Genomic DNA, 115343 nt, shown 5'->3' on the forward strand with positions numbered 1-115343 from the left:
AAATAAGTCAAGAAAGACTAACGCATTTAAAACAGTTAGAGGCAGAATCAATTCATATTATGAGAGAAGTAATAGCAGAGTTTCAAAACCCAGCTATGCTTTACTCAGTAGGAAAAGATTCTTCAGTAATGCTTCACGTTTTACAAAAAGCTTTCTATCCAGCACCTCCTCCTTTACCACTTGTACATGTTGATACAACGTGGAAGTTTAAAGAGATGATTGAATTTAGAGACAGACGTGCAAAAGAAGTTGGAATGGAACTATTAGTTTATTCTAATCCAAAAGGTGCAGAAATGGATATATCTCCATTTACACATGGTTCAGCAGTTCATACAGATATTATGAAAACTGAAGGTCTAAAAAATATGCTTAATATTCAAAAATTTGATGCAGTTTTTGGTGGGGCAAGAAGAGATGAAGAGAAATCTAGAGCAAAAGAGAGAATCTACTCTTTTAGAGATGAAAATCATAGATGGGATCCAAAAAACCAAAGACCAGAACTTTGGAATACTTATAACGGTAGACACACAAAAGGTGAGTCTATTAGAGTTTTTCCTCTATCAAACTGGACAGAACTTGATATTTGGCAATATATCTATTTAGAGCAAATACCTATTCCTGATCTTTATTTCTCTCAAGAAAGAGAAGTAGTTGAATACATGGGTACAAAAATCATGGTTGATGATGAAAGAATGCCAGAAGAGCTTAGAAAGACTGCTAAAAAAGAGAAAGTTAGATTTAGAACATTAGGATGTTATCCATTAACTGGTGCTGTAAATTCAGAAGCAGCAACATTACCTGAGATTATTCAGGAAATGTTAATTAGTACAACTAGTGAAAGACAAGGAAGATTAATAGATAGTGATGGTGAAGCATCAATGGAGAAAAAGAAACAAGAAGGGTATTTCTAAGATGGCACATCAATCAGATTTAATAGCAGAAAATATTGAACAATATTTAAAAGAACATGAAAATAAAGAGATATTAAGATTTATAACATGTGGTTCAGTTGATGATGGTAAAAGTACTCTTATTGGAAGATTGCTTTATGATTCTAAAATGATTTTTGAAGACCAGTTAGCAAGTATAGAAAAAGATTCTAAAAAAAGTGGAACTACTGGTGATAAAATTGACTTAGCACTTTTAGTAGATGGACTAGCTAGTGAGAGAGAACAAGGTATTACTATTGATGTTGCTTATAGATTCTTTTCAACTGAAAAAAGAAAATTTATTATTGCAGATACTCCTGGGCATGAACAATATACAAGAAATATGGCGACAGGTGCTAGTACAGCAGACTTAGCAATTATTTTAATAGATGCAAGACAAGGTGTTTTAACACAAACAAAAAGACACTCTTATATAGCTTCACTTCTTGGAATTAAGAATTTAATTGTTGCAATTAATAAAATGGACTTAGTTGATTTTTCACAAGATAGATTTGAAGAGATAAAAAAAGGTTATCAAGAGATTATTCCTAATCTTCCACATAATGAAGATATCAATTTTGAATATATACCAATCTCTGCTTTAGATGGAGATAATATTATTTCAAATTCACCAAAATGTTCTTGGTATGAAGGTCTTCCATTAATGCAACTATTGGATAGTCTTCCAATACATGTAGATGAAAATGACGACTTTAGATTACCAGTTCAATATGTATCTAGACCTCATCTAAATTTTAGAGGGTTCTCAGGAACTATTGCAAGTGGTTCAATATCAGTAGGAGATGAAATTACAGTTTTACCTTCTAGAAAAACATCAGTTGTAAAATCAATTGTTTCAAATGATATAAAAGATTTAAGACCAATTGGAAAAGATGAAACAGTAGAGACAATAGAAACAGCATTTGCTCCAATGGCTACAACTATTACATTAAAAGATGAAATAGATATCTCAAGAGGAGATATGATTGTAAAATCAAGTTCTATTCCTCAAGTTTCAAATAAACTAAGCGTTATGGTCGTTTGGATGGATGAAAAGCCTTTAGAATTAAATGGTAATTATATTATTAAAAGAGCTTCATCTGTTATAAATGGTTCATTTAAATCTATAGAGTATAAAAAAGATATTAATACTTTTGATGAAATAAAAGCAAACCACTTAGAGTTAAATGATATTGCTCAATGTACTTTATCTTTAGATAGACAAATTGCAGTTGATCCATATAATGAAAACAGACATACAGGAAGTTTTATTATCATCGATAGATATACAAATACAACAGTAGGTGCAGGTATGATTGTATCTTCAGTTGCAAATGAATCTATAAATGAAGAGGAAAAAATAAGAGAATATACAAAAGCAGAAATTGAGCTGAATTCGTATATTAGAAAAAATTTCCCTGAGTGGGAATGTAAAGAAATTTTAGGATAAATATTTAGTCCCTTAAAAAATGGGACATTTTTCAAGGATAAAATAATGGCTAAAGAAACTAAAGCCCAAAGAGTAGAAAGAATAAAGGTAGAAAAAGATGGTCTTGATGTACTTCAAGACATCTATCTTTATGCCGTAACAGGGGAAGAAGTTCATCCAGAAGATATAGATAGACTGAAATGGTATGGGCTTTATACACAAAATAGAAATCTTCAAGATGAAAATGACCCTACTTTATATTTCATGCTTAGAGTAAAACTTGAAGGTGGATTATTAACACTTCCTCAATTAAAAGTAGTAGCCCAAATTTCTGAAAAATATGCAAGAGGAACTGCTGATTTTACTACTAGACAAGACATCCAATTTCACTATATCAGAGTTATAGACTTACCAGAGGTTTTTAGACTTCTTGACACTGTAGGATTATGTACAATCTTTGCAGCAGGTGATGTTCCAAGGAATGTAATTTCATGTCCTGTAAATGGTGTTGACCATGATGAAATTGCAGATGTTAGAGATATTGTAGAAAAGTTAAATGCCTTATTTAAAGGAAATAGAAACTTCTCTAACCTTCCAAGAAAATATAAAGTTGGAGTAAATGGTTGTTCTAAAAACTGTACAAACCATGAAATCCAAGATTTAAGTTTTAATGCAGTTAAACAATCAAATGGAAAGATTCAATACGCGGTTAGTGTAGGTGGTGGATTAGCTTCAAATAAAAGAATTGCAACTCATATTGGATATGTAACACCTTCACAAGTAGTACCTTTAACTAGAGCTATTACAAAAATCTATAGAGACCATGGACTTAGAGAAAAAAGAAATAAAGCTAGACTTGGACATTTAGTTGATTTTTGGGGTATTGACAAGTTTATTGAAGTAGTACATTCATCTATTACTTTTAAAATGAAAGAAGCAAATGAATTAGAGTATACAAATTCAAAACAAAGAGACCATTTTGGTATTCATGAGAGTAAAGAAAAAGGTAAAAGTTTTATCGGATGTTCTTTAAACTCGGGACATATTGGAGTAGATGGATTAAACAACTTAATCACTCTTTTTGAAAAATACGATACTACAAGTTTAAAAACAACTGTAACTCAAAATATCATAATAATTGATGCTCCAACAAAAGATAGTGAAGCCTTTACAAAAGATTTAGAAGAAGTAAATATTTTACCATTTCCTTCAAATTTTAGAGCCAAAACTCAAGCCTGTACTGGATTAGATTTTTGTAAATTTGCTATTTCTGAAACAAAAGGTGTATCTAAAAGACTTGTTGAACATCTTGAAGACAAGTTTCCAGATTTTAAAGAAAGAGTTTCAATATCTGTAAATGGTTGTCCAAATTCATGTGCGCATCCACATATTGTAGACTTGGGACTTATGGGTACTAAAGTTAAAAAAGATGGAGCATCTGTTGTAGGATATGAACTATTAGTTAATGGTTTTTTAGAAGGTGAAAAATCACAATTTGCCCAAAAAACTGGAATTAAATTTGCAGTTGAAGATGTAAATGAAACAATTGAAAATATAATTAATGAATATCTTAATTCAAAATCTAAATCATTTCAAGATTTTTTATTAACAAAAGTTGCTTAAGAAGAAGAGTTTCACCTCTTCTTCTTGAATAATTAATAAAACATATAATTAAAATAAGCTAATATTATAAAATGAAAAAAGACATATTTAGACCATTTTTTAACAAAAATACAAATACCTTAGATTTTATTAGATATAACACTATTGGAAAGAGTAAAAAAGAGTATTTTGATTATACTGCTTCAGGATTAGGCTTTAGACAAATAGAAAATAGATTAAGAGATGTATTAGAAACATATGCAAATACACACTCTAAAGAATCAGCTAACGCAGATATAACTAATTCTTACTACGATGAAGCAATAGAAAGCCTTTACCAATCACTTGATTTATGTGATAAGTTCTCAATAATCCCTACTGGATGTGGAGCAACAGCTGCAATTAAAAAATTCCAAGAAATTATGGGTCTTTATATACCACCTGCAACTAAAAAAAGATATAACATATCTGTGCCAAAAGAAGATATGCCACTAGTTATTGTAGGACCTTATGAACATCACTCAAATGAAGTAAGTTATAGAGAAGCTTTTTGTGAAATAAAAAGAATATCATTAAAAGATGATGGTCTAGTAAATATAGAAGAACTGGAAGAAGTATTAAAAGAAAATGCCCATAGAGAAATCATTGGAAGCTTTTGTATCGCATCAAATGTAACAGGAATCATCACATGTTACAAAGAAATATCAGATATTTTACGAAAATATGGAGCAAAAGTATGTTTTGATGCAGCTGCAAGTTCACCATATATGAATATAGAGTGTAAATATTATGATGCACTTTTTGTTTCTCCTCATAAACTACTTGGAGGTCCAGGTTCTTGTGGATTACTAATAATTAAAAATGATTTAGTAGATACTGACATTTCACCTACTTTTGCAGGTGGAGGAACAGTTGTTTACGTAAATAATGAAGTTCAAGAATATGACAAAAATATTATTGCGAGAGAAACAGCAGGAACACCTGGTATTTTACAACTCATCCGTGCAGCACTTGCTTATCAACTAAGAAATGAAATAGGTTTTGAATTTATAAAAAAACAAAAAGATGAACTCTTAAAATATTTTTTAAATGAGCTTAATACTTTAAAAGATATAACTATTTATGGAAATCAAACCTCTCATAATATAGGTATTGTTTCTTTTAATATTGGAGAACTCAATCCATATGATATATGTGAAAACCTATCTAAAAATGGTGGAATACAAACACGTGCAGGTTGTTCATGTGCAGGGCCATATGGACATGATTTATTGGGAATAGAAGACAAAGAATCTTTTGAAGATAAACCAGGATGGTTACGTATTTCTATTCATTATTCTCAAACTATTGAAGATATAAATAATTTACTTAAAGCTTTAAAAAAATCTATCTAAATAATTAAAGTTTTTTATTAATTATTCGTTAAAAATAGTTTTGTATAATCCCCAATGAGATTTTTAATATTTGCAACAATTTTTTTTACCGTTATGACTTTACTTACACTTCTTATTTCAAGAAGGTTTGTAAGAAAACTACACTTTTCTAAAAGAACAAAGCTTTTTATAAATATATTTTTAGCTATAAATCTTTTAGGTGTAGCAGGATATATGTTTGTACGATATAATCCAACTATTCCTAACTGGGCTTACTTTTTATTATCAATACCAATAGGTGTAATTTTTGTACTTTTTGTAGCCACAATATTTTATGAGCTCTCTTCAAGAATTTTAAATGTTATTCCTATTAATGAAAAACGAAGAACTTTTTTCAAAAAAACTCTAGATATAAGCTCAATCGCTGTTGCAGGTTCAATTAATGCAAAAGCTATGTACAATGCAAGACATATTGAGATTGAAGATGTAGATATAAAAATAAGAAACTTAAAACAATCATATAGTATAGTCCAACTAAGTGATATTCATATTGGAGGGCTTATTGATAAAAACTTTATCTCTGATTTAGTAGATCAAGTTAATACTTTAAATCCGGATATTGTTGTTATTACAGGAGATATGGTTGATACTAAATTAGAGTACGCAAAAGAAGCCCTTGATGAACTAAAAAATCTAAAATCTAAATATGGTAACTATTTTATTGTAGGAAACCATGAATACTTTCACGGTGTTACCTCAATTATAGATTATGTAAATACCTTAAACATCAAAACCCTTGAAAATGAAAATGTATATATTGGAGAAGAAGGAGAAGGTTTCTTCCTTGCTGGAGTATATGATGTTATGGGTTACCGTGTAGAAAGCTATAAACCTGATTTATACAAAGCTCTTATAGGAACAGATGAATATCCTATTGTACTCTTAGCTCACCAACCAAAATTTATAGAAGAAGTAAAAGATGTTGATTTAGTGCTTTCAGGACATACTCATGGAGGACAAATAGTACCATTTAACCTTTTAGTTAAACTTGCACAACCATATGTAAAAGGTCTACATCAACATGATGAAAACACTCAAATATATATAAACAAAGGAACAGGATTTTGGGGACCACCTATGAGACTAGGTGCAAGTTCTGAGATTACTAATATAACTCTTACTCCTATGTGATTCCAATCACATTAATTTTTTTATCCTTCTGATAATCTCTTTATGATGTTTTCATCGAAACAAAATAAAAGGATTAAGGATGGGAAAAATGAAATTCTTTATGGATACACATGATTCAAGAACAGGTACCTTTCCAGAGGGAATAAAACAAAATGAATTAGATGAGTTTTATAAAGCATATGCAAAAGCATGTGAAGAAGAAGGCGTAATTTCTGTAAAAACTCATGTAGGAAACTCTGAAGGCAAAGCTTTCTGTTTTAATATGGCAGAGAGTGAAGAAGCAGTATTTAGAGTACACGAAAAAGTTGGTTTACCATATGATTCTATTGTTGAAATAGATTCAATATATCCACTTAAAGAAAGCAACTAATAAAAAAGCAATCCTATTTTAGGATTGCTTCTTCTAATTATTTATATACTCAACAATTTCACCATTTACAGACTCTAAAAATGCAACTATCTTTTTAATTTCATCATCACTTATTTTAGTTCTATGTTGATGTTTTACCATAAGTTTTATAGCATCTTCTAACTCTTCTATTCCACCATTATGAAAATATGGATATGTACTTACTACATTTCTAAGTAATGGCACTCTAAAAAATCTATCTGGGTCATCTTTTCCTAAAAAGTTCCCTTTATTTTCAAAAGGGAAAACAATATTTGCTAAAAGCTCTTTTTTAACACTGTTATTTTTCCCATTATGACATGAATTACAAGAAGTTGTTACTATCTTTTTATATGCTTTTTGTTTTGGGAATAGATGAAAAAAACCTTCACTTATTGCATCCAAATCTTCTTTTCCTAAACTCTTTTCTAAAAATGACACTAAAGATTTATCACTTTTAAAATCCATATCAAAATACTTTCTATTTTCTTCAAGCTTTGATAAAAAAGTATTGTATCTTTTCTTTAAATCTTTAACCTCTTCAATACTTTGCATACTCCAAATTCTATGATGAACTAAAGGAAATTTTCTAAGTTCTTGTCCTCCTAAAGCTATACCATTGTGACAACCTACACAACTTTTTGTTATAAAAAGATGTAAGCCTTCTTTCTCTTTTTTATTTAAAGCATTTAAATCACCTTCAAGGAAGTTATCATATCGACCTCTTGTAAGTAAGGTCTTTTCATAAGTTGAAATCGCATTTGCAATTTTCTCAAAAGTAATCTTTTTATTTCCATAAGCTTTGAGAAATAACTCTTCATAAATTTTATTTTCTTCTATTCTTTGTACTGCAAGTTTTGGAGTAATAGACATCTCAAACTTTGCTTGTAAAGGACCTTTTGCTTGGTCCTGTAAATCTTTACTTCTTCCATTCCAAAAGTATTGTTTTGAAAATGCTGAGTTTAAAACTGTTGGGGTGTTTAGATGAAAGGGATTTTCTTGTTTTTTATGTCCCACAGCAGTAGATAATCCATCTGCACCACCTTTTTTAAAACTATGACAAGATGCACAGCTTATATCTTTTCCTAATGATAAATTTTTATCAAAAAATAGCTTTTTACCCAAGGCAACTTTTGTATGGGAAAGATCTTCTTCTTTTATATTTAACTCTGTTCTTAATGACTTTAAGTCTTTTGGTACAGGTTTCAAACCATAATAAAGTGCACTTTGAAGTAACTTCTCATCTGCAAACAACGACCCTACTAACAGTATAATTAAAATTGAATATTTCATTTCTTCTCCTTTTTAAAAATAATTCTAATATTTCAGAAAGTTTTTTTATGTGAGGAGAATCACATAAGAGCATAAAGCTCTTATATTATGAAGATTTTTTTTTTCAATAAAATATAGGCTTAATCTAACAATAGGGATACATCCTATAAACAGTACAATATAATTTAAATTTATCACACCATATAATATAAATAAAAAAGAGAAAAAGAGTCTTAAAAATATTCCTCTTTTTGTTGGGTTACATTTTATAAGTTTCATATAAATACCCTAAATATCTGAACTCTATAAGAGTCCAAATATATCCTTAGTAAAGTTTTTATACCATAATTTTGTTGCTTTTGCTGCATCCTCATTGATAGGTGAAAGATAAGAATTCACCTTGACATTATCCTTATATTTATAAGTGTGTGAAACAAATACTGCATCTTTATTTGTAACCATTGAATAACAAATATTACTAGGCATATTCTTTTTATAGTCAAATGTTTCATTTTTATATCTTGCAACAATTTCCTTCGCAACTATATAGGCACAAGAGTTTGCCATATACGCACTTTTAGGATATGGATATTCTCCTTGGGCATCTCCTATTACATAAACATCTTCATCACTCGTTGACCTAAATGTTGGCTTTCGAAGTTTTGCCCAAGCATTTTCGTACAACTCTAAATTTGCAATATTCACTAAAGAGTTTGCTTTATTTGGAGGGATTATTGAAGCCTCCTCATATTTAACTTCTAAGGTTTTATATTTTAATTCTTTTTTATCAAAACTTTCTACAAAAATAGTCTTTTTATCAAAATCAATATCTTTAAAATTTGTTAAACTTCTATAGTCTATAAAATCTGAATAATATTTATTAAAAGCTTTTAAGAACTTTGAAGCTTTAGCAGCTGGTTTCTTTCTAGGGTCTAAAATAACAACTCTTCCATCAATATTATTTTGCTTAAAATAGTTTGCAATCATACAAGCTCTTTCATAAGGAGCAGGAGGACATCTATATGAAGAAGAAGGAATTGAGATAATAAAATCTCCCCCTTTGAAGTTTTTAATCATTCTTTTTAAAGCTAAATGCTCACTTCCAGGTTTTAATCCAGCAGGAGTCTTTTGTCTTGATTTTTGAGCTTTTGAAATATCACTATCATACAACTTAGTATAATCATAATCAATTCCACAAGCCATAATCATATAATCATATTTTACTTTTGTTTTTGTTGTATATATTAATTTTTCATCCCTATTTATCTTAACAATCTTTTCATTTACAAAGGAGTACTTATATTTATTTACAGCACCAAAATAGTCAAAATTCAAATCTTCAAAACTAACATAAGGAATTCCTCCAAGCCATAAATTACTATATGGACAAGAAATAAAGTTTTGTTTTTGTTCAATAACAGTTACTTCTAACTTTGGATTGAGTTCTTTTAAAAACTTTGCAATACTCAATCCTGCATAACCTCCTCCACAAACAGCTATGTTTGTAGTTTTGTTAATCAAATCATTCTCAGGATTATATTGGCATTCAAATTTTCCCTTTGCTACACTATCTGTACTATTTAATAACGCCGCACTTATTGCAGAGTATTTTATAAACTCTCTTCTTTTCATTTTCACTCCTTATTCACAAGTTGGAAAAACTCTTGCATCAACTGCATTAGCTTTTACATATGCTTTTAAAAAAACAAGTGATTCATTAAAACTTTTCTCTTTTAATGTCTCCGATAATTCAGAATTTTCTTTTACCAACTCCTGTTTTAAAAGATATCCTTCATCTTTAAACATCTCTTCCCACTCTTTTATGGTATGTTTTTTTGCAAAACTTTTTGCATCATACTTTAAACTATCCTCTAGTAAAAATGAGTAATAAGTTTCACCTTTTTGTATATCACCTGCAAAAAGCGTATATCCAAGACATACTATTATTAGTAATTTCTTTACCATTTCTTATCCTTTTTATTAAATTTATAAACAAATTGTAAATAAAAGAAAAATAGTTTTATGTGATAGCTATCACAGAAGAAATTTTTTCAATCTCTTATAATTCCCTTGCAATTAACATAAAAGGAGAAAAAATGAAACTAAACAAAAAAATTGCAAGTGCGTTTATGATGTTATTCTTAACAGTAGGAGCTTATGCTTCAGAAGGATATAAAAACCTTTTTGTAACAATTACATCAGATAGCCTGAAAGTATCAGGTATGGGTGTAGCTGTATCAAATGCTTTTCAAAGTGCAGGTGTAAATACAACAATCCTTATTGGAGCAGAAGCTGCAAAGTTAGCTCTGAAAAAAGGTAAACAAGAAGCATTTGGACCAACGGGAAAATCAGTTAAAGAGATGTTAGTTGGTTTATCAAAAAAAGGTGGAAAAGTTATGCTTTGTGGTATGTGTGCAAAATATGGTGAGATTAAACAATCTGATGTAATAGAAGGTGTTAAGATAGTATCTCCTGGTGATGTAGCAGGAGCTTTACTTGCGCCAGCAACACAAACTTTATCATTTTAAAGAACGCGGGCTTTGCCCGCACTAAAGGAAATTTATGGAACTTTTTGATTATCATTGCTTTAGTAATTTAACTCCTAAAGAAAAAGAAAAGATTTCTAAAGAGTCTAGAAAAGTTATTCTTCCAAGTGAACAAATATTATATTATGTAGGAGATATCTGTGATGATATCCTTTTTTTAAAAAGTGGTAGTATAAAAATATATATTCAGCCAAAAGAACTAAGTTCCGAAGAGATGACTTTATATGAATTAAAATCTGGAAGTCAATGTGTTGTAAATCTATTTAGTACAATATCTTCTCAACCTGCATTAGCTAATGCAATTACAGTTACGCCAATTGAAGGCTGGTTACTTCCTAGAGAAACACTTCTTTGGCTAATAGAAAACTCTTCTTCATTTAGAGAATTTAAAATGAATGATGTAAATAAAAGAATAACAGCACTTATAAATCTTCTAACTAATATTAAGTTTTCAAATATAGAACAACAACTTTTAAACTGGTTATATGTACAAGGTCTTGATAAAATTAAAATTACTCACGAAAATATAGCTTGTATTATTGGAGTTACTAGAGAAACAGTAAGTAGAAACTTAAAAAAATTAGAACAAAAAGGGCATTTAAAACTAGGAAGAGGAATGATCTTTTTAGATTAAAAGATCATTTTATAAAAATTGATTTAAAAGTTTTTGACGATCTACTATTTTAATATTTCTTTTTTCTTTCTCAATTATTCCATCTTTAATAAGCTTTGTAATTTTTCTTGAAAGTGTTTCTTCTCTTATATTTAAAATCTCTGCAATTTTTACTTGTTTCAAAGTATTAAGAGATGCTTCATTATCATATATAAACTTTGCAACTTTTGCATTTATATCAATAGTCATATTTGTATGAATAAAATTTTCCAAATATTTAATTTTTCTACTAAGTGATTTAATAAAAAGTGTCGAAATTTCTTTTTTATGTAAAAAATTATCTCTGAATTTTTCATAATCAATCAAAATAACTTCAGATTCTGTTTCAAAAGAACAATTTGCAGGGAAAGGATTTTCTTCATAATTTGCAATTTCTGCAATAAAAGAAGGTGCATTTATATTATGAATAATAATTTCATTGTCCTTATAATCGTGCTTATAAAGCTTAACAACACCACTTACTAATAAATATAAATATTTAGACTCATCGCCTCTATAAAAAAGAATCTCATTCTTCGAATATTTTTTTAATATAGATATTTTTTGTAACTCTTCTATTTCATTTTCATCTAGCGTACTAAAAAAATAAAACTCTTTTAAATTCATAACTTCTCTTTTCTTGATAAACATCATTGCATTACTAAAAATTTTATACAAAAATGATAAAATAGAATTTAAAATAAAAGAGTAACTTTTTAATCATGGAAATAGTAAAGTTTAAAGAAGAAATTAATACCTTAAAAAAATTCTTTGAAGTCTATTGTAAAGAAAAAGACGTAGACCAAAAAATTATTACAAAAACACTAAACTACAAAAATGAAGAAATAAAGATTGAGCTAAATTTATGCCCTGAATGTCTTAGAAAAATAAACTATTCTTTTGATAGATTATTAGAATGTCCTCACGATATAAAGCCTAGATGTAGGACTTGTCCTACTCCATGTTATGAAAAAAAACAGTGGAAAGAAGCAGCAAAAATAATGCGTTATAGTGGAATGAGGCTAGGGTTACTCTCATTAAATAAAAAAATAAAAAATATTTTTAAAAGAAACTAATGTGGCATATTAAATAAAACTATTACAATTGAAAATATACATATACCCATAGTTATATGGTGGTCACTACTTCTTTGTTCACTGTTATTCATTACTTACCTCCTTTTAAAGAGGAGTAAAAAAACTCCTCTTATTTGATTTCTATACTTTTTTTGATTTTTTCTTCTGTCAATTTTGGAATAATTACTTCCAAAACACCATTATCTGATCTTGCTTCAATATTCTCAACATCTACATTTTCTGGTAGATTAAAACTTCTTGAAAACTTCCCAAAAGTAGTTTCCAATTTATAATAATCATCTTCTTTTATCTCATCTTTTGTTTTTCTTTCACCTGAGATAATTAAAAGGTCATTATTCATATCAACTTTAATATCTTCTTTTTTAACACCTGGCAAATCTACATCAATATGATATGCTGCTTCACCTTCTCTTGTATTAACAACTGGAACAAATCCACTTACAGCTTCATTTGTATTTGGATATGTATAAAAACTTTTTTCTATTTCTCTCATTTGTTTGAAAGGATCAAATCTTGTTACTAACATTTCATACTCCTTATTTTTAATTTCTTGAACTATCTCTTATCAAGTAATGAAATTATAACACTATTTTTTAGCACTTGTCAATAGTAAGTGCTAAATATTTTAGCACTTTATTGGATAATATGCTAATTAGATACCATTAATAGGCTATTATAAAATTTATAAATTTTAGCACTCTCTTAATATTAGTGCTTATTTTAATACTATTTTATATCTTTTGTTTAAAATTTAAGTCTAATTTTCTTTATATACTATATAATTAAATTATGAAATTTATTCAGAAATTATTACTCCTTTTAGGATTATCAACATTTTTAAACCTTTTTGCAAACGATATTATAGAACAGAAAAATATTTATAAAGATATTAAAAAAGTACCAAAGAAAAAAGCTGCACTTCTTCTTGGAACTGCAAAATACGTAAAAAAAGGTAAACAAAACTATTTCTATACATATAGAATAGAAGCAGCTGTAAAACTATGGAAAGCAAATAAAATTGATGCAATTGTAGTATCAGGAGATAATGGTACTAAATACTATGATGAAACAACAACTATGTTTAAAGATTTAGTAAAAAAAGGTGTTCCATCTGAATATATAGCTAAAGATCATGCAGGATTTAGAACTTTTGATTCAATTGTAAGAGCCAAAGAGATATTTGATTTAGATGATTATATTATAATTTCTCAAGAATTTCATCTAAAAAGAGCTCTATATATTGCAAATGAAAAAGGACAAAAAGCCATAGGCTTTGCAGCACGTGATATTAAAGGTACCAATGCTGCAAAAAGAATGGAAGCTAGAGAATTTCTAGCTGGAATCAAAGCCTTTTTAGATATAAATGTTTTAGATACAAAACCAAAATTTACTGGAAAGAAAATCAAAGTAAACTATAGAAAATGATTTTTATTTATTAACTATTAGACCAATCCATGTAAATAGACTTAATAAACTCCATAGGTAAAAACTAATTTCATCTCCTGCCATATGAACATTGATTAAATAGAAGTTCTAATTCCAATAGTTCATATTCCATATCTGTAGACTCAAAATTTTTTAAATATGCTTTCATAATTAACCTCTATTCAAATTAGTTTGTAACTAAAATAAAACTTGTAAATATAATAGTTGCTTGTATTCCTATAACTATTAAATAATCGTTTATATTTGTATTTATATTATTGTTATTCATTTTTTTCTCCTAAATAGGCCCTATTAAGGACCTTCATTTTTAAATAGGAGAAAATATACCTCCTATTCTTTTTTTAAATTAAAATTCGTATTAATATTCATTTTCAAGCCTTAAACACTCAAAAAATACGAATAAAACTCCTCATCTTTTACATAGCCCAATTCTTCATATAAAGTTTGTGCTTTTTTATTTTCTAAAGCTGTTTGTAAAAATATCCCTTTAGAACCACTTTTTATTGCCATTTGTGTTGCTTGATTCATAAGCATTTTTGCTATACCTTTTTGCCTATGATTTTCATCTACAAATAAATCATTTAATATCCAGGAACTTTTTGCACTTACAGAAGAAAAACTTGGATAGAGTTGGGTAAAACCTAAATATTCCTCTTTTTCGTTCTGGACGTAGAAAATTACAGATTCATCTTTTTCAACTCTTTCTTTTAAAAATACCTCTGCTAATTCTAAATTACTCTCTTGATTATAGAAAACCCTATAACTATCAAATAACTTTGTTAATTTTTTTACATCATTCGCATTTGCTTTTTTTACTATTAAATTCATTTTCTTTCCTTTTTATTCTTTTATTAATTTTTTTTGCATAAAAAAAGGGGAAGAGCTAAAAAGCTCTTCCCCTTTCAAATAGATAAAATATTTTCTATTCGTCTGCGAACTTAGCTTTCTTTGCTGCTCTTTTTCTAACTGTTGGATCAAGCTCTCTTTTTCTAACCCTAATCGAAACTGGAGTTACTTCAACAAGCTCATCTTCTTCAATCCACTCTAATGCATTTTCTAAAGACATAACCTTTGGTGGAACAAGCTTAATAGCTTCATCTGCACCAGAAGATCTTACGTTTGATTGTTGCTTAGCTTTGATTGGGTTTACATCTAAATCATTTGATTTAGCATGTTGTCCAATTACCATTCCACCATAAACTTTATCTTGAGGCTTAACATACATAATACCTCTATCTTGTAAGTTAAAGATTGAATAAGCAACAGCTTCGCCACCCTCCATAGATACTAAAGCTCCATGTTTTCTAGACTCAACAGTTCCAGAATGAGGTCTGAATTCTAAGAATGAGTGGTTCATGACACCCTCACCTTTTGTTTCAGTTAAGAACTCAGTTCTAATACCAATTAATCCCCTTGCAGGAATTTCAAACTCTAGTCTTGTATAACCAGAACCCATTGGTACCATATTTGTCATGTTAGCTTTTCTTTTTCCTAACTTTTCAATAATTGCTCCAGAGAAATCATCTGGTGTATCAATTACTAAATGCTCAAATGGTTCCATAGTTACACCATTTTCTTCTTTTGTAATTACTTCTGGTCTACCAATTGAGAACTCAAAACCTTCTCTTCTCATATTTTCAGCAAGGATACAAATTTGTAATTCACCCCTACCGTTAACTTTAAATTTACCTTCACCAATTTGCGCATAATTCATAGCAATATTAGTATTCATCTCAGCTTCTAATCTTTCATCAATCTTGTTAGAAGTTACATACTTACCTTCAGTACCTGCTAAAGGAGAATCATTAACTGCAAATGTAACAGAAAGTGTAGGCTCTTCAATATGCATAGGATCTAGTGGCATTGGATTTGCAGGGTCACAAAGTGAATCACCAACATCAATAGTTTCAAAACCAGCAACAGCAACAATATCACCAGTACCAGCAGTTTTGATATCAAATCTATCAACACCTTTAAATCCAATAAGTTTAGTTACTCTACCTTTGATTTTTTCACCATCAGCTTTAACTAAAGTAACAGTTTCACCCATAGAAATAGTACCATTGAAGATTCTTGCAATTCCAATTTTTCCAATGAAATTATCATAATCAAGTGTAAATACTTGAAGTTGAAGACCATTTTCATCATCACCTTTTGGTTTTGGAACTTCTGTTAAAATAGTTTCAAATAATGGAACTAAATCTTTTTTCTCATCTTCTAAAGCAGTCATTGCATAACCATCTCTAGCTGCTGCATAAATAACTGGAAATTCTAATTGCTCTTCAGTAGCACCCATTTGGTCAAATAAGTCAAATACTTCATCAACAACTCTATCTGGATCTCCACCTGGTTTATCAATTTTGTTAATAACAACAATTGGTCTATGACCTAATTGTAAAGCTTTTTTAACAACAAATTTTGTTTGAGGCATAGTACCTTCTTGCGCATCAACTAGTAATAATACTGAGTCAACCATCTTAAGAACCCGCTCAACTTCTCCACCAAAATCTGCATGGCCTGGAGTGTCAATAATATTAATTCTTACATCATTATAATCAATAGCAGTATTCTTAGAAAGAATTGTAATTCCTCTCTCTTTTTCAATATCATTACTATCCATAACTCTTTCATCTACTTCTTGGTGAGCAGAAAAAGTTCCTGATTGTTTTAATAATTCATCTACTAATGTTGTTTTACCGTGGTCAACGTGTGCGATAACGGCAATATTTCTAATATCTCTCATAAATTGATTTCACTTTACATTAAATTTTCGCGATTATACTAAAACTTTGCTTAATTTAAGGTAATAATAATACTCTAATTACCACTTGATTACATCATTTTTGGCTATTTTTAGATAAAAAACCACTTTTTATATCCTTTTATTAGATATACTAAGAAAAAAATTTGAAGTATAAAATGAATTATCAATCTATATTAGCCGAAATACAAAATGAAATTAAACCACTTTTTAAAGAAGGTAAAGTAGCAAACTATATACCAGCTTTACAAAAAGCAAATCCAAACGATTTTGCGATGAGTATAGTAACTATTGATGGAAATGAATACCATATTGGTTGTAGTGATAAAAATTTCTCAATACAAAGTATCTCAAAAGTATTTACTTTTACTCTAGCACTTGAAAATTATAGTAAAGAGCTTTATAAAAAAGTTGGTCATGAACCTTCTGGGGATCCTTTTAACTCTTTAGTTCAATTAGAGTATGAAAATGGAATTCCTAGAAATCCTTTTATAAATGCAGGCGCAATTGTTACAACTGATTCTTTAATTTCTAAATACAAAGATGATACATTTAGCCAAGTTTTAAAATTCATAAAAAAAACTTCGAACAATAATACAATCAATTTTGATAATGAAATATTTAAGTCAGAATTAGAACATGGGTACAGAAACCTAAGTTTAATTAACTTAATGAAAAGCTTTAAAAATATTGATAATGATACTAAAAAAGTTATTGAAACATATTTTCAACAATGTTCAATCATGATGAATACTAAACAGTTAGCCCATTCAATGCTATTTCTAGCAAATCATGGAAGACAGCCAATTACAAATGAAATTATAATAAATGAAGCAAAAGCAAAAAGAATAAACTCTTTAATGTTAACTTGTGGACATTATGATGCATCAGGAGACTTTGCATATAAAGTTGGTCTTCCAGGGAAAAGTGGTGTTGGAGGAGGAATTGTCGCAGTAGTCCCTAAAAAGATGGCTCTTTGTGTATATAGTCCTAAACTAAATAAACAAGGCAATTCTCTAATAGGAACAAAAGCTTTAGAACTTTTTACTACTAAAACTGGCTTATCTATATTTTGATTTATTTATAGTTTCTTATTTTTTTTTGCTTTTTATAATGCTTATTATTATAGACTTTTCTTTTCAATCATAGGATAAGACATGAAACAAATCTTTTTTTTACTATCTCTTTTTTCAATTTTATATTCAGAGCAAACAATTGATCCATATAAAAATATACACTATTATACTCTTGAGAATGGTTTAAAAGTTTACTTACTTAATGATAAAAAAAGCGAAAATACTTCAGTCCACATTAATGTTGGAGTTGGCTCAGAAATAGAAAACAAAGAAACTGCTGGAATTGTCCATTTAGTCGAACATCTAGTATTTAGGGACAAAAGAGTACCACACAGAGATTTCTATGATTATATGATTGATGAAGGTGCAGATTATGTCAATGGAACAACAAGAAGTCAAACTACAGAATATATAGCAACTATAAATTCAAAAAAAAGTTATTGGATTGTAGAAACTTTTGCACAAATGTTATTTGATAAAGAAATTGATAGTACCGATTTAAATATAGAAAAAAATGCTTTGCAAACTGAAATTGGCGAATCAAATTTTATGTCTTATTTAGGTTTATTGCTAAAAAAATTTGATTCTTTATTTCCTGAAAAATATAACTTTTATGAAAATGACTTTAACTTAATAAATGAAAAAGATAAAATAGATAAATACTATGAACAAATAAATAATCAAAAATTTACATTAGACGATGTTTTTAAATATTATGATGATTATTACTACCCAAAAAATATGATTTTAAAAGTAGCTGGTAATTTTGAAATTAACAAAATGAAAAAAGTTATTGCTAATAGTTTTGGAAAAATAAAAAAGAAAGGTTCTTTATCTACTTATATTTATAAAAGAGAGGCAAAACTAAATGACAAACCATTTATAAAAATTAATCATGGAGAAAAAAACAAAAACCATGCTTTTATAGGTGCAAAATACATTGACCAAGGATATAAACAATTTGTTGTTTTAGATAGCTACATAAACTTTCTTGAAAAAAAGATACAAAGATATCTTAGAAATGATCAAGGGAAAACGTATTCTGTAAATGATTTTTATTTTAGCAAAAAAGATGCTGCAATTTTTGGTATAGATTTTGATTCTTTACATAATGAATTTGATAAAAATACACTATTTGTAAAAAATACTCTTTTTAATAGTGAACTTATAACTGATGATGAAATAAAAAAAGCTTTAGATGATTATAAACTGTTATTAACAAATAAAGAGCATGACAGTCAAACTCTTCAAGATTTGATAGATGATTTAGAATCTATTCACTATATAGATAAAAACTATAATCAAACTCCTTATGAAATTTTTAAATCAATTACAAAAGATGACTACAAAAAAATTATAGAAAGTACTTTTGTTAAAAAAAATATGTATTTAACTATTTATAAAGACTATCATTTTTTTCCCTATGACAGAACTATTCTTAGCATAATATATTTTGTACTATTTATAATAATCTATTTAAAATATTCACAGTTTTTATTAAAAAATAAAAACATTTTCTACACACAAAGAGATATATTGTTTTCAAGACGTGTGGGAAATAGATTTTTATCATTTATAGTATTTTTTTCTTGTTTTATTATTGCTAGTATTATTCAAGACTGGATGATATATTTTTTCACAAAGTTTATATTAGCAGATCAAAATTATTTTAATAGATTAGAAGGTATTTCTATTTATATCTATGATTTTATAAACACAATTATATACATATTTATTTTCTTAGTTATCTTCTCTACATTATTTAAAAGATATGTATCAAAAATAGATATTTTAAGAGATAAAATAAATTTTTTAGGCTCAAGATTTATTAGTTTAAAAAAAGATGAGATTAAAGAAATTAAAGTAGTAGAATGGGAATTAAAAAATTTCTTCAAAACATATGGATATACAATGCTATTTTTTAAAAAGCTTATACTAATAAAAACCATAGAAAATGAAGAGTTTTATATTAAAACAAGTAATTCATATCATTTAGTAGAAGATTTAAATTCATGGCATAGAAAAGTAAATAATTAAAGTTTTAGTTACTGTTTCTTAGGGAATAACTACCAAATTTAAAAAAACTTATAAATCTTTAAATTTTTTTCTAATTTGTAAAAATTCATCCAAATTATCAAAAAAGATATCTACTAGTTTTGGATCAAAGTGTTTACCTCTTTGTTCTTTAAAAAAATTAAATATTCTTTCATCATCCCAAGCTTTTTTATAAACTCTATGGCTTCCTAATGCATCAAAAACATCTGCTAAAGCTGTTATTCTTCCATATATATGTATATCTTCTTTTGCTTTTCCTACTGGATAACCTGTACCATCCCATTTTTCATGATGTTCTTTAGATACTATAGCTGCTGTTTTAAGTAGTGGTTTACTAGATGATTTTAACATCTCATAACCTAATTGAGCATGTGTTTCCATAATCTTTCTTTCTTCAGTATCTAATTTTCCAGGTTTATTTAAAATAGAATCAGGAATTGCAACTTTTCCTATATCATGCATAGGTGATGCCTCTTTTATCATTTCAGCTTCTTCTTTGTCTAAACCATAATATAAAGCCAAAAGTTTAGAATACTCAGCAACTCTTTTTACATGGTTTCCTGTCTCTTTTGAACGTGTTTCACCTATAGCACCCATTGTAAAGACTACTTCTCTTTGAGTGGTCGCAATCTCTTCATTTAGATTTTTAATTTCTCTAAGTCCTTCAGCAATTTTTTCTCTTTTTTCATCCACTGAAAATGCAACATTTTTATATATTTTAAGTGTAAGGTAAATTGTAAAAAGTATTGTTATCAAAGAGACAATAAATAAAATAGCTCTATTTTTATTAATAGAATTTTCTAATATCATTTCTGTTTCTATTTCTAACTTATCGATTAACTTGTTATTTTTTCTCAATAATTTCTTAATCAACACACCTAACTCTTCTTCTTTTTCTTCAATTTGATTTAATTCAATAGTATGATTTAATAAAGTCTTAATTACTTCTACATATCTTTCAAAATCTTTACTATTCATCTCTTTTTCTAAAAAATCCAATTCAGAAATCCATAATTCTAAATATTTAATATCATTAAGTTGAGATAAAACCTTATTTCTATGAAAATCTAAGCTTGCAAAGCTTTTTATCAATTTTAAACTATTTGAATGCCAAATTTTTTCTTGAATTAATATTTGCAATCTTTCTTCATCAGTATAATTTTTAGAATATTTTTTATTTAAATTTAATTTTTTTATTTGTAATAAATAACTTTTATTAAAAAATGACTCTATTTTCTTTTCATTTTTATAAACCATTTCCAGTTCATCATTTATATCTTGACTATTAAAATTATCACATAAGATTTGTACAGACTCTACTTTTTTATCTTTTATCTCTAAAAATTTCTTTTTTTCTTTAGTAAATTGATTTTGAATATCTTTAAGAGATGTTATATCTTTCGCAAGCATAGAATCTAAAACTAATTGATTCATATTTTCTTGAATCGAGACTAAACTTATAACATAATCTTCAAAATCATTGTTATCTTTTATTTTTTCTAACAAACTATGATTTAAATAAGATATAGAAATCATTAAAAAAATAATAAAAATAAAACCAAACTTTATAGCTTTTTTAATATCCATATCAACCTTTCTTATCCAATTTTATTAATAAAACCAATCCTAATATTGTAATAAAAATACCTATAAAACCAATTAAACTAGGCAATGCTACACTTAAAAATATCATTTCTCCTAAAAGTGCAAAAAATACTTCTCCTGATTGGCTAGCATCTACTATCATCAACTTGCTTGGGGTATTTGCAATGCTCCTTACATATAAAAATAATGAAGTTGCTATCACTCCTGAAAGTAAAGCTATTAAAGCAACGCTTAAATATTGACCTTGAGTAGGTACGGTGGCATCTGTAAAAAAATATAAAACAATCCATAAAGGAAAACTTCCAAGTGTTAATAAAAACACCTTTACAAAAGCATTATTTATAACTGATATATCTTTTTTTTGCTCTTTTCTTTTTTTCTTCTCTTCCCAGACGAGCTGATTTCCAAAAGGATATGAAAAAGCTGCAATAAATACAGGTAAAAAACCAAGAAGTAAAGGTTGTAAATTATTTATATCAAAATGACTAATGTTTACTAAAGTAATCCCTGTAAAAATTATAAAAGTAAAAAACCAAACTCTTTTTGACAATTTTTGTCCAAAAAAAGCCAATACAAATAAAGAAGCTAAAATAGTTATCTGCCAAGTAGTTGCAACAACCCAAGCAGGGGAAAAATCTGCTGCATAACATATCAAAGAATAAAAAAACCCAAATCCTATAGTTCCTGATATTGTCCAAAATTTAAAATGCTCAAAATACTCTTTTAACACAGCTTTAAAATATGAAAAACCTTTAAAAGTTATAAACCCTAAAGCCAAAAAAAGTAAAGTATAAAAAAATCTAAGTGTTGCAGACCAATACCAATGTCCACCATCTAATGATATTGCACGATTTATCAAAAATGTAGCAGAAAAAAATAGTGCAGCTAATAATCCAATAATAAGTAAATAAGAAGAACTGCTTTCATATTGTTTAATGTAAAGTTTTATTTTATTCAATAATATATCCTGAAGAAGCAAAATAAAAGTATAGCAGGAAATTTTAAAAAATTTCATATTAATTATAGTAAAATTATTTATCTCTTTTTTAAAAGATTTTGCAGTATAATCACAAAAAATATAGGTTGAAATAATACATGACTCCTTTAGAAATTGCCGATATTATTGGTATCATATCATTTGCACTTAGTGGATTTTTAATTGCTGTTCACTATAAATTAGATATTTTAGGAATATTTATATCTTCATTTTTAACTGCACTTGGTGGAGGAATGATAAGAGATGTAATTGCAAATAAAACACCATATGTTTTAACAGATAATCTTCCTATAATACTTGTAGCTACTACATTATTTATATCTTTAGCACTAAAACTTCATAAAAAAACAGATTTAGAAGGTAAAACTACTTTTATAATATCTGATGCAATAGGTTTAGTCTCTTTTGCAATAACTGGTGCGTTGATTGGTATAGAAGCAGATTTTAATTTTCTTGGTGTCTTGATGTTAGCATTTTTAACAGCAGTTGGTGGAGGAACTATTAGAGATATTTTAATAAATAAAGTTCCATCTATTTTAGTATCAGAGTTTTATGGAACTGTAGCAATTATAGTAGGTCTTGTAACTTATTTTTTACATCTGTTTCATGAAACAAATATTATCAACTTAACTATCTTATTTATTTTTGGTGTAACATTAAGACTTCTAGCATATTATAAAAACTGGCATCTTCCAACTTTATCCAAATAAACTAATCAGTTTATAATTTAATTATTTTTTATATATAATTTACCTAATCTAAAATTAGGAACCAAATATGTCTACTACATTAAACCAAGAAGAACAAGACTTAGTTGTAAAATCTTTTGAAGAAGTAAAAGACTTTAGAACATTAGGTGAAAAAATCACTGCTCCAATTGATTCAATTATTGATGAAACTACAGTAATCATTGAAAATGATCCTATTATGGATGTATCAAATGAACTAAATGATATGAATAATAAAATGCAAAGTATCTATGCGGATATTATTGACAATGACGGCGCTGTAATGAAGTTTTTTAAAGGTTTACCAATTGTTGGAACAATTGCAGAAAAACTAGATGAAAAATGGGATGAGCAAAACTTTAATATGCAAACTATCAATGGGCAAATCACTACAATTTTTTCAGGTTTTGATCAAGCTTATACTTCATTAAATACATCAATAGATATGCAATATAATTTTTTAGAAGGTATTGAAAAAAATCTTGGAAAAGTAATTGATTACAAAGAGTTTCTAGATGAAAAACTTGTAGAATTCAAAACAGGCATTGAAGAAAAAAAAGAAGATAAAGAGAAACTAAAACTTTTTGTACGAAGTGTAGAATTTTTTCAAACAAATTTAACAGTTCTTATTGGTAACCTTGAAATGGCTAAAAAAAGATTACTAATCAGACTTGATTCTGCTAGAAAATTGTCTCTTTCAATGAATTCTTCAAAACCAATTTTTAAAACTTTATTATCTACTGCTGTAATTGAAATCTCTGGACAGAAAGCTATTGATGCATCTATGACTGCAATAAATGCAATGAGTGAAACTATTGATAAGATGTCTACATCTTTAACTGAGGAAGCAATTGAATCAAATAAAAAAGCCGAAGAGTTATCTTCTAAACCAATTTTATCTTTAAATGTATTTGTAGATAATGTACAAAAACTAAAAAATCATTTTGATGAAATTGAAGATTACAGAGAAAAAATTATGATTGATGCAAAAAAAGAGAGAGAAGACTTTGAAAATGCAAGAAAAAATCTTGCAGATATTAAAGTATTATCAAAATCTCAAAGTGATGAATTAGAAAAGATTTTAGCAAAGTAATATGTACAAAAATAAATCTTATATAAATAAAAAAACTAGAAAAGAGATAGAAAAAAAAGGATTTAGTGTTTATAACTATATATCTTTTAAAGAGTTAATTTCAACTGTAAATAAAGATTATCTACAAACACTAAATACTATAAACATACCTTTTGCAATTATTAATGGAATTGTAGGATATATATCTTATGAAGCTAATAATTACAAGTTTTTAATAATGCTTTATATATTTGTTTATTTTTTTGTATTTATATACCTAATAATAAAACTTGTCTATAGAACTTACACCTTTTCTATAATTACAAATGTAATATATACAACAAAAGGTTTAGTAATAAATAATGAAATACATCATTATAAAGAAGATGATAAATTAATGCCTTTACTTGAAAAACTTGAAAATTTATTTGAAGAATATCTTTCTAAACCTTCCAATTTAAAAAGTATAATAGAAAAAGAAAAAGAAAAACTTTTTAGTAAATTATCAAATAATTTTTCAAGTATAAGTAAACTGGATAGCAGGTCTACAAGTAGAGATAGTGGTAAAGCAATTATGATTGCTTATGTTGCCTTAATTGCATATTCTATATCTGTTGTATTTTTTTATTTTATAGGAATGTTTTTAGGTTTTATATTTTTCTTAATATTTATCTCATTAATCAGTCTATATTTTTCAATTAATAAATCAGATGAATTAAAAATTCAACAAGAAGTGACAAAAATTGATAAAGAGTTTTTAAATTTAGAAGATATTTATTCACATCTAAATAAGAAAATTTCTACTTTTTCAGAAGGTGAAATTTTCAATTTATCAAAACATATAGAAAATGAATACAATAGTTTCTATCAGAAAATAAATAAAATAATTGACCATAAAGATAGATTAAAAAGTATTATCAACAACTCATCTTATAAAGACTTTATTGATTTTGCACTTTTTATGATATACCTAAAAAATCAATTTAACAAGCCTCTAAAGAAAATGCTTAACTTATTAAAGAATTATAAACAAAAAGTAGAAAAGGAGTTACTAGAAGCAAAAGAGACTCTTAAAAATATAGATTCAAATGAAAAGTATCAAATAGAGACTAGAATTATTAATTTAGAGACTATAAATAAAAATATAGATGAACACTTAAAACAATTAGAAATTAGTTTACTTTAATTAAAAAGGAAAACTATTATCCTTTATTAATATTTCATTTATATTTAATAAGTAAAATTCTGCAACTTAAAATCTAGGAGAAAAGATGAAAAGAATTTTATTTTCAGTTTTATTATTTGTTGCAACTTTTGCTAACGCTTTAAACATTGGTGATGCTACACCAGCTTTTGAAATCAAAGATCAATTTGAAAAAAAACATAAAATAGCAAGTGATGCAAAAACTATTCTAGTTGCTGCTGATAAAGGTACTAGTGAAATATTAAGAGATTATTTTTTAGCTAAAGATGCTAAATTTTTAACTTCTAATAAAGCTTATTACGTTGCAGATATTTCTGGTATGCCAAGTTTAATTGCAAAATTCTTTGCATTACCAAAAATGAAAAAATACCCATTTTCAGTTCTATTAGTAGATGAAGAACAAACAAAATCGTTTACTAAAAAAGAAGAAAATATTACAATTTATACTGTTAAAAATGGAAAAATATCAGATATTAGATATGTTAAAGATGCTGCAGGATTAGACTCAGTATTTAAATAAAAAATTACTAGCTTAGGCTAGTAATTTTTCAAACGCTTCAATTATACTTTTACTTTCTAAATCTTTTATTCTATTTTCTAAACTTTCGACTGTTTCATTTTCATTTAAAACAATCTTATTTTGAAGTATAAATTCACCTTCATCATAATTTTCATTCACAAAGTGAATAGTACATCCAGATTCTTTCTCTTTAGCTTCTATTACTGCTTTATGTACATTTATTCCGTACATACCTTTTCCACCAAATTTTGGAAGTAATGCAGGATGAGAATTTACAATTTTGTTTTCAAAAGTTCTTACTAAATTTTTTTCTATTTTCTTCATATATCCTGATAAAAATATATAGTCAACTTTAAATTCATTCATCATATTAGTGATTTTTTCATCTAAGTTTTCTTCAGGATATTTACTTGTATTGATTACAAAATTTGGGATATCTTTATTCGAAGCTTTTTGCAGTACTTTTGCCGTTCTATTATTTGATATTACAAGCACTACTTGTGCATCTAAAAGATTTTCTTCACAAGCTTTTTGTATAGTGTCAAATCCACTTCCATTGTGTGAAGATAGTATTCCTATTCTTTTCATCATTTTCTATCCTAATTTTTTTAAAGGTCGAAATTATAGTGAATTTTCAAAAAAAATTCAAAAAATGCATTATTTAATTCTCTGAGAATGAGTTAATGCGATAGCAATTGCATCTGTAATATCTAAAGGTTTTATCTCTTTTTTTATTCCAAGTAATCTTTTTACCATGAAAGCAACTTGAGTTTTATCTGCTTTTCCATTTCCAGTTACTGCTTGTTTTACTTGAAGGGGAGTATATTCTGCAAAATTTCCAAATTCTTGTAACACTTTTAGTGATATTGCACCTCTAAATTGCGCAAGTTTTATAACAGTTTTTGGGTTAAAAGCATAAAACATATCTTCAATAGAGACTTCATCAATTTTATGATTTTTAAAAATCATATCAAAACCTTCTGTCATTTCTACTATTTGCTCTTGGAGTACTTTTGTTTTTATTTTTATAAGACCTGCTTCAACTAGTTTTATATCTCTTCCATTTTTTTCAATAATTGCATATCCACAATTTCTAGTTCCGGGGTCTATTCCTAAAATTTTCAACTTTTCACATTTCCTATTTTTTTAGTTTTTCACAGTCTAAATTGCCTATATAATGGTCAAATTTAAATAAAATTTCACTTAAAAGAATTTAGTTTTTCACATATTAGTTTTTTTTTATTCACAGGTGAAAAACTTTTAATAAAAATTTAGATATAATCTTAACAATTTATATATAAAGAGTACTTATTTAATGACAAGCAAAGAGTTTTTATCAATTATTGAAAAAGAAGCTAATCCAGCAGATTATAAAAAATATTTAAAACAACTATCATACAAAAAAATTTCGTCTGATGATAAACTAGCAGTCTTTGAAGTTTCTAATAAATATATTGCTTCATGGATAAAAAGTAAATTTACTCCTGTTATTCAGCACTGTTTCGAAGTTTACGACGGAACTAAGCCTGATGTAGAAATAAAAATCACAGGTGAAAAAAAGAGTAAAAAAGAGATTATCTCTGAAAAAGCAAAAAATGAAACAGCTGAAAGTACTATTTTAAACCCATCTTATACATTTGATTCTTTTGTAGTAGGTTCTTCAAATCAGATGGCTTATAACGCATCTTTGGCAGTTGCAAGTAAACCAGGTATTCAATACAACCCACTTTTTTTATATGGTGGAACTGGTCTTGGAAAAACTCACCTTTTACAAGCAATAGGAAATGATGCAATTGAACATGGAAAGACTGTTATATACGTAACAATTGAGCAATTCATGAACGATTTTACATTTTCAATCAAAAATAAAAATATGGAACATTTTAGAAGTAAATATAGAAAATGTGACGTTTTATTAATCGATGATATTCAATTTTTATCTGGAAAAGAACAAACTCAAGAAGAGTTTTTTCACACATTTAACGAATTACATAATGCAAAAAAACAAATTGTAATGACTTCTGATAGACTACCTTCTCAAATTGCAGGTTTAGTTGACAGATTAAAATCTAGATTTGAGTGGGGATTAACAGCTGATATCCAAATTCCAGGGCTTGAAACAAAAATTGCAATTATTGAAAAAAAATCTGAATTAAATGGTATTCACCTTACACGTGAAATTATAAATTATATTGCTACAAACCTTGATAACTCTATTAGAGAAATTGAAGGTGTGCTAATTAGAATCAATGCAAGTGCCTCTTTACTAAATCAAGAGATTAATTTAGAACTTGCACAAAGTCTTTTAAAAGAACAAATTAAAGAGAAAAAAGAAAATATCAAATTACCTGATATTATTTCACTTGTTGCAACTGAATTAAATATCAAACCAAGTGATATAAAATCAAAAAAGAGAACAGCAACTGTTGCAAATGCAAGAAGAGTTGTAATTTACCTATCTAGGGAACTTACACATAACTCTATGCCAGATATTGCAAAATTTTTAGGTATGAAAGATCATAGTTCTATTTCAAAAAATATTCAAAAAACAAATGAATTGATTGAAACAGATGAAAACTTTAAATTAATCATACAAAATTTAAAAAATAAAATCATAAATTAAGGAGCTGGAAAAAAAGTTTAAGACAAAAGTGTGAAAAGGTGTGAACTATTATCTCTGTTTATTCACGTACAAAAAGTACGACTGAATAAGCTTTAGAGTAATATTTTCATCTTTTCACATGGTCTACTACTTCCACTACTTAAATATAATATATAGGAGCTAATAAATGAAGTTCATAATAACAAAAAGCATATTTGAGAATATTGTCTCATCAATGCAACCATTTTTAGAAAAAAAAGATGCAAGTTCAATTACTTCACATATCTATTTAGAAGTAAATGATACAAAGCTTATTCTAAAAGCTACTGATTATGAGATAGGATTAGAATGTCAAATTGAATCTATAAGTGAAGCTATTTATGGAAAAGCAACTGTAAATGGTTCAAATTTACTTGGAATTATTAAAAGATTAAAAGATACAGATATTATAATTGAAACTGCTGATAATAATCTAATTATAAAACAAAACAAGTCTACATTTAAATTACCAATGTATGATGCAGATGAATATCCAAATCTAATTTTAAATGATAATTTAAACCATTTAGATATTTCTACTATTAATTTAATTAATTCTATTAGAAAAATTACACCAGCTATTGATAACAATAATCCTAAGTTTGAATTAAATGGTGCATTAATAGATATTAAAAGTTCTAAAATAAATTTTGTTTCTACAGATACTAGAAGATTAGCTATTTCATATTTACAAAATATATCAAATGCAGAAGCTCAATTTATTATTCCTAAAAAAGCAATAATTGAAATTCAAAAACTGTTTTTAGATGAAGCTAATATTTCTTATGATGAAAACAATCTAATTGTTTCTAATAACAATATGAAATTTTTTACTAAATTAATCAATGGTAAATTTCCAGATTATGAAAGAATTATTCCTGCTAATTTAAAATATAATTTATCAATTCCTAAAAATGTATTAGTAGAATCTATTAAATTAGTAACTTCACTATTTTCAAATATTAAAATTACATTTAAACCAAATTCTATAGTATTTGAATCTTTAGATGAAGATACAGAATCAAAAACACAAATTGATATTGAGTTAAATATTGATTCTGATTTTTACCTTGCAGTTAATGCAAAATATTTATTAGACTTTTTAAGTCAAACAAACAATGAAAATGTAGCTATTGGATTTAACGAATCTAATTTACCATTCTATTTAGAAGATGAAAAATTCTTTACAATCGTAATGCCAATAGTTTTAGAAAAATAGAAGAGAGAAGGAAACCTAAATGAGTCAACAAGAGTACGGCGCTAGTAATATTAAAGTTTTAAAAGGTCTTGAAGCTGTAAGAAAAAGACCAGGTATGTATATTGGTGATACTAATATTAATGGTTTACACCACTTAGTTTATGAAGTTGTAGATAACTCAATTGATGAGGCTATGGCTGGCTACTGTAGAAATATTAAAATTACAATGACTAAAGATCATTGGATTAGAGTAGAAGATGATGGTAGAGGTATTCCAACTGCTATGCACCCTACTGAAAAAATGTCAGCTGCAACTGTTGTATTAACAGTACTTCATGCAGGTGGTAAATTTGATAAAGATACTTATAAAGTTTCTGGTGGTCTTCATGGGGTTGGTGTATCTGTTGTAAATGCACTTTCAAAAGAATTAAAAATGACAATTCACCGTGAAGGTAAAGTTCATTATCAAGAGTTTTCTTGTGGTATTCCAAAAGGTCCTTTAGAAGTAATTGGTGATGCTCCTAGAAAAACTGGTACTACTATTGAATTTTTAGCTGATGATTCTATTTTTGAAGTAAATACATATGATTTTGCTACATTAGCAAAAAGATTTAAAGAAGTTGCATATCTTAACTCATTTATTTCTATTACTTTAGAAGATGAAATTCATAAAACAAAAGAAGTTTATCATTTTGAAGGTGGATTAAAACAATTTGCTGAAGATATGAATAAAGATGTAGCTGTTTCTGATGCAGTTGCTTTCCAAGATAGAGTTGATGATGTAGAAGTTGATATTGCAGTTATGTATAACTCAACTTATACTGAAAAAACATTATCTTTTGTAAATAATATTAGAACTATTGATGGTGGTACTCATGAAGCTGGTTTTAAAGCTGGACTTACAAGATCAATTGTTAAATATGTAAATAACAATGCAAATGCAAGAGAAAAAGATACAAAAATAACTGGTGATGATGTAAGAGAAGGTCTTATAGCGATTGTTTCTGTTAAAGTACCTGAACCACAATTTGAAGGTCAAACTAAAGGTAAATTAGGTTCATCTTATGTAAAACCTATTTGTCAAAAACTTACATCTGAAAAATTAGATAAATATTTTGAAGAAAATCCACAACAAGCTAAGGCTATTATGGATAAAGCTTTAATGGCAGCACGTGGTAGAGAAGCAGCTAAAAAAGCTAGAGATTTAACTAGAAAAAAAGATGCTATGACAGTGGGAACTCTTCCTGGTAAATTAGCAGAGTGTCAATCAAAAGACCCTGCAGTTAGAGAATTGTATCTGGTGGAAGGGGATTCTGCTGGTGGTTCTGCTAAGCAAGGTAGAGATAGAGTTTATCAAGCAATTTTACCACTTAAAGGTAAGATTTTAAATGTTGAAAAATCAAGACTTGATAAAATTTTAAAATCTGATGAAATTAGAAATATGATTACAGCTATGGGTTGTGGTATTGGTGAAGATTTTGATGAAGAAAAAATTAGATATCATAAAGTAATTATCATGACCGATGCGGATGTTGATGGTTCTCACATTCAAACACTACTTTTAACTTTCTTCTTTAGATTTTTAAGACCAGTAGTTGATAAAGGATATTTATACATTGCTCAACCACCTTTATATAGATATAAAAAAGGTAAAAATGAAATTTATCTAAAAGATGATACTGCTTTACATAACTACCTAATCGAAAATGGTTTAGAATCATTTGAGTTTGAAGGTTTAGGATACAACGATTTAGTTGATTTATTTAAAACAGTTTCTAGATATAGAGGTATGTTGGCTCAGTTAGAAAAAAGATACTCTTTAGTGGAAGTATTAAAACATTTAATTGAACATTCTGATTTAGTAAAACTTGATTTTGATGCATTATATGAAGAAGTTAAAAGCTTCCTTGAATCTAGGGGATATAATATTTTATCTAAAACAATTACAGAAGATAAAATACAGCTATTTGTACAAACAAATGAAGGTCTTGAAGAGCTTATAATAGATGATGAGTTATTTGCATCACCTTACTTCTCAGAAGCTACTTATATCTATAACAGACTAGTAGAAAGAGATATTTCTATGTTTGATGGTAGAGATTTAATTGAAATTCTTGATGAAATTGAAGGATTAGCTAAAAAAGGTGCATATATCCAAAGATATAAAGGTCTTGGGGAAATGAACCCTGAACAACTTTGGGAAACAACTATGACACCAGAAGATAGAAGACTTCTAAGAGTTACAGTTGAAGATGCAGCTGTTGCTTCAGATACATTTACATTATTTATGGGTGATGAAGTTGAACCTAGAAGAAACTATATTGAAGAGCATGCGAAAGACGTTGAACACTTAGACGTTTAAAAGTTCATTTTTTATCCTACGTTAGAGGAGTAATTTTACTCCTCACGTACTTTAATTTTTTTCCCAAAAATCATCTTCTTTTATAATTTTTATATATATAAATAATCTTTTTTGAAATTATTACATTTCTTTGATATAATGAAATACTAATGTATTTATCCTCAAAGGAATAAAAATGGAAATTTCAAAGTTATCAATATCAAACTCACTAAATAATATATCAAATAAAAAAACTGATACTTCTGAATTTATAAATTCAAAACTATTTTCTAATAATCTATTGAATCAAATAAATGAAGATGAAAAAAACGAAAAAATGTCTAATCCAGATCTTTTAGATGGTGTAACTTATAATCCATATACAGATAAATATACTCTTGTTTTGGATGATTATGGAGTAAATAAAAGTGAAACTAAATCTCTAATAGTATTGGATGGTTCCACTAAAATAATTTCAGATAAACCAATTACAGAAGAGTATTTACAAGAAAGATATGAAAAAATACAATATTTTTTTAAAACAGAATTTGAAGATTTACATAAACAAGTGGATGCTGATAATGGAATATTAGATGGTATGGGAATAAGTATGCATGGTTTTAGCCAACGTGATAGTTGGGGAATTGTTAAAATAGATGGTGAATATATTGATATAGATGCTGATGAATTCCAAAAACATTATGAAATATATCGAACAAGTATGTATGAAGAAGAGACTCCAGTAGTTGATTCTTATATTTCAGAACTTCATGCTAGTAAATTATCTTTTGAAAATGCAGAAGAATTTGAATATTATATGAATAAAAAAGAGTGGAATGGTAGCCATAAAAATGAAATATATAGAAAAATTTCACTGGCAGCTAATTTAGGATTAATAGAAGAAGGAAACCAAACTCATTTTTCAGAATTATATCAAACAAATAAAGCTTCTTATATTTTTAAAAATATAGAAAATGATATTTTATCACAAGCAGTTTTAGACAGTATAGGAGAAGAATATAGTGGGACGATGGAAAGTATAATGTATAATGTTTTATTTGGTACAGATGATAAGTATTTTCAAAATAAACTTAATGAATTTGCTAAAGAACTAAAGGACAATCCATCTAAATACGACAGTGTAAATAGTGATTTTACTTTTACAGGTAATATTAATTTTGATGAAAATTCTACTGAAGAGTATAAAGCTTTTATAACAAATACTTTAATTGATTTTATAGAAAATCAAAAATCTGACTATGTAGATGAAGATTATTCTGTTGATGATTCATATAGACAGGATTGGTCTTTTGCTTATTCATTTAATGCAATAATTAATAATCTAAAAGATTCTATATCAAGAGCATAAATTTTTTAGCTTTATAAATATATAACCCTTCATACCGTATAATCCCGAATTCAAAATAAAAACATCAAAAAAGAGAATTATGATAGAACTAATCAATATATCAAAAAGCTACCCAACAGGTAAACTTTATAGTGAACTAAACTTACGTTTAAACTCAGGGGATAAAGTTGGTCTTGTAGGACGAAATGGTACAGGAAAATCTACACTTTTTAAACTTATTTTAAGCGAAGAACAGCAAGATTCTGGGGAGATAAAATTTCCAAAAGCTTATAAAATAGGAGCTTTAAAACAGTATTTTGATTTTACAAAAAAAACTTTGATTGATGAAACGGCATTAGCTTTAAGTGAAGATGACAAATATGATATTTATAAAGCTGAAAAGATATTGTTTGGTCTTGGTTTTACAATAGAAGATTTAGAAAAAAATCCTAAATCTTTTTCTGGTGGTTATCAAATTAGAATAAACCTAGCAAAACTACTTCTTACAGAACCAAATATGCTTTTATTAGATGAGCCTACAAACTACTTAGATATTCTTTCAATTAGATGGTTAAAAGCCTTTTTAAAATCTTTTCAAGGTGAAGTAATACTTATCACTCACGATAGAGAATTTATGGATAGTGTTTGTACTCATACTTTAGGAATAGTTAGACGAAGTGCATTTATGATTCCAGGTGGGACACGAAAATTCTATGAACAAATATTAGCAAATGAAGAACACCATGAAAAACAAAAAATTGCACAAGAAAAAAAGATTAAAGACCTTGAAGAGTTTATTGCTAAAAATAAAGCAAGAGCAGCAACAGCAACACTAGCACAATCAAAAGTAAAAATCTTAGAAAAAATGGAAATATTAGAAGATATCGATTATGATGCAAATTTAAAATTTGATTTTAATTACAAAGAAACAGCAGCAAAATTTTTAGTTGAAGTAAAAGACTTAAGTTTTGGATACACTCCTGAAAATACGCTTTTTAAAAATATAACTTTTGCACTTTCACGTGGTGAAACTATTGGAATAATAGGTAAAAATGGTAAAGGTAAATCAACTTTATTAAATGCTATTGCAGGAGAATTAGAAGCACAAATTGGAAATGTTGATTTCCATCCATCTTGTGTTTTTGGACATTTTGGACAGACAAATATTTCACATCTTAATAAAGACAATACAATCATGGATGAGATTTATAGTGTAAATCATAAACTTCCAGAAGCGGTGATTAGAAGTATTTGTGGGATTATGATGTTTTCTGGAGATAATGCTAAGAAAAAAATCTCACTTCTTTCAGGTGGAGAAAAATCAAGAGTAATGCTTGGTAAGATTATTGCACAAGATGTAAATCTTCTTTTCCTTGATGAGCCAACTAACCACTTGGATATTGATTCAATCGATGCACTTACAAATGCAATTAAAGCATTTCAAGGTTCTTGTATGATTGTAACACACTCTGAAGAGTTATTAAGAGCTGTGTGTGATAGATTGATTGTATTTACAAATGATGGGGCTGATTATTTCAATGGAACTTATGATGAGTTCTTAGAAAAGATTGGTTGGGAAGAAGATGATGGAACTACTAAAAAGAAAGTTGAAAAACCAAAAAGAAACAAAAAAGAGATTAAAAAACTAAGAGCTGCAATTGTTACCCAAAAAAGTAAAACAACATCTCCAATAAAAAAAGAGATAGAAGAACTTGAAGAATTAATTCCTACATTAAGTGGAAAACAAAGATCTCAAAAAAGTACACAACTTTTAGACTTACAAGATAAACTTGAAAAGCTAAATGTAGAGTTTCAGAAAAAATTGGATGAAGTTTAAAATAAAATAGAAAAATTAGTTTATAAGTTTATGTTTTTTTTAAATTTTGCTATAATATTGATATATATCAAGGAAAAGGTTTCAAAATGAACTTTATAAAATCTGTTTTATCATTATTATTGATAGCTAATTTTTTATTTGCAGATAGTAATAATATTAAAAATGATGGTATTCCATCAATAGTTTCACTTAATTGGGTAAAAAATAATATAAGTAATCCAAATCTAGTAATTGTAGATTTAAGAGAAAAAAAAGAGTATGAAAAAGAGCATATTAAAAATGCAGTGAATATTCCGGGATTAAAATCTTTGTTTGATGATAAATTTTTCATGCCAAAGCTCGATTTTTTGAAAGAATTATTTAGTGAAGCAGGTATTGATAGTAATAGTTTGGTTTTAGCATATGATAATGGTGATTTTATTTGGGCTGCAAGGTTTTATTGGATTTTAGAAACTTTAGGTCATGACCAAGTTGGTATTTTAAAAGTTGGCTATAGTGATTGGTTAAAAGAACAATTAGCAACATCTACTGGTGCTTTTAAAGCTAAAAGAAAAGAATTTGTTCCTAGAATTAACAACGAAAAAGTAGAAACAAAATTAAGTACACTATTTTCAGTTGGTAAAAAAACTATTATTGATGGAAGAAAAAGTTCTCATTATAAAGGTAAAGAATCAACTGCTAAAAGATTTGGGCATATTCCAACAGCTAAAAATTATGCCTGTACTCAAAACTATCAAGTTACATCAAATGGTAACAAAATGAAAGATCTAGATGAACTAAAAAATCTTTATAAAGATATTCCAAAAGATAAAGAGATTATCTTATATTGTGATGGTGGAGCAGAAGCTGCATTAAATTATATAGTTTTACAAGAGTTAGGTTATAAAGCATCAGTATATGATGGCTCTTGGTTAGAGTGGGGAAATGATTCGGTTGTTCCAATTGAAAATCCATCAGAGAAAAAGTAGTAAAGAATATAATTAGTGTATAAAGGTTCAATCAAAAGAAAGTTAATTACTATAATTATGTCGGTAATACTACTTACTGGTGTGATTGGCTATAGTACATTTGTTTATTGGTATATGAATAACCAGTATAATAAATCTTTAGACTCAGCAAAAACTGTGGGCTTAGTATTAGCCCAAGACTTTGCAAAACTTGTACTTCTAAACAATGTATCCGCTGCTGCTGATATATCTTCTTCTTTGAAATCTTTTTCAAATTTAGATGCTTTAGTATTATATACTTTAGATGGCAAACCTGTATTACAATATAGTATTGACAATGTAAGTTTTAAACCTAAACCTTTACCTAATAAATCTGAAAGAAAATCAATAATTAATGGAAATAAATTCAAACTATATGTAGATGCTAAATATCAAGGTACTCATCTAGGATATATGTATTTCAATCTTCACATTGACACAATTTCTGATGTGATAAAAAAGAATATAAATGCCCTTATTTTGATAATAGGTTTTATGTTTATACTTTCATATTTATTGACAATGTATTTTGCAAAAAAGTTTACTGACCCGATATTAAATTTGGTTTCATTTTTGGAAAAAATTGATTTAGTAGATGGTTTAAAAAATAGAATTAAAACTGAAGAACAAAATGAATATGGAAAACTTTTTAGTGAAGTAAATACTATGCTTGATAGATTAGAATCATCTCACAATGTTCTAAAACTCGCAGCAGTTGCATTTGAAACACAAAATGGTATTACAATTACTGATAAAAATCAAAAAATATTACAAGTAAATAGTGCTTTTACGGATATTACGGGATATAGTGCAGAAGAAGTTATTGGGAAAACTCCAAAAATATTACAATCGGGCCTTCATGATGCTGAATTCTATGAACAAATGAGATTTTTTTTAAAAGAGAATAATTTCTGGATAGGAGAGATAAATAATAAACATAAAGATGGAAGTATTGTAAATGAACATCTAACTATTCATGTTGTTTTAGATGATGATGGAGAAGTTTTATACTATGTTGGATCATTTTTAGATATGACTTCACAAAAAAATACAGAGAAAAAATTAAAAGAGAAAGAAAATCTTTTAGTTCAGCAATCAAAAATGGCAGCTATGGGTGAAATGATTGAAAATATTGCACACCAATGGAAACAACCTTTATCTATAATCTCAGCTGCTTCTACATCAATAATGTTGAAAAAAGATTTAAAGTTACCTTTTGAAAAAGATGAGGAGATAAAACAACTTACAGTTGTAAATGATACTGTACAATATCTGTCTCATACAATAGATGATTTTAGAGAGTTTTTTAGACCTGATAAAGCAAAAAGAGTATTCAATTTAAAAAATTGTTATAAAAAAGCATTAAATTTAGTTGAATCAAAACTAAAATCTTTAAGTATCGAGTTTATTGATAATTTAGATGATATAACTATTTCTAGTTTAGAAAATGAGCTAATACAAGTATTAATAAATTTATTAAACAATGCAAAAGATGTTTTAGAAGATAAAAAATCTCAAAGAAGACTTATTTTTACAGATATTTATGTAGAAAATAAAAATGCAATTTTAACTATAAAAGACAATGGTGGGGGAATTCCAGAAAATATAATTGAAAATATCTTTGAACCATATTTCACTACTAAAGAATTAAACGGTACTGGTATTGGATTAAATATGTCAAAAGAGATTATAACTGGACATTTAAATGGAAAAATAAGCGTAAAGAACAGTACTTATATATATGAAGATGTACAATACACTGGTGCAATTTTTAAAATATCTATTCCTCTTGAAAATTAAATAAAAATTAGCTAATTTTCAAACACTTAGCAATATTAAAACTAGTTAATTCCAAGTTTTTTTTAGCATTTTTCTTTATAGTCTCAAAATTATTACTAATAGGTGTACAATCAAAGACAGCATCAACTCCATGTTCTAATACAATCTCATAACCTTCATCTAAACAACCCGTAATTGCAATAACTTTTTTATCATATTTTTTTGCTAGTTTTGCAACTCCAATTGGTGTTTTCCCTTGGATAGATTGTTTGTCCATTTTTCCTTCACCAGTTATTACTAAATCAGCTTTTTGTATTTTCTCTTCTAGATTTACACTTTGCATGATAAGTTCAATTCCACTTTGTAAATTTGCATTTAAAAATGTAACTAAAGCAAAACCAAGTCCACCAGCTGCACCTGTTCCTTCTATATTTTTGGTTTTTTTATCAAAAGTTTCTTCACATAGATTAGCAAAATGTAAAAGATAACTATCTAATTGTTTTATCATTTTTTCATCTGCACCTTTTTGTTTTCCAAATATAAATGAAGCTCCATTTTGTCCACATAAAGGATTGGTAACATCACAGGCAACATTGATTATAATATCTTTAAATTTATTTTCTAAATTTGTTATATCAATAGAAGCTATCTGATTTATTTCTTTTGCACCTTTTGATATTTCTTGATTTTTTTTATTATAAAATTTTGCACCTAGTGCTTGAAGCATTCCAACTCCTGCATCATTTGTAGCACTTCCTCCAAGTCCTAAGATAAATTCTTTTACACCTTTTTTTAAAGCATGATTTATAAGTTGCCCAAAGCCATAAGTTGAAGTTTCAAGTGGATTCTTCTCTTCTTCTTTTAAAAGTTCCAAACCTGAAGCCGTTGCCATCTCTATAATTGCTGTTTTTCCATTGTTTATAATTCCATAATAAGATGAGATAGTTCTTCCTAGTGGATCTTCTACTTGAGTATTTATTAGTTCACCATTATTTGATTCCACTAAGGTTTTAACCGTACCCTCACCTCCATCTGCTAATGGAATTTTTTCTATATTTGCATTTGGGAAAACTTTTTTAAAACCAATTTCAATCGTAGAGGCTACCTCTTTAGCTTCTAAAGTCTCTTTGAAAGAATCAGGTGCAATTATAATATTCATGAAAAAACCTTTTTTATCTGATTATATTTGAAGAAAGTATTATAACAAAAGAAAAATATATCAATATGTCATATTTTTTAATCAAAGATTTTTTTTACAATATAATCTAAAAAAATTTGAAGGAATATAATGAAAATATGTGGAATTGAATTAAAATCAAATAATGTAATATTAGTTTTAGTAGATGATAAAGAGTTTATAGATTTAAAAATAAAAAAACTAGTACTTGAAGATGATGAGAACCAAGAAGAGATAAGAAAGTTTTGTAATGAATTTTTACTTTTTTTAGAACAAAATCAGGTTGAAAAAATAGTTATTAAAAAAAGAGCTAAAAAGGGTAATTTTTCAGGTGGTGCAGTTACTTTTAAAATAGAAGGATTAATTCAATTAAATCCATTGTGCGAAGTAGATTTGGTATCTCCTCAAAGTATTAGTTCTTTTGAAAAGAAAAATATTATAGAGTTTCCAAGTTCTTTAAAAAAATATCAAGAGCAAGCATATTTAACTGCTTACTCTCAAAGTTAATAGTTTAGTCTTTAAAAAGTTGGTAAATAGAAGAGAAATCTTCTTCTCCTTTACCATCTTTTTTCATTTTTCCAAATAATTCTTTTGGAACAGTTGCTGTGTAAAGTGGTTGATTTTTACTATATGCTAAATCTTGTAAAGTATGTAAATCTTTATAAATTGCATTATTAGAAAAGTGTGCTGAGAAATCTTCTTCTATAAGTTTTTGAGTTTTTGCTTTTAAAACTAGTGATTGTCCACCACCAACTCCAAGTATTTCAAGAAGTTTCGCTTTTTCAATATCACAAGCTTCACCTAATGCAGTACATTCTGCTAATGTAGCCATAAATGAACCAAGACATAGATTATTGATAAGTTTCATTTTTGAAGCTTGTCCGGCTTCTTTTAAATAAAATATCTCTTTTCCAATTTTTTCTAAAAGTGGTTTGCAAGACTCATATGTCTCTTTTTTTCCAGAAGTTACGATAGTTACAAGTCCTTGTAGTGCTGGTGCAACACTTCCAAAAACTGGAGACTCTAAATATTCTCCACCTTTTTTATCAATTTTTTTATGAAATTTTAATACTGTTTCATAATGATTTGTAGTTAAATCAATAATAGTCTTACCTTCTAAATCAGCTTTTAAAATACCATTTTTCATTTTAAATATATTTTCAACTGCACTTGATTCAAAAAGGCACATAAAAACAGTGTCACATTGTTCGATTAACTCTTTTGGAGAATCAACTATTTCATACCCTAAGTGTTCAACTTTTGATTTTGTTCTGTTATAGATTTTAAGTTCTTCACCCATATCAGTTAATCTTTGAGCAATAGCTTGACCTAAATTCCCTAATCCAATAAATCCAATAGCCATGATAGTCCTTTTAAATTTTTATATAAAATTATAGTAGAAATTTTTATAAAATGTTAAAAATAATAGAACTTCCTATTATAAAAAGTACAATTCCAGATATTTTTTCTATGAAATTAGAGTATTTTTCTAAAAATATACGGCTTTTATCATTTGTAACAAGATAAACAATAAATATATCCCAAAATAAAACGGCTAAGAACATCCATGTTGCATAAAGTGACTGAACGTAAAATGGAGTATCATTTTGAATTGAGATTGAAAACATTGTAAAATAAAATATCGAATTTTTAGGATTTAATATTGCAGATAAAAATCCTATACTAAAGTATTTGAAGATATCTTTTTTAGTCTCTTTTTTTTCAATTTTTTTACTAAACAGTTTTCTTTTTTTAGATGATAAAAGTAAATATCCAATATATAACAAATATAAAGAGCCTAGAATTTTTATACTTGTAAATACAACTTCATTATCTTTTATTAATGTGATACCAAAAAGAGCAAGTAAGATATAAAATAGATTTGCAAATGCAATTCCCATAGAAGTTATTATTCCTGCAGTTTTCCCATATTTTGAAGAGTTTGTAAGTATTATAAAAAAATCAACACCTGGACTTAATAGTGCCACAAAGTGAGCAAGAGCAAGTGCTAAAAAATCTGTAAAATAAATTTCCATTTGTTTCCTTTAAAAAGGAAGTATAGATAAAATAGAAATTTGTTTATTGTATAAAATTGACTAGATAAAATTAAGTTGATATTCTCTAGGAGTTGTTGCAACTATTTTTAAGAAGTTTCTATGAAAATGGCTTTGATCAGTAAAACCACATTCTAAAGCAGTATTAACTATAGAGAGCCCTTTTTTTAAAAACTCTTTGGCTTTATTTATTTTTATATTTAATAAATATGCATGTGGTGTCATATTTATTTTAGATTTAAAAAGTCTAATAATATAGAAAGGATTTAGTTCAAACTCTTTTGATAATTCTTCAAGTGAGATATTTTCTTTATAGTTTTCTTTTAAATATTCTATGCTTTTTTCAAATATAGGGTCATCTATTTTAGATGTAGATTCTTTTAAAAATGGCCTAAAAAGTTCTGTGAAAAAGTTTATTAGTTCATTCTCTTTTTCAAAATAGTTGATATCACTAAAAATAGTTTCACAAAGGTCTTTAAATTCATTGTAAAGTTTTTCATCATATAAAATATCTTTTGGGAAAGCTTTAAAGCTATTTGATTCATCGCAAATTGATTTTTGTATACCATAGCACCACTTTTCATCTAAAAACATCATATAGTACAAATTTGGAGTCTCTAAGATGGGATTACAAGAGTGAATTTCATTTGGATTTACAAGAGCAATCATACCTACATCAAAATCATATTTTTTATCTTTATTTGTATAGATACTTTTGTCTTCAAGATTTATTCCTATAGAAAAAGTTTCATGGATATGTTCTTTGTAGTGTTTTGTATTATTTGAATATCTTAATTCTAAAAAAGGCAATTTTTCATCTGTAAATATTTTTGTAAATGTTTTTTGTTTCATATTATAATTTAAATTTGTCCTTTAAGATATTTTTGTCTTAACTCTTTAGGAAGTTTTTCTATTGCATACCTTAACATAGTTCGGGGCATAGTTTTATATCTTGGGTTTAGAAAGTTAAACATTGTATCTAAATCTTTTATTCCAACATTTCTTATTGCCCATCCTACAGCTTTGTGAATAAGGTCATGCTCATCGTGAAGTAAGATATCTGCAAGTTTTAAAGTATCTTCATACTCTTTATTATTTATTAGTGCAAAGGTACTAACTATTGAAATTCTTTTCTTCCACAAATCTTCTGAAAAAGCAAACTCATACAGAATACTTCTATCTTTATCTAGTAAATAAACTCCAACTATATGTGGTGCTGTAACATCTATTAAATCCCAATTGTTTATTTGTTTAGTATTTTTTATATAAAAATTAAAAATCTCTTCTCTTTGTTCATCTGTTGTAAATCTTTTTGTTTTATATTTATAAACTAAAACTAGAAGTGCAAACATTCTATGTTCGTGATATTTTGAGTAAAGGAACTCTTTAATATCATCTAAGGATAGTTCTAAAAAGTATTTCTTAACTATATTTCTAATATCTGGTGCTTTTATTCCTAAAAACTCATCACCATATGCATATTCACCTATATTGGTTTTAAAAAATCTTTTACAATCTAAGGCTCTTTGTTTATCTGAATATGTATCTAATTCTGTATATATCTTTTTAGTCATACTTATTCCCAATATTTTTTGTATATTATAATCAATTTTTAGTGAAATAAATAGATAGTTTATATTTCCCCTTTTTCTCACATAAAATCTTTTTATACTGCAAGTAGATAAAAAACTAAGGATAGAAAATGAAAAAAGTATTATTAGCTTCAGTATTAGTCTCATCATTATTATTGGCAAGTGAACAAAATTATATTGAATTTGGAGGAGGAGTTATTAATTCAAAAGATAATTTCTCAACAGAAAATAAAAACAATAATCCTACATTGAATAATGCAGATAAAGAAAGCATGGGTGTTGCTTATTTAGAATTTTTTTATGGTTATGATTTGACAGATTCTTTAAATATTTATGCGAAATCAGGAATCGATGGATTTAAAGTAGGGACAAATTATAAAAATTTTGATTTTGGACTAAAAGCTGATATTTCAGAAGAGTGGGAAAATCCATTTCAAACAGGAACAAAAAGAAAAGAGACTGATGTTTCAGAATTTGGTTTATACGCAGCATATGGATTTTCTGCGAATACAAATCATAATGGAGCAATTAGATATGAGTTTAGTGGTGTAAATTATGAAAAAGAGACAGTTATCGATGATTTGAAAAGAGAAGGAAATAGACATATAGTATCTTTTGAAAACTTATTTAGAAGTAAACTTATTGATAAAGATGTTACTTACTTTACTAATCTTTCATATGAAAAATATGATGCAGATGGAAAGGCTAGTTCATATGATAGATATGATTTTTTGCTTGGTGCTTCGACTTCTTTAAATGAAAAAATATCGCTTTCATTATTTACAAATGTAGGTAAAAAAGCCTATGAAAAGAAAAATATTGAAGTAGATAAAAAAGTGGATGTTGATATTTATGGAGTAAATGCAATTTTAAACTGGGATAAACCATTTAATTATGAAAATACTTATGTAAGTTTAAAAACTGGATATGAGAAAGAAGAAGCAAATGCAGACTTTTATGATAAAGAAAATTCATTTGGATTGATTAGTGTAGGATATAAATTCTAGAAGCAAATGCTTCTAGAGTTTTTTAATTTTTATAAAGTAAAGCTACTCCAAATCCAATAAAAATACCACCTGTTATCTTATTAAATTGCTTGATAGTCTTCTCTTTTGTTAAGTATTTAGCAAATTTAAATGCTAATAAAGCATAAATAAGAAGAACGAAAAAAGATATCCCTTCAATAGTTAAAATCAAAGTTGTAAACTGTAAAAAATATTCCCTAGTAGGGTCAATAAATTGAGGAAAAAGCGCTACAAAAAATACTATTGCTTTTGGATTACTAATTCCAACAAAGAAACCTTCTTTAAATATTGTTATTAGACCTTTTTCAGCTATTTTTGTAGTTCTTTCTTCATTTTTATATGGTGATGTCCAAACTTTTATTCCTAAATAGACTAAATAGATACAACCTAAAATTTTCATTGCATAAAAAATTGTTTCAGAGGCTAAGATTATAGCTCCTAAACCAATTGCTGAAATAGAAGCTAATATAATCATTGCTAAAAAATTCCCAAATATATTTGCCATTGATACTTTATATCCATATTGCAAAGAGTTTTTAATAGTTAAAATTACAGCAGGCCCAGGAACTGCTGTGACTGTTATTGCTAATATTATGTATGCGAGATAATCATTTATCATTTCTAACCTTTGTAAAGATACTATTTTACTGTTTTTATGCTAATACTTTTGATTTTTTTGAGTATTTAAATAGATTGTAAAAAGTGCTCCTTCTTCTATGTTTTCAACTTCTAATTTTCCACCAATGTTTTTTTCAATAATCATTTTACTCATATAAAGCCCTATTCCTAAGCCTTTGTCTTTAGTTGTAAAATATGGTTCAAAAATCTTTTTAATGATTTTCTCATCAATTCCACCAGCGTTATCTGAAATTTGAATTAAAATATTATTCTCTTTTTCTAATAATTTTATTGAAAGTTTAGGCTGTCCAATCTCTCTTTTTATAAATTCTTCTTTTGCATTATTAAGAAGGTTAAAAATCACTTGTGAAAGTTCACCTTTGTAAGTCTCTATTTTTAAGTCATCTTCATAACTAAATCCAAGTTTTATATTTAAAGATTCAAAACTCTCTTTTAAAAGATTTATACTTTCATTTATACTCTCAACTAAACTGAATACTTCTTTTTGTTTTGATACTTTGAAAAAATTTCTAAAGTCTTCAATAGTGTGAGACATAAACTCTATTTGATTAGTTGCTTCATTTGTTTTCTTTTCTAGATAATCCTTATCAAGTTTATCATTTTCTTGTGCAGCTTTTAAGTTCATAATTATATACGAAAGATGTGTTAGTGGTTGTCTCCATTGATGGGCAATATTTCCTACCATTTCACCCATAGATGCTAATTTACTTTGAGTTATTAAAATACCTTCATTTCTCTGTTTTTCCATCTCTATTTGTTTTATTTTAAATCCAAGTGCAAAAGAGAATAATAAAGATTCTAAAGGAATACCAATATGTAAAAGATAGATATCACTAATATCAGAAAGACTTGATTCAAATAGAAAAACAAATATGAATAAACTTAGCCAACCAATTATATAAAATATTGCTGGCTTATAGCCTTTTTTTAGAACAGCAAATGCTGAAAACAACAATATAAGTATAATTATATATGAAGGAATATATTCAAATATAGGAGATATTCCTATAGTTAAAAGAGAAATAAAATCTAAAATATGTAGTAAAAGAAGAAGCCATAAAAACTTATGTATCTTAGGAGTATATTTTTTTGTGTTTAAAAACTCCATATTAAATAAAATAGAGGTTATTAATGCAGTACTTATTAGTATAATGATTAAAGACTCTACAATATTTCCATATTGCTCAAATAGATTAAATATCAATAGATTTTTAGAACTTACAATTAATATTGATAAAAATGATATCTGTAGAATAGAGTAATAAAGAAATGATTTTTCTCTGTTATACAAAAAGAAAACAAAGTTATATAAAAAAGCACATATAATAATTCCATATGAGATACCAAATAAGAGCTTTTCATTATTTATAATATATTTATATTCAAATTCATTAAAAGTATTAATTTCAAAAAAAGGAATACTTTGTTTAAAATCAAAATTTATTATTATAGTTTCGTTTATATTTTTATCTATTTTAATCAATGGTAAGTTGTTGTTAAAGGTATATGGAACATTTGAAGAGACAAAGTCTTCTATATTTGTATCTATTCTAAGATAGAAGGTTTCATCTTTTAAAACCTCTTTATTTATATTAATTTTAAATATAAAATTTGATTGTTTTTTTTTGAAACTGTCAAGTTCTTTTAGATCTTTTATATCAATAAATGTTTTTCCATCTGTTGAAATAAAAGCTGATGTAAATATATTATCTTTAAGATTTTCTGCATTTAAATTTAGAAGTAATAAAATATATATGATTAATAATTTGATTTTATAGTTTAACATTTACTTGGTAGCCTATTCCAGAGATATTTTTGATAGCTTGTTTTGATATCTTTTTTCTTAACTCTTTTACAATTGATCTAATTGCATCATCACTCATTTCGCCTTGCCAAACGTAATTATTTAACTCATCATACTTAACAGCTCTTTTATGGTTTTTTACTAGTAGCTCTAAAAATAGTAGTTCTTTTTTTGTTAAAAAGATTTGCTCTTTATTTTGAAAAAGTGTTGTATTTAAAATATCAAATATAAAACCATTATCTAAGTGATAAATACTTTTATCTTCTACTATATCAACTGTGCAAGATTTTAAAACTGGTAAAAGTTTGTCTGCAGTTATTGGTTTTACTAAATACTTTATAAGTCCTAATTCAACAGCTTGGAGTAAATATGAGGTGTCTAAAAAAGCAGTAGCTAATATTATTTTAGTTTTTGTATCATTCTGTCTTATTTTTTTTACCATTTCTATGCCATTTAGTTTAGGCATTTTTATATCTGTAATTATAATATCAGGATTATGTTTTTTGTATGTATTAAGTCCATCAATACCATCTTTTGCTTCATATACATTATCACAATAGAAGCTTAAATATTCAACTGCATTGTTTCTAATATAATCTTCATCATCAATATATAAAATTTTTAAATTCTTTAAGTTGTTCATTTTGACTCCTTTTATATATTGTATTTTAAATTTGTGGTAAGAATATGTGGAAATAATTTAAAATTATACTGATTCTATTATTAATAGATATCTGAAGAAATGTAAGAGCTTAGGAAATTATTTTAAGCAAGTGGATCTTCTCCACTTGACCAACCTGCAAGATATTTTTCAACTAAATGAAAATCTTCACCTGTATGTTGTGTGAAAGTAATATATTGATTTCTGTTATCTACTTCTAAAACTTCATTTACAATTGCCATATATCTTAAAGCTAGCTCTCTTCTTTGTTGTATTGTTCGTCCTTCTCTAATATCAAGGTTCATTAAACAAATATCATCTAGAGGGTTTGCTCTACCTATTGTGAGATTATATTTTTCATATTCTCTAATACTGATTGCTATATGGTCAGTTCCTGTGTCCATAATACTTGAAAAAGTTTCTCTTATTTCATTTACAAACTTATCTTTAGTTTCATTATCAACTTTTTTGTTTATTTCGAATTGTAAATGAGGCATAAAAAATCCTTTTAGTTTATATTATAAATTATGTGTTTAGATTCTCTTGTATTTATAATTTAATTAAAAAACTTATGTTTTTTTTAAGAAAATTTATAAATTACTTATTTATTACAAATTAATTACATACTTTTAAGTTGACTTTTAAATCAATGATTTTATAATTATCAATCCTAACACTTGGTTGACAATATGAATATGAAAGAAAAATCCAAAGAAGAACAGTTAGATTATGCAAAAAATAGTGTATGTGAAAAAGAATTATGGGATTTACATAAATCTTCATATATGAATGTAAGACGTGCAGTAGCAAGAAATACTAATATTACACAAAGAATTGCAAATAATTTATCAGTTGATCCCGTATTAAATGTAAGTTATATGGCACTTAAAAATAGTAAGAGTACTATTTTAAGAGACTTTTCTCATCTAAGTTTATCTCCATGTATTCTTTGTGAAAAAGATGAAAGATACTTAGATTGTAATTCTTGTCCAGAAAAAAGAAAATTTAGGTAATTAATTCTTTTTTAGAAACTCTATAATTTTTTCAGTTTTATTTTGTGGATAATTGTTTAGTATTTCAATAGACTTATTTATATGTTCTTCTAGTGAAGAGTTATCTATTGAATCAATATGTAATATATCTTCAATACTATCAATTTCAAAAGAACACTTGTCAAAATATACAATCATGCTATCATCATTGAATTGTAAGTGATTAAATTTTATATTTGATGCAGCAAATTCACATGTTTTTGTCTTTATTCTAATTTTCATTGCAGATTTTAGTTCAAGCAGTTGAATAATAGTCAATAAAGAATAATGAGCATTTGATTCTACATTAAAAGAAATGAGAATTTTAGAAAGTGTAACTTTTATCTCTTCTTTATCAGGATGTGATAAAAATCCTGAGTTTACTAAGTCTACTGCTTCAATAACATCAGCATAATCATCTTTTACTTCATAGGTATCATTTATCATCTCTTTGCCTTCATGCATTAAGATGATTCTTTTTGAAAGCTCTTTAAATACTTTTGTATAATTTTCTGTATTAATTTTAATAGTTTCAGGAAGTTTGTATTTTTCAAAAAAAGTCATGTTATTACTTTCAAGTTGAAGCAATCCTCTTTTTAGTAAGTATTCGCATCCATCGGCAATTTTTTCATTTATATCATAGTTGTTAAACTCTTTTGTATAAACTACATTTTTAAAATCTTTTTGAGAAAAGCTATCTTGATTATTTTTGATTGCATAAGTTAATATATTTACTATTAATTCAAAAGTACAACTTTTCATTTTTTATCCTTAAACTTAAAATTATTAATTGATATTCTAATCAAAAATCACTTAATAACTTGTTACATATATAGAATGATTTTTTATCAACTTGAAATATATTTATAAAAAAACTTGTTTCAGTTTTGAACAAAATCTTAATTTTTTGTGTTATACTACAAAAAAATTAACAATTTTTCTAATTATGTAGTACAATCATTTTCAATAAACAGAAGAAAAAAATAAAAAATAGGGAAAAAAATGGAAACTAACTTGAAAAAGAGAGTTATAATCATTGGTGGGGGATATGCAGGAGTATCACTTTTACATAAATTAAAAAGTAAAAAAAATATAGAACTTATTTTAATTGATAAGTCACAATCTCACTTGTTACAGACACATATACATAAATATATCTCAGGATATTATTCTAAAGAAGATATTACTTTTAATCATGAAAAGTACTGTAAAGAAAACTCTATAGAGTTTATTTGTGAAGAAGTAAGTAATATAAATTATAAAGATAATTATGTGATTACAAGAGAGAATCTTTTATATCATTATGATTATTTAGTTATAGCTACAGGTTCTATATCTATATTTCCAAGTCAAATTCAAAATGTAATAGAATATACAAAAGATATAAAAAGAATAGACAATTTAGATTACTATAGAAATAAATTTAAAAAGCTTTTAGAATCAAGTCCCATGAATAGGTCAATAGCTGTAGTTGGTGGAGGAGTTTCTGGTCTTCAAATAGCTTGTGAAATGGCCTATACAATTAAGTCAAAAGGCTTAAATAAAGAGAATATACAAGTAACTTTAATAGAAGGTATGAATACGATATTACCAGGAATGGATCCTTTTTTAGTAGAAAAATCTATACAAAGATGTAAAGAATTAGATATCAAAGTTATCAATAATCTTTTTGCTTCGAAGATATTAGAAGATAGTATTATCTTATCAAATGACGATGAAATCTCTTATGATATTCTTATTTTTGTAATTGGAGCAATAGGAAATAATATATCAAATAGCGATAAAAATATAGAAGAAAACCCTAGAAATCAGCTGGTTGTAGATGATTATTATAAAGTTAAACCATATAAAAATGTATTTGCAATTGGAGATATAGTTCAAGCAATTGATAAAAATACAAATGATTTTCAAGCTCCGACTGCACAAGCTTCAAGAATGCAAGCAGAGCTTACAGGAAAGAATATAACAAAAGATATCAATGGTGATACACTTATTTCAAATAATATATCAAACAAGGGTATTCTTATTGATTTAGGAGGTCCAAACTGTGCTATTGGACGATTACTAAACGTCAATTTATCGGGGAAAATAGCACTTTGGATGAAAAAATTAATCTACTCTCTACATACTAAAAAATTCTCTTAATATAATCATTAATTGTAGTATCTAAAAAGCCCTATTTTTAGATGCTATTTTAATGCTATTCTTTGTATATTATATCTTTATATTACAACTTAATACAAAAATGACAAAAAAGTGACACAAATTTCAAACTTTCTATATTTTATACTACTATTTTATGTAAAATTTAAGTTTTCTTGTAATAGAATTTCTTATCTCAGGATAGATTAAGCTTTTGTCTTGAATATCAATCTTAGTATAAAGGATGTAAATATGAAAAAAATGATGCGAATAATTTTAGGACTATTTGTTCTAGGTTTCACATTAAGTGCAAGTGCTAAAGATAGTATCAAAATTGGTGCTTTAGTTGCAGCAACTGGTCCAGCTTCTTTCTTAGGTGACCCAGAGTTAAAAACTCTTGAGTTATATGTAGAGAAAATAAATGCTGCTGGTGGTGTGTTAGGAAAAAAATTAGAGCTTGTTGCATATGATACAGGTGCTAATCCTAAAAAAGCAACTACATTTGTTAAAAGACTTATCAATCAAGATGAAGTTGTAGCAATAATGGGTGGTTCTGCTTCAGGTGAAACAATGGCAATTTTACCATTTATTAAAAAAGCAAAGATTCCTCTAGTTTCTATGGCTGGATCAATTAAGATTGTTCAACCTGTTAAAAAGTATGTATTTAAAACACCTGCTACAGATAGAATGGCGTGTCAAAAAATATTTGCATATTTAAAAAGTAAAGGACAAACTAATATTGCCTTAATCTCTGGAAATGGTGGATTTGGTAAATCTATGAGAGGTCAATGTAAAGATGTTGCAGGAGATTATGGAATTAAAATTGTTGCAGATGAAACATATGGTCCAAAAGATACTGATATGACTTCTCAATTAACTAAGATTAAATCAATGTCAAATGTACAAGCTGTAGTTAACCCTGGTTTTGGTCAAGGTCCTGCAATTGTTACTAAAAACTTTAAACAATTAGGAATGACTCAAGCCTTAGTTCAATCTCATGGAGTTGCATCTAAAAAGTTTATTGAATTAACAGGTGCTGCTGGTGAAGGCGTTATTGTTGCTTCTCCTCCAGTTGTTGTTGCTTCACTTCTAGAAGATTCAAATCCTATTAAAAAGATTGCAATGGATTACATCAAAGAGTATGAAGGTAAATATAATGCTCCTGTATCTACATTTGGTGGATATGCATATGATGCATTAAATTTAATTGTTGATGCAATGAAAAAAGCAAATTCAGCTGAACCAAAAGCAATTAGAGATGCTATTGAATCTACAACTGGGTATGTTGGATTAAATGGTATGTTTAATATGAGTAAGAAAGATCACTTAGGATTAGATATTGATTCTGGTATTAAAATGCTTGAAATCAAAAATGGTGACTGGATATTAGCAAAGTAAGTTCATGGTTGAATTATTACAATACTCATTTGGGGGTTTAACAGTTGGATTCATCTACGCATTAGTAGGTCTTGGATTCACTGTTATTTATAACTCGAGTAAAATTATAAACTTCTCGCAAGGGGAGTTTGTAATGATAGGGGGAATGGCAGCTGTATTTTTATCATACGCTAAGTTTCCATTTGTTTTAGCCTTTCCTTTAGCGATTATTTTATCGGCTTTATTAGGATATATGCTTTTTAAGTTAGTTTCGATGTCAAGTAACTCATCAGTTACATCATTGATTATCTTAACACTAGGTTACTCTATTTTTGTAAGAGGCGCGTCGCAAGTAGGATTTGATAAACAAATGCATACATTGCCAGCATTTATAAGTGATACACCAATTTCTATATTTGGTGCAACTATAACACCTCAAGCAATTTTAGTAATTGTTGTTTCACTTTGTATTGTTACTGGATTGTATTACCTTTTTAACAAAACAAAAATTGGAAAAGCAATGCTAGCAACTGCTGATAATAAAGATGCAGCAAAACTAGTTGGTATTTCTGTTAAGAAAATTTTGATTATGAATTTTATGATTAGTGCAGGAATTGCTGCAATTGGTGGGATTGTTTTAACACCAATTACATCAACTAATTATGAGATTGGAATTATGTTAGGTCTAAAGGGATTTTGTGCGGCTATTATTGGTGGTATTGGTAATCCATTTGGTGCAGTATTTGGAGGAGTTGTTCTAGGTATTCTAGAGTCTTTCGTTGCTGGTTATTTAAGTAGTGAATATAAAGATGCTGTTGCATTTATTGTATTACTTTTAATTTTATTCTTTTTCCCAGGTGGTTTATTTGGGGCTAAGAAATCAACAAGAGTATAGGTTGCGTCATGGGAAATAAAGGTGTATTTTTAGATAGAGGTATTGTAACAACAATCGTAGTGTTATGTTTAATACCTTTTTTATTACAAAATAGTTTTCACTATGAAATTGCAATTATGTGTATGTTAAATGCAGTTATTTGTATTGGACTTAATATGTTAGTAGGATATACAGGACAAATTTCATTAGGTCATGGTGCCTTTGCTGGACTTGGTGCTTATGTTGCAGTAGTTTTATCTACAACATTTGAGTTTGATCCAGTACTTAGTATTATTGTTTCAGTTATAGTATTAGCTGCTTTAGCATTTTTTATCTCTAAACCAGTATTAAAACTAGAAGGTCATTATTTAGCAATGGCAACATTAGCAGTTGGTATTATCATCTCTATAGTTTTAACAAATGAAGATGAGTTAACTGGCGGACCAGATGGTATGGGTGTTAGTGAATTTCATATTTTAGGATATGTTTTTGAAAACGATATTCAATGGTATATTTTATCAGCTATATTTTTAGTATTTTCTATTTGGGCTTTACAAAATGTTGTAAATTCTCCATTTGGAAGAATCTTAAGATGTATTAGAGACTCTGAAACAGCAGCAAAAGCTATTGGTGCAGATGTTCCATATTATAAAACATATGTATTTGTAATTTCTGTTGTTATTGCAACAATTGCTGGAAGTCTTTATTCTTATTATACAGGATTTATCTCTCCTGAAGAATCAGGATTTATGAGAAGTATTGAACTTGTTGTAATGATTGTATTTGGAGGACTTGGAAGAATTTATGGTGCAGTTTTTGGTGCTATTATTATTACAGCCCTTCCTCAGTTTTTAACTTTCTTACATGATTATGAACACATGGTATTTGGAGCTATTATTATCTTTGTAATGATTTTCATGCCAAAAGGAATAGTTTCACTTTTTGATGTTTTAAAAGTAGAAAAGAAAGAGCCCAAAAAGGATAATACATGAGTCTATTAAAAATTGATGGAATCTCTAAAAGTTTTGGTGGGTTAAAAGCTGTTGATGATATCTCTTTTGAAGTACAAGAGGGAACAATTCATGCCTTAATTGGTCCAAATGGCGCAGGGAAAACAACTTTAGTAAATATGATTTCTGGTATCTATTCAGTAGATACAGGAGATATTTACTTTAATGATGAAAAGATTACAAATGTTCCTACTCATAAGTTAGTAAATAAACATATTATGAGAACTTTCCAAAATCTTGAGATTTGTGAAAGTATGACTGTTATGGAAAACGTTCTTTTAGGATTCAATATTAATATGAATAAAAACCTTCTAAAATGTTCATTTCAATTTGAGTCAATTATTGATGATGAAGAGAAATTTACTCATATTGCACTTTCACATTTAAAAAGAGTTGGTCTTGAAGGTGTTGCACATAAACTTTGTGGAGATTTATCTTATGGAGTTCTAAAAAAAGTTGAAATTGTAAGAGCCTTAGCAATTAATCCAAAACTTTTACTTTTAGATGAACCAGTTGCGGGACTAAATGGTACTGAAACTGCAGAAATTGCACAAATTATTAAAGAGATTGCAAAAGAGGGAGTAACTGTACTTTTAATTGAACATGATATGAAAATGATTATGGGTATCTCGGACAATATCACAGTTGTGAATTTTGGAGTTAAATTAGCAGAAGGAACACCAGAAGAAATTTCATCAAATCCTGAAGTTATTAAAGCTTATTTAGGTGAAGGGTCATTACATGCATAAGTCTGATTTATTATTAAATATAGAAAAGTTAGATTGTCATTATGGACATATCCATGTATTACAAGATATTAATCTTGAAGTACATAAAGGTGAAATTGTTGCATTGATTGGTGCAAATGGCGCAGGAAAAACAACTTTAATGAGGACAATCTCTGGACTTAAAGAGCAAAATAAAGGTGAAATTACTTTTAAAGATAATATCAATATTACAGATACTGCTCCTGAAAAAAGAGTAAAACTTGGAATTGCACAAGTTCCAGAAGGAAGAGAACTTTTTAAATCACTAACAGTAGAAGACAATCTTATGTTAGGTGCATTTACAAGAAATGATAAAGTTGAAATAAAAAAAGATTTAGAGTTTGTATATGAAAAGTTTCCTATTCTTTTAGAAAAAAAAGATTTAGTTGCAGGTAACCTCTCTGGTGGTCAACAACAAATGTTAGCTATTGGAAGAGCTTTAATGTCCAAGCCTGATTTATTATTAATGGATGAGCCTTCAATGGGACTTGCTCCTGTAATTGTAGAAGAAATATTTGCATTTATTGAAGAGCTTAAAAAAATCCATATGACTGTATTTTTAGTTGAACAAAACTCATACTTTGCACTAACTATTTCTGATCGTGCTTATGTTTTAGAAAATGGGGAAATTGTTTTAAGTGGTAACTCTAAAGATCTAGTAAAAGATCCAAGAGTTAAAGAAGCATACTTAGGAATGTAAAAAATGGATTATAAATATATAATAGTTGAAAAAAATGAAAATGGTGTAGGTCAAATTACATTAAATAGACCAGAAGCTTATAATGCATTATGTACTCCTTTATTAGATGAAGTATCAAATGCGATAAAAGATTTTGATTCTGATGATTCAATTGGAGCAGTTGTATTAACTGGTGGAAATAAAGTTTTTGCAGCAGGAGCTGATATAAAAGAACTTGCAACACTTGATTTTGCAGGAGCATATAATAATGAGTTTGTAAAAAAAGAGTGGATGACTTTAGAAAAACATACAAAGCCAATTATTGCAGCAGTAGCTGGATTTGCACTTGGTGGTGGTTGTGAAATGTCTTTATTATGTGATATTACTATTTGTGATACAAGTGCAAAATTTGGACAACCTGAAGTTAAGATTGGAACTATGCCAGGAGCTGGTGGTACACAAAGACTAACAAGAGCAGTTGGAAAAGCAAAATCGATGCAATTGTGTCTAACTGGTGATATGATTGGTGCTCAAGAAGCAAAAGAGTATGGTTTAGTTGCACAAGTAGTTGAAGAAGGAAAAGTAATTGAAGCTGCACAAGAGTTGGCTTCTAAAATTGCTTCAATGTCGCAACCTATTGTAAGGCTTATAAAAGAGTCTGTAAATAATGCTTATGAATCTACACTTCAAGCTGGACTTGAAAGTGAAAGAAAATCTTTTTATACTACTTTAGCTTTAGATGATAGAATAGAAGGAATGAATGCTTTTGTTGAAAAAAGAAAAGCAAATTTTACAAATAAATAAAACACCAATTGATATATTACAAAAAAAATAGTTATACAAATATTCTGTATAACTATTTTCACTTTTGAGAAATTTTTTTATCATAAATAAATATAAAACTACAATAAAATTAATTAAATCCCATAAAATAGAGCTTTTAAATGCAAATAAATATATTACACTTTATTCTAATTTTTTAATATTTTTGAAATATATGTATTTAAATTAAGTTAGGATTAAAATTTATGTGATACAATTATTTTGAATTAATTCGAAAAAGTGAAGTATATTTAAAATAGATATATTTCACTTCTATATAAATAAAATTAACTAAGGAGAGAGAATGGCATCTAAAGAAAAATTAGCTGGTACTATGGAATTTCCACCACCAACAGAACAGCCAAATGTTTATCCATTAAGTTGGGTTAATACTACAACTAAGTTACAAGAGGTTTGGGAAGCATCTCAAAGAGAATATTGGGATCCTGAAAAATTACCTTGGGATACATTTAATGTTGAAAAATTCACTTGGGAGCAAAGAGAATCAATGGCATACTGGTGGACACTTCTTTCAGTATTTGATGCTTCTGCACCACCAGTTTTTGCTTCTGCATTTATCAAAACTTATGAAATGCATGAAGAAGATGTTGTAAGAAGATGTTTCTTTTCTGTTACAAGAGATGAAGCAAATCATGAACAAATGTGTGGATTAGCAATTACAAAACTTTTAGAACATCCAGATCCATTAACATATGAACCAAAAACAGAAATTGGTAGAAAATTACAAAAAAATGCTAAATGGTTATACTTTAACGGTGGAAGATATTGGGATGGATTTAAATCAGCAGTTCCAAAATATTCACTTGGTGTTTTATTCTCTTCATTTTTAATGGGAGAAATGGCAGCAGCTACGATTTTCCATCAAATGGCAGCAGGCTGTAGCGAGTTAGTATTTAAAGAAGGTTTTGCAAAAATTGGTAAAGATGAAGGTAGACACATGGCTATCGTTCTTACTTTAATGGAAAGAGATTATCCAACACTTCCAGAAGAAGAAAAAGAGATAATTACAAAACAAATTAGAGCTGGATACTTATTCCTTTCAGCAGTATTATATGAGCCACCAGCAGACTTCTGGGATATTCCAGATGATTTCATTGAAAATCAAAGAGAAGGTGAAAGATATGCAAGAGAAGCAGGCTTTGCAATTCCTGAACTTGAAACTAAAAAAGAGAACTGGAAAAAAGCAATGCTTAATGTAAAAGCAGTACTTGATAAATATGATACAGAATTCCCAGCAATTCCAGAAGTTGGAATTACAGGAAAAGAGATTACAGACGTTGATTTAGACGATATTATTCCAGTATTCTAGAAAATACTAAAAATATAAATAAAAGACCAGGAATTAGATATGAAAAAAATTATTATGCAACCATCAGGAAAAGAGATAGATTGTCCATCAGGAGAAACTGTTTTATCTGTTCTTGAAAAACAAGGTTATGCTTTACCCAATAACTGTAGAGCTGGAGCTTGTGGTGAATGTAAAATAAAAGTTTTAAGTGGTGAATTTGACCAAGGTTTTATTATGGACATGGCCTTATCTCAAGAAGATAGAGAAAAAGGCTATGGACTTATGTGTATGGCTAAACCAACTTCTGATGTATTAGAAATAGAGTTTGGTACTGAAGATGCACAACCTAAACTATTCCCACCTGTTGAAAATTCTTGGCATATTGTAACAGACAAAATTCAACGTACTGATAAAATACTTGAGTTAAGACTATCTCCACTTGGACAGCCTATAAGATTTTGGCCAGGTCAATATGCAATGATAGGTGATGAGGGTTCTGGACATCCTCTAAGACCATATTCTATTGCAAATTCTCCAAGACCTAATGGTGAATTATCTTTTCTTATTACAAATGAGCCAGGAGGTAAAACTTCTCCTTGGATTCATGAAGAGGTAAATATTGGTGACAATATTAAGATAAATGCCCCATATGGAACTTTTTTAGGTGATCCAAGTGTTGATACTCCTATTTTATGTCTTGCATCAGGAAGTGGATTAGCACCTATTTTATCACTTTTAAATGCATACTTAAGTAGAGGCCATAGAAATCCAGTAACACTGTTATTCTCCGCAAAAACAAAAGCAGATTTACTTGATTTTGGTAAACTTAAATACTTAGAATCTAAATATGTAAACTTTAAATACAAATTTACTCTTACTCAAGAGAGTAATAATGTAGGTGGATTAGAAGGAAGAATCGATAAAGTTTTACCGCAGTTACTTTCAGATCTTTCAAATCACTCAGTTTATATTGCAGGTGGAGTATCATTTGTAGACTCTTGTAAAAAAATCGTTGATAAACTTGGTGCAAAAGAAGAACTTATCCATATGGAAGAGTACTTTGCACAACAAGTGCAGTAAAACCCTCCAAAACTATTCAATTAAACTTTACTAGTCGTAGGAATGTTTCCACCTACGATTAGTTTTTACTTTTAATTATATATCTATTCAAAAAGTTTGACTATATTATTATAATATGTTATATTTATCGATTGACTATATAGTCAAATTATAATCTATATATAGGAACTATTATGTCATTATTCTTTTTACTATTATTAAAAATATTTCCATTGTATATTAATATTATTTTAGGCTATTTTTCAACAAAACTTTTAGATGTAAAAAGAGAATCAATTGCAAATATTTTGATATATATTTTAGGTCCAATTGTAGTTTTTTCAGCAACACTAAGTGTTAAAATTGATTTATCAATTCTATTTTTACCTATATTTTTCTATGTATTTTGTTCTATAATTGCATTTCTTGCTCTATTTGTATTTAGAAACACATGGAATGACCCAACTAGTAATATCTTAGCTTTTAGTGCAGGAACAGGTAATACAGGATATTTTGGTATTCCTTTAGCAATTATTTTCTTCCCACCATATTTAGCAGATATTTATATTTTTACAGTTTTAGCTTCTTTGTTATATGAAAGTACTTCAGGTTTTTATGTAACTGCAAAAGGTAACTTTACAGTAAAAGAATCAATAAATAAAATGTTAAAACTACCAATTTTATATGCATTTATTTTAGGTATTATTTTAAATCTTTTAGGAATTAAGATTCCTGATGAAATTAGTGCTTATACTGGTCAGTTTAAAGGTGCCTATGGAATATTAGGTATGATGATGTTAGGAATGGGTCTTGTTGGACTTAAAAAAGGTACTGATTTAGATGCAAAATTTATATCTATTACATTTTTCTTAAAATTTATTTTTTGGCCACTGGCAATATTAGGGGTTATTTATATAGATAGAGAATTTTATATGTTTTTAAATGAAGACTTATATAAAGTAATGTTTCTATTTTCAATCGTTCCACTTGCTGGAAATACAGTGACTTTAGCAGTTCTACTAAATGCAAAACCAGAAAAAGCTAGTTTTACAGTATTGTTAAGCACAATAGTTTCTGTTATATATATACCAATTGTATTAGCTTTATATGGTGGGTTTTAATTTGATAGGGTTAAGATAATTTATCTTATCCCACCAAATCTATTAAAATAGAATTTATCAAGTTTTGGAGTATTTCCTCCAACTGTTAAAAGGTTTTCTCTCACATAGTTATTTGCTTGGTTATGAATTCCTCCATAAATTGATTCTACAAGTGATGAAGCAGCTTTCCCTAACCAATCTATAGATACTAAATCATTTCCAAGTTTTGGATCAAATAATAAAGCTCTTCTGTATTCATGAATAAGCATAATTCTTAACATAAAACATTGTTTATCAGTAAATTGATCAATAGGTGTTTTTAATGTAAAAATTCTTCTAAATTTAGTAATAAAATGTTGATATCTTTCTTCAACATCATGTAAATCCCAATAAGTATGAACCATCTCTTTTATCATCTCTTTGTTCATAGGCATATTTATAGGACCTTTGATTAAAAGTACATCATTTTGGAGTTCATTTTTTATCAAGATATCTTGCATATATTCCATTTTGTAGTGGGGATGAATATGAACATGTTTCGAGGGATTTGCAAATCCTTCTTTTTTTAATACTTTTGCAAGTTCCTGTTCTTTTGCTGGTTTAACACCATTTGTAAACAGAACTAACCAATCTCTATCTTTCTCTTGTTCATCATAAGCATAAACACTATAGTGAGCTTTAATAAATCTATCTATTGCTAAATCACTTAATGAGTAGTAACTTTCTCGTCCAAATTTCTTAGAGCTTAACCATCCTTCTTTTGTAAGTCTAAAGATAGATGTTCTTGTTAGTTTTTCACTAATATCAAACTCTTCCATGAACTTAACTAAAGAACCCAACCAAATAGTTCCTCCATATGGAAAAACAGTATCTCCAAAGAATGTGATAATCAAAGATTTTGCTTTTGGCGATATCTCTTCTAGTATCTCTTTTAAGTATTCATCAACTTCATTATATTCTAACTCACTCACGTTGTTCCTTGTGATTGTATTTTGTTAGATATTGTATCAAAAATAAAAAAAAAGCTTGTTAAAATATATATAGATATTTTATAACAAGCTTTATTAGGAGGTTTTAGAAAATATCAAATCTATTACAATTATTTGAATATATCTTAGATTTTAATTAATTACATCAAATTCTGTAATCTCTTCATCGTTAAGAAATTTTTTAATAATAATTCTTTGCATTCCTAATGGAGTTTTTTCCATATTCTGTTTATTTTTATTATAAAATTCTTTTGCTTTTAAACAAAGAGTTTCAATTTTTTCTTCACTTAATCCAGCTTCAACTTCAGTTTCATATCTTTCAATACCAAAACCTACAACAACAACGTACTCTTCTCCAATTGTGTCTAATACAATTTCATTTACGCCTTTTTCTCTCATGACTAATGCCTTTTCTAATTAAATTCTTTTGCTTTTTCTTTTGGAATATATGAGTGAATATCTTTTACAAACTCTTTTAGAATTTTATAACCCTCTTTTTTATCCCATACACAGCTTTGAGTTATAAATTCTGAACTAGGTTCATTGTAACGTTTGGTATAGTTAATGATATTAAGTAATGGTTCATTAATCGTATCAGATTTTGTTACTACATTTAAACCTTCAAAATGCAAAATATTATGATATTCCATACAGTAATCAAATGTATCTATCCCTTCATAAATTAAAGCTTTATCCCAAAAATATAAAGTATCATCGAAAATTTTTAACTCAATATATCCATGAGTTAGAATATGCTTATCTAATAAGTTCACTTTTTTAGCTAATATTTCAAGTTCATCTAAAGAAAACTCTTTCTTTAGTCCATATCCTTTTGTAGAAGGATTAAATTTAAAGCCAAGTTTTTGTAGCTCTTCATGGTTAAATGAATTTCTTTGTATTTTATAACCTAAGGTCTCTTGTGCTTTTATAACATTGGAAATAAAATTTGTAGTATCTACTTCTTCTTGCTCTTCTTCTTTAAATTTAACCTCTAAATAGTTCATAGTTCTACTTTACTTTAAAATTGCATCTTTATATTGTGGTGCCAATTCTTCAAGTTTCTCATCACTTAAATTTTGCATCGCTCTATATGTATAAAATGGCTCAACTACTCTCATACCACAAAATTTTGCAGTATAAATATATGGAGTCAAACACTCATCTACACTTTTATATTCACCATCATAAGCTGCTTCATGTCCACCCATAGAAACTGCGAGCATAAATTCTCTTCCATCTAGTTCTCTTCTTTGGTAACCATCTTTCGTAACATCAAAAGCAAAACCTAAAGAGTAGACTTTATCCATCCACTCTTTTAAAATTGAGGGTGCATTAAACCAGAACATTGGAAATTGAAATACTACTTTGTTAGCATTTCTAATAGCTTCTTGTTCAGCTTCTATATTGATTTTATAATCAGGATATAATGCTTTTAAATCTCTTATTTCAACATTTTCACAAGATTCTAATTCTTTTATGAAACGTTTGTTTACTCTTGATATTTTCATATCATCATGGGCTAAAATCACTAATATTTTTTTAGACATTACAACTCCTATAAGTTTCTTTTATCTACAACTCTTTGGGCTTTACCTTGACTTCTCGGTACTTCTCCATGGTTTTTTATGTTAACTTTTACAGAAACACCAATACCTGATTTAACTTTGTGAACTAAAGTTTTAATAGCTTCTTGAACTTCTTGTGTGGAAGCTGTAAGTTCAGGTTCAACATCAATAGCTAAATCATCCATGTTCCCTTCTCTTGAGATGATTAATTGATAATATGGAGAGAAAGCCTCAATTTTTAATAAAACTTCTTCAATTTGAGACGGGAATACATTTACTCCTCTAATAATCATCATATCATCAGTTCTAGCTTTAATTCTTTTCATTTTTCTCATATTTAGAAGGTCACCTTCATATAGAGTTGATAAATCTTTTGTTCTATATCTAATAATAGGTAGAGCTTCTTTAGTAAGAGTAGTTAAAACTAATTCACCCTCTTCTCCATCAGGGATTGGATCAAATGTATCTCTATCTACAATTTCAGGATAGAAATGATCTTCCCAAACGTATAAATCTCCCCTATCTTCAAGAACCTCACAAGCAACACCAGGTCCCATCATTTCAGAAAGTCCATAAATATCAAGAGCCGCAATTCCTACTTTTTCTTCGATATTTCTTTTCATCTCCATTGACCAAGGCTCTGCTCCAAAAATACCAACTTTAAGTGCAGTCTCTTTTGGGTCAATACCTCTATTCTCCATCTCTTCAATAATATTTAACATATATGAAGGGGTAACCATTATTACATTTGCTTTGAAGTCATTTATCAAGGTAACCTGTTTATCTGTAAATCCTCCAGAAGCAGGAACAACAGTACATCCAAGTTTTTCAGCTCCATAATGTGCACCTAAACCACCAGTAAATAATCCATATCCATAAGAAACATGAACAATATCACCTTTCCCTCCACCTGCAAGTCTAATAGACCTAGCAACTAAATCAGACCAAGTATCAATATCTTTCCTTGTATATCCTACAACTGTGGGTTTTCCAGTAGTCCCAGATGATGCATGTAGTCTTACTATATCACTCATAGGATTTGCAAACATTCCAAATGGATAGTTTAATCTTAAATCCTCTTTTGTAGTAAAAGGAAACTTTTTAATATCCTCTAAAAAAGTAAAATCATCAGGGTGAACACCGTGGTCATCCCATTTCTTTTTATAATATGGTACAAAAGAGTATGCTCTTAGAAGAGTATGTTTCATTCTTCTTGTTTGTAGTGCAGTTAATTCATCTTTTGAAACTAAAACTTTAGGGTAATAACTAACTGTTTTTCTATTTTTTGTATCTGCCATCTTACTTCCTTAGTCTTCTTGTAAATTTTCAATAATCATAGATATACCTTGTCCCACTCCAATACACATTGTACAAAGACCATATCTTCCATTTGTTTGCTCTAATTGATTTAGTGCTGTCATAACTAATCTTGCACCACTCATACCTAAAGGATGTCCAATAGATATAGCTCCTCCATTTGGATTTACTTTAGGCTCATCATCTGCTAGCCCTAGTCCTCTAAGAGTTGCAAGTCCTTGAGAGGCAAAAGCCTCATTTAGCTCAATTACATCCATATCTTCAGTTGTAAGACCAGTTTTTTCTAATATTTTTTTAGATGAATAAAGTGGTCCAATTCCCATGATTCTAGGAGGAACACCTGCAACTGTCATCATCACAATTTTAGCTTTTGGTTTTAAATTATATTTTTCTATAGCTTCTTTTGAAGCTATAATCATAGCTCCCGCACCATCATTTACTCCAGAAGCATTTCCAGCAGTTACTGTTCCACCCTCTTTTTTAAAAGGAGTTCTAAGAGTTGAAAGTTTTTCCAAAGTTGTATTTGGTTTTGGATGTTCGTCAGAATCAACTATTAAATCATCTTGTTTTCTTCTTTTAACAGTTACTGGTGTAATCTCTTTTTTAAAGAATCCAGCTTCTGTAGCAGCTTTACATTTTTGTTGAGAGTTAAAAGCAAACTTATCTTGATCTTCTCTACTTATTTGAAACTCTTCTGCAACATTTTCACCAGTTTCAGGCATAGAGTCTGTTCCAAACATCTCATGCATCTTTGGATTTGTAAAACGCCAGCCAATAGTTGTATCATATACATTGTTTGCTCTTGTAAAAGCAGTATCCGCTTTAGGCATAACAAAAGGAGCTCTTGACATAGATTCAACTCCACCTGCAATGATTAAGTCACATTCTCCAGCTTTGATACTTCTTGCTGCCATTCCAATAGCATCCATTCCTGAACCACAAAGTCTATTTATCGTAGTTCCTCCTGAATGATGAGGAAGTCCAGCTAAAAGTGCAGACATTTTTGCCACATTTCTATTATCTTCGCCAGCTTGATTTGCACAACCTAGAATAACATCATCTAGTTCTTCCCAGTTGATACTTGGATTATTTTCCATTAAGTATTTGATTGGAATTGCTCCCATGTCATCTGGTCTTATTGATGATAATGAACCACCATAAGCACCTACTGGTGTTCGAATATAATCTATAATATATGCTTCATTCATCATAACTCCTCATCTTCTAATACAGTTCCAGGAATAGCTCTTGATTTACCAGTAAAAAAGGCTACTGATTCAAATTTTTGATTTACAACTACTACATCGTAAATACCACTTTTCCCTTTTATATATTTTTCACTTGCAGTTGCAGTTAGTACGTCACCTAAAAATGCAGGTTTAACAAAAGATATATCACAAGCTTGAGCTACAGTTGCAACATTTCTTGAGTTACAAGCAAGTGCAAATGCTGCATCGGCAAAGGAAAATATTGCTCCACCTTGACAAGTTCCATGACCATTTTTCATCATGTCTGTTACTTCCATTCTAACTTTTGCAAAACCTTCATCAACATTTACTAACTCAACACCTAAGGCATTCTCAAAGTTAGCAGTTGCTAACATCTTTTTGGCAACTTTATATGATAGTTTTTCTTCACTCATAATATTTACCACCTATAATTGATTGCTCTACAATACTTCTATCTGCTCTATATCTAGTATCTTTATAAAATGATTCTAAATTATCTAAAGTTTCTAGGACAAATTCTGTACCTAACTTATCTGCCCATTTAAAAGGACCAATAGGATAGTTTACTCCATTTTCCATAGCAATATCTGCACTGCATTCGTCACAAACACCATTTGTAACCGTTGAGCTAGCTTCATTTATCAACATACAAATAGTTCTTGACATAATCATTGCCGGAGAATCTTTGATAGTCAAAGTCTCTTTTTCAATTTGTGAAAAAAGTGCTGCAATATTTGGAGCTACATGTTGTTGTGCTAAAAGTGAAGTTGCAATTGTTACAGAACTTGAAAGTTCATAGTCAATATTTATATCTAGTTGAGCGATGTTTTTTTCACTTAACTCTTTTGAAATTTCACTTGCCATTTTTCCATTTGCTACAAAAAGTTTTATTTCATTAAACTCAATATATCCATCACCTTCTACTTGAACTACTTTTATTCCAGCTTTTTTAAATAGTGGAATAAGCTCATCAGCAACGCCTAAAGAACCATAAACATAGATTTCAGAAATTTTATTATTTGAAGGTGCTACCTTTCTAATATCATTCCTACCTTGTTGTTTTCCGTCTTCATATTTATAAAATCCTGCACCAGATTTTCTACCAAGCAATCCAGCTTGTGAAAACTCTTGTTGTGTTAAAGATGGCTTAAATCTTGGATCTTGATAGTATGAATCAAAGGTTGATTGTGTAACTGAGTAATTTGTATCATTTCCAATTAAATCCATTAGTTCAAATGGCCCCATTCTAAATTTACCCCCACTTCTTATAACCTCATCAATTGTTGCAAAAGATGAAACACCTTCTTCATATACCCTAAGTGCTTCTGCATAAAAAGGCCTTGCTATTCTATTTACAATAAAACCTGGAGATGATTTTACATATACTGCTTTTTTACCCCATGAAGAGATTAAAGTATGTACATCTTCAATAATTTGCTGGTCACTAAGTAATCCAGATATAACTTCTACAAGTTTCATTATAGGAGCTGGATTAAAGAAATGAATTCCAATCATATTTTCAGGTTTTTTAAGACCATTTGCAAGTGCTGAAATAGAGATTGAAGAAGTGTTAGATGCAATAACTACGTCACCACAAATATCTTCAAGTTGTTTGAATATTTCTTGTTTTATTTCTTTATTTTCAATAATCGCTTCAATGATTAAATCACAAGGTGCTAAATCATTTATTTCCATAGTAGGATTCATCAATGAAATAGTAGTATCTTTTGCTTCTTGAGTTATTTTCCCTTTAGAAACTAGTTTTGAAAGTTCTTTTTCATTAATTTTCATTGCATTATCAACTGCACCATCCCAGTTATCATATAAGATTACTTTATGACCAGCACGTGCAGCTACTTGGGCAATTCCTCTACCCATAATTCCTGCACCAACAATTCCAATAATACTGTTATTATCTATTTTCATGCTAGTTTCCTTTAAAGTTAGGAGTTCTTTTATTTAAAAATGCAGAAACACCTTCTTTATAATCATTAGAATGACCAGCAGCTCTTTGTAGATTTTTCTCTAATTCTAGTTGCTCTTCTAATGTGTTTTCAATAGATTCATTTAGGGCTTTTTTAATCAGACTTAATCCATATGTTGGAGCTGTTGAAAAGTGAACAGCTAACTTTTGTACTTCTTCATCAATAGTATCAAGTGGATAGACTTTTGAAATCAGTCCATACTCTTGTGCCGTTTGTGCTGAAAGTTTATCTCCTAACATACATAACTCTTTTGCTCTTGCCATTCCTACTAGTTGAGGAAGGAAAAAAGAGTTACCACTATCAGGTACCAATCCTATTTTACAAAAAGCTTGTATGAAAGAGGCTTTTTCATTTGCAATTACAAAATCACAAGCAAGTGCTATTCCCACACCAGCACCAGCAGCTACACCATTCACTTTACAAATAACTGGCATCTCTAATCCATAAATAGTTTTGATTAGAGGGTTATATTTTCTTTCAATTGATTCACCTAAGTCAAGTTTTGCATCACCATCGTTTACAGATCTGTCATTTAAATCTTGACCTGCGCAAAATGCTCTACCTTCTCCTGTAATAATCAATACTCTAATAGAACTATCTTTTTTTATATTTTTAAAAGCATCTTTTAACTCTGCATGCATTTCTTCATTTAGTGAGTTAAATACATCAGGTCTGTTAAATGTTAAAGTTGCGATACCTTCATTTACTTCATATTTAATTGTTTCGTATGACATTATTATTGTCCTTTAAAATTTGGTTTTCTTTTTTCTTTAAATGCACTAATTCCCTCTTTTTTATCTTCACTTGATAATATTCCTGAGAAAACTGTCTTTTCATATTTAAGAGATGTGCTTAATCCATTATCATATGATGCTAAAACAGCACTTTTAATTGCACTAATTGCTAATGGAGATTTTTTTGCAATCTTATTTGCAATTTCTAGTGCTCTAATCATTGTACTTTGCACAGGAACTACTTCTGAAACTAAGTTCATCTTTTGTGCAGTTTTAGCATCAATGAAATCTCCTGTTAAAAGCATTAACATGGCATTTGATTTACCCATTGCTTTTACTGTACGTTGTGTTCCCCCTGCTCCTGGCATGATTCCTAAGTTGATTTCAGGTTGACCAAATTGTGCATTATCTCCGCATATAATAATGTCACAATGCATAGCAAGTTCACACCCTCCACCTAAACAAAATCCATTTACTGCAGCGATAATAGGCTTTTTAAATTCTTTAATAGATTCCCAATAAGAAGTTCTAACATCATTTATTGATTCAACTGCACCTTTAACTTCTAGTTCATTAATATCTGCTCCCGCTGCAAATACTTTTTCTCCTCCAGTTAAAATAATACATTTAATTTCATCAGTGCTGTTTTGTAACACTTCATGAATTTCTTTTAATGTATTAGTTCTTAATGCATTGTAAACTTCACTTCTATTAAGTGTAATAATAAGTATATGTGAATCTTCAACATCTACTTTTATATCTTTAAAGCCCATTTTCTCCTCCAAATAATATATCTATTTCAAAAAAACTAAAAAAATTCTAACAAATGTAATATATATTAAAGCTTAAAAATAAATGCTATTTTTTTGCTATTTGCTATAAAATATACCAATTTTATGAGGATTAAGTGATTTGTTTAATATTCGCTTAATAAAAAATATATTAAGATTTTCAAAAATATATTACATAAAGGATTAAAATGAGTCTTTTTGAGAAACATAATGAAACATTGACAAGAGCATTGGAAGAAATCAAAAATAGAGGGTATTGGTCTCCTTATTTTGAAATTCCAAGTTCGAAGGTTTATGGTGAAGGGAAAAAGGAGGAGTCAATAAACTCTTTTAAAGGGCAACTAAATAATAGATATGAAATCAAAGGTTTAGATACAGATAAATATCTAGGGGCTGAAACTTCTCCATATGGTTTTGATTTAGGAATTACATACCCATCAATTCCAGCTGATACTTTAGTTGAAAATTCAAAGAAAGCTATGAATCAATGGAAAAAGATTAGCTTAGATGAAAGAGCTGGTATCTGTTTAGAAATTCTTGATAGAATCAATAAAAGATCATTTGAAATTGCAAATGCAGTTATGCATACAACAGGACAACCATATATGATGGCTTTTCAAGCAGGTGGACCTCATGCACAAGATAGAGGATTAGAAGCTTTAGCTTACGCATATAAGCAATTAGCAGATATTCCAACAGAATCTGTATTTACAAAACCTACAGGAAGAGATAATCCTCCAATTGTTGTAAATAAAAAATTAAGAGTTGCTCCACGAGGTATCTCTTTGATTATTACTTGTTCTACTTTCCCTACTTGGAACTCATATTCTGCTCTGTTTGCATCCTTAGTTACTGGAAATTCAATTATTTATAAACCGCATAGAAATGGTATCTTACCAATTGCACTTACTGTTGAAATTGCAAGGGAAGTATTAGAAGAAAATGGAGTTTGTCCAGATTTAGTATCTATGATTATAAGTGATGATAGAACAGAGACTCAAAATTTAGTTAAAAATAAAGCTGTAAAAATCATCGATTTTACAGGAAGTACTTCATTTGGTGATTGGTTAGAAGATAATGCCCCTCAAGCAAATGTATATACAGAAAAAGCTGGTGTGAATTGTTTAATTGTAGATAATTATGATAACTTAAAAGGTATGACTAGAAATATGTCTATGGCTCTTTCTTTATACTCTTCACAAATGTGTACAGCTCCACAAAATATCTTTATTCCAAAAGATGGTGTTGTTTCAAATGGTGAAAAAGTTTCATTTGATGAAGTTGCCTCTATGATTGCTGGAAGTGTTGAAAAACTTCTTTCTGTAGATGAAAGAGCAACTGAAATCCTAGGAGCTATTCAAAATAGTGAAATCTGTCAAAGGGTTGAAGAAGCTGGAAATATAGGTGAAGTTATTTTAGAATCAAAAGAGATTAAACATCCTATGTTTGAAAATGCTACAATTAAAACACCAGTAATAGTAAAAATTTCTGCAGAAGATAAAGATAAATATCATAATGAACATTTTGGGCCAGTGATTTTACTAATTGAAACAGAATCTAGAGAAGATACATTAGCCGTATGGCAAGAAACAATTGAACTTCATGGTGCAATTACAGCTGGTGTTTATACATCAGATGAAGAGTATTTAAAAAAAGTGGAAGATATTGCAATTGATGAAAAAGTAAACTTATCAGTTAATTTAACTGGTCATGTACTTATGAATCATTCAGCAGCATTTACAGACTTTCACGCAACAGGAGATAATAAGGCTGCAAATTGTGCATTGTCAAATGACAATTTTGTTTCTGGGCGTTATTCTGTTGTAACAATTAAAAGGGATGCATAGTGCAAATTTATGAACTTGATGGATTGGTGCCTGTAATTAGCCCCCAGGCATTTGTCCACGAAACAGCTGTTATTATAGGTGATGTTTTTATAGAAGAAGGTGTTTATATTGGACCAAATGCTTCTATAAGAGGTGACTTTGGAAGAATTATTATTAAAAAGAATGCAAATATCCAAGACTGTTGTGTTTGTCATTCTTTTCCAAACATAGATGTAATAGTTGAAGAAAACGGACATATTGGACATAGTGCTATTTTACATGGTTGTCATGTAAAATATAATGCTATGGTTGGTATGGGAGCTGTTGTAATGGATGAGGCGGTAATTGGTGAAAATGCAGTTATTGGTGCATCTTCATTAGTTCCATCTAAAATGGAAATTCCAGCAAATCATTTAGCTTTTGGGAATCCCGCAAAAGTAAGACGTGAACTTAAACCAGAAGAGATAAATTGGAAAAAAGATGGAAGCCAAGCTTATACAAACTTAGCATATAACTGTCTAGAAAATCTAAAAAAATGCGAACCTCTTAATAGTTCAAATGAACAAAGAGACTCTTTAAGATGTGATATGCACTATAAACCAAAACATAACTAGAAGCTTTTGCTTTTAGTTAGTTTTTCTTTTACTTAAAATAGCAATAGCAATACCTGTTAATATAATATCTGTTGAAATAAATAGTTTAAATGTAAGCTCTTCATTTAATAGTAATACACCTAAAAAAATTGCAATTGGAGGAACAATTAATTGGATTATTCCTGATGTTATGATTTGAATTTGAGGCAATATATGATACCAAATTGCATATCCTAAAGCAGAAGTAATTCCTCCTGAAATAAAAGCTAATATAATACCATTGAAACTAATATGTGTTTGAGATACAAAAAGAAGATAAAAGATACTTACGAAAACTAAGGATTTCAGAAAGTTATCTGCTGTATGTTGTAGGGCATTTGTTGTACCTTTCCCTAAAATGGTATATGCTCCCCATGCAAGTCCTGCAATAATCATTAAAAAAACATGGTAAAAAGATAGTGAAAATGACTGTTCGGGAAATAAAAGATAAGTAAGTCCTGCAAAAGCTATGAATATTCCTATACTCTTTTGTAAGGTTAAACTCTCTTTTTTCAATAAAGCAACTAAGATTATAAATAATTGTACTACAGCAAAAAGTATTAGTGCTCCTAATCCTGCATCTAAGTTTAAGTAAGAGTAAGAAAAAGCAATAGCATATAAAAAAAGCATGAATGAACTTATCCAGTTTTTTTTAAGAGTGATATCAAATCGTTTTTGTTTAAAATATAAAAGTATTAGTAAAATAATAGCTCCAGAAAGAAGTCTAATAAAAGTAAAACTAAACGCATCTATATAATTTTCAACTAAAGCTGCACGTGCAAGAATAGAACTAGTTGAAAAGAAAAAGAGTGTGATAATAATTAAGATAAATAGCTTATAGTTCATAAGCTATTATATCTTTAGTGTTTGAAAGTTGGATTATTTATAAAAAATTCTTCTACTTTATCTGTATGGGCATATATTTTTCCACTTCTTCTCATGTATGAATTTACTATGTGATATCCATGATTAAGAGCAGCAGCAATTGAACCACCTGTATTAAAGGCAATATCTCCTGCTACATACATACAGTCTATATTTGTTCTATAGTGTTCATCATAGATTGGTTTACCTTTTTCATCTGTTTTAATTCCTACTTTTTTAAGAAAGTCAACGGGTGCAGTTCCCCCAATAGCATAGATAACTCTATCATAAATAGTGTAATATCCATCATCAAAATTTACTTTTACTTTTCCATGTTCGTTTTCAACTGATTGTATATCTGTATTCATACGAAGTCGTAGCTTTTCTTGACCATTATATTGATATAAAATATCTTCATTTTCAGGGTTTAGTCTATTAAAATCCTCTCTTCTATAAACTAATGTTACAGTATTATTTTCATCCGCTAGTTCATAAGCATATTCAGCGGCACTATTTCCTCCACCTACTACTAAAACTTTTTCACCTTCAGAACATTTATCAAGGTTATAATTTACATACTCTTTGATTGAAGGTGGGATTTTATACGATGGTTTATTAGGTTTTCCCATTTTTCCAATAGTAATCACCACTGCTATTGCTTTAAAACTTTGTGTTGCAGTTGTAATTAAAAAACAATCTTCATCTTGACTTCTTACTATATTTTCAACTTCTGTATTAAAAGCAGTATCAATTTTTTCTTCATCTAAAAGTTGGTCAAAAAAGTCTAAAGTTGTCTCTTTTGTTCCATCCATAAAAGGTATGTTTCCTTCAATGTTTATTGTTTGACCTTTCCAATCTTTATCAACTCTTTTATTATCTTTATAAAATTTTCTAATAGTACTTGAGTGGTTGTCTGCTTTGTCTATTAGTAATATATTTTCAATACCATGAACAGCTGCTTCAATGGCAGTACCAATCCCTCCTGGTCCTCCACCAATAATTGCAATATCATAAATAGTTGTCATAAATTTCTCCCCAGAATATGTATTTAAGCTTGATATTATACTATAATATTCTCTTATAACCAAACTTACGTATAATATTCTCTTATATCATCTAGATACTATTTTCATGGAATATTAATACAACATTTGTAAGTTTGTTTTAGATAAAATGGCTATTTTAAGAAATAAATATAAAATTATTAAAAGGTAAATATATAATGAAATATGGTGAAAAAGAGATACTTGAATTTGATATAAACAAAGATGAGAATTTTTGGCCAAATGAGCATGATAAAACTTATATTATTGATATTGAACTTCCAGAGTTTATGGCAAAATGTCCAAGAAGTGGATATCCAGATTTTGCAACAATTAAAATACAATACTCTCCAAACAAATTAGTAGTTGAACTAAAAGCTTTAAAACTTTACATCAACTCATTTATGAACAGAGAAGTATCTCATGAAAATTCAATAAATGAAATTTTTGACGTTTTATACGCAAAACTAGAACCAAAATGGATGAAAGTTATTGGTGATTTTAAGCCACGTGGAAACGTTCATACAGTTATTGAAATAGATAGCGCAAAGATGTAAAGGTTTTCCTTGGAAAGATTAGTTACTACTGCACAGGCTGCTCAAATATTAGGACTATCCTTACAAGGTGTACATTATAGAATAAAACACAATCAACTAAAATCACTAAAAAAATCTGGTAAAACATATGTATATATTAGTGATCATGTTGAGACAAAAGAAGAACCAAGAGTAGAGATTCAAGAAAACCCAAATGAAACTCTAAGAGAAGTAATTGAAGTTAAAAATGAACAAATAGTACTTTTGAAAAAAAATATAAAATGGATGAAAAGGCAATATACTTCTGAAATCTCTAGATTAGAAAAAAACCAAAAAAGAATTATAGGGGTTTTTAACCGAGAAATAGAACTACTTCAAAGTGCATTTAATGAAATGCGTTCAGTTTATAAACAACCACAAATTGCTCAAGTTGAAACTGAAGAAAAATTTATCTCACTCCAAGAGTTTTCTTTATATTTAAAAAAGAACAACAAAAATGAAAAAGAGATAAAACTAATTATTTTAAAAGCTATTAAAACTAGAGATAGTAGATTTATTTATAATAAAAAAGATAAAAAACTTTTGATTTTAAATAGTGATTTTTCGGATTTGATTTAAAAAAGGGAGTGCTAAAAGCACTCTTCTCCAGATACCCAAACACACTAAAGATAGAGGTGCCTTGCTATGTTCCCATCCTGGGGCATTGTCTCTAAAAATAATTGTAAGGGTCTAAAGAAGAGCATAAAAAGTATCTAAATACTCTTTGTGCTCATCTTTGAGGGTTGTTATTATATCTTTTGGAAACTTAAACTTCTTATAAATGAATTCCTTGACATAAAACTTTAAAAGAGTATAATCCAATCTTAATTTCATAAAAAGAGTATAAAAATTGTCAAAAAATTTTAATTTAATAGGTCTATTTTCAATTATCTTTGCAATGTTTATTTGGGGTAGCTCATTTATTGCATTAAAATCAGCTATGGCTGACTTAGGTGAATTTACGGTTATATTTTTAAGAATGTTTATTGCTTCACTTTGTTTTGTATATTTTATAAAAGGCTTTTTAAAATATGACTTTACAAAAGATGATATTAAATATATTTTACTTTTAGCACTGTTTGAACCTTGTTTATATTTTATATTTGAAGCTAAGGCTTTAGTTTATACCTCTGCTTCTCAGGCAGGTATGATTACATCTTTAATGCCTCTAATAACAGCTATGAGTGCTGGATATTTTTTAAAAGAGATTATTTCACGACAATTAATTTTTGGTTCATTAATTGCTATGGTAGGTGCTGTTTGGCTAAGTGTGCAAGCTACAACAACTCTTAGTGCACCAAATCCGATGCTAGGGAACTTTTTAGAACTATGTGCGATGATATGTGGTGCTGGGTATACAATTGTCACAAGATATTTAGTTGAAAAATACTCAGCTCTTTTTATAACAGCAATTCAGGCGTTTATAGGAGCAATATTCTTTTTCCCTTTCTTTATATATGAATATTTTACAAAACCTATGACTTTTACAACTGAAGCTATGAGTTGGGTTGTTTATCTTGGAGTGGTGGTTACACTTGGGGGATATGGTTTGTATAATTTTGCATTGACAAAAATTGAGGCTTCAAAAGCTGCTATGTTTGTTAATTTAATTCCTATTTTTACATTGATTTTAGCTTTTTTAATACTTGGAGAAAAGCTTTCAATTCAAGAACTAATAGCAAGTTTAACAATTCTAAGTGGGGTAATTCTATCTCAAATTTCAGTTAAAAGATTTAAAAGAAAAAAAGCTTGATTTATATAACTCTTTTTTTCTCCGCTTTAATTTCTGCAACACTCTTTCCTTTGGGTAGTGAAGCTTTATTAATCTATGATATCAAACAAGGCTATAACTTATATTTACTACTTCTTTTTGCAACAACTGGAAATGTATTAGGTTCAGTTATTAACTATTATTTAGGCTTAAAAGGTGAAGAATATTTAGTTGAAAAAAACTATTTAAAAGAAGAAAAAATAAAAAAATACAAATCTTTTTTTGATAGATTTGGTGGCTTTGCCCTTTTGCTATCTTGGATGCCTATAGTAGGTGACCCAATAACTTTCATAGCAGGTATTTTAAAATATGATATTAAAAAGTTCCTATTTTTAGTAACTCTTGCAAAATTTGGAAGATATCTTATTTTAGCACTTCTAATAATCTAAGAAATAGTTGGTGCAAAAGCTTTTGTACTTACATTTACTTTTTGTCCAATTTTTAGTTTTTTAACTTCATCATTACTAATTACTACCTCAACAAGCTGTTGTCCAATAGAAATAATAGCAATATGAATAACATCAACTTTTACAATCTCTAAAAGCTCCCCTTCAAAGGAAAACTTTGCACTTCCTTGTGTTTTTAGTAAAACTTTTTTTGCTTTTCCATCATCTATTACTTTCCCTTGATTAAGAACTATTACTCTATTGCTTAATCTATATATTTCACTTGGATCATGACTTACCATGATAGTTGTTGTTCCAAACTCTTTATGAAGTGTTAGAATCTCATTTTGTAGTTTCGTTCTCATTTCTGGGTCAAGGGCTGAAAGTGGTTCATCCATAAGTAATAACTTTGGAGAATTCATCATTGCTCTACATAGACTTACTCGTTGTTTTTGTCCCCCACTAAGGGTATTTGGTAATCTTTTTTTAAGTTCACTTAAACCTGTAATATCTAAAAGGTGATTTGCTAAGTTTTTATCTTTTTTTACATATAAAAGGTTCTCTTCTACATTCATATTAGAAAAAAGTGCATAGTCTTGAAATACAAAACCAATCTCTCTTTTTTGAGGTGCTAATGATATTTTTTCATCAAGCCAAGTTTGCCCTTCAACTTCTATCTTTCCTTTTGCAGTTTCAAGTCCAGCTAAAATACGTAAAAGAGTAGTTTTCCCGCTACCACTAAGACCACTTAATGCAATAAAGTCACCTTTTTTTATTTGTATATTTACATCTAGGTTCATCTCTCCATTTGAACCATGCAAAGCTTTTTGTATATCAATATTAATCATTTTTACTCTTTGTTTCATCACAGTAGTTTTGAACAGGGCATTGTTCACAGTTTGGATTCCTAGGTAAACAAATAGTTTGTCCAAAACTAACTAGTGTAAAATTTAAACGGTTCCAAAACTCTTTAGGTACTTTTTTACATAAGGCTTTAAAGGTTTCTTTCTCACTCTTTGTATCAATAAACTTCCATAAGTTTGGCAAACGATGTACATGAGTATCTACAGCAATCGTAGGAATATCAAAAGCATTATTTAAAACAATATTAGCTGTTTTCTCACCTACACCTTTTAGACTTAATAACTCTTCTTTTGTATTGGGAACTTGACTATCAAATCGTTCAATCAGGTTTAAAGAGACTTCTCTTAATACTTGTGCCTTTTTACGATACATACCCGTAGGTCGTACAATTTGTTCTAATTTTTCTATTGGGATTTCAAGTAATTCTTTAGGACTTATTGCAGGATTAAAAAGGTTACCACATACTTGAGCAGTATTTTCATCTTTTGTTCTAAGACTTAAAAGTGTAGCCATAAGAATAGTATATGGATTTCTTTCAAAACTATTTTTTAAAATATTACTTGGACTGTTTGAAGGTATATTGTTTTGTAGTATTTCTAAAATATTTAAGAAGGTTTTTGTTGTCATAATTGTTTTCTTTCTCATCTTTATACTCCAAACTTCTTATTTAGTCTTCCATTTATTATATAAACACTAAGAAGGACTATGAAGCTTAGTATTATCATAATAGCACTATATATGTGAGCTGCTTGATAATCTAAAATTTCTACCATTTCATATATTGCAACTGAAGCTACTTTTGTTTCTCCTGGAATACTTCCTCCTACCATTAGAACAACTCCAAACTCTCCAACTGTATGGGCAAAGGTTACGATGATAGCTGTTAGAAGTGCTGGTTTTATATTTGGTAAGGCTACTTTTAAAACAGTTTCTATTTTTCCTTTTCCACTTAAAAAACTTGCTTCTAACATATTTTTATTTAGTGATTCAAAGCCACCTTGCAGAGGTTGAACCATAAAGGGAAGACTGTAAAAACAACTAGCTATTACAAGTGAAGTGAAGTTAAAAACAAGTTTTATATCAAATACTTCCTCAAAAAAGGCTCCTATTGGAGAGTTTGCTGATAGTGTAACTAAGATATAAAATCCAAGTACAGAAGGAGGCAGTACAATAGGAAGTGCAGTAAGAGCTTCTATGACTGGTTTTATTTTTGATTTGGTTTGTGATAAATACCAAGCTAGAGGAAGACTTAGTATAAATAAAATCAAAGTAGTAACTCCTGCTAGTTTAAAAGATAGTAAAAAAGGTTCAAAATCTAGAGCACTTAAAATATCAATCATCTAAAACCTTTGATATTGAAATTTCACTCGCTTTGATAAATGCAGTTACATTATCATTTTCTTTTAAGTCTAGTTTTTTAGCAGATTTTGATGTGATGATTGATTCAAAAGTTGTTCCTTTTGAGATTAGCTTTATAGAACATAAGAGTTTACCTATTTCTATTGATTGTATAGCACTTTCTATTTGGTTTGAATAGCTTATTTCTCCACTAAAGTTTTTAGCAATAGCTATTGTCGTTGGTTTTATTCCTAAAATTACTTTTTTACCAATTTGTACCTCATCTTTAAGTTCTAAACTCATCATAGTTAATGGCGTACCAAAAAAATCAAAACTTACTATATTTAAGCTATCTATTGTCTCTATCTCTTTTATTGTTGCTATTAGATTAGTCATTTACTATATATCCAAAATCTTTAAATATTTTTTTTGCTTTATTACTTAATATAAAATCATAAAAAGCTCTTACTTCTTTGTTATTCTTTGCTTTTTTTAGTATTACAATCCCTTGACTAATAGGAGTATAAAGCTTTGTATCAAGACTTATCCAGTTTATATCTTCTTTATATTTAGACATTTTAGGACTATAGAGTGAAGACTTAGCTATAAAACCTATATCAGCAGCCGTAACTGTATACGAAACAGTTTGAGAGATAGACTCGCCATAGATAAACTTCTTTTTAAGAGTTTTATATATATTTGCATTTTCTAAAGCTTGTTTTGTAGCTATTCCATATGGAGCTGTTTTAGGATTTGCAACAGCGATTCTTTTTATTGAGTCTTCTTTTAAAAGATTAAATCCTTTTGAGAAATCTCTTGGTTTAGAAGATAAAATTGCTAAACTTCCTTGTGCATATACAAGTGGTTTGGTAATAGTAATATTGTCTTTATATAAGCTATCTGGATATTTCATATTTGCTGACATAAACAGGTCATATGGTGCTCCATGTTTTATTTGTGCAGTTAGCTTTCCGCTACTTCCAAGTGTAACTCTTACTTTTGTATCTGGATTTGTTTTATTAAACTCTTTTATCAAATCATTTATTGCATAAGATACATTTGCTGCAACAGCTATATTTATTTTTTCGGCAAATAAAGAGCCTACTAAAAATAGAGTAATAAGTAATATCTTTCTAATCATTTATTGCCTTTATAATATGATTACATTGTATGCTTTAAATGAAGCATATACTTCATCGTCAACTTTTAATTCAAGTTTTTCACAACTTGATGAGGTGATCTTTGAATAAATAATATCATTTTCTCCGCAGTTTATAGTTATATTTGAGTTTATTTTATCATCATGTATAGATGTTACTTTGCCAAATATTCTATTTCTTGCACTATTATTTATTTGATTGTTTTTAGTAAGTATGATGTTATCAGTCTCTATTAAGAAGTTAATTTCATCTTCAACTTTAAAGTCTTTTTCTATTACAAATTTTTTATTTTCTATTGATGTAAGAATTTGTCCTGATTTTAATCTTATAGATATTTCATAGTTCTCATCAATATTTTTCATCATACAAATTGTTCCACAGAGTCTACTAAATGCTGGTTCTTGTGATGAGGTATCACTTATTTGCTCATTAAAAGAGTTTTCTAAAGTTTGGAAGTAGTTTTTATAAAGTTTTGATATTTCTTCATAGGCTTGTATTAATTCTTTTGCGTGTGAAGTTATAACTGTGCCACCTCCACCTTTTCCACCAGTTACTTTTGTAACTAAAGGTTTTTGTGATAGTTTATTCATAATATCCACACTATCCCATGCAGCTTTATAACTCATTTTCATGTGTTTAGCAGCTTTTGAAATAGAACCATATATTTGAATATTTTGTAAAAGTTCTACTCTTCCACGACCAATAAATCCACGATTGTCTTTTTTTATCCAGATGTTTCCATCTATATCAAATAAATTATTCATAAGCGTAATATATCAAAATATATAACGCTATGTCAATATTAATGAAGAGTAAGAAAAGAACTCTTCATTAAAAAATTTAGAAGTTTTTATTTTGTTTTAATACCTTCAAGTTCTATGTTCAATTTTACTATTTCTCCTACAACAAGTCCTCCTGCTTCTAATAACATGTTGTTTTTAATTCCATAATCAAATCTATTTAATTTTCCACTTAGTGCAAAACCTGCCCTTGTATTCCCCCAAGGGTCTTTAACAGAACCATAGTTTTCAAAATCAAGTTTTACATCTTTTGTAACATCTTTTATAGTAAGTTTTCCATAAGCATAATCTCCATCAATTTTATTTAGTTTAAATTTTATATCTGGAAACTTATTTGCTGCAAAGAAATCTGAATCTCTTAAGTGATTGTCTCTTTTTGTATTTTCCGTATTTATAGATTTTACTTGGATATTACCATTTAGAGATTTTAAAACTTTTGTTTTTTCATCATATTCAAATGAGCCAGAAAACTTATCAAATTTACCAGTTGTATTGGAAATCATCATATGTTTTACTTTAAAACCAACATTTGAATGACTCTCATCTACTTTGTATGTACCTGCAAATAATGCACCCGAAGCTAACAGTGAAGCTAGTCCTAATTTAATTAATTTCATATTAATCCTTTTATTAAATTTATCTTTCTAGAAAGATAATATTCAAAATCTTAGCATTCTTAAACTTAAATATATCTTTCTAGGAAGATATATTGAAAAAATATAATAAAAATTGTATACTACGATTATGGATGTAGAAAAATTAAAAGAAGGAATTATTTTTCATAAAAAGAATTCCCCAAAAACTTACAAAAAAGATATAGACCTAGGTGTTCCTATTTTTGTATTACACAAAAATATTATTAATGGAATAGATAGAATATTAAATAAAAAATATGAAATGACAAATATAGAACTAGATGTTTTATCATCATTAGTTTTAGGTGGAGGAGATGAATGTATATTGTCCCCTACTCAACTTTATGATAGACTTGTTTTTTCTTCAGGTGGTATGACTAAGGTTTTAAAAAAACTAGAGCTAAAAGAATTTATTACACGTGTTGAAAATAGTGAAGATAAAAGAAGTAAGCTTGTAAAACTTACATCAAAAGGTAGAGAAATTTGTGATAAAGCACTTAAAGAAGTTGTAACTTATGAGTGTCAGTATTTTGAATGTCTAGAAAAAGGTGAAAAAGAAAATCTAAAAAGTATTCTTTTTAAAGTTTTGGAAAATAATTAGAAATACTTTTGATAGAATATTCTTAATTAATAAAGGCTAAATTATGGATAAAGATAAAATAGTAAATGGATACTTATCTGCATTGGATATAGATAATAAAATTTCAAATATTGAAGATATAACTAAGTTAATAAAAGCTCATCTAAGAACTTTCCCTTTCTCAAGTATGAAAGTTTTACTAAAAGAAGATATTTCTTTGGAGTTAAAAGATATTTATGAAAATATTGTTGTTAGAAAAAGAGGTGGATATTGTTACGAACACAATAAGCTTTTTTATGAAGTTCTAAAAAATTTAGGTTTTGAGGTAGAGTATTATTTAGCAAGAGTTGTTAACAATACTGATAGTATAGTCCCTCAAACACATAGATTTACGGTTTTAAACTTTGAAGATAAACGATATCTAATTGATGTAGGAATAGGATTCCGTTCTCCTACTAGTCCTGTGAAGTTTGGAAAAGAAGTCTCTTCTTGTTTGTTAGGAACTTATTGTATAAAAGAGTTTGATGATAAAACTTTTGCAATGCAATTAATACAAAATGACAAGCCCTTTATTGTGACAAAGTTTGATTTGAATAAATGTTATGAAGTTGACTTTACTTTAGGACATTTTTATTCACATAAAAATCCAGAAGCAGTTTTTGTAAATAATTTAGTTGTTTCATTGATGGATAATGATGCGATATATTCTTTAGTTAATAAAAATTATTTAAAAATTTATAAAGATAAAACTGAAAAGATTGAAATTAATAGTCTTGAACAATTTCAAGAAATATTAGAACATGATTTAAACTCAAATTTTAATCTTGATGAAGTTGTATTTCTTTATGAGAAATATATAGAAGAATAGTTTTCAACTATTTTTCAACTCATTAATTCTATACTTCAATTATGAAAAAAGATAATGATGTACGATTAGAAAGAATATATGAAAAACAAGTTACAGTTTTTGGTAAACCATTACGTGTTAAACGATTGATATTAATCTCTTTAACTGGTTTACTACTTGGTGTTTTAGGTTATATGGAAATTTTTGCAATTGCTTGGTTAGTTGTCGCTTTTTTCTTTTTTTGTTTAGCAGTTTTTTCTTTTTTACTTTATTTTAAAACTATTTTATATTTTGGTGAGTATAGTATTGAGTCTTCACCTTCTGGAGATATATTTGTCACGAAACTTCATGGTCAATGTACTATTTGTTTAGGTGAGCTTAGAATAGTTAAGAATAAAAAAGGTACTTTTATTCAGTGCAAAGAAGATAAAAGTCATACTTGGGATGTTCACAAGAAATCTTAAGAATTAAATTCCTTGTAAATCTCTGGGTTTTTTGAAAATATTTTATATACTACTTTTTGAAATTCGAACTCTAAATAGTTTGCATGAAGCCAAAGTCTATGCGAATTTGTAGCTTTTATTCTATCTTCATTATTTAATGTTTTATTTAAGTATGCTTCTGCATTCATATCATCAACTCCATAAATTGGGTCTCCTAAAATTCTATGCCCTATAGAATTAAGATGAACTCTAATTTGATGTTGTCTTCCTGTAATTGGAATAAGTTCTAAAAGTGTAATATCTTTTTCTTCATTATATGAAATAGGTTTAACATGCGTTATTGAGTGTTTACCTTCATTATTTTCACAAGTGGCCATTCTAACACCGATGTTTTTACCCTCTTTTTTTAGATTTTTGTCTATTGTAATATCTTTTTCAATTTTTCCTTCTACTATTGCAAGATAAGATTTTTTATAATCTTTTGTCTCAAACATTCCGGCAAGTTCATTTGTTGCTTTTTCATGACGACCTACAAGAACTAGTCCAGATGTTTCAGCATCTATTCTATGTGCTTGGTTTGCTTTTTCTCCAAAGTGGTATCTTATCTCATCTAAAAGGGAATATTCTGTCTTTTTTGAGTTTGGATGAATTACTAAATTCGATGGCTTATCAAAGATTGCAAAATCTTTAAAAATGTGTAAAGGTTTTAACCCTCGTGTGTGTCCTTCAAATAATGCAATATAAACAGAGTCTTCTTTTATTGATTGGGATATCAAGTAAGAGTTGTGTTTGCTATCAAAGATTCTACCTCTACTTATTAGACGGTGCGCTATAGCGGGTTTGTAGCCTAAAGTTTTCAATAAAAATAGCTGAATTTTTTCGCCTTTAGGGGCATTAAATCTTTTTAATATAAATGGCAATATTATTTCCTAAAATTAAGTAAAAATTTAACAAAAATTAAACAAAATCTTTGTCTAAATTAGATACGATATCATACAAAAATAAAGAGAAATTCTTGATAAAAATCTAAGAATATTGATAATAAGGGATACACAGATGGTTGAAAGATATGCCAGAGAAGAAATGACACAACATTGGACTCAACATGCAAGATATGCAGCATGGCTTGAAGTTGAAAAAGCAGCTGTAAAAGCTTGGAATAAATTAGGTCTTATTCCTGACGATGATTGTGAAAAGATTGTTAAAAATGCTACATTTTCAGTTGAAAGAATCGAAGAGATTGAAGCTGTTACAAAGCATGATTTAATCGCTTTCAATACAAGTGTAAGTGAAAGTCTTGGAGAAGAATCAAGATGGTTCCATTATGGTATGACAAGCTCAGATGCCGTTGATACAGGTGTTGCACTTCAAATGAAAAATTCACTTGAAATTGTTATAAAAGATGTAAAAATGTTAATGGAATCTATTAAAAAAAGAGCCGAAGAACATAAAATGACTCTTATGGTAGGAAGAAGTCACGGTATCCATGGTGAACCTATTACATTTGGTCTTACATTAGCTGTTTGGTATGATGAAATGGCTAGACACTTATTAAATTTAGAACAAACTATGGATGTAATTGCAGTTGGTCAAATTTCTGGTGCTATGGGTAACTTTGCCCACGCTCCTCTTGAACTTGAAGAATTAGCAATGACTGAATTAGGTTTAAAACCTGAACCTTGTTCAAATCAAGTAGTTCATAGAGATAGATATGCAAGATTAGCAACTGCTTTAGCTTCAATGGCTTCATCAGTTGAAAAATTTGCAGTTCAAGTTAGACATTTACAAAGAACAGAAGTTTATGAAGCTGAAGAGTTTTTTGCAAAAGGACAAAAAGGTTCTTCTGCTATGCCTCATAAAAGAAATCCTATTTTAACTGAAAATATTACAGGACTTGCAAGAACTATTAGAGCATATGCAGCTCCAGCTATGGAAAATGTTGCATTATGGCACGAAAGAGATATCTCTCACTCTTCAAATGAAAGATTTTGGCTTCCAGATGCATTTATTACAACTGATTTTATGCTTCATAGAATGAACAATGTAATTGCAAACTTAACTGTTATGCCTGAAAATATGATTAAAAATTTAAACTTAACTGGTGGTTTAGTTTTCTCTCAGAGAGTTTTACTAGAATTGCCAAAAGCTGGTGTAAGTAGAGAAGATGCATATAAAATTGTACAAAGAAACGCAATGAAGGTATGGGAAGAGATTCAGCAAGGTAAACCAACAACAAATGAAAATGGTGAATCTTTATATCTTGGACACTTATTAGCAGATGATGAGTTAAGAAACTCATTAAGTGAAGAACAAATTAGAGAGTGTTTTAATTATGATTATTACACTAAAAATGTTGATGCTATTTTTAATAGAGTTTTCAACAAGTAAATAAAATAAATATAATATTAATCACAAGGCGACAAATATGGCGATAATGATTCAAAAAAGAAATGGTAGAAAAGAAGTTTTAGATATTACTAAAATCCAAAAGATGACTATTGAAGCAACTGCAGATTTAGATGGTGTATCTCAAAGTGAATTAGAACTAGATGCTCAAATAAAGTTTATTGATGGAATGGGTTCAGCAGATATCCAAGATGCTTTAATTAAAACAGCAGTTGAGAAAATAGATATTGATGTTCCAAATTGGACTTTTGCAGCTTCAAGACTATTTCTATTTGATCTTTATCACAGAGTTGGAAAAGTAACTCATGGTATTAAAGGTGAACCTTATTGTCACTTAAAAGAGTATTTAAAATATGGAAAAGATGCAGGTAGACTAATCCCTAACTTAGGTGAAGGTTATGATTTAGATGATTTAAATAGCCATATTGACCCTTCAAGAGATTATCTTTTTAATTACCTTGGAATCAAAACTTTATATGATAGATATTTAATTAAAAACAAAGATGGAGTTCCTATTGAACTTCCTCAGCAAATGTTCATGGCAATCGCTATGTTCTTAGCACAAGATGAAGATGATAAACAACAAAAAGCAAAAGATTTTTATGATGTAGTTTCAAAATTTGAAGTTATGTTAGCAACTCCAACTTTATCAAATGCAAGAACAAATAGACATCAACTTTCTTCTTGTTATATTGGTTCAACACCAGATAATATTGAAGGTATTTTTGATTCTTACCATGAAATGGCACTACTATCTAAATTTGGTGGTGGTATTGGTTGGGATTGGAACCAAGTAAGAGCTTTAGGTGGTGTTATTGATGACCATAAATCAGCTGCTGGTGGTACAGTACCATTCTTAAAAATTGCAAATGATGTTGCAATTGCAGTTGACCAACTAGGTACAAGAAAAGGTGCAATTGCAGTTTATGTTGAACCTTGGCATATGGATATAGTTGATTTCATCGACTTAAAGAAAAATTCTGGTGAAGAAAGAAGAAGAGCTCATGATTTATTCCCTTCTTTATGGATTACAGATATGTTTATGGAGAGAGTTTTAGAAGATTCTCACTGGACTTTATTTGACCCTTATGAAGTAAAAGATTTATCTGAACTTCATGGAGATGCATTTAGAGCAAAATATATTGAGTATGAAAATGACGAATCAATCACAAAAGATAGAATGAAAGCAAAAGATTTATGGAAAAAAATCTTAACTTCATATTTTGAATCTGGTTCTCCTTTTCTTTGTTTCAAAGATACTGCAAATAGAGCAAATCCAAACGGACACGTAGGACATATTAGATCTTCTAATCTTTGTACAGAGATTTTCCAAAATACAAATCCAAACCACTATAAAATCAAACTAGAGTTTATAGATGGAACAATTGAAACTTATGAAGAAGAAGATTTAATTGTTGTTGATGGTGGAATTGAAAAGAAAGCAAATAAAGTTTCTGCACTTGACTCAATCAATGGAAAAAGAGTATTTATTGTTGAAAAAGAGAAAATAGATGGTGATACTGCTGTATGTAATTTAGCATCAATTAACCTTTCAAGAATTAATACTAAAGAAGATATAGAAAGAGTTGTTCCAATCGCTGTTAGAATGTTAGATAACGTTATTGATTTAAATTTCTATCCTCTTAGAAAAGTAAAAGCTACAAACTTAAAATCAAGATCAATTGGTCTTGGTGTTATGGGTGAGGCTCAAATGGTAGCAGAGAGCAAGCTTGTTTGGGGAAGTAATGAGCACTTTAAAAAGATTGACTCTATTATGGAAGCAGTTTCATTTAATGCAATCAAGTCTTCATCTGAATTAGGAGCTGAAAAAGGTATCTATCCTACATTTGAAGGTTCTAATTGGTCAAAAGGTATTATGCCACATGATCATACTCCACAAGCTGTAAATGCACTTGTAGACAAAGATTTATTTGATGCAGGATATGATTGGGATGCGTTAAGAGAGCAAGTTAAAAAAGATGGTATGAGAAATGGTTATCTTATGGCAATTGCTCCTACTTCATCTATCTCTATTTTAGTTGGAACTACGCAAGCTATTGAACCAGTTTATAAAAGAAAATGGTTTGAAGAGAACTTATCAGGACTTATTCCTGTAGTTGTTCCAAAGCTATCTCCAGAGACTTGGGCTTACTATACTCCTGCATATGAAGTTAGTCAATTAGACTTAATCAAAGCAGCAGCAGTAAGACAAAAATGGATTGACCAAGGTCAGTCTACAAATATCTTTATGTCTTTAGATAAAGCAAGTGGTAAACACTTACATGAAATCTATACATTAGCTTGGAAGCTTGGATTAAAATCGACTTACTATTTAAGAAGTCAATCTCCAGAAGCTGCAAATGATGTAGAAGATAGAAGCATGGAATGTTCAGGTTGTCAATAAGATAATCTGGCATTTGTCAATGTAAAAAATTAAAAAATTGAATAAAATACGAAGAAAATAAAAAAGTTAAGGTAAAGCTTATGGCAAGAAAAACGATATATAACCCAGAATCAACTGAATCACTAAATGATAGAAGAATATTTGGTGGAAACCCAGATGGAATGATTAATTTCACAAGAATGAAATATCAATGGGCATTGAATCTTTGGGATACGATGGAAGGAAACACTTGGTTTCCTAAAGAAGTGCAAATGACAGGTGATGCAAAAGATTATAAGTTTTTAGCACCAGCTGAAAAAAGAATGTATGACCTAGTTTTATCTCAACTTATTTTTATGGATTCTTTACAAACAAATAACCTAATGGATAATATCAATCCATATATCACCGTTCCAGAAATCAATGCTTGTCTTTCAAGACAATCATATGAAGAAGCAAATCACTCAAAATCATACGCAGTTATGGTTGAATCTATTTCTGATAACACAGATGAAATCTATGATATGTGGAAAAATGATACTCAACTAAGAGAAAAAAACAACTATATTGCAGCTGTATATGATGACCTTGCTGGTGATATCACAGATGAGAAAATGGTACTTGCAATGTTTGCAAACCAAATTTTAGAAGGTCTTTACTTCTACGCAGGTTTTGCAGCTATGTATGCCTTAGGAAAATCAGGGAAAATGCTTGGTTCTTCACAAATGATTAGATTTATTCAAAGAGATGAAGTAACACATTTACTTCTGTTCCAAAATATGATTAACTCAACTAGAAAAGAGAGACCAGAACTATTTACTCCTGAGTTAGAGCAAACTGTAAGAGGAATGTTCAGAAAAGCAGTAGATTTAGAAGCTTCATGGGGAGCATATATCACTCAAGGTCAAATCCTAGGTTTCACAGATGCAATTATCAGACAATACATCGAATACCTAGCAGATAGAAGACTAGAAGCAGTTGGATACGCACCAGAATATAACGTAAAACATCCAATACCATGGGTAGATGGTTATGCAAGTTTCAATGACCAAAGAACAAACTTCTTCGAAGGGAATGTAGTAAATTATTCAAAAGGAAGCATCGACTTCGACGATTTCTAAAAAAAAGAAGATTTTCTAATATTTCTTTTTGCCAATCTCTGCGTTGGCAATCGTATTTTATGGACTCACCTACTTCCTGTAGGCTCCTCCATAAAATCCAATCACCGCCTTGACCTTAACAAAAATAAACATCATAAAATCTCTTTTTGGAGTTCACAATATGGAAAATACTTTAAGTAAAAATATTCTAATTGCTTGGGAAAATACAAAAAATAATTTGGAAACAAAAATTTCATCTGAAAAAACTCTAGTTTTTAGGTTCTCTATGGAATTATCTAAATTATATAATTGCAGAGATATATTTATTGACTTTGAATATCAAGCTTATACTGAGATAGAAACTAAAGATAAATATTTAGATTTATTAGTTTATGAATTGGCTAACAAAGAAAAAAAATATGCAATTGAATTTAAAGCTCCTACTAAATCAATAAAAGGGAATTCTAATCAAACTGAGACACGAGAGAAAATATATAAAGATATAGCAAGATTAAAATATTTAAAAAGTCATAAGAATTTCACTGCATGTATTTTTTTTATGATTACAGATGAAAAGCCTTATGTTAATAAAAGTGAAAATAGAGATAATACTTATGACACCTCTATGGGACATATTGGAAATTTGAATAAGTTTACTGAAAAATATGCAATAGAGAATTTTCAATTTACTTTTAATTGGGAAGAAAAGAATTTGTATTATTGGTTAAATCCGATTACTATTTGATTTAAATCCCAGCCCTTGTCAAAGCCGAAAGTTTTATAACTATTTTCGAAAAAGACCGAGAATGTCTGAGTAATAAAAGGTACTAAATATACCTTTTATTACGAGTTTCACAGGTCAGAAAATATTTCTAAAACTGTAGGGGACTTCAGCTTTGACAACTCGGCTTGTTGCTTTTTGCACTACTTTTTTCAACAAAAAAGTAGTAAAGCGAAGAACGCTAGTTCTTCAAGAGGGAAAAGTACATATAAAGAAAATATAATAATAAAACTTATACAATATACCTAAACTCATATAAGGAGTACTAAATGGTCTTCTCTTTTACAATTTTTCTAATCATAAATTTCATAGTCACATACAAACTTCTAAAAGATGAATATTATGAAAAAAGACAAAAAACAATCCAACTTTTTATAATATGGCTATTACCCATCTTGGGTGCAATTCTTGTATACCTATTTTTAAATAGAGAAAAAGATAAAAAGAATTCATATGGTGGAGGAATTGACCCTGGCTATTATGATTCAGGAAGTGGCACCTCTGGCGGTGGAGATTAGTAAATGCTAAATTATGATGATTTCAAACCTAAAAATATTTTTAAAAAAGATAGTAAAGGAAATAATATTTTCTTCTTTCTTTTTAGTGGTTATATAATAGAAGATGAAAGAAAAAAAGATAAGCTAATTGACTTAATGGGTTCTAGGTATTTTTATTTATCATTTAAACCTCCTATGTTATTAATTAGTATGTTAATTGGATTTAAAGTATTAGTTATAGCACATTTTATGTATGATTTATCTATGTTTTCTAGTGAAACATTATTTGTATATACGGGAATTTTCATATATTTATTTTTTCTTACTATTTATTTACTGAGAATTATTTTTACACTTAAAGGTTGTAGTAAAATAACAAAAGATGAAAAAGTTTGGATAGAAAAAAACTGATAAAATGAATATTTCTTTAAAAAAAGCTCTATTAAAAGTATATATAATAATTAAATCATAATATCTTAGCTAAACTACACTCTTCACATTGGAGCAAAAAATGAACACAGAAAAAGAATGCGAACAAATCTTCGATAGCCTAAGAAAAGTCCTCTTCTACGTAGGACATGGAAAATACAACGACTATATGACTTTAGAAGAAGTTCAAGCTATCAAAACCACACTAGAAAAAATTCTTGATATAGAAAAAGAATATGAACAAACTACAACTATAGAAGAAAAAGAACTTATCTATAAAAGATTAGAACCTTTCAAAACTTTTAGTATCAAAGATTTTATAGATTATAAAATAGAAACTATATAAAACTATTTTGATAAATTTGTGATAAACATATAAACTGACATAAAACTCCTACGAAAAAACAAAAAATAGATGTAATATATCTATAATAAGAATTATTTCAACTTTTCGGGAGAAGAAGATGAGCAATACTACAAGAACAGAAGAATCTAAAACACTAAGAAACTACACTATTTTTACTGTAATATTTTCAGCTACTATAGTAAGTGGATTTTTTTTGGTACTAGTTAAATAGTAAAAAAATTGATATTCTTTTTTCATTGTGATATCCTCAAAAAAGGATATCATCAATATGTAAATTAAGTGTTTAGTAAAAAACTATTCTAAAATAATAGGTAATACAGAAGCAACTAAAAGTATTGCCATTATAATATTTAATACTCTAACAATCTTTTCGTCTTTTACAAAACGTTTTAAGACAACTCCACCAGCTGTCCATGCATTAGTTGAAAAGATAGACGATAAAAGATAAATAAGAGCTATTATAACAACTTGTGTAAAACTTTCATCCTTTGATGTGACAAAGATAGATATGGCTGTTATGGCCATTATCCAAGCTTTTGGATTTACCCATTGAAATGCTGCACTTTGAATAAAAGTAAAAGGTTTACTCTCTTCACCTTCTTTTACTTCCAAGGTACTTTTATTTGTAGCAATTTTAAATGCCATCCAAAATAGATATAAAATTCCAACTACTTTTAAAATTGTAAATATCACAGGAAACTTTTCAAAAACAATTCCAAGTCCTAATCCAACAAGAAGAACCATAAAAGGGAAACCTAACATGATACCAAGCATATGAGGAATCGTTCTTTTATATCCAAAAGTTAGCCCAGAAGACAAAAGCATGATATTGTTTGGTCCTGGAGTTGATACAGTTGATAAGGTAAATGTTGCTATTGAAAGTAACATTGCTACAGTGTAAAACTCTTCCATTTATACTCCTTCATAGTTTTTTATAAATATTCTATTTCCATAAAGATTAACAATCAATGCAGAAATGATTATAAAAGAGGCAAGAATTTTTATAAAACCTATCTCTTCCCCAAAAATTAAATATGAACCTAATAATCCAAATATAGGTACAAGTAGAGCGGTTGGTGCAACACTTGAAGCAGGATATTTATGTAATAGACTATTCCATATCCAATATCCAAAAAGTGTAGTAGGATAGACTTGGAACACTATTGAAAATATGGCTATATTATCAAGGTTTTCAAAAAAGTCTGTAAATACAATATTTCCTTGTGTTATATATCCTAATATAAATAATGGAATAGGAGAAAATAAACTTGCCCATACCATAAATGAAAATACATTTTTTGTGCCTGCTTTTTTTATTATAATATTTGTAAAGCTCATAGATACAGCTGCAATAAGAACTAAGATTAGACCTATTATAGTAACAGAACCATCTGTTACAGTAATAATTAATGTTAATCCTAATAATGCAATCGCAAATGCAAGTTTTTTAGAAATATCTATTGTTTCATTTAACATTATACTTGCAAGGATTACTGTAAAAAATATACTCATTTGTAAAACAAGTGAAGCCATTCCAGCTGATATTCCAAAGTATATACCTAAAGAGACTATTCCCCAAAGTCCAACACCAAAGAGTAGACCATAACTGATAATATATTTTAAATGAACTTGTGGTCTTTTTATAAAAAAGACTAAGGGAATAGCACAAAATAAAAACCTAAGTCCAGAGAGTATAAAAGGGTCAAGGGAAGCTAGTCCTAGCTTAATTACAGAAAAATTTATGCCCCAAATGAAGGTAACCAAAACTGCTAAAATTAAATCATTTTTCTTCATTATACTACTCCTTTTTAGATTTTTATTAATAGAAAAATAATTTTAGCAATTAAATTTTTTTTATTCTTCACATATAATGTGATAAAAGTTATCTATAATTGTTATAAAATATAACTTTTTATGTTAAAATTACTAACAATAAGGAATAAAATGCAAAAAAGAAGTACATATAATAAAAATGTTCAAATAGCAAATAATACTATGTACTATATTTATGAGCATATAGATACGGATATAAATATTGATGATTTAGCTTTAGAGTTTAATCTTAGTAAGTTTCATTTTCATAAAATATTTAAAGAGATAATGGGCGTAAATATTTATGAAACAATAAAATCTATAAGATTACAAAAAGCGTCAAATCTTCTTTTGACTAATAAGTATTCAACTATAACAGAAATTGCAAATATGTGTGGATATAGTTCTCAGACTTCTTTTATCCGAGCTTTTAAAGAGAGGTTTCATCAAACTCCAAAGCAGTGGCGTAAAGGTGGATACAAAGAGTACTCAAAAAATATTTTAGATAATTCAAAAATATCATATTATGAGAAGTCGGATTTTGAAAAAATAGAGCCTAAAATAGTTAAAACAAAAGCTAAGGCTATGTATTATATTAGAAATAAAGGTTATATTACAAATGAAGTCAAAAGAGTATGGCAGAAACTTCAAGCATGGGTCTATACGAATGATATAAAAGAGTATGAAGAAGTTGCAATTTATCATGATAATCCAGCTATTACTTCCCATGCAGATTGTTTTTATGTTGCAGGAGTTATTCCAAAAGATGATAAAGATTTATCAAATACTAATCTTCCTCATTTTTATACTCCAGAGGCCTTATATGCAACTTTTGAGATAAATGGGAAGATTGGTGATGCTCTTAGATTTATCCAATGGGCATATCATGATTGGTTACCAAAAAGTGGATTTGAAACAACTACAAATCCCTCTTATGCAGTATTTAGAAAAAACCAATTTTTAGAAGAAGATGAGAAGTTTGAGGCAACTTATTATTTACCAATTCAATATGTTTAGAGTTTTGATTTAAACAAAAACTAAAAGCATTTTGCTAAACTATTTTACTTTAATATGGAGAGATAAATGTTTACAGAAGTAATACAGCCACGTTTTTTAGAAACTGATGCTTTAGGGCATATAAATAACAATACTTATGGTGTTTGGTTTGAAGCTGCGCGTGATCAATTTTTCCGTATTTTTGTTCCTGATTTAGATATCAAAAAATGGAATCTTGTTATTGCACACAGTTCTTTTGATTTTTTAAAAGAGGTATTTTTTGGAAGAGAAGTTATAGTTAAAACAGGTATCTCAAAAATAGGAAACTCTTCTGTTGATTTAATTCACTCTGTTTATCAAGATGGAAAGTTATGTACTACAGGAAAAGGAATAATGATTCATTATAATCTAGAAACAAAAAAATCTATGGCTATCCCTGATGCTATTAGATATGAGCTTGAAAAACATATGTTTACAACTCCTTGGCCAGCTACATTGAATGAATTAGAAGTTTTAGAAAAAAATTAAATAAGATTTAAAAAAGGGAATAGAAAGTATGAGTAATATAATTTTAGTAGTTAAAGTAAAAGTTAAAGAAGAGTTTACTCAAGAAGTTTACACATTTATGAAAGCTTTGCATAAATTAACACATGAACTAGATAGTGGATGTATTCAGTATGATTTACATAAAGTAAAAGAAGAAGAATCGATGTTTTGTTTTATAGAAACTTGGGAAAATCAAGAGTCTTTAGATGAACACATGCAAAAAGGTCATTTTAAAAACTTTATGGAGTTTACAGATGGTAAAGTTGAAGAGATAAAAATAGATTTTCTAGAAAAATATGTGGAATAAATGTAGATATTTATAAAAAAGGTTTATCTGTGAATATTGAGCAAGCAAGTCAAAATATTTTTGATAGTTTAAAACGAATACTTTTATATGCAAATGCAGGGAAATATAACCATGTTATGCAAGTAGAAGATATAGAGCAAATTAAAAACTCAATTAATAAAATAGTAGAGTATGAAGAATCTTTTAACAATGCCATTTTAGAAGAAGAAAAAATAGAAATTTATAATAAAATCAAAAAATATAAAAACTTTTCTATTCGTGATTTTATGGAATATAAAATAGAGAGAATTTAAATCAAGTAATAAAGAAGAAGAGTTATTTTAAAACTCATCTTCTTTATTATAGTATTTATTTACTCCATTAAAACCTTCTAAAAAGTATAAAAAGAAAGTAACATCTTCAACCTCTTCATCTGAAATTTTACCCTTCATACTAGGCATTGTATCAAAGTGTCTAATTACACCAGGAAGACAGATAGTTTTGGCTTTATCTGGATTATTAATATAATCTTTTACAAAATCTGCTGTTTCTATCAAATGAAACTCTACATCTTCTCTATCACCTATTTGTTGTTTTAGTCTAAATGATATTTCATTTCCAGTTGGGGCTTTTAGATTTAGTAATTTATTATCTTCTTCTATAAAGTTTTGCATAAGAAGTCCTATTGGCATAGACTTGACATGACATTCGCTACATTTATTTTCAAAGATTTTTTCACCAATTTGATAACGTTCTTTATCAAACTCTTCAGGAAGTGCAAAAAGTGAACTTATAAACAAGATAATTAAAAATAAAACTTTCATAATTTCTCCTTCTTTTAAGATAAATTTGTATTTTATTGTATTTCTACAACAGCTTCTTTACCACCATATCCATGAACTAGGTCATGAGCTCTTATTATTACTGAGTTTATATTTTTGGGAATTTTTACATTTGAAATACTTCTTGTAAAAGGTTGTTCATCTACGTGGGGATGATGAAGTATTCTAGTTGCAATGATTTTTCTATCGGGTGTTAATATTTCATATCTATTTGCGAAATGTTTCCATCCTGTATCTTCATGTTTAATAGTTACAAAAAAAGTACATGAATTATACTTAGAACATATAGATTTTACTTTTAATACATCGGCTTTATTTGCATAAAGAAAACCAGTTAAAAATATGCTTAGAATGATAAGTAAACGTAACATTTAAACTCCTTAATAAATATATCAATAGATTATAATAAAAAGAGAAAAATTTAAACTTAGATTTTAAATATAATATTTTCCTACAAAATAAAATGTCTTACAAATGGCTCAATTTTTTTAGGAAATAACAAAAATGAAATTTAATTTCAAACAAAATTGATGAATAATAAGCTAAAATAATCAGAAATATAAATAAAGATTACCTATGAGCACAGAAAAGAAAGTACTTTTTTTATTTTTAACATTGATTATCTTAATTGTTACGTGCGTATATACGCATGTAGATGATTTAAAAACAGAAGAAAATACTACTGTTGATACATCAGTAGAATCTGACTCTTTTTTAATTATTGATGCAATAAAAGAAAAGGTAAAATCATTTATTTCTCCTGTAGAGGAAGAAATTACTCAAGAAAAAGTTATTCAAGAAGAAATTCCTGTTATAGAAAAAGCAGAAAAATCTGCAAATCTTGATAAAACTATAGAAACTCAAACGGTTCAAGAAGATACAACAACTGAGAATAAAATATCTGAAGAAAATATAACAGATAGTTCAAATAAAAATGAGTCAAATACAGAAGTAGTAGATGCTCAAGAAAAAATAGAAAATACTGAACAAGAAACTATAGAAAATGTTGTTGAAGAGGAAAAAATAGAAGAACCTGTAAAACCATTGATAACTACTGATAAAAGATATACTAGAACAGGTGATGAAAAAAATATAGAAAACTTATCTGAAGAAGCTCAACTTCTTCAAATCAAAATGAATGAATTTGTAAAAGAAAATCCTATTATTTTTAAAAGAGGAAGTAATAAGATTACAAGGTCTAGTAATAAAACGATTAAATCTGTAGTAGAGGCTTTAAAAGAGTTTCCAACTATGAAAATAGAAGTTGCAGGTCATACTGATGCAATTGGTGCAGCAGCCTTTAATAAAACAATTTCAGAACAACGGGCAATAAGTGTTAAGAAAAGACTTGTTTACTATGGTGTAGAAGCTAATAGAATCAAAGCAAGAGGTTATGGTGAAGATATTCCATTAGTTAAAAATAGTAAAAATGGATATTCTAAGATAAATAGAAGAGTAGAATTTAACATAATTGAGGAATAAAAAGTGGTAGAAATAGCATCTCAAATAGTAATTTGTTTAGTAATTGCAGCATTTATTGGTTTTTTAATAGGCTTTTTAATAGGTCGTGCATTTGGAGGTGATAGAACTTCTATTTTTAACAGTAATAGTACAGCTTCCTACGGAGCAGTTCAAGCAAATATCTATAATAAACCTCTTATAAGAAGTACTCCAAGACCTACTGGAAAAGATAATTTACAAGAAATAGAAGGTATTGATAAAGAATTAGAATCAAAACTAAATGAACTTGGAATTTATCATTTTGACCAAATTGCAAAATGGAACGCAAAAAATTGCCATTGGGTTGAAGAATATTTCACCTTAGAAGATAATCAAGTTAAAGAAGCAAATTGGATAGAGCAAGCTCAAGGTCTATCTAAAATTTAAAAAATTAGTTTAAAACCTTATTTTCTATAAGGTTTTTTACGCAAGTATCAATCATTTCATAAACCTTATCAAAACCTTCAAAGCCATCAAAAAAGTATGGGTCTGGTACATCATCCCCATCACAACCAAAATCACCTAATTTTAAAGGGTTTTTACAACCTAGCTTTTTTAAATCTCTAACATTATTATCATCAAGTCCAATAACTAAATCAAAGTTTTTAAAGTCATCAACTTGTACAAGTTGTGCTCTTTGAGAGGAAATATCTACGCCATTTTGTTGACCAATTTTAATCGAATCAGGACAGGGTGCTTCCCCTATATGCCAATTCCCAGTTCCTGCACTTTCAATTTTAATATCAAGATTGTATTCTTTTGCGTATTTCTTTGCAATTCCTTCTGCTAAAGGAGATCTACAAATATTCCCTAAACATACAAATATAATTGATTTTACTTGCATTTTTTTAATCCTATATCTATGTATTTTCTAATTTTTTTAATCTCTTCCAAATTCATTTTATGTGAAATTATCTCTTTTGAATCATCTCGTATTTCTTCTCCCCATGGAGTTATAATTCCACTACTTTTTGCCATATTATCATCGGCACTATTTGCTGCTAATACATAACATTGGTTTGCAACAGCAAGGGCTTTTGTCATAGTTTCATAATGATTTTTTCTTTTTGCTCCCCACATAGAAGGGTTTAGTATTAAATCTGCTCCTAATACTTTTAACCAATATTGAGGAAATCTAATCTCAAAACAGATTAATACAGCAACTTTTATTCCGTTGATATTTAAGATTTTCATATTATCAAGTTTTCCACTCTCAAAATGTTCAGGTTCATTTCCAAGTGGGAAAAGTCTATGTTTTGATTGAATATGAATTATCTCTTTATTATGAAAGATGTATAAGGTATTAAAAAAACCAAGGTCTTGTCTTTCAATAAATGTTATAGCAATAGTTTTATTTTTTGATAGTTTTTTTATCTTTTTTATTGCTTTTGATGCAAATTCCGAAGCTTCATCCATTCGTTCATAACAAAACCCAGTAAGGCAAAGTTCTGGAGCTAAGATAAAAGAGTTATCTTCACATGAAGTGATTAATTCTTTTAAGTCTTTTAGATTTTGTTTAAAATCTTTTGTTGTTTTAGTTTGTAGTGCTATTAAGTTCATCTTGTGCCATCGCAATTAGATTATTTAATTTTTCTTCATACAGTTTTGCATTTTCTTCAATAGTTGACTCAAATCTTGTTACAAGAACTGGCGTCGTATTTGAAGCTCTTACTAATCCCCATCCTTGATTAAATATTACTCTAACTCCATCAACATCAATAATATCTATAATTGTTGGGAAATCTGCTGGTGGATCTTCTAGAAGCTTTTTTAATTTATCAATTAGTAAAAATTTTTCTTCTTCTGTCGTATGAACTTTTATCTCTTCAGTTGAAAATGTTTTAGGTAAAGCATCAATTTCTTTATCAATATCCATTTTGTTATAAATTAATTCAAGTAATCTAAATGTTGCATAAATAGCATCATCAAAACCAAAATATCTGTCATTGAAGAATATATGTCCTGATACTTCTGCTGCAAGGTCAGCATTTACTTCTTTTAGTTTTACTTTTAGATTTGAGTGTCCTGTTTTATACATAATTGCAGTACCAGACTCATTGATTAAATCATACATAATCTGAGTACATTTAACCTCTCCAACTATTGTTGGGTTTTCCATAGTCTTTGCAAAAAGAAGTGCCATAATATCACCTTTTACATTATGCTTTTTAGTTAAAAATGCAATTCTATCAGCATCTCCATCATAAGCAAAACCGTATTCATAGTCACTTTTAAGGGCTTCAATTACATCTTTAAGATTTTTTTCTTCACTTGGGTCTGGATGATGGTTTGGAAAGCTTCCATCTGGTTTGCAATAAAGTCCATCATAGTTTAATTCTAATTTATCTAAAATAGTTGTAAGGACTGTATCTGCTACTCCATTTCCACAATCTATGATGAATTTTTCTTTCATACCTTTTAAGTGTGAAAATTCATTTACTATATAATCTATGTATATAGATTTCACATCTATTTTATAGTTTTTATCATTGTTTTCAATATCTATATTACTTGCAATAATTTCATCTCCAAGAGCATATATTTCATCACCAAAGAAAGGTTTTTTATCAAGAGTTATTTTAAAGCCATTGTATTGACTTGGATTATGACTTCCTGTAATCATAACAGAGGCATTTGCTTGGATAGTTTTTCCCTCTATTTCAAAAGTTTGGTAGTTTGCAAAATAGTTAACACCAGTTGCAACCATATCCATATTTAAAACAGTACATCCTGCTTTGTTAAAACCACTTGCTAAATAAGAGAATAGTTCAGGTGAATGAGTTCTTGCATCGTATCCAATAGCTACATATGAATCTTCTTTAAATTTTTCATAAACTTTTTGTCCTAAAAAATATCCAATAAGTTTCACTGATTCTTGATTTAATTCATCTCCTACAATACCTCTAATATCGTACTCTCTAAAGATTGATTTATTTACCATTTTGACCCTTGTTTAATATGCATTTTTAATGCTCATGACTATGATTTTTGCGAATTATATCAGAAGAATGATTATTTTCAAGTTCAAGAAGAGCTTCTTTTTTATCTAATCCACCAGCATATCCTCCTAGTTTTCCACCGGTTTGAATTACTCTATGACATGGGATTATAATGCTTATCATATTTTTACCATTTGCACTTCCTACTGCTCTTACTGCTTTTGGATTTTTCAGTAAGGCTGCTTCTTCTTTATATGATATTGTTTCTCCATAAGGAATTGACATTAAAATTTTCCAAGCACTTTGTTGAAAAGAAGTTCCTACTAATTGTAAGGGAACAGTAAAGTCAATTCTTTTACCTTCAAAATATTCATCAAGCTCTTTTTGTAAGCAATCAAAATACTTATTATGAGCTGGAATAGCTTCTGCTTTGAAGAATTTTTGTACTCTTTGTATTTGGTCTTCTAGATTTTTTTGTTTAAAGAAACTAAGTATACAAATACCTTTATTTGTAGCAGCACAGAACATATCACCTAAAGGTGTTTTAATAACAGTTGTAGCAATAATATTTTTCTTTATAGGGTTATATTCTCTCATAAAATTCCTTTAATAAGTAGAGATTTTAACATAAAGAAATTAAGATATAATACTATATGTTAAAAGATATAAATAAAAATATAAAAATTCTATACGTAGAAGATGATGATATAACTAGAGAAAATGCAATTGAATATTTAGAAAACTATTTTGAAAAAATATATGAAGCTAATAATGCAATAACTGCTTTGAAATTATATGAAACAGTTTCCCCTGATATTATCATTACAGATATTCAAATGCCTAAATTAAATGGCTTAGAGTTTGTAAAAAGAATAAGAGAAAAAGACAAGAAAGTACAGGTTATCATAGTTACAGCTTTTTCAGATAAGGATTATTTATTTAAAGCTATAGAATTGCAACTTGTAAAATATTTAGTAAAGCCTATAAAAGAAAAAGAGTTAGAAGAAGCCTTGTTTTCTTGTGTTAATAGTATAGAAAATGATAGTTCAAATATTATAAAGCTTGATAAAAATATGCTTTTTGATATTTATAATAAGACACTTTTAATTGATGATGAGATAATTAAGCTAAGGACTAAAGAACTTCTTTTATTAGAGTTATTACTTAAAAACAAAAATAGGTATGTAACTTACAATGAAATAGAAAATATAGTTTGGTTTGATAGTGCCATGAGTAAAGATGCTTTAAAAACTGTTATAAAAAATTTAAAATCTAAACTTTCAAAAGATTTAATATCTAATCTCTCTGGAACAGGATACAAAATTGAGTTATGATTTAATTATGATTCTTTTATATGGAATAACTTTTGGAATAGTTTTGATGACTATTGTATATACTTTTATAAGATATATTTACTCTAAAGAGATTCTTTATATAAGTTATGGGTTTATGCAAATATTCTCTTTAGTATATATATTCTCTTATAGTAAGTTATATCCTGTCTCAAATGTTTTACAAGAATTATCTTTAGTTTTTGCTACTTTATGTGCAGTTGTTTTTGCTATTGGTTTTTATGAAGGAAAGTTTTTACCTAAGATGGTAAATATAAAAGAGTTGCTTTTTAATACTTTTCTTTTAAATGTAGTAATCTTAACAGCTTTTTATCATTATATGCTTTTTGAATATTTACCATATACAATAATTTATGCAATTTTATTTGTTTCTGTGGTATTTAATTTTAAACAAGGTTTTAAGCCAACAATTATTTATGTAGTGGGTTGGTCTATTTTTTGTTTTCTACTCTTTGTGTTCGATTTTAAAGACTATTATGCGCAAAAAGGATATATGGATATAGTTTTAGTTGCTTTTGCAATTGAAGCAATGCTTTTTACTCTATCTGTAGCATATAAATATAGTACAATCCAAGTACAATCTAAAAGTTATGAAAATATGCTTCTTCATCAATCAAGACTAGCTAAAAGTGGTGAAATGATAGCTAATATTACTCATCAATTTAGACAACCACTAAATAATATCTCATATATTTTAATAAATATGAGAAAGAAATTTCATAATAAAAAACTTGATGAGGTATATTTTGAAAAAAAAGTAAATCAGGCAAATGAACAGTTAGATTTCTTATCTAAAACAATTGAAGATTTCAAAGAATTTTATGCACCTACAAAAGAGAAAGAAGATTTTGAGATAAAAGAAGCAATTGAAAATTCGATTACTATATTAAGTGCAGATTTAAAAAAAAGAAATATAGATATAGAACTTACTTTTCATATAAATGAAAATGTCAAAATTTTTGGAATAAAGAATGAACTTTCACAAGTTATTCTTGCCATTCTTTCTAATGCAAATGATGCTTTAAAGAATATAGAAGAACCGTATATTAAAATTGATGTTAATTCAAATAATGCAGAGGTAATTATTTCTATAAGGGATAATGCTGGTGGAATAAAAAAGAAAAATTTACAAAAAATATTCGAACCATATTTTTCTACAAAAGAGGAAGGTACAGGTATAGGTTTATATTTAGTTAAATTAATTGTAGAAGAGAGTTTTGAAGGTAAAATAGCAGTTGAAAATCAAAAACAGGGAGCAGTTTTTACTCTCTGTTTTGAAAAATCTATTTGATTAAATCATTTCTTGGATAGATAAATGATATTTCTCTTGAGAGTTTTACATCATTATCTTCTTTTGCATAAGCAATAATCTTTAGTTTTAAAGCGCTATCTTTTGTATCAGATAAAAATAGTTTCTTTTTAGTTTCTATAAGTAATACTGTTTTTATTCTTTTTGAGGCTTCTATTTTCTTTTCATTAAATCTTTTTATTCTAAAGTTTTCATTATCTTCTAACTTGATATTAAAAGTATATGTTTTTTTACTTGTATTGTGAATAGTTAGAATATAGTTGTTTCTTACTTGACCATCTTCTTGAATTCTATATAAATTTGTTGTTTTATTAACATTTAGTAAAAAGTGTTCTTTTTTAGAACCAAAAAATCCTGCAAGGGCTATACATAAAACTAAAGAAGCCATATATACAATATTTCTTGTAGAAAAGATAGATTTTGTATCTTTTTTTATAACTGAATTTGTACTTCCCCATGAAATAAGTGATGGTTTCCCAAGTTTTCCCATAACAGTATCACAAGCATCAGAACACTCTAAACAGTTTATACATTCAACCTGTAAACCTTTTCTAATATCAATATGAGTAGGACATACTCTTACACAAGCTTCACAAGTTGTACACTCTTGATTTCCTGCCCATTGTTTTACATCAAAAATAGATTTTGCACCATTTTCGTAAATAGTACCTCCACGGTTTGTATCATAAACGATTTGTTTTGTATCATCATCATATAAAACTGACTGGATTCTTGAATATGGACATACGTAAGTACAAAAATTTTCTTTCATAAAAACAATATCGTAAAATAAAAAAACAGCAATAGAGATAATAAACATGTATAAAAAGAAGTGTTCTTGTGGATTTTGAATATAGACTATAAAATCTTCATATGCAACAAAATATAACATGAAATTAATTGAAATAATTACACAAAGAATAGCCCAAAGAATTAAAGATATATATTTTCTAATTTGATTTGATGTTTTATTATAGTCTATATCTTTTTGTTTGTTTTTTATTCTTCTTAAATCTAGAATAGTAGTTTCTATTAAATCTCTATAGATTACTCTAAAGATAGTTTGAGGACAGGCCCATCCACACCAAACTCTTCCAAGTATTGCAGTCATAGCAAAGATACCAATAAATAAAAACATAAGTAAAAATGGCATTACGTACAATTCATTCATATTAAAAACAATACCTAATAGATGAAATTCAAGTTTATCAAATGATAATAAAAGAATATGATTGCCATTAATTTTGATAAATGGAATACCTATTGTAAATATAGTTATTAAAATATATGTGATATATCTTTTTTTTGTATAGTTCATAATTTTTCCTTTTGAATAATTTTTATCTTCTATTTTTGTAGTTTATATTTTATAAGTGTTCATTTGGTGGTATGGAAAACTTTTTTCTAATTTGGTTATAATACTTCTTTTTATAAAGGATATTAGATGATTGAATTATCAAGTTTATATATGTTTATTGCGGCTTCTTTTTTATTATGCCTTGCTCCTGGTCCTGATAATATTTATGTTTTAACACAAGGCATGACAAAAAGTAAAAAAGCAGCGATTATTACAACTTTGGGATTAACAACTGGATTGATAATTCATACAAGTGCAGCAGCTTTTGGTATATCTGTTATTTTTCAAACTTCAGAAGTTGCATTTAATATTGTAAAATATGTAGGAGCTGGGTATTTATTATATATTGCATATCAAGCTTTTAAGTATAGAAATGAACCTCTTGATTTATCTGTTCAAAATTCAAGTAGTGAACTAAAAAAACTTTATATAAAAGGATTTATTATGAATATTTTAAATCCAAAAGTTTCAATATTTTTCTTAGCATTTTTACCTCAATTTGTAACTCCAGCTAATGGTAATATACCTTTACAAATGATTACTTTAGGTTTTGTATTTATGCTTATGACGATTGTTGTTTTTTCTTCTATAGGAGTAGCAGGAAATATGTTAAGTTCAAAACTTTTAGAAAAACCAAGTATTGTAAAATATATGAATATTTTAACTTCTTTTGTTTTAGTTAGTTTAGGATTAAAACTAGCTCTTTCTTCAAGGTAGTAAAATTTTAAATATTTAGAAATAAGATAGAGAGAAATCCCTATCTTATTTGACCATTTCCAAATACTTTGTATTTAAATGTAGTAAGGTCGTTAATTCCCATTGGTCCTCTTGAGTGAAGTTTATTTGTAGAAATACCCACTTCAGCTCCAAGTCCAAATGCTCCACCATCAGTAAATCTTGTACTTGCATTTGCATATACACAAGCAGCATCTACTTCATCTAAAAACTTATTTACAATAGAGTAGTTTTCACTTATAATTGCTTCTGAGTGTCCTGAACCATATTTACCAATATGATAAATCGCATCATCAACACTATCTACTACTTTAACATTTAAAATATTTGCTAAATATTCAGTATCATAATCTTCTTGCGTCGCACATTGAATATCAATATACTTTCTAGTCTCATCACAACCTTTTACTTCTGTGCCATATCTTTCATATGCTTCATGTAAAGGTGGTAAAATATATGCTGCAACATCTTTATGTATTAATAGTGTTTCCATTGCATTACAAACACCTGGTCTAGATACTTTTGCATTTATTGCAATTTGTATTGCTTTTTCATGATTTGCATCTTTATCAATAAACACGTGACAAAGTCCTTTATCATGTTTAACAACTGGAACAGTTGCATTTTTACTTACGTATTGAATTAAAGCTTCTCCTCCTCTTGGAACGATTAGGTCAACATATTTATCTTGTTTAATTAAATTTGCAACACCTTCTCTTGTTGAATCAGGTAATAAGGAGATAGCTTGTTCTGGTAATTTATTTTTAGCTAGTACACTTCTTAAAACATTTGCAATTGCAATATTTGAGTGCTCTGCTTCTTTTCCACCTTTTAATACACATACATTTCCACTTTTAAAACAAAGTGCTGCAGTATCAGAGGTAACATTTGGTCTACTCTCATAAATTATACCAATTACTCCAATTGGTATAGATACTTTTTGAATCTTTAATCCATTTTCAGTAACCCAACCATCAAGAGTTCGTCCTACAGGTTCTTTAAGTGTTGCAATTTCTCTTATTGCATCAGCCATACCTTGAACTCTGTCACCTGTAAGTAATAGTCTATCAAGAAGTGCTTCATCTAGATTTCCTAGTCTTCCTGCACTCATATCTTTTTCATTGTTTCCTACAATAAAATCACAATGCTCCATTAGTGCATCTGCCATTTCATTTAGTACTTTGTTTTTTACTTCACCACTTAGTGTGGCAATTTCTCTACTAATTTTCTTTGATTCTTCTAAAAATTGTTTCATGCAATTTCCTAATATGTATTTACATTTTGGGTAATTTTATCTAAAAAATTCTTTTTTTAACTAGAAAGGTTTGTTTGGAGGGGTAGTTGATTAGGTAGTAGAAGTTTCTACTACCTTTTATTTGTTATTATAATTGTGCGTTAATTTTATCAGCTAATGCTTGTTTAGATTGTGCACCAATAACTTGGTCAACGATTTCTCCATCTTTCATAAATAAAATTGTTGGAACTGATCTAACACCATATTTTACTGCTAAATCTTGTTGTTCGTCTGTATTTACTTTACAAATGTTTGCTTTTCCATCAAACTCAGATGCTAACTCATCGATAACGGGAGCAATCATTCTACACGGTCCACACCAAGGTGCCCAAAAGTCTACTAAAGATACTCCATTATTTACTGTTGCTTCAAAATTTTCTGCTGTTAATTCTATATATTGTGACATAATTTTTCCTTGTATTTTTTTAAATTGATGAAAGTTTATCTTAATAGTGAAATAATGTCAAGTATGTACTTTAAAGTTCTATAGTTACTTTTAGGTAACTATAAAGTAGTTTTTGTTAAACTTCTAAAAAATAAGAAAGATTAGGATGGATAAAAAACAATATAACTGCTTTTTTCAATTAGCAACAGATATGATTGGTGGTAAATGGAAAGGAATGGTTCTTTGGGCACTTAAAAAAGATGTCAAAAGAAATGGTGAATTAAAAAGGTTAATCCCTCATATTAGTCAAAAAATGTTAACTCAACAACTACGTGAACTTGAAGATGTTGGAATAGTTGAAAGAATAGTATATCCTGTAATTCCTCCTAAAGTTGAGTATAAACTTACTAATAGTGGTGAAAAATTGATTCCTATTTTAGAAGAGCTACATGATTGGGGGAAAGAATATGCTGTTGAAAATGGTATTAATATAGTAAAAGATGCTAATTGTGTAATTGAATAAAGAAAAATAAATAGTGAAATTTAATCAGCATATTGATCTCTTATCTCAATAAATTTTTCTTTATTTTCAAAGAAAAGATTTACTAGGTTTGGATCGAAACTTACTCCTTTTTCTTCTTCAAAGTATTCAAGGATTTTTTTATTTGGCCAAGCTTTTTTATAACATCTTTGACTTCCTAATGCATCAAATACATCTGCAATAGCAGTAATTCTTCCAAAGATATGAATTTCTTCACCTTTCAATCCTCTAGGGTATCCTTCTCCATTCCATTTTTCATGATGTTCGTAAGATACAATTGCAGCAGCTTTTAAAACTTTTCTTTGGGAACCTTTTAAAATGTTGTATCCTATTTCTGCATGGGTTTTCATAAATTCAAATTCATTTTTTGTAAGTTTTGCAGGTTTTTTTAAAATAGCATCAGGGATTCCTACTTTACCGATATCATGCATTGGTGATGCAGTAAATAACAAGTCTGTATTCTCATCGTCAAGACCATGCAATTCAGCTAATAATTTTGAGTATAAAGCTACTCTTTTTACATGGTTCCCTGTTTCATTACTTCTTGTTTCTCCTATTTCACCCATTCTATATATAATCTCTTTTTGAGTATTCTCAATTTCATCATGAAGCTCAAAAAGTTCTGTTAAATCATTTCTAATTGACATATACTCAATGATATTATTATTTTTATCTTTAATTGGGACGATAGTTGTATCTACCCAGTAAGTATTTCCTTTTTTCCCTTTATTTTTAAGAATACCTTTCCAAATTTTATCTTTTTTAATAGTTCTCCATAAATCTTGAAATATTTCAACTTTCATATCTTCATGTCTTACTATATTATGGCCTTCTCCTATGAGTTCTTCTCTTGTATAGCCTGAGATTATACAGAACTGGTCATTTACAAATGTAATTTTTCCATCTAAATCTGTCCTTGAAATAATATTACTAGAATACATTGCTTTTTTATATTCATTTGCTTTTGATATTGCGTGTTCTAGATTTTGGTTAGAGGTGCTAAGTTGATTTTTAAAGAAGTCCTGAACCATTTCATTTTGAGTTATGTCTTTACTTATTGCAATATATTCAATTACATTATTTTGAGAGTCTAAAATAGGATTTATTATAGTACTTATCCAAAAGGTTTTTCCACTTTTTTTTCTATTTTTGATTTTCCCTTTCCAAGGCTTTTTTTTCTCTTTTATAGTATTCCAAAGTTTTTTGAAAAACTCTTCTTTCATATCTTTATGGCGAAGTATACTTAATTTTTCTCCTAAGAGTTCTTTTTCTGAATATTCAGAAACTTTACAAAACTCACTATTTACGTATATTATTTCCCCTTTTGGGTTTGTTTTATATACTATAGAGCTTCTATCTACAGTCTCTTTGTATTGATTTAATAGTTTAGATGATTTCTCTATTTCTTCTTCTTTTCTTTTATAATCTATCCATAAATCTACTTTTAATATTATCTCTTCTGTAACATATGGCTTTTGAATAACATCTACTGCACCAGCTTTTAATCCATCTCTAATTATGGATGAATCAATTTGACCTGATATTACAATTACTGGAATCTTTTTTTTATTTATAATTGCAACTTTATTTTCTTGTAAAAATGTTAAACCATTTGAGTTTTTTAATTGGACATCTAAAATAATAAGATTTATAGTCTCTTTTTCTATATATTTTTTTGCATCAGTTGTATCTGCACAAACTTGAACTTTATAGTGTCTATTTTCAAGTAATTCTTTTAATTGTATTTGAATAACTTTTGAATCATCTACAACTAAAATTGTTGATAGTTTATTTTTTTCTAAACGTTCTATAGTTTTAGTTATTTCTTCTATTTTATGAAAGAAATCTTTATCTTTATGAATAAAATCAATAATTCCTTTTTTATAAGAATCATCTATAAATGCTCTGCTGTTTTCTGCAGTTAATACAAATATTTTAGTATTTGAATCTTGAAATTTTTGAATAATTTCTGAACCATCTCCATCAGGAAGATTCAAATCAAGCATTATATAGTGGATATCGTTGTTGTATAATATTTTATAAGCTTCTTTAAGAGTAAAGGCACTAAAACAATTGTAATTTAACTCTTTAAATTCTTCAGTAAGTATTTTATTAATTGAAGTTGAATCTTCAAGAATAAGTATATTATAGTTTATAGGATTAAATATTATATTATTTTGTTCCATAGGAAATATAACCTCTTTTATAAGTATAACATAATATACAAAAAGAGATTATATTTATTTAAGTCTATTTGATTTTTACTAAGTACCTTCCTACTGCTTGGCCTGCTAGTAATGCTTGGTATGCTTCTTTTATTTCTTCTAATGAAATTTCATTCGTAAGCTCTTCTAATGTGTCTATTTTAAAATCACTTGCAATTTTTTTCCATGCAGCTTCTTTTTTCTCTATTTTTGCTTCAACTGAATCAATACCTATTAGTCTTACACCTCTTAAAATAAAAGGAAATACATTTGTTGGTAATTCATGAGAAGATGTTAGTCCACAACAAGTTGCAACACCATCATATTTTACTAGTTTTAGTGCTTCCGCTAATATATTACCACCTACTGTATCTACTACACCGTCAAACTTTTCACTTCCCATAGGTCTTTTATTTTCTACATCAAAATCACGTCTAAGGATAACTTCTTTTGCTCCAAGTTCTTTTAAAAATGGAATTTTATCTTCTTTTCCAGAAATAGCAGTAACCTCAAATCCAAGTTTACTTAAAATTGATACGGTAATAGAACCAACACCACCTGTTGCGCCTGTTACTAAAACTTCACCACTAGTAACTCCGTTGTTTAATAACTCATTTACTGATAGTGCAGCTGTAAGACCTGCTGTTCCATATGTCATAATTTCTTTGTCTGAAATATTTTCTGGCATTTTTACAACCCAAGATGCTGGAACTTTTACAAATTCGCTATGTCCACCATTTGTATTCATACCCATATCATAACCAGTTACTAGTACTTTATCTCCAACTTTAAATTGATTAGAATTTGTTTTAGCAATAGTTCCTGCAACATCAATACCTGTTACATGGGGAAATACTCTTGTAACTCCTGGATTACCAACTGAACTAAGTGCATCTTTAAAGTTTAAAGAGGAATATGATGCTTCTATCAAGACTTCATTTTCAGAGATTTCTGGAATATCTATTTCTTGAATACCTGACTCAAATTTTTTATCTTCGACTTTTTCAACAATATATGCTTTCATTTTACTCCTTTTAACTAGTCCCTAATAAAAGGGACCTAAATTTAATTATTACTTTTTATCAATGGATATGAAATCCATTTAAAAGTAACAAAACCTAAAGAGAACAACGAGTTGCTCTTGTTTTCTTTACTTATATTGAAACTTTAGCTAAAATATAACAAAAGAGCAAGAACTAACAAAAAAGTAAGGTACTATCTAAAAAGATACTATAGTTAAATTAGGATATACAAATGGTTAAGAAAATAGATGATATAAATATAGATAAATGTCCAGTAGAAACAGCACTTGATGTACTTGCTGGTAAATGGAAGATACTTATTTTATGGTATTTAAGAAGTGAAACTAAAAGATTTAACGAATTACAAAAATTACTTCCACGAACAACACAAAAGATGTTAATCCAAAAACTAAGAGAGTTAGAAGATGATGGAATTGTTCATCGTGAAGTATATCCAGTTGTTCCTCCAAAAGTTGAATACTCTTTAACTGAGTATGGAAAAACTTTGAAACCCATATTAAAACAGCTTTATTTATGGGGTGAGATTCATAAAAAAAAGTATAAGTAGTTATCTTTTATTTTTTGGTTTACAATCACAACCTTCATGAGGGAAGAAGCAATCTTTTAAAATTAAAAGAATAGAAATAAAAAATAAAATATTTAATATCCAATTATTCCCCATCTCTAAATAGAAATAAAAAATGGGTAAACCTATAACAATTGGATATTTAAGAAAATAGAAAAAAAAGATCAAGCTTCCATATATTTTATTCATTTAGTATCCTTTTTTAGTAAAAAATATATAATTGTACTTATTCCTGCACTTGATATTACCATAGCCATTATCATTATTTGATATCTAACAGCAATTAGTGGATCTACTCCTGAAAGTATTTGTCCTGTCATCATTCCTGGTAAGGATACTAGCCCAACAGCAAGAAGTGCATTTATTTGTGGAATCATACATGCTTTAAAGGCAATTGATCGAGCTTTTTCATACTCTATATCTCTTTGTATCTCTTTTTCAAAACGTTCAATTGCTAAAGATAAGGCATTCATGGTATTAGCAAATATCATACCTGCAATTGGAATGACATATCTTGGTTCATAAATAGTTTCTAAATCAAGAACAAAACCTATGATTAGAATAAGATTTATTAGTCCGGCAATACTTATTGCTATAAATATTTGTAAATAGTGCTTAAGTGATTTATCTATTGTATTTCGTAGACTTATCCAAGAGGATACTGCTATCATAAAACTTATTATAAATATTCCTATTAGATTGTTTTTTTCTTCAAATATAAAAATTAGAAGATATCCAATAAGAATTAATTGTAAAATCATTCTAATTGTAGAAATTAGAATTTCAAACTTGTCATTGGTCCATTTATAATAATAGTACCATATAAAAATAAGAGGAATTAGAAGTAGAGATAAGTTAAAAAATGATATTGTCTGCATCTTTTAACTTCTTAGTAAATCCTTTAAACTATCAAGAGGGTTTTTCCCTTCAAGTACTAGTTTAACTTCATTTGCAATTGGAGTATAAATTCCATGTTTTGATGATAGTTTATCTATCGCTTCTGCTGTTTTTACACCTTCTGCTACTTCTCCTAGTTCTTCTAAGATAGTATCTAAGGTTTTTCCTTCTGCAAGACCAAGACCTACTCTATAGTTTCTACTTAGAGTACTACTAGCAGTTAAGAAAAGATCACCTGCTCCACTAAGACCTACAAATGAAGATTTTTTTGCTCCAAAATGCAATCCAAATCTTTGCATCTCGACAAGACCTCTTGAGATTAAAGAAGCTCTTGCATTATTTCCTAAGTTTAAACCTTCACAAATACCACTTGCAATGGCAAGTACATTCTTATATGCCCCTGCAACTTCTGCTCCTATAACATCTTTTGAGTAATAAGTTTTTAGAAATGTTGGAAAAAATGGTGAAAACTCTTTGTATAATTTTTTAGATGTTGAATTTATAACGATTGCTGCTGGAAGTCCTTTTATAACTTCAGCTGCAAAAGAAGGTCCTGAGATAAAGCCTACATTTTTTTCTGGTACAAATCTTGCATATATTTCATTTAAAAATTCACCAGTATTTGCTTCAATACCTTTTGATGCTACTAGTATTTTTTGATTTTTAAATTTAAAGTTTTCTTTTAGCCATTGTCCTATTTGTTGAGCAGGAATTGCAATAACTAAATATTCACAATTCATTGCAGTATCTAAATCAACAAAATTTTTTATATCTTTTTTTGTTCTTGATGTGATTAAACACTCTTGATTTTGACTTAGTGCAAAATGAAGAGCTTGTCCCCATTTCCCTGCACCAATTACTGCAATAGAATTTTTTTTCATTAAGCCTCTTTAAATTAAGATAATCTTTCTTTTAATAACTCATTTACTTTTGCAGGATTTGCAGCACCTTTAGATGCTTTCATAGTTTGACCTACAAAGAATCCAAGTAATTTTTCTTTTCCTGCTTTGTATTGTTCTACTTTATCTTGATTTGCTGCTAAAATACCATCAATTATTTCTAAAATAGCACCATCATCAGATACTTGTTTTAGACCAAGTTCATCAATTACTGCATCTACTTTGGCTTCTGGTTTTTCCATTAAGAAGTCAAGGACTTCTTTTGCTGCTTTTCCAGAGATTGTACCATCTTCAATTCTTTTAACTACAGTTGCTAATGTTTTAGCTTGTACTGGAGATGTTTCTAAAGTAACACCTTCTTTTAATCTTGATGGTAATTCAACTGTTAACCACGTAGCTGCATTTTTACCTGAAATACCCTCTTTCATCATTTCATCGAAGAAATTAGCTGTTTCTAAAGATGCTGTGATAACTGAAGCATCATACTCTTTAATTCCAAAGTCATTTACAAATCTATCTTTTTTTTCATCGGGAAGTTCAGGTATTTGAGTGTACTTTTCCATCATTTCATCAGTTATGATAACTGGTAAAAGATCTGGGTCTGGGAAATATCTATAATCAGCTGCATCTTCTTTACCTCTCATAGATCTTGTTTCACCTTTTTCAGGATCAAATAATCTTGTTTCTTGAACAATTTCAGTATCATGTATTCCATCTTCCCAAGCTTCAATATGTCTATTAACTTCATACTTAATTGCTTTTTCAATGAATTTAAATGAGTTCATATTTTTGATTTCACATCTTGTGTATAACTTTTCCTCACCTTTTGGTCTAATAGATACGTTTACATCACATCTAAATGAACCTTCTTGCATATTTGCATCAGAGATACCTAAGTATCTTACAATTGAATGAAGTTTTTTAAGATATAAAATTGCTTCTTCTGCACTTCTCATATCTGGTTCTGATACAATTTCAAGTAAGGGTGTTCCAGCTCTATTTAAATCCACATGAGAAACAGAACCTGCATGGATATTTTTCCCTGCATCATTTTCTAAATGTGCTCTTGTTACACCTATAGTTTTATGAGAACCATCAGGAAAGTCAATTGTTAGTTCTCCTAGTCCCACAACAGGTACTTCAAATTGAGAGATTTGATATCCATTTGGTAAATCTGGGTAAAAGTAATTTTTTCTGTTAAAAATAGATTTTTGGTTAATTTGAGATTTTAAAGCCGTCCCTAACATAATCGCTTTGTGTACTGCTTCTTTGTTTAAAACTGGCAATGCTCCTGGAAGTCCTAAACAAGTTGGACATACATTTGTATTTGGTTCTTCACCAAAACTTGTTGCACAAGAACAAAATAGTTTAGAATTAGTATTTAATTGTGCGTGAACTTCAAGACCTATAATAACTTCAAACATATATATTTTTCCTTTTTATCTTACTATTTTTATATCTGCAGATAGTTTTAACTTTTCAAAATAATCTTTTAAATATTTTTTTTCTCTATCTTGCATTACGATGTTAAATATTCTATCTCTTACGTTTTCAAATTCGATTGTTTCTTGATCTTCTTTTTCAACAATCAATAAAGATACAAATTGTTTGTTTGATGTAAATACTGGAGTAAATTGATTAATCTTCGTTTCATTGATAATATATCTTAACTGTGGATTTAAATTTGATTGATCTAATTCAACTCTACTTTTACTAATCCCTGGAACATTTGCCATTGGATTTTTTCTTATATTGATTAATTCTGCTTTATCTTTTGATGAATATTGAATTGCACTTACTTTTGAAGCCATTTGAAATTTACTACTGTTATTTTCATAATAGATTTTTAAATCTTCTTCTGAAGCAAGTTTTAAATTACCACGAACAAGCTTATCTGTTAATTTTTGTCTAATAATTAAATTTTTTGTTTGCTCTTCATATCTATCATAATCTTTATACTTTTGTTTGATTATCGATTTAAATGTATATAAATCCATACCATTTGAAGCAGCTAGTTTTTCTAAATAGTTATTCACATCAAATACATCAGCTGTTATGTTATTTTTTCTTACTAGTTGGCTAAATAATGCTTCGTCAATTAATTGACTAACCGCATCTTCTTTTGAAAGTTTCTTTTCATACTTTCTTTTCTCAATATCAAATAGAGTAATTGGGTCATCGTTTACAACTAATGCAATTCCATCAACCATCCCTGCAAAAGAGATTGTAATAGACATTATTAAGGTAAATATCATTTTATTCATTTTAATCCTTTATTAATAAAACGGACATTTTACCATAAGAATAGTAAAATAAATGTTTTACTTAAATCCAAACAATAAAATTAAAAATTATTTTAGTTTTAAATATTGCTTTTTGTCTCATAATTTGATATTATTTTACTTATATTAGGACGTTAAAATGAGATTGTTAATTATAATATTATACGTATTTTCAAATTACGTATTTGCACTTTCAAATACTCAATTTTTTGATAAATTGAATACTGAAGAAAAAGAATTCCTAAAAACACATCCTCAAATTATAGTATCAAACGAAAAAGATTGGGCACCTTATGATTACAATGAACAAGGAGTAGCAAAAGGTTATTCTATTGATTATTTAAAATTAATCGGATCAAAGTTGGGCGTAGAGTTTAAGTTTGAAACTGATACTTGGTCAAATCTAATAGAAAAAATTAAAGCAAAAGAAATCGATATAATTCACCCTATTTCTTATATTGAAAAAAGAAAAGAGTATATAAATTATGCTAAGAGTATTCTTGATGCAGATTTATCTATTGTAAGTACGGATATTCAGTCAGAAATAGACTCTTTAAATGATTTGAAATTTAAAACTGTTGCTGTTGTAAAAGGCTGGAGTTCAACAAAATATTTAAAAAAAAACTATCCAGAAATAATATTTAAAGAGTTTGATACTTCAAAGGAAAAACTTGAAGCTGTAGCCTTTGGAAAGGCAGATGCGGCTATTGAATATTTTATTACTGCTAATTATATTAAAAATAGATATTTACTGAATAATCTTAAAATAGTACATCGTATAGAGATAGAAGATTTAAAACGAAGTTTGCACATTGCAGTTAGAAAAGATTGGGAAATTTTAGTTCCAATTATTAATAAAGCTATTGAAAGTATTACAGAAGAAGAAATCTTATTATTAAACAGAAAATGGATGAATGTAAAAGATGATATTGTTGTTCTAACTGAACAAGAAAAAGACTTTTTAAAAAAGATTCCTTATATATTAACTCGTGTGGCAAAGGATTATTATCCTTTTTCTTTTACTGAAGATAGTAAGGAAAAAGGTTATGTAATAGACTATACAAATCTTATTGCTAAAAAATTAGGAATAGAAGTACGTTATGTAAAAAATCAAACTTGGAAAGAATCAATACAAGATTTAAAAGATACAAGAATTGATATTTTACCTATGATGAAAAAAACACCTGAAAGGGAAATGTATGCTATATTTAGTACCCCTCTTTTAGAAACCTATATAGGTATAGCAACATTAGAAAAGAATATAAAAAAAGCTTCTTTAGAAACTTTATCAGGTAAAAAAGTAGGTATTTTAGGAGGCTATTGGTTTGTAGATAATCTAAAAAAACACTATCCTAAAATAAAAAGAGTGATTTATAAAAGCAATTTAGAGGCATTGGTTGGTTTAAAAGCAGGAGAGATTGATGCTGTTGTTTCAACAGAACCTGTAATGCAATATCTAATAAAAAGAAATTTCTTTTCGGAAATAAAAACCAAACCTATATTAAATAATGTTTATTTACCTAAAACAATTGGTCGATATGCCATAAGAAAAGATTGGCCTTTAATGGAATCTATCTTACGAAAAACAATGGCTACGATAAAAGAAAAAGATATTTTGGCATTAAAAGAGAAGTGGTTTGGTAAAAGAACTAATTTCTCTAACCCTTTGGGATTAAAATTTAATAATGATGAATTAATGTACATGAAAAACAAAAAAGTTATAAAAATGTGTGTTGATCCCAATTGGATGCCATATGAACAAATCAAAAATAATAAACATATAGGTATGTCTTCTGATTATTTTGATATTTTTAGAAAAGTTATTCCTATTCCTGTTAAGTTGGTTAATACTGATAACTGGACGCAAACTCTTTCTTATGTAAAACAGAGAAAATGTGATTTGATTTCTTTAGCAATTCCTACTCCTATGAGATTAAAATACTTGGATTTTTCAAAAAGTTATATTGATGTACCTTTAGTAATGGCTACAGATCTTATGAAGCCTTTTGTTACGAGTTTCACAGATG

122 protein-coding genes and 1 other RNA gene (1 of these 123 running past the window's edge) are annotated in these 115343 nt (G+C 28.1%); 64 read left to right on the forward strand and 59 right to left on the reverse strand.

Features of this window, described 5'->3' with window-relative positions:
- Positions 1-2: 2 nt before the first annotated feature.
- The 6 genes from cysD (at position 3) to BT997_RS00030 (ending at position 6894) form a co-directional block, all read left to right on the forward strand.
- The gene (gene cysD / locus BT997_RS00005; RefSeq protein WP_072679339.1) at positions 3-911 is read left to right on the forward strand and encodes a sulfate adenylyltransferase subunit CysD; all 909 of its coding nucleotides are present in this window, start codon (positions 3-5) and stop codon (positions 909-911) included.
- A 1-nt stretch (position 912) separates the two neighbouring features.
- Positions 913-2379, forward strand: coding sequence for a sulfate adenylyltransferase subunit CysN (cysN, locus tag BT997_RS00010; protein WP_072679340.1), 1467 nt, complete (start codon positions 913-915; stop codon positions 2377-2379).
- 45 nt (positions 2380-2424) lie between these two features.
- Positions 2425-3981 (forward strand): nitrite/sulfite reductase, encoded by a 1557-nt coding sequence (locus tag BT997_RS00015; protein ID WP_072679341.1) that lies wholly within the window; start codon positions 2425-2427, stop codon positions 3979-3981.
- Between the two features lie 71 nt (positions 3982-4052).
- The gene (locus BT997_RS00020) at positions 4053-5354 is read left to right on the forward strand and encodes an aminotransferase class V-fold PLP-dependent enzyme (protein ID WP_072679342.1); all 1302 of its coding nucleotides are present in this window, start codon (positions 4053-4055) and stop codon (positions 5352-5354) included.
- A 54-nt stretch (positions 5355-5408) separates the two neighbouring features.
- Complete coding sequence (locus tag BT997_RS00025; RefSeq protein WP_072679343.1) at positions 5409-6524, forward strand: metallophosphoesterase; 1116 nt, start codon at positions 5409-5411, stop codon at positions 6522-6524.
- A 79-nt stretch (positions 6525-6603) separates the two neighbouring features.
- On the forward strand, positions 6604-6894 hold the full coding sequence (locus BT997_RS00030; RefSeq protein WP_072679344.1) for a DUF4242 domain-containing protein: 291 nt from the start codon (positions 6604-6606) through the stop codon (positions 6892-6894).
- 33 nt (positions 6895-6927) lie between these two features.
- On the opposite strand, the gene BT997_RS00035 is transcribed toward BT997_RS00030, so the two are convergent.
- From BT997_RS00035 to BT997_RS00045, 3 genes are all read right to left on the reverse strand, one after another.
- Entirely contained in the window at positions 6928-8205 is a 1278-nt protein-coding gene (locus BT997_RS00035; protein ID WP_072679345.1) for a cytochrome-c peroxidase, read from the reverse strand.
- A gap of 282 nt (positions 8206-8487) precedes the next feature.
- Positions 8488-9816, reverse strand: a complete 1329-nt coding sequence (locus BT997_RS00040; RefSeq protein WP_072679346.1) for an FAD-dependent oxidoreductase — start codon at positions 9814-9816, stop codon at positions 8488-8490.
- Positions 9817-9825: 9 nt separating this feature from the next.
- Positions 9826-10149 (reverse strand): hypothetical protein, encoded by a 324-nt coding sequence (locus BT997_RS00045; protein WP_072679347.1) that lies wholly within the window; start codon positions 10147-10149, stop codon positions 9826-9828.
- A gap of 131 nt (positions 10150-10280) precedes the next feature.
- On the opposite strand from BT997_RS00045, the gene BT997_RS00050 reads away from it, so the two are divergent.
- The gene (locus BT997_RS00050) at positions 10281-10712 is read left to right on the forward strand and encodes a DsrE family protein (RefSeq protein WP_072679348.1); all 432 of its coding nucleotides are present in this window, start codon (positions 10281-10283) and stop codon (positions 10710-10712) included.
- 34 nt (positions 10713-10746) lie between these two features.
- The gene (locus tag BT997_RS00055; RefSeq protein WP_072679349.1) at positions 10747-11364 is read left to right on the forward strand and encodes a Crp/Fnr family transcriptional regulator; all 618 of its coding nucleotides are present in this window, start codon (positions 10747-10749) and stop codon (positions 11362-11364) included.
- A 9-nt stretch (positions 11365-11373) separates the two neighbouring features.
- On the opposite strand, the gene BT997_RS00060 is transcribed toward BT997_RS00055, so the two are convergent.
- Positions 11374-12036, reverse strand: coding sequence for a Crp/Fnr family transcriptional regulator (locus BT997_RS00060; RefSeq protein ID WP_258239397.1), 663 nt, complete (start codon positions 12034-12036; stop codon positions 11374-11376).
- A gap of 68 nt (positions 12037-12104) precedes the next feature.
- Here BT997_RS00060 and BT997_RS00065 point away from each other — a divergent pair, with 68 nt between their 5' ends.
- Positions 12105-12458, forward strand: coding sequence for a nitrous oxide-stimulated promoter family protein (locus BT997_RS00065; RefSeq protein WP_072679351.1), 354 nt, complete (start codon positions 12105-12107; stop codon positions 12456-12458).
- 130 nt (positions 12459-12588) lie between these two features.
- Here the strand turns inward: BT997_RS00065 and BT997_RS00070 are convergent, their stop codons facing one another.
- On the reverse strand, positions 12589-13005 hold the full coding sequence (locus BT997_RS00070; protein WP_072679352.1) for an Hsp20/alpha crystallin family protein: 417 nt from the start codon (positions 13003-13005) through the stop codon (positions 12589-12591).
- Positions 13006-13268: 263 nt separating this feature from the next.
- Here BT997_RS00070 and BT997_RS00075 point away from each other — a divergent pair, with 263 nt between their 5' ends.
- Complete coding sequence (locus BT997_RS00075) at positions 13269-13904, forward strand: vancomycin high temperature exclusion protein (RefSeq protein WP_072679353.1); 636 nt, start codon at positions 13269-13271, stop codon at positions 13902-13904.
- Between the two features lie 399 nt (positions 13905-14303).
- Here BT997_RS00075 and BT997_RS00080 read toward each other — a convergent pair whose 3' ends face one another.
- On the reverse strand, positions 14304-14753 hold the full coding sequence (locus BT997_RS00080; RefSeq protein WP_072679354.1) for an N-acetyltransferase: 450 nt from the start codon (positions 14751-14753) through the stop codon (positions 14304-14306).
- Between the two features lie 94 nt (positions 14754-14847).
- Positions 14848-16668 carry a translational GTPase TypA gene (gene typA, locus BT997_RS00085; protein ID WP_072679355.1) on the reverse strand — a complete coding sequence of 607 codons (1821 nt, stop codon included), beginning with the start codon at positions 16666-16668 and terminating at the stop codon, positions 14848-14850.
- A 176-nt stretch (positions 16669-16844) separates the two neighbouring features.
- On the opposite strand from typA, the gene BT997_RS00090 reads away from it, so the two are divergent.
- Together BT997_RS00090 and BT997_RS00095 are read left to right on the forward strand one after the other, a co-directional pair.
- Positions 16845-17762: a glutaminase gene (locus tag BT997_RS00090; protein ID WP_072679703.1), complete on the forward strand. Its 918-nt coding sequence runs from the start codon at positions 16845-16847 to the stop codon at positions 17760-17762.
- Between the two features lie 81 nt (positions 17763-17843).
- Complete coding sequence (locus tag BT997_RS00095; RefSeq protein ID WP_072679356.1) at positions 17844-19799, forward strand: pitrilysin family protein; 1956 nt, start codon at positions 17844-17846, stop codon at positions 19797-19799.
- Positions 19800-19847: 48 nt separating this feature from the next.
- Here BT997_RS00095 and BT997_RS00100 read toward each other — a convergent pair whose 3' ends face one another.
- Both BT997_RS00100 and BT997_RS00105 read right to left on the reverse strand, forming a co-directional pair.
- Positions 19848-21404 carry an HD-GYP domain-containing protein gene (locus tag BT997_RS00100; protein WP_072679357.1) on the reverse strand — a complete coding sequence of 519 codons (1557 nt, stop codon included), beginning with the start codon at positions 21402-21404 and terminating at the stop codon, positions 19848-19850.
- A gap of 1 nt (position 21405) precedes the next feature.
- Positions 21406-22380, reverse strand: coding sequence for a multidrug resistance efflux transporter family protein (locus BT997_RS00105; RefSeq protein WP_258239398.1), 975 nt, complete (start codon positions 22378-22380; stop codon positions 21406-21408).
- A 137-nt stretch (positions 22381-22517) separates the two neighbouring features.
- On the opposite strand from BT997_RS00105, the gene BT997_RS00110 reads away from it, so the two are divergent.
- From BT997_RS00110 to BT997_RS00125, 4 genes are all read left to right on the forward strand, one after another.
- A complete protein-coding gene (locus BT997_RS00110) occupies positions 22518-23129 on the forward strand; it encodes a trimeric intracellular cation channel family protein (protein ID WP_072679358.1) in 612 nt (203 codons plus the stop codon).
- A gap of 67 nt (positions 23130-23196) precedes the next feature.
- Positions 23197-24240, forward strand: coding sequence for a hypothetical protein (locus BT997_RS00115; protein WP_072679359.1), 1044 nt, complete (start codon positions 23197-23199; stop codon positions 24238-24240).
- Position 24241: 1 nt separating this feature from the next.
- Positions 24242-25405, forward strand: a complete 1164-nt coding sequence (locus tag BT997_RS00120) for a hypothetical protein (protein WP_072679360.1) — start codon at positions 24242-24244, stop codon at positions 25403-25405.
- Positions 25406-25490: 85 nt separating this feature from the next.
- Positions 25491-25943: a hypothetical protein gene (locus BT997_RS00125; RefSeq protein ID WP_072679361.1), complete on the forward strand. Its 453-nt coding sequence runs from the start codon at positions 25491-25493 to the stop codon at positions 25941-25943.
- A gap of 12 nt (positions 25944-25955) precedes the next feature.
- Here the strand turns inward: BT997_RS00125 and purN are convergent, their stop codons facing one another.
- Together purN and ruvC are read right to left on the reverse strand one after the other, a co-directional pair.
- On the reverse strand, positions 25956-26534 hold the full coding sequence (gene purN, locus BT997_RS00130; RefSeq protein WP_307189989.1) for a phosphoribosylglycinamide formyltransferase: 579 nt from the start codon (positions 26532-26534) through the stop codon (positions 25956-25958).
- 66 nt (positions 26535-26600) lie between these two features.
- A complete protein-coding gene (gene ruvC / locus BT997_RS00135; protein ID WP_072679362.1) occupies positions 26601-27068 on the reverse strand; it encodes a crossover junction endodeoxyribonuclease RuvC in 468 nt (155 codons plus the stop codon).
- A 190-nt stretch (positions 27069-27258) separates the two neighbouring features.
- Here ruvC and dnaA point away from each other — a divergent pair, with 190 nt between their 5' ends.
- The 7 genes from dnaA to BT997_RS00170 all read left to right on the forward strand — a co-directional run bounded on the left by dnaA (position 27259) and on the right by BT997_RS00170 (position 38094).
- The gene (dnaA, locus tag BT997_RS00140; protein ID WP_072679363.1) at positions 27259-28566 is read left to right on the forward strand and encodes a chromosomal replication initiator protein DnaA; all 1308 of its coding nucleotides are present in this window, start codon (positions 27259-27261) and stop codon (positions 28564-28566) included.
- Positions 28567-28732: 166 nt separating this feature from the next.
- Positions 28733-29803 (forward strand): DNA polymerase III subunit beta, encoded by a 1071-nt coding sequence (gene dnaN / locus BT997_RS00145; RefSeq protein WP_072679364.1) that lies wholly within the window; start codon positions 28733-28735, stop codon positions 29801-29803.
- A 19-nt stretch (positions 29804-29822) separates the two neighbouring features.
- Positions 29823-32144 carry a DNA topoisomerase (ATP-hydrolyzing) subunit B gene (gyrB, locus tag BT997_RS00150; protein WP_072679365.1) on the forward strand — a complete coding sequence of 774 codons (2322 nt, stop codon included), beginning with the start codon at positions 29823-29825 and terminating at the stop codon, positions 32142-32144.
- Positions 32145-32319: 175 nt separating this feature from the next.
- Positions 32320-33492, forward strand: a complete 1173-nt coding sequence (locus BT997_RS00155; RefSeq protein ID WP_072679366.1) for a hypothetical protein — start codon at positions 32320-32322, stop codon at positions 33490-33492.
- A 79-nt stretch (positions 33493-33571) separates the two neighbouring features.
- Positions 33572-35308: an ABC-F family ATP-binding cassette domain-containing protein gene (locus BT997_RS00160; RefSeq protein ID WP_072679367.1), complete on the forward strand. Its 1737-nt coding sequence runs from the start codon at positions 33572-33574 to the stop codon at positions 35306-35308.
- Between the two features lie 86 nt (positions 35309-35394).
- On the forward strand, positions 35395-36276 hold the full coding sequence (locus tag BT997_RS00165; protein WP_072679368.1) for a sulfurtransferase: 882 nt from the start codon (positions 35395-35397) through the stop codon (positions 36274-36276).
- A gap of 57 nt (positions 36277-36333) precedes the next feature.
- Positions 36334-38094 (forward strand): PAS domain S-box protein, encoded by a 1761-nt coding sequence (locus tag BT997_RS00170; RefSeq protein ID WP_143145135.1) that lies wholly within the window; start codon positions 36334-36336, stop codon positions 38092-38094.
- A gap of 7 nt (positions 38095-38101) precedes the next feature.
- Here the strand turns inward: BT997_RS00170 and BT997_RS00175 are convergent, their stop codons facing one another.
- The gene (locus tag BT997_RS00175) at positions 38102-39232 is read right to left on the reverse strand and encodes a glycerate kinase (protein WP_072679370.1); all 1131 of its coding nucleotides are present in this window, start codon (positions 39230-39232) and stop codon (positions 38102-38104) included.
- A gap of 129 nt (positions 39233-39361) precedes the next feature.
- On the opposite strand from BT997_RS00175, the gene BT997_RS00180 reads away from it, so the two are divergent.
- Positions 39362-39757, forward strand: coding sequence for a DUF3010 family protein (locus BT997_RS00180; RefSeq protein WP_072679371.1), 396 nt, complete (start codon positions 39362-39364; stop codon positions 39755-39757).
- Between the two features lie 4 nt (positions 39758-39761).
- Here BT997_RS00180 and BT997_RS00185 read toward each other — a convergent pair whose 3' ends face one another.
- The 4 genes from BT997_RS00185 to BT997_RS00200 are packed head-to-tail and all read right to left on the reverse strand — an operon-like array spanning position 39762 to position 42878.
- A complete protein-coding gene (locus tag BT997_RS00185) occupies positions 39762-40613 on the reverse strand; it encodes an NAD(P)-dependent oxidoreductase (protein ID WP_072679372.1) in 852 nt (283 codons plus the stop codon).
- Between the two features lie 43 nt (positions 40614-40656).
- Positions 40657-41286, reverse strand: coding sequence for a LysE family translocator (locus BT997_RS00190; RefSeq protein ID WP_072679373.1), 630 nt, complete (start codon positions 41284-41286; stop codon positions 40657-40659).
- Between the two features lie 60 nt (positions 41287-41346).
- Entirely contained in the window at positions 41347-42156 is an 810-nt protein-coding gene (locus tag BT997_RS00195; protein WP_072679374.1) for an AraC family transcriptional regulator, read from the reverse strand.
- 8 nt (positions 42157-42164) lie between these two features.
- Positions 42165-42878 (reverse strand): DNA alkylation repair protein, encoded by a 714-nt coding sequence (locus tag BT997_RS00200; protein ID WP_072679706.1) that lies wholly within the window; start codon positions 42876-42878, stop codon positions 42165-42167.
- A gap of 128 nt (positions 42879-43006) precedes the next feature.
- Between BT997_RS00200 and BT997_RS00205 the strand changes: the two genes are divergently transcribed.
- Positions 43007-43903, forward strand: coding sequence for a DUF2860 family protein (locus tag BT997_RS00205; RefSeq protein ID WP_072679375.1), 897 nt, complete (start codon positions 43007-43009; stop codon positions 43901-43903).
- A gap of 22 nt (positions 43904-43925) precedes the next feature.
- Here BT997_RS00205 and BT997_RS00210 read toward each other — a convergent pair whose 3' ends face one another.
- The 4 genes from BT997_RS00210 to BT997_RS00225 all read right to left on the reverse strand — a co-directional run bounded on the left by BT997_RS00210 (position 43926) and on the right by BT997_RS00225 (position 47522).
- Positions 43926-44540 (reverse strand): LysE family translocator, encoded by a 615-nt coding sequence (locus BT997_RS00210; protein WP_083568335.1) that lies wholly within the window; start codon positions 44538-44540, stop codon positions 43926-43928.
- Positions 44541-44579: 39 nt separating this feature from the next.
- Positions 44580-46346, reverse strand: a complete 1767-nt coding sequence (locus tag BT997_RS00215) for a sensor histidine kinase (RefSeq protein WP_083568336.1) — start codon at positions 46344-46346, stop codon at positions 44580-44582.
- A complete protein-coding gene (locus BT997_RS00220) occupies positions 46333-47007 on the reverse strand; it encodes a response regulator transcription factor (protein WP_072679376.1) in 675 nt (224 codons plus the stop codon). The genes BT997_RS00215 and BT997_RS00220 overlap by 14 nt, the downstream gene beginning before the upstream one ends.
- 122 nt (positions 47008-47129) lie before the next feature.
- Positions 47130-47522, reverse strand: coding sequence for a tautomerase (locus tag BT997_RS00225; protein ID WP_072679377.1), 393 nt, complete (start codon positions 47520-47522; stop codon positions 47130-47132).
- Positions 47523-47714: 192 nt separating this feature from the next.
- On the opposite strand from BT997_RS00225, the gene BT997_RS00230 reads away from it, so the two are divergent.
- On the forward strand, positions 47715-48038 hold the full coding sequence (locus tag BT997_RS00230; RefSeq protein ID WP_072679378.1) for a hypothetical protein: 324 nt from the start codon (positions 47715-47717) through the stop codon (positions 48036-48038).
- Here BT997_RS00230 and BT997_RS00235 read toward each other — a convergent pair whose 3' ends face one another.
- Positions 48039-48818 (reverse strand): hypothetical protein, encoded by a 780-nt coding sequence (locus BT997_RS00235; protein WP_072679379.1) that lies wholly within the window; start codon positions 48816-48818, stop codon positions 48039-48041.
- 240 nt (positions 48819-49058) lie between these two features.
- Here BT997_RS00235 and BT997_RS00240 point away from each other — a divergent pair, with 240 nt between their 5' ends.
- From BT997_RS00240 to BT997_RS00285, 10 genes are all read left to right on the forward strand, one after another.
- The gene (locus BT997_RS00240; RefSeq protein WP_072679380.1) at positions 49059-50201 is read left to right on the forward strand and encodes an NAD(P)/FAD-dependent oxidoreductase; all 1143 of its coding nucleotides are present in this window, start codon (positions 49059-49061) and stop codon (positions 50199-50201) included.
- 249 nt (positions 50202-50450) lie between these two features.
- On the forward strand, positions 50451-51596 hold the full coding sequence (locus BT997_RS00245; RefSeq protein WP_072679381.1) for an ABC transporter substrate-binding protein: 1146 nt from the start codon (positions 50451-50453) through the stop codon (positions 51594-51596).
- Between the two features lie 4 nt (positions 51597-51600).
- Positions 51601-52470, forward strand: coding sequence for a branched-chain amino acid ABC transporter permease (locus BT997_RS00250; protein ID WP_072679382.1), 870 nt, complete (start codon positions 51601-51603; stop codon positions 52468-52470).
- An 8-nt stretch (positions 52471-52478) separates the two neighbouring features.
- Positions 52479-53441 carry a branched-chain amino acid ABC transporter permease gene (locus tag BT997_RS00255; RefSeq protein ID WP_072679383.1) on the forward strand — a complete coding sequence of 321 codons (963 nt, stop codon included), beginning with the start codon at positions 52479-52481 and terminating at the stop codon, positions 53439-53441.
- Positions 53438-54208 (forward strand): ABC transporter ATP-binding protein, encoded by a 771-nt coding sequence (locus tag BT997_RS00260; RefSeq protein ID WP_072679384.1) that lies wholly within the window; start codon positions 53438-53440, stop codon positions 54206-54208. The genes BT997_RS00255 and BT997_RS00260 overlap by 4 nt, the downstream gene beginning before the upstream one ends.
- A complete protein-coding gene (locus BT997_RS00265) occupies positions 54201-54926 on the forward strand; it encodes an ABC transporter ATP-binding protein (RefSeq protein ID WP_072679385.1) in 726 nt (241 codons plus the stop codon). Before BT997_RS00260 ends, BT997_RS00265 begins: the two co-directional genes overlap by 8 nt.
- A gap of 3 nt (positions 54927-54929) precedes the next feature.
- Positions 54930-55709: an enoyl-CoA hydratase-related protein gene (locus tag BT997_RS00270; protein ID WP_072679386.1), complete on the forward strand. Its 780-nt coding sequence runs from the start codon at positions 54930-54932 to the stop codon at positions 55707-55709.
- A 322-nt stretch (positions 55710-56031) separates the two neighbouring features.
- The gene (locus tag BT997_RS00275; protein WP_072679387.1) at positions 56032-57057 is read left to right on the forward strand and encodes a hypothetical protein; all 1026 of its coding nucleotides are present in this window, start codon (positions 56032-56034) and stop codon (positions 57055-57057) included.
- Between the two features lie 39 nt (positions 57058-57096).
- Positions 57097-58116 carry a 2Fe-2S iron-sulfur cluster-binding protein gene (locus BT997_RS00280; protein ID WP_072679388.1) on the forward strand — a complete coding sequence of 340 codons (1020 nt, stop codon included), beginning with the start codon at positions 57097-57099 and terminating at the stop codon, positions 58114-58116.
- A 173-nt stretch (positions 58117-58289) separates the two neighbouring features.
- Complete coding sequence (locus BT997_RS00285) at positions 58290-59216, forward strand: AEC family transporter (RefSeq protein ID WP_072679389.1); 927 nt, start codon at positions 58290-58292, stop codon at positions 59214-59216.
- 20 nt (positions 59217-59236) lie between these two features.
- Here BT997_RS00285 and BT997_RS00290 read toward each other — a convergent pair whose 3' ends face one another.
- The 10 genes from BT997_RS00290 to BT997_RS00335 form a co-directional block, all read right to left on the reverse strand.
- On the reverse strand, positions 59237-60166 hold the full coding sequence (locus BT997_RS00290; RefSeq protein WP_072679390.1) for a PaaX family transcriptional regulator C-terminal domain-containing protein: 930 nt from the start codon (positions 60164-60166) through the stop codon (positions 59237-59239).
- A gap of 150 nt (positions 60167-60316) precedes the next feature.
- Positions 60317-60583: a hypothetical protein gene (locus tag BT997_RS00295; RefSeq protein ID WP_072679391.1), complete on the reverse strand. Its 267-nt coding sequence runs from the start codon at positions 60581-60583 to the stop codon at positions 60317-60319.
- A gap of 14 nt (positions 60584-60597) precedes the next feature.
- Positions 60598-61188 (reverse strand): hypothetical protein, encoded by a 591-nt coding sequence (locus BT997_RS00300; RefSeq protein WP_072679392.1) that lies wholly within the window; start codon positions 61186-61188, stop codon positions 60598-60600.
- Between the two features lie 9 nt (positions 61189-61197).
- Positions 61198-61731 (reverse strand): NAD(P)H-dependent oxidoreductase, encoded by a 534-nt coding sequence (locus tag BT997_RS00305; protein WP_072679393.1) that lies wholly within the window; start codon positions 61729-61731, stop codon positions 61198-61200.
- An 8-nt stretch (positions 61732-61739) separates the two neighbouring features.
- Complete coding sequence (locus BT997_RS00310) at positions 61740-63047, reverse strand: AMP-binding protein (protein WP_072679394.1); 1308 nt, start codon at positions 63045-63047, stop codon at positions 61740-61742.
- A gap of 9 nt (positions 63048-63056) precedes the next feature.
- On the reverse strand, positions 63057-64274 hold the full coding sequence (gene pcaF / locus BT997_RS00315; RefSeq protein ID WP_072679395.1) for a 3-oxoadipyl-CoA thiolase: 1218 nt from the start codon (positions 64272-64274) through the stop codon (positions 63057-63059).
- Entirely contained in the window at positions 64274-64708 is a 435-nt protein-coding gene (gene paaI / locus BT997_RS00320) for a hydroxyphenylacetyl-CoA thioesterase PaaI (RefSeq protein WP_072679396.1), read from the reverse strand. Before paaI ends, pcaF begins: the two co-directional genes overlap by 1 nt.
- Positions 64701-66221, reverse strand: a complete 1521-nt coding sequence (locus BT997_RS00325) for a 3-hydroxyacyl-CoA dehydrogenase (RefSeq protein WP_072679397.1) — start codon at positions 66219-66221, stop codon at positions 64701-64703. The genes paaI and BT997_RS00325 overlap by 8 nt, the downstream gene beginning before the upstream one ends.
- 1 nt (position 66222) lies before the next feature.
- Positions 66223-67014: a 2-(1,2-epoxy-1,2-dihydrophenyl)acetyl-CoA isomerase PaaG gene (gene paaG, locus BT997_RS00330; protein ID WP_072679398.1), complete on the reverse strand. Its 792-nt coding sequence runs from the start codon at positions 67012-67014 to the stop codon at positions 66223-66225.
- 2 nt (positions 67015-67016) lie between these two features.
- Positions 67017-67787: an enoyl-CoA hydratase-related protein gene (locus BT997_RS00335; protein ID WP_072679399.1), complete on the reverse strand. Its 771-nt coding sequence runs from the start codon at positions 67785-67787 to the stop codon at positions 67017-67019.
- 206 nt (positions 67788-67993) lie between these two features.
- Here BT997_RS00335 and paaN point away from each other — a divergent pair, with 206 nt between their 5' ends.
- Both paaN and BT997_RS00345 read left to right on the forward strand, forming a co-directional pair.
- Positions 67994-69652: a phenylacetic acid degradation protein PaaN gene (paaN, locus tag BT997_RS00340; RefSeq protein ID WP_072679400.1), complete on the forward strand. Its 1659-nt coding sequence runs from the start codon at positions 67994-67996 to the stop codon at positions 69650-69652.
- Positions 69652-70245 carry a phenylacetic acid degradation protein PaaY gene (locus BT997_RS00345; protein ID WP_072679401.1) on the forward strand — a complete coding sequence of 198 codons (594 nt, stop codon included), beginning with the start codon at positions 69652-69654 and terminating at the stop codon, positions 70243-70245. The genes paaN and BT997_RS00345 overlap by 1 nt, the downstream gene beginning before the upstream one ends.
- 12 nt (positions 70246-70257) lie before the next feature.
- On the opposite strand, the gene BT997_RS00350 is transcribed toward BT997_RS00345, so the two are convergent.
- The gene (locus BT997_RS00350; protein ID WP_083568339.1) at positions 70258-71109 is read right to left on the reverse strand and encodes a DMT family transporter; all 852 of its coding nucleotides are present in this window, start codon (positions 71107-71109) and stop codon (positions 70258-70260) included.
- Positions 71110-71123: 14 nt separating this feature from the next.
- On the reverse strand, positions 71124-72152 hold the full coding sequence (locus BT997_RS00355; RefSeq protein ID WP_072679402.1) for an NAD(P)-binding domain-containing protein: 1029 nt from the start codon (positions 72150-72152) through the stop codon (positions 71124-71126).
- 197 nt (positions 72153-72349) lie between these two features.
- Here BT997_RS00355 and queF point away from each other — a divergent pair, with 197 nt between their 5' ends.
- Together queF and BT997_RS00365 are read left to right on the forward strand one after the other, a co-directional pair.
- On the forward strand, positions 72350-72727 hold the full coding sequence (gene queF / locus BT997_RS00360) for a preQ(1) synthase (RefSeq protein ID WP_072679403.1): 378 nt from the start codon (positions 72350-72352) through the stop codon (positions 72725-72727).
- Between the two features lie 9 nt (positions 72728-72736).
- A complete protein-coding gene (locus tag BT997_RS00365) occupies positions 72737-73324 on the forward strand; it encodes a DNA-binding protein (protein ID WP_072679404.1) in 588 nt (195 codons plus the stop codon).
- Positions 73325-73345: 21 nt separating this feature from the next.
- On the opposite strand, the gene ffs is transcribed toward BT997_RS00365, so the two are convergent.
- Positions 73346-73442, reverse strand: an RNA gene (gene ffs, locus BT997_RS00370) — signal recognition particle sRNA small type.
- A 153-nt stretch (positions 73443-73595) separates the two neighbouring features.
- On the opposite strand from ffs, the gene BT997_RS00375 reads away from it, so the two are divergent.
- Together BT997_RS00375 and BT997_RS00380 are read left to right on the forward strand one after the other, a co-directional pair.
- Positions 73596-74498 (forward strand): DMT family transporter, encoded by a 903-nt coding sequence (locus tag BT997_RS00375; RefSeq protein ID WP_072679405.1) that lies wholly within the window; start codon positions 73596-73598, stop codon positions 74496-74498.
- Complete coding sequence (locus BT997_RS00380; protein WP_072679406.1) at positions 74495-74905, forward strand: YqaA family protein; 411 nt, start codon at positions 74495-74497, stop codon at positions 74903-74905. The genes BT997_RS00375 and BT997_RS00380 overlap by 4 nt, the downstream gene beginning before the upstream one ends.
- Here BT997_RS00380 and BT997_RS00385 read toward each other — a convergent pair.
- From BT997_RS00385 to BT997_RS00415, 7 genes are all read right to left on the reverse strand, one after another.
- Positions 74902-75750 carry an ABC transporter ATP-binding protein gene (locus BT997_RS00385; protein WP_072679407.1) on the reverse strand — a complete coding sequence of 283 codons (849 nt, stop codon included), beginning with the start codon at positions 75748-75750 and terminating at the stop codon, positions 74902-74904. The genes BT997_RS00380 and BT997_RS00385 overlap by 4 nt on opposite strands.
- Complete coding sequence (gene nth, locus BT997_RS00390; protein ID WP_083568383.1) at positions 75743-76411, reverse strand: endonuclease III; 669 nt, start codon at positions 76409-76411, stop codon at positions 75743-75745. Before nth ends, BT997_RS00385 begins: the two co-directional genes overlap by 8 nt.
- 2 nt (positions 76412-76413) lie before the next feature.
- On the reverse strand, positions 76414-77106 hold the full coding sequence (gene modB / locus BT997_RS00395) for a molybdate ABC transporter permease subunit (RefSeq protein WP_072679408.1): 693 nt from the start codon (positions 77104-77106) through the stop codon (positions 76414-76416).
- Positions 77099-77500, reverse strand: coding sequence for a molybdopterin-binding protein (locus tag BT997_RS00400; protein WP_072679409.1), 402 nt, complete (start codon positions 77498-77500; stop codon positions 77099-77101). The genes modB and BT997_RS00400 overlap by 8 nt, the downstream gene beginning before the upstream one ends.
- Entirely contained in the window at positions 77493-78245 is a 753-nt protein-coding gene (modA, locus tag BT997_RS00405; RefSeq protein WP_375537746.1) for a molybdate ABC transporter substrate-binding protein, read from the reverse strand. Before modA ends, BT997_RS00400 begins: the two co-directional genes overlap by 8 nt.
- A 9-nt stretch (positions 78246-78254) precedes the next feature.
- Positions 78255-79028: a TOBE domain-containing protein gene (locus BT997_RS00410; protein WP_072679410.1), complete on the reverse strand. Its 774-nt coding sequence runs from the start codon at positions 79026-79028 to the stop codon at positions 78255-78257.
- 86 nt (positions 79029-79114) lie between these two features.
- On the reverse strand, positions 79115-79681 hold the full coding sequence (locus tag BT997_RS00415) for a YceI family protein (protein ID WP_072679411.1): 567 nt from the start codon (positions 79679-79681) through the stop codon (positions 79115-79117).
- 127 nt (positions 79682-79808) lie between these two features.
- Here BT997_RS00415 and BT997_RS00420 point away from each other — a divergent pair, with 127 nt between their 5' ends.
- The 3 genes from BT997_RS00420 to BT997_RS00430 are packed head-to-tail and all read left to right on the forward strand — an operon-like array spanning position 79809 to position 81590.
- Positions 79809-80300, forward strand: coding sequence for a MarR family winged helix-turn-helix transcriptional regulator (locus BT997_RS00420; protein WP_083568385.1), 492 nt, complete (start codon positions 79809-79811; stop codon positions 80298-80300).
- Between the two features lie 43 nt (positions 80301-80343).
- On the forward strand, positions 80344-81147 hold the full coding sequence (locus tag BT997_RS00425) for an arylamine N-acetyltransferase (protein ID WP_072679412.1): 804 nt from the start codon (positions 80344-80346) through the stop codon (positions 81145-81147).
- A gap of 41 nt (positions 81148-81188) precedes the next feature.
- A complete protein-coding gene (locus BT997_RS00430) occupies positions 81189-81590 on the forward strand; it encodes a hypothetical protein (protein ID WP_072679413.1) in 402 nt (133 codons plus the stop codon).
- Here BT997_RS00430 and BT997_RS00435 read toward each other — a convergent pair.
- Positions 81587-82489, reverse strand: coding sequence for an RluA family pseudouridine synthase (locus tag BT997_RS00435; protein WP_072679414.1), 903 nt, complete (start codon positions 82487-82489; stop codon positions 81587-81589). The genes BT997_RS00430 and BT997_RS00435 overlap by 4 nt on opposite strands.
- Positions 82490-82625: 136 nt before the next feature.
- Here BT997_RS00435 and purB point away from each other — a divergent pair, with 136 nt between their 5' ends.
- The 7 genes from purB (at position 82626) to BT997_RS15390 (ending at position 89511) form a co-directional block, all read left to right on the forward strand.
- Positions 82626-83957 carry an adenylosuccinate lyase gene (purB, locus tag BT997_RS00440; protein ID WP_072679415.1) on the forward strand — a complete coding sequence of 444 codons (1332 nt, stop codon included), beginning with the start codon at positions 82626-82628 and terminating at the stop codon, positions 83955-83957.
- 37 nt (positions 83958-83994) lie between these two features.
- A complete protein-coding gene (locus tag BT997_RS00445) occupies positions 83995-86379 on the forward strand; it encodes a ribonucleoside-diphosphate reductase subunit alpha (protein WP_072679416.1) in 2385 nt (794 codons plus the stop codon).
- Positions 86380-86459: 80 nt separating this feature from the next.
- Complete coding sequence (locus tag BT997_RS00450; protein WP_072679417.1) at positions 86460-87479, forward strand: ribonucleotide-diphosphate reductase subunit beta; 1020 nt, start codon at positions 86460-86462, stop codon at positions 87477-87479.
- A gap of 160 nt (positions 87480-87639) precedes the next feature.
- Entirely contained in the window at positions 87640-88203 is a 564-nt protein-coding gene (locus BT997_RS00455) for a hypothetical protein (protein WP_072679418.1), read from the forward strand.
- A 305-nt stretch (positions 88204-88508) separates the two neighbouring features.
- Positions 88509-88757, forward strand: a complete 249-nt coding sequence (locus BT997_RS00460; RefSeq protein WP_072679419.1) for a hypothetical protein — start codon at positions 88509-88511, stop codon at positions 88755-88757.
- A gap of 3 nt (positions 88758-88760) precedes the next feature.
- The gene (locus BT997_RS00465) at positions 88761-89147 is read left to right on the forward strand and encodes a hypothetical protein (RefSeq protein WP_072679420.1); all 387 of its coding nucleotides are present in this window, start codon (positions 88761-88763) and stop codon (positions 89145-89147) included.
- A 100-nt stretch (positions 89148-89247) separates the two neighbouring features.
- Complete coding sequence (locus BT997_RS15390; RefSeq protein WP_143145136.1) at positions 89248-89511, forward strand: hypothetical protein; 264 nt, start codon at positions 89248-89250, stop codon at positions 89509-89511.
- 315 nt (positions 89512-89826) lie between these two features.
- Here the strand turns inward: BT997_RS15390 and BT997_RS00470 are convergent, their stop codons facing one another.
- Together BT997_RS00470 and BT997_RS00475 are read right to left on the reverse strand one after the other, a co-directional pair.
- Positions 89827-90444 carry a LysE family translocator gene (locus tag BT997_RS00470; protein WP_072679421.1) on the reverse strand — a complete coding sequence of 206 codons (618 nt, stop codon included), beginning with the start codon at positions 90442-90444 and terminating at the stop codon, positions 89827-89829.
- Entirely contained in the window at positions 90445-91326 is an 882-nt protein-coding gene (locus tag BT997_RS00475; RefSeq protein WP_072679422.1) for an EamA family transporter, read from the reverse strand. It abuts the gene before it with no gap.
- Between the two features lie 150 nt (positions 91327-91476).
- Here BT997_RS00475 and BT997_RS00480 point away from each other — a divergent pair, with 150 nt between their 5' ends.
- The 4 genes from BT997_RS00480 to BT997_RS00495 all read left to right on the forward strand — a co-directional run bounded on the left by BT997_RS00480 (position 91477) and on the right by BT997_RS00495 (position 93486).
- Entirely contained in the window at positions 91477-92361 is an 885-nt protein-coding gene (locus BT997_RS00480; protein ID WP_072679423.1) for a GyrI-like domain-containing protein, read from the forward strand.
- A gap of 66 nt (positions 92362-92427) precedes the next feature.
- Positions 92428-92868, forward strand: coding sequence for a thioesterase family protein (locus BT997_RS00485; RefSeq protein ID WP_072679424.1), 441 nt, complete (start codon positions 92428-92430; stop codon positions 92866-92868).
- 28 nt (positions 92869-92896) lie between these two features.
- Positions 92897-93193, forward strand: a complete 297-nt coding sequence (locus tag BT997_RS00490; RefSeq protein ID WP_072679425.1) for a putative quinol monooxygenase — start codon at positions 92897-92899, stop codon at positions 93191-93193.
- 29 nt (positions 93194-93222) lie between these two features.
- The gene (locus BT997_RS00495) at positions 93223-93486 is read left to right on the forward strand and encodes a hypothetical protein (RefSeq protein ID WP_072679426.1); all 264 of its coding nucleotides are present in this window, start codon (positions 93223-93225) and stop codon (positions 93484-93486) included.
- Between the two features lie 27 nt (positions 93487-93513).
- On the opposite strand, the gene BT997_RS00500 is transcribed toward BT997_RS00495, so the two are convergent.
- Positions 93514-93996, reverse strand: a complete 483-nt coding sequence (locus tag BT997_RS00500) for a hypothetical protein (protein WP_072679427.1) — start codon at positions 93994-93996, stop codon at positions 93514-93516.
- A gap of 32 nt (positions 93997-94028) precedes the next feature.
- The gene (locus BT997_RS00505) at positions 94029-94385 is read right to left on the reverse strand and encodes a hypothetical protein (RefSeq protein ID WP_072679428.1); all 357 of its coding nucleotides are present in this window, start codon (positions 94383-94385) and stop codon (positions 94029-94031) included.
- Positions 94386-94590: 205 nt separating this feature from the next.
- Here BT997_RS00505 and BT997_RS00510 point away from each other — a divergent pair, with 205 nt between their 5' ends.
- Entirely contained in the window at positions 94591-95496 is a 906-nt protein-coding gene (locus BT997_RS00510; protein WP_072679429.1) for an OmpA family protein, read from the forward strand.
- A 3-nt stretch (positions 95497-95499) separates the two neighbouring features.
- Entirely contained in the window at positions 95500-95901 is a 402-nt protein-coding gene (locus BT997_RS00515) for a hypothetical protein (RefSeq protein WP_072679430.1), read from the forward strand.
- A gap of 4 nt (positions 95902-95905) precedes the next feature.
- Here BT997_RS00515 and BT997_RS00520 read toward each other — a convergent pair whose 3' ends face one another.
- The 4 genes from BT997_RS00520 to BT997_RS00535 are packed head-to-tail and all read right to left on the reverse strand — an operon-like array spanning position 95906 to position 99050.
- The gene (locus BT997_RS00520) at positions 95906-96358 is read right to left on the reverse strand and encodes a low molecular weight protein-tyrosine-phosphatase (protein ID WP_072679431.1); all 453 of its coding nucleotides are present in this window, start codon (positions 96356-96358) and stop codon (positions 95906-95908) included.
- Positions 96349-97074 carry a carbon-nitrogen hydrolase family protein gene (locus tag BT997_RS00525; RefSeq protein WP_072679432.1) on the reverse strand — a complete coding sequence of 242 codons (726 nt, stop codon included), beginning with the start codon at positions 97072-97074 and terminating at the stop codon, positions 96349-96351. The genes BT997_RS00520 and BT997_RS00525 overlap by 10 nt, the downstream gene beginning before the upstream one ends.
- Positions 97049-98455: a phosphomannomutase/phosphoglucomutase gene (locus tag BT997_RS00530; RefSeq protein WP_072679433.1), complete on the reverse strand. Its 1407-nt coding sequence runs from the start codon at positions 98453-98455 to the stop codon at positions 97049-97051. The genes BT997_RS00525 and BT997_RS00530 overlap by 26 nt, the downstream gene beginning before the upstream one ends.
- A 25-nt stretch (positions 98456-98480) precedes the next feature.
- Positions 98481-99050, reverse strand: coding sequence for a methylated-DNA--[protein]-cysteine S-methyltransferase (locus BT997_RS00535; RefSeq protein WP_072679434.1), 570 nt, complete (start codon positions 99048-99050; stop codon positions 98481-98483).
- Between the two features lie 56 nt (positions 99051-99106).
- On the opposite strand from BT997_RS00535, the gene BT997_RS00540 reads away from it, so the two are divergent.
- Both BT997_RS00540 and BT997_RS00545 read left to right on the forward strand, forming a co-directional pair.
- The gene (locus BT997_RS00540) at positions 99107-99787 is read left to right on the forward strand and encodes a response regulator (protein ID WP_072679435.1); all 681 of its coding nucleotides are present in this window, start codon (positions 99107-99109) and stop codon (positions 99785-99787) included.
- Positions 99777-101096, forward strand: a complete 1320-nt coding sequence (locus BT997_RS00545; protein ID WP_258239399.1) for a HAMP domain-containing sensor histidine kinase — start codon at positions 99777-99779, stop codon at positions 101094-101096. Before BT997_RS00540 ends, BT997_RS00545 begins: the two co-directional genes overlap by 11 nt.
- Here the strand turns inward: BT997_RS00545 and ccoG are convergent.
- On the reverse strand, positions 101089-102432 hold the full coding sequence (ccoG, locus tag BT997_RS00550; RefSeq protein ID WP_072679436.1) for a cytochrome c oxidase accessory protein CcoG: 1344 nt from the start codon (positions 102430-102432) through the stop codon (positions 101089-101091). The genes BT997_RS00545 and ccoG overlap by 8 nt on opposite strands.
- A 126-nt stretch (positions 102433-102558) precedes the next feature.
- Between ccoG and BT997_RS00555 the strand changes: the two genes are divergently transcribed.
- Positions 102559-103188, forward strand: coding sequence for a LysE family translocator (locus BT997_RS00555; RefSeq protein ID WP_072679437.1), 630 nt, complete (start codon positions 102559-102561; stop codon positions 103186-103188).
- 40 nt (positions 103189-103228) lie between these two features.
- Here BT997_RS00555 and BT997_RS00560 read toward each other — a convergent pair whose 3' ends face one another.
- Complete coding sequence (locus tag BT997_RS00560; RefSeq protein WP_072679438.1) at positions 103229-104461, reverse strand: glutamate-5-semialdehyde dehydrogenase; 1233 nt, start codon at positions 104459-104461, stop codon at positions 103229-103231.
- A 127-nt stretch (positions 104462-104588) separates the two neighbouring features.
- Positions 104589-104906 carry a thioredoxin gene (trxA, locus tag BT997_RS00565; RefSeq protein ID WP_072679439.1) on the reverse strand — a complete coding sequence of 106 codons (318 nt, stop codon included), beginning with the start codon at positions 104904-104906 and terminating at the stop codon, positions 104589-104591.
- A gap of 145 nt (positions 104907-105051) precedes the next feature.
- On the opposite strand from trxA, the gene BT997_RS00570 reads away from it, so the two are divergent.
- Positions 105052-105408 (forward strand): helix-turn-helix domain-containing protein, encoded by a 357-nt coding sequence (locus BT997_RS00570; protein ID WP_072679440.1) that lies wholly within the window; start codon positions 105052-105054, stop codon positions 105406-105408.
- A 20-nt stretch (positions 105409-105428) separates the two neighbouring features.
- On the opposite strand, the gene BT997_RS00575 is transcribed toward BT997_RS00570, so the two are convergent.
- On the reverse strand, positions 105429-107612 hold the full coding sequence (locus BT997_RS00575; RefSeq protein WP_072679441.1) for a response regulator: 2184 nt from the start codon (positions 107610-107612) through the stop codon (positions 105429-105431).
- A gap of 64 nt (positions 107613-107676) precedes the next feature.
- The gene (locus tag BT997_RS00580; protein ID WP_072679442.1) at positions 107677-108654 is read right to left on the reverse strand and encodes a YhdH/YhfP family quinone oxidoreductase; all 978 of its coding nucleotides are present in this window, start codon (positions 108652-108654) and stop codon (positions 107677-107679) included.
- A 230-nt stretch (positions 108655-108884) separates the two neighbouring features.
- On the opposite strand from BT997_RS00580, the gene BT997_RS00585 reads away from it, so the two are divergent.
- A complete protein-coding gene (locus BT997_RS00585) occupies positions 108885-109220 on the forward strand; it encodes a helix-turn-helix domain-containing protein (protein ID WP_072679443.1) in 336 nt (111 codons plus the stop codon).
- A 203-nt stretch (positions 109221-109423) separates the two neighbouring features.
- On the opposite strand, the gene BT997_RS00595 is transcribed toward BT997_RS00585, so the two are convergent.
- The 4 genes from BT997_RS00595 to BT997_RS00610 are packed head-to-tail and all read right to left on the reverse strand — an operon-like array spanning position 109424 to position 113298.
- Positions 109424-110116: an ABC transporter permease gene (locus BT997_RS00595; protein ID WP_072679445.1), complete on the reverse strand. Its 693-nt coding sequence runs from the start codon at positions 110114-110116 to the stop codon at positions 109424-109426.
- A gap of 3 nt (positions 110117-110119) precedes the next feature.
- Entirely contained in the window at positions 110120-111016 is an 897-nt protein-coding gene (locus BT997_RS00600) for an NAD(P)H-dependent glycerol-3-phosphate dehydrogenase (RefSeq protein ID WP_072679446.1), read from the reverse strand.
- A gap of 14 nt (positions 111017-111030) precedes the next feature.
- The gene (gene gatB / locus BT997_RS00605) at positions 111031-112458 is read right to left on the reverse strand and encodes an Asp-tRNA(Asn)/Glu-tRNA(Gln) amidotransferase subunit GatB (RefSeq protein ID WP_072679447.1); all 1428 of its coding nucleotides are present in this window, start codon (positions 112456-112458) and stop codon (positions 111031-111033) included.
- 15 nt (positions 112459-112473) lie between these two features.
- A complete protein-coding gene (locus tag BT997_RS00610; RefSeq protein WP_072679448.1) occupies positions 112474-113298 on the reverse strand; it encodes a peptidylprolyl isomerase in 825 nt (274 codons plus the stop codon).
- Positions 113299-113455: 157 nt separating this feature from the next.
- Between BT997_RS00610 and BT997_RS00615 the strand changes: the two genes are divergently transcribed.
- Positions 113456-115343: the 5' portion of a transporter substrate-binding domain-containing protein gene (locus BT997_RS00615; RefSeq protein ID WP_072679449.1), read on the forward strand. The gene runs 1550 nt beyond the window's last position; only the first 1888 of its 3438 coding nucleotides appear in the window; it begins with the start codon at positions 113456-113458; its stop codon lies beyond the right edge, outside the window.

This window comes from Arcobacter sp. LA11, from assembly GCF_001895145.1.
GTDB lineage: Bacteria > Campylobacterota > Campylobacteria > Campylobacterales > Arcobacteraceae > Halarcobacter.

What these genes read in the sequence shown, in the direction of transcription:
- cysN (WP_072679340.1), top strand. Translation starts at nt 913, where the DNA reads ATGGCACATCAATCAGATTTAATAGCAGAAAATATTGAACAATATTTA.
- BT997_RS00015 (WP_072679341.1), top strand. Translation starts at nt 2,425, where the DNA reads ATGGCTAAAGAAACTAAAGCCCAAAGAGTAGAAAGAATAAAGGTAGAA.
- BT997_RS00020 (WP_072679342.1), top strand. Translation starts at nt 4,053, where the DNA reads ATGAAAAAAGACATATTTAGACCATTTTTTAACAAAAATACAAATACC.
- BT997_RS00025 (WP_072679343.1), top strand. Translation starts at nt 5,409, where the DNA reads ATGAGATTTTTAATATTTGCAACAATTTTTTTTACCGTTATGACTTTA.
- BT997_RS00030 (WP_072679344.1), top strand. Translation starts at nt 6,604, where the DNA reads ATGGGAAAAATGAAATTCTTTATGGATACACATGATTCAAGAACAGGT.
- BT997_RS00035 (WP_072679345.1), bottom strand. Translation starts at nt 8,205, where the DNA reads ATGAAATATTCAATTTTAATTATACTGTTAGTAGGGTCGTTGTTTGCA.
- BT997_RS00040 (WP_072679346.1), bottom strand. Translation starts at nt 9,816, where the DNA reads ATGAAAAGAAGAGAGTTTATAAAATACTCTGCAATAAGTGCGGCGTTA.
- BT997_RS00045 (WP_072679347.1), bottom strand. Translation starts at nt 10,149, where the DNA reads ATGGTAAAGAAATTACTAATAATAGTATGTCTTGGATATACGCTTTTT.
- BT997_RS00050 (WP_072679348.1), top strand. Translation starts at nt 10,281, where the DNA reads ATGAAACTAAACAAAAAAATTGCAAGTGCGTTTATGATGTTATTCTTA.
- BT997_RS00055 (WP_072679349.1), top strand. Translation starts at nt 10,747, where the DNA reads ATGGAACTTTTTGATTATCATTGCTTTAGTAATTTAACTCCTAAAGAA.
- BT997_RS00060 (WP_258239397.1), bottom strand. Translation starts at nt 12,036, where the DNA reads ATGATGTTTATCAAGAAAAGAGAAGTTATGAATTTAAAAGAGTTTTAT.
- BT997_RS00065 (WP_072679351.1), top strand. Translation starts at nt 12,105, where the DNA reads ATGGAAATAGTAAAGTTTAAAGAAGAAATTAATACCTTAAAAAAATTC.
- BT997_RS00070 (WP_072679352.1), bottom strand. Translation starts at nt 13,005, where the DNA reads ATGTTAGTAACAAGATTTGATCCTTTCAAACAAATGAGAGAAATAGAA.
- BT997_RS00075 (WP_072679353.1), top strand. Translation starts at nt 13,269, where the DNA reads ATGAAATTTATTCAGAAATTATTACTCCTTTTAGGATTATCAACATTT.
- BT997_RS00080 (WP_072679354.1), bottom strand. Translation starts at nt 14,753, where the DNA reads ATGAATTTAATAGTAAAAAAAGCAAATGCGAATGATGTAAAAAAATTA.
- typA (WP_072679355.1), bottom strand. Translation starts at nt 16,668, where the DNA reads ATGAGAGATATTAGAAATATTGCCGTTATCGCACACGTTGACCACGGT.
- BT997_RS00090 (WP_072679703.1), top strand. Translation starts at nt 16,845, where the DNA reads ATGAATTATCAATCTATATTAGCCGAAATACAAAATGAAATTAAACCA.
- BT997_RS00095 (WP_072679356.1), top strand. Translation starts at nt 17,844, where the DNA reads ATGAAACAAATCTTTTTTTTACTATCTCTTTTTTCAATTTTATATTCA.
- BT997_RS00100 (WP_072679357.1), bottom strand. Translation starts at nt 21,404, where the DNA reads ATGGATATTAAAAAAGCTATAAAGTTTGGTTTTATTTTTATTATTTTT.
- BT997_RS00110 (WP_072679358.1), top strand. Translation starts at nt 22,518, where the DNA reads ATGACTCCTTTAGAAATTGCCGATATTATTGGTATCATATCATTTGCA.
- BT997_RS00115 (WP_072679359.1), top strand. Translation starts at nt 23,197, where the DNA reads ATGTCTACTACATTAAACCAAGAAGAACAAGACTTAGTTGTAAAATCT.
- BT997_RS00120 (WP_072679360.1), top strand. Translation starts at nt 24,242, where the DNA reads ATGTACAAAAATAAATCTTATATAAATAAAAAAACTAGAAAAGAGATA.
- BT997_RS00125 (WP_072679361.1), top strand. Translation starts at nt 25,491, where the DNA reads ATGAAAAGAATTTTATTTTCAGTTTTATTATTTGTTGCAACTTTTGCT.
- purN (WP_307189989.1), bottom strand. Translation starts at nt 26,534, where the DNA reads ATGATGAAAAGAATAGGAATACTATCTTCACACAATGGAAGTGGATTT.
- dnaA (WP_072679363.1), top strand. Translation starts at nt 27,259, where the DNA reads ATGACAAGCAAAGAGTTTTTATCAATTATTGAAAAAGAAGCTAATCCA.
- dnaN (WP_072679364.1), top strand. Translation starts at nt 28,733, where the DNA reads ATGAAGTTCATAATAACAAAAAGCATATTTGAGAATATTGTCTCATCA.
- gyrB (WP_072679365.1), top strand. Translation starts at nt 29,823, where the DNA reads ATGAGTCAACAAGAGTACGGCGCTAGTAATATTAAAGTTTTAAAAGGT.
- BT997_RS00155 (WP_072679366.1), top strand. Translation starts at nt 32,320, where the DNA reads ATGGAAATTTCAAAGTTATCAATATCAAACTCACTAAATAATATATCA.
- BT997_RS00160 (WP_072679367.1), top strand. Translation starts at nt 33,572, where the DNA reads ATGATAGAACTAATCAATATATCAAAAAGCTACCCAACAGGTAAACTT.
- BT997_RS00165 (WP_072679368.1), top strand. Translation starts at nt 35,395, where the DNA reads ATGAACTTTATAAAATCTGTTTTATCATTATTATTGATAGCTAATTTT.
- BT997_RS00170 (WP_143145135.1), top strand. Translation starts at nt 36,334, where the DNA reads ATGTCGGTAATACTACTTACTGGTGTGATTGGCTATAGTACATTTGTT.
- BT997_RS00175 (WP_072679370.1), bottom strand. Translation starts at nt 39,232, where the DNA reads ATGAATATTATAATTGCACCTGATTCTTTCAAAGAGACTTTAGAAGCT.
- BT997_RS00180 (WP_072679371.1), top strand. Translation starts at nt 39,362, where the DNA reads ATGAAAATATGTGGAATTGAATTAAAATCAAATAATGTAATATTAGTT.
- BT997_RS00185 (WP_072679372.1), bottom strand. Translation starts at nt 40,613, where the DNA reads ATGGCTATTGGATTTATTGGATTAGGGAATTTAGGTCAAGCTATTGCT.
- BT997_RS00190 (WP_072679373.1), bottom strand. Translation starts at nt 41,286, where the DNA reads ATGGAAATTTATTTTACAGATTTTTTAGCACTTGCTCTTGCTCACTTT.
- BT997_RS00195 (WP_072679374.1), bottom strand. Translation starts at nt 42,156, where the DNA reads ATGAAACAAAAAACATTTACAAAAATATTTACAGATGAAAAATTGCCT.
- BT997_RS00200 (WP_072679706.1), bottom strand. Translation starts at nt 42,878, where the DNA reads ATGACTAAAAAGATATATACAGAATTAGATACATATTCAGATAAACAA.
- BT997_RS00205 (WP_072679375.1), top strand. Translation starts at nt 43,007, where the DNA reads ATGAAAAAAGTATTATTAGCTTCAGTATTAGTCTCATCATTATTATTG.
- BT997_RS00210 (WP_083568335.1), bottom strand. Translation starts at nt 44,540, where the DNA reads ATGATAAATGATTATCTCGCATACATAATATTAGCAATAACAGTCACA.
- BT997_RS00215 (WP_083568336.1), bottom strand. Translation starts at nt 46,346, where the DNA reads ATGTTAAACTATAAAATCAAATTATTAATCATATATATTTTATTACTT.
- BT997_RS00220 (WP_072679376.1), bottom strand. Translation starts at nt 47,007, where the DNA reads ATGAACAACTTAAAGAATTTAAAAATTTTATATATTGATGATGAAGAT.
- BT997_RS00225 (WP_072679377.1), bottom strand. Translation starts at nt 47,522, where the DNA reads ATGCCTCATTTACAATTCGAAATAAACAAAAAAGTTGATAATGAAACT.
- BT997_RS00230 (WP_072679378.1), top strand. Translation starts at nt 47,715, where the DNA reads ATGAATATGAAAGAAAAATCCAAAGAAGAACAGTTAGATTATGCAAAA.
- BT997_RS00235 (WP_072679379.1), bottom strand. Translation starts at nt 48,818, where the DNA reads ATGAAAAGTTGTACTTTTGAATTAATAGTAAATATATTAACTTATGCA.
- BT997_RS00240 (WP_072679380.1), top strand. Translation starts at nt 49,059, where the DNA reads ATGGAAACTAACTTGAAAAAGAGAGTTATAATCATTGGTGGGGGATAT.
- BT997_RS00245 (WP_072679381.1), top strand. Translation starts at nt 50,451, where the DNA reads ATGAAAAAAATGATGCGAATAATTTTAGGACTATTTGTTCTAGGTTTC.
- BT997_RS00250 (WP_072679382.1), top strand. Translation starts at nt 51,601, where the DNA reads ATGGTTGAATTATTACAATACTCATTTGGGGGTTTAACAGTTGGATTC.
- BT997_RS00255 (WP_072679383.1), top strand. Translation starts at nt 52,479, where the DNA reads ATGGGAAATAAAGGTGTATTTTTAGATAGAGGTATTGTAACAACAATC.
- BT997_RS00260 (WP_072679384.1), top strand. Translation starts at nt 53,438, where the DNA reads ATGAGTCTATTAAAAATTGATGGAATCTCTAAAAGTTTTGGTGGGTTA.
- BT997_RS00265 (WP_072679385.1), top strand. Translation starts at nt 54,201, where the DNA reads ATGCATAAGTCTGATTTATTATTAAATATAGAAAAGTTAGATTGTCAT.
- BT997_RS00270 (WP_072679386.1), top strand. Translation starts at nt 54,930, where the DNA reads ATGGATTATAAATATATAATAGTTGAAAAAAATGAAAATGGTGTAGGT.
- BT997_RS00275 (WP_072679387.1), top strand. Translation starts at nt 56,032, where the DNA reads ATGGCATCTAAAGAAAAATTAGCTGGTACTATGGAATTTCCACCACCA.
- BT997_RS00280 (WP_072679388.1), top strand. Translation starts at nt 57,097, where the DNA reads ATGAAAAAAATTATTATGCAACCATCAGGAAAAGAGATAGATTGTCCA.
- BT997_RS00285 (WP_072679389.1), top strand. Translation starts at nt 58,290, where the DNA reads ATGTCATTATTCTTTTTACTATTATTAAAAATATTTCCATTGTATATT.
- BT997_RS00295 (WP_072679391.1), bottom strand. Translation starts at nt 60,583, where the DNA reads ATGAGAGAAAAAGGCGTAAATGAAATTGTATTAGACACAATTGGAGAA.
- BT997_RS00300 (WP_072679392.1), bottom strand. Translation starts at nt 61,188, where the DNA reads ATGAACTATTTAGAGGTTAAATTTAAAGAAGAAGAGCAAGAAGAAGTA.
- BT997_RS00305 (WP_072679393.1), bottom strand. Translation starts at nt 61,731, where the DNA reads ATGTCTAAAAAAATATTAGTGATTTTAGCCCATGATGATATGAAAATA.
- BT997_RS00310 (WP_072679394.1), bottom strand. Translation starts at nt 63,047, where the DNA reads ATGGCAGATACAAAAAATAGAAAAACAGTTAGTTATTACCCTAAAGTT.
- pcaF (WP_072679395.1), bottom strand. Translation starts at nt 64,274, where the DNA reads ATGAATGAAGCATATATTATAGATTATATTCGAACACCAGTAGGTGCT.
- paaI (WP_072679396.1), bottom strand. Translation starts at nt 64,708, where the DNA reads ATGAGTGAAGAAAAACTATCATATAAAGTTGCCAAAAAGATGTTAGCA.
- BT997_RS00325 (WP_072679397.1), bottom strand. Translation starts at nt 66,221, where the DNA reads ATGAAAATAGATAATAACAGTATTATTGGAATTGTTGGTGCAGGAATT.
- paaG (WP_072679398.1), bottom strand. Translation starts at nt 67,014, where the DNA reads ATGTCATACGAAACAATTAAATATGAAGTAAATGAAGGTATCGCAACT.
- BT997_RS00335 (WP_072679399.1), bottom strand. Translation starts at nt 67,787, where the DNA reads ATGGGCTTTAAAGATATAAAAGTAGATGTTGAAGATTCACATATACTT.
- paaN (WP_072679400.1), top strand. Translation starts at nt 67,994, where the DNA reads ATGAGTCTTTTTGAGAAACATAATGAAACATTGACAAGAGCATTGGAA.
- BT997_RS00350 (WP_083568339.1), bottom strand. Translation starts at nt 71,109, where the DNA reads ATGAACTATAAGCTATTTATCTTAATTATTATCACACTCTTTTTCTTT.
- BT997_RS00355 (WP_072679402.1), bottom strand. Translation starts at nt 72,152, where the DNA reads ATGACAACTATTTATGATATTGCAATTATTGGTGGAGGACCAGGAGGG.
- queF (WP_072679403.1), top strand. Translation starts at nt 72,350, where the DNA reads ATGAAATATGGTGAAAAAGAGATACTTGAATTTGATATAAACAAAGAT.
- BT997_RS00385 (WP_072679407.1), bottom strand. Translation starts at nt 75,750, where the DNA reads ATGATTAATATTGATATACAAAAAGCTTTGCATGGTTCAAATGGAGAG.
- nth (WP_083568383.1), bottom strand. Translation starts at nt 76,411, where the DNA reads ATGAGAAAGAAAACAATTATGACAACAAAAACCTTCTTAAATATTTTA.
- modB (WP_072679408.1), bottom strand. Translation starts at nt 77,106, where the DNA reads ATGATTGATATTTTAAGTGCTCTAGATTTTGAACCTTTTTTACTATCT.
- BT997_RS00400 (WP_072679409.1), bottom strand. Translation starts at nt 77,500, where the DNA reads ATGACTAATCTAATAGCAACAATAAAAGAGATAGAGACAATAGATAGC.
- modA (WP_375537746.1), bottom strand. Translation starts at nt 78,245, where the DNA reads ATGATTAGAAAGATATTACTTATTACTCTATTTTTAGTAGGCTCTTTA.
- BT997_RS00410 (WP_072679410.1), bottom strand. Translation starts at nt 79,028, where the DNA reads ATGAATAATTTATTTGATATAGATGGAAACATCTGGATAAAAAAAGAC.
- BT997_RS00415 (WP_072679411.1), bottom strand. Translation starts at nt 79,681, where the DNA reads ATGAAATTAATTAAATTAGGACTAGCTTCACTGTTAGCTTCGGGTGCA.
- BT997_RS00420 (WP_083568385.1), top strand. Translation starts at nt 79,809, where the DNA reads ATGGATGTAGAAAAATTAAAAGAAGGAATTATTTTTCATAAAAAGAAT.
- BT997_RS00425 (WP_072679412.1), top strand. Translation starts at nt 80,344, where the DNA reads ATGGATAAAGATAAAATAGTAAATGGATACTTATCTGCATTGGATATA.
- BT997_RS00430 (WP_072679413.1), top strand. Translation starts at nt 81,189, where the DNA reads ATGAAAAAAGATAATGATGTACGATTAGAAAGAATATATGAAAAACAA.
- purB (WP_072679415.1), top strand. Translation starts at nt 82,626, where the DNA reads ATGGTTGAAAGATATGCCAGAGAAGAAATGACACAACATTGGACTCAA.
- BT997_RS00445 (WP_072679416.1), top strand. Translation starts at nt 83,995, where the DNA reads ATGGCGATAATGATTCAAAAAAGAAATGGTAGAAAAGAAGTTTTAGAT.
- BT997_RS00450 (WP_072679417.1), top strand. Translation starts at nt 86,460, where the DNA reads ATGGCAAGAAAAACGATATATAACCCAGAATCAACTGAATCACTAAAT.
- BT997_RS00455 (WP_072679418.1), top strand. Translation starts at nt 87,640, where the DNA reads ATGGAAAATACTTTAAGTAAAAATATTCTAATTGCTTGGGAAAATACA.
- BT997_RS00460 (WP_072679419.1), top strand. Translation starts at nt 88,509, where the DNA reads ATGGTCTTCTCTTTTACAATTTTTCTAATCATAAATTTCATAGTCACA.
- BT997_RS00465 (WP_072679420.1), top strand. Translation starts at nt 88,761, where the DNA reads ATGCTAAATTATGATGATTTCAAACCTAAAAATATTTTTAAAAAAGAT.
- BT997_RS15390 (WP_143145136.1), top strand. Translation starts at nt 89,248, where the DNA reads ATGAACACAGAAAAAGAATGCGAACAAATCTTCGATAGCCTAAGAAAA.
- BT997_RS00470 (WP_072679421.1), bottom strand. Translation starts at nt 90,444, where the DNA reads ATGGAAGAGTTTTACACTGTAGCAATGTTACTTTCAATAGCAACATTT.
- BT997_RS00475 (WP_072679422.1), bottom strand. Translation starts at nt 91,326, where the DNA reads ATGAAGAAAAATGATTTAATTTTAGCAGTTTTGGTTACCTTCATTTGG.
- BT997_RS00480 (WP_072679423.1), top strand. Translation starts at nt 91,477, where the DNA reads ATGCAAAAAAGAAGTACATATAATAAAAATGTTCAAATAGCAAATAAT.
- BT997_RS00485 (WP_072679424.1), top strand. Translation starts at nt 92,428, where the DNA reads ATGTTTACAGAAGTAATACAGCCACGTTTTTTAGAAACTGATGCTTTA.
- BT997_RS00490 (WP_072679425.1), top strand. Translation starts at nt 92,897, where the DNA reads ATGAGTAATATAATTTTAGTAGTTAAAGTAAAAGTTAAAGAAGAGTTT.
- BT997_RS00500 (WP_072679427.1), bottom strand. Translation starts at nt 93,996, where the DNA reads ATGAAAGTTTTATTTTTAATTATCTTGTTTATAAGTTCACTTTTTGCA.
- BT997_RS00505 (WP_072679428.1), bottom strand. Translation starts at nt 94,385, where the DNA reads ATGTTACGTTTACTTATCATTCTAAGCATATTTTTAACTGGTTTTCTT.
- BT997_RS00510 (WP_072679429.1), top strand. Translation starts at nt 94,591, where the DNA reads ATGAGCACAGAAAAGAAAGTACTTTTTTTATTTTTAACATTGATTATC.
- BT997_RS00520 (WP_072679431.1), bottom strand. Translation starts at nt 96,358, where the DNA reads ATGCAAGTAAAATCAATTATATTTGTATGTTTAGGGAATATTTGTAGA.
- BT997_RS00525 (WP_072679432.1), bottom strand. Translation starts at nt 97,074, where the DNA reads ATGAACTTAATAGCACTACAAACTAAAACAACAAAAGATTTTAAACAA.
- BT997_RS00530 (WP_072679433.1), bottom strand. Translation starts at nt 98,455, where the DNA reads ATGGTAAATAAATCAATCTTTAGAGAGTACGATATTAGAGGTATTGTA.
- BT997_RS00535 (WP_072679434.1), bottom strand. Translation starts at nt 99,050, where the DNA reads ATGAGAGAATATAACCCTATAAAGAAAAATATTATTGCTACAACTGTT.
- BT997_RS00540 (WP_072679435.1), top strand. Translation starts at nt 99,107, where the DNA reads ATGTTAAAAGATATAAATAAAAATATAAAAATTCTATACGTAGAAGAT.
- ccoG (WP_072679436.1), bottom strand. Translation starts at nt 102,432, where the DNA reads ATGAACTATACAAAAAAAAGATATATCACATATATTTTAATAACTATA.
- BT997_RS00555 (WP_072679437.1), top strand. Translation starts at nt 102,559, where the DNA reads ATGATTGAATTATCAAGTTTATATATGTTTATTGCGGCTTCTTTTTTA.
- BT997_RS00560 (WP_072679438.1), bottom strand. Translation starts at nt 104,461, where the DNA reads ATGAAACAATTTTTAGAAGAATCAAAGAAAATTAGTAGAGAAATTGCC.
- trxA (WP_072679439.1), bottom strand. Translation starts at nt 104,906, where the DNA reads ATGTCACAATATATAGAATTAACAGCAGAAAATTTTGAAGCAACAGTA.
- BT997_RS00570 (WP_072679440.1), top strand. Translation starts at nt 105,052, where the DNA reads ATGGATAAAAAACAATATAACTGCTTTTTTCAATTAGCAACAGATATG.
- BT997_RS00575 (WP_072679441.1), bottom strand. Translation starts at nt 107,612, where the DNA reads ATGGAACAAAATAATATAATATTTAATCCTATAAACTATAATATACTT.
- BT997_RS00580 (WP_072679442.1), bottom strand. Translation starts at nt 108,654, where the DNA reads ATGAAAGCATATATTGTTGAAAAAGTCGAAGATAAAAAATTTGAGTCA.
- BT997_RS00585 (WP_072679443.1), top strand. Translation starts at nt 108,885, where the DNA reads ATGGTTAAGAAAATAGATGATATAAATATAGATAAATGTCCAGTAGAA.
- BT997_RS00595 (WP_072679445.1), bottom strand. Translation starts at nt 110,116, where the DNA reads ATGCAGACAATATCATTTTTTAACTTATCTCTACTTCTAATTCCTCTT.
- BT997_RS00600 (WP_072679446.1), bottom strand. Translation starts at nt 111,016, where the DNA reads ATGAAAAAAAATTCTATTGCAGTAATTGGTGCAGGGAAATGGGGACAA.
- gatB (WP_072679447.1), bottom strand. Translation starts at nt 112,458, where the DNA reads ATGTTTGAAGTTATTATAGGTCTTGAAGTTCACGCACAATTAAATACT.
- BT997_RS00610 (WP_072679448.1), bottom strand. Translation starts at nt 113,298, where the DNA reads ATGAATAAAATGATATTTACCTTAATAATGTCTATTACAATCTCTTTT.